The 114,465-nt window shown below is 59.8% G+C and carries 101 protein-coding genes and 4 pseudogenes (1 of these 105 cut by a window edge); 51 read left to right on the top strand and 54 right to left on the bottom strand.

Going from position 1 to position 114,465, the window contains the following annotated elements; all coding sequences use genetic code 11:
• Positions 1-1,104: the 3' portion of an N-acetylglutaminylglutamine amidotransferase gene (locus BHD07_RS23255; protein WP_338283264.1), read on the top strand. 672 nt of this gene lie to the left of the window's left edge; only the last 1,104 of its 1,776 coding nucleotides appear in the window; its start codon lies off the left edge, out of view; its stop codon occupies positions 1,102-1,104.
• A gap of 1 nt (position 1,105) precedes the next feature.
• Complete coding sequence (ngg, locus tag BHD07_RS23260) at positions 1,106-2,893, top strand: N-acetylglutaminylglutamine synthetase (protein ID WP_338283265.1); 1,788 nt, start codon at positions 1,106-1,108, stop codon at positions 2,891-2,893.
• A 7-nt stretch (positions 2,894-2,900) separates the two neighbouring features.
• Here the strand turns inward: ngg and BHD07_RS23265 are convergent, their stop codons facing one another.
• Positions 2,901-3,971 (bottom strand): LacI family DNA-binding transcriptional regulator, encoded by a 1,071-nt coding sequence (locus BHD07_RS23265; RefSeq protein WP_338283266.1) that lies wholly within the window; start codon positions 3,969-3,971, stop codon positions 2,901-2,903.
• Positions 3,972-4,243: 272 nt separating this feature from the next.
• On the opposite strand from BHD07_RS23265, the gene BHD07_RS23270 reads away from it, so the two are divergent.
• From BHD07_RS23270 to BHD07_RS23300, 7 genes are all read left to right on the top strand, one after another.
• Positions 4,244-5,236, top strand: a complete 993-nt coding sequence (locus tag BHD07_RS23270; protein ID WP_338283267.1) for an autoinducer 2 ABC transporter substrate-binding protein — start codon at positions 4,244-4,246, stop codon at positions 5,234-5,236.
• Between the two features lie 108 nt (positions 5,237-5,344).
• The gene (locus BHD07_RS23275; protein WP_338283268.1) at positions 5,345-6,874 is read left to right on the top strand and encodes a sugar ABC transporter ATP-binding protein; all 1,530 of its coding nucleotides are present in this window, start codon (positions 5,345-5,347) and stop codon (positions 6,872-6,874) included.
• Positions 6,867-7,868 carry an ABC transporter permease gene (locus BHD07_RS23280; RefSeq protein ID WP_338283269.1) on the top strand — a complete coding sequence of 334 codons (1,002 nt, stop codon included), beginning with the start codon at positions 6,867-6,869 and terminating at the stop codon, positions 7,866-7,868. Before BHD07_RS23275 ends, BHD07_RS23280 begins: the two co-directional genes overlap by 8 nt.
• Positions 7,865-8,863 carry an ABC transporter permease gene (locus tag BHD07_RS23285; RefSeq protein ID WP_338283270.1) on the top strand — a complete coding sequence of 333 codons (999 nt, stop codon included), beginning with the start codon at positions 7,865-7,867 and terminating at the stop codon, positions 8,861-8,863. The genes BHD07_RS23280 and BHD07_RS23285 overlap by 4 nt, the downstream gene beginning before the upstream one ends.
• 2 nt (positions 8,864-8,865) lie before the next feature.
• Positions 8,866-9,714, top strand: a complete 849-nt coding sequence (locus tag BHD07_RS23290; RefSeq protein WP_338283451.1) for a sugar phosphate isomerase/epimerase family protein — start codon at positions 8,866-8,868, stop codon at positions 9,712-9,714.
• Positions 9,715-9,760: 46 nt separating this feature from the next.
• The gene (locus BHD07_RS23295) at positions 9,761-11,233 is read left to right on the top strand and encodes an FGGY-family carbohydrate kinase (protein WP_338283271.1); all 1,473 of its coding nucleotides are present in this window, start codon (positions 9,761-9,763) and stop codon (positions 11,231-11,233) included.
• Positions 11,226-11,918 carry a class II aldolase/adducin family protein gene (locus tag BHD07_RS23300; RefSeq protein ID WP_338283272.1) on the top strand — a complete coding sequence of 231 codons (693 nt, stop codon included), beginning with the start codon at positions 11,226-11,228 and terminating at the stop codon, positions 11,916-11,918. Before BHD07_RS23295 ends, BHD07_RS23300 begins: the two co-directional genes overlap by 8 nt.
• Positions 11,919-12,027: 109 nt before the next feature.
• On the opposite strand, the gene BHD07_RS23305 is transcribed toward BHD07_RS23300, so the two are convergent.
• From BHD07_RS23305 to BHD07_RS23315, 3 genes are all read right to left on the bottom strand, one after another.
• Positions 12,028-12,765, bottom strand: coding sequence for a DUF899 family protein (locus BHD07_RS23305; protein ID WP_338283273.1), 738 nt, complete (start codon positions 12,763-12,765; stop codon positions 12,028-12,030).
• Positions 12,766-12,966: 201 nt separating this feature from the next.
• Entirely contained in the window at positions 12,967-13,545 is a 579-nt protein-coding gene (locus BHD07_RS23310) for a cysteine hydrolase family protein (RefSeq protein ID WP_338283274.1), read from the bottom strand.
• 455 nt (positions 13,546-14,000) lie between these two features.
• Complete coding sequence (locus BHD07_RS23315) at positions 14,001-14,642, bottom strand: HD domain-containing protein (protein WP_018098524.1); 642 nt, start codon at positions 14,640-14,642, stop codon at positions 14,001-14,003.
• 211 nt (positions 14,643-14,853) lie between these two features.
• Here BHD07_RS23315 and BHD07_RS23320 point away from each other — a divergent pair, with 211 nt between their 5' ends.
• The gene (locus tag BHD07_RS23320) at positions 14,854-15,828 is read left to right on the top strand and encodes a GlxA family transcriptional regulator (protein WP_018098525.1); all 975 of its coding nucleotides are present in this window, start codon (positions 14,854-14,856) and stop codon (positions 15,826-15,828) included.
• Between the two features lie 29 nt (positions 15,829-15,857).
• On the opposite strand, the gene BHD07_RS23325 is transcribed toward BHD07_RS23320, so the two are convergent.
• Together BHD07_RS23325 and BHD07_RS23330 are read right to left on the bottom strand one after the other, a co-directional pair.
• Positions 15,858-16,760: an SDR family oxidoreductase gene (locus BHD07_RS23325; RefSeq protein ID WP_338283275.1), complete on the bottom strand. Its 903-nt coding sequence runs from the start codon at positions 16,758-16,760 to the stop codon at positions 15,858-15,860.
• A 113-nt stretch (positions 16,761-16,873) separates the two neighbouring features.
• Entirely contained in the window at positions 16,874-17,608 is a 735-nt protein-coding gene (locus tag BHD07_RS23330) for an SDR family oxidoreductase (protein ID WP_338283276.1), read from the bottom strand.
• Positions 17,609-17,730: 122 nt separating this feature from the next.
• On the opposite strand from BHD07_RS23330, the gene BHD07_RS23335 reads away from it, so the two are divergent.
• Positions 17,731-18,627, top strand: a complete 897-nt coding sequence (locus BHD07_RS23335) for a LysR family transcriptional regulator (protein WP_338283277.1) — start codon at positions 17,731-17,733, stop codon at positions 18,625-18,627.
• Positions 18,628-19,168: 541 nt separating this feature from the next.
• A complete protein-coding gene (locus BHD07_RS23340; RefSeq protein WP_338283278.1) occupies positions 19,169-19,414 on the top strand; it encodes a DUF1127 domain-containing protein in 246 nt (81 codons plus the stop codon).
• A 368-nt stretch (positions 19,415-19,782) separates the two neighbouring features.
• On the opposite strand, the gene BHD07_RS23345 is transcribed toward BHD07_RS23340, so the two are convergent.
• From BHD07_RS23345 to BHD07_RS23400, 12 genes are all read right to left on the bottom strand, one after another.
• Positions 19,783-21,393 (bottom strand): GMC family oxidoreductase, encoded by a 1,611-nt coding sequence (locus tag BHD07_RS23345; RefSeq protein WP_338283452.1) that lies wholly within the window; start codon positions 21,391-21,393, stop codon positions 19,783-19,785.
• Positions 21,394-21,401: 8 nt separating this feature from the next.
• Positions 21,402-22,931: an FGGY-family carbohydrate kinase gene (locus tag BHD07_RS23350; RefSeq protein WP_338283279.1), complete on the bottom strand. Its 1,530-nt coding sequence runs from the start codon at positions 22,929-22,931 to the stop codon at positions 21,402-21,404.
• 30 nt (positions 22,932-22,961) lie between these two features.
• A complete protein-coding gene (locus BHD07_RS23355; RefSeq protein ID WP_338283280.1) occupies positions 22,962-23,804 on the bottom strand; it encodes a class I fructose-bisphosphate aldolase in 843 nt (280 codons plus the stop codon).
• Between the two features lie 65 nt (positions 23,805-23,869).
• The gene (locus BHD07_RS23360) at positions 23,870-25,603 is read right to left on the bottom strand and encodes a glycerol-3-phosphate dehydrogenase/oxidase (protein ID WP_338283282.1); all 1,734 of its coding nucleotides are present in this window, start codon (positions 25,601-25,603) and stop codon (positions 23,870-23,872) included.
• Between the two features lie 11 nt (positions 25,604-25,614).
• Positions 25,615-26,610: an aldo/keto reductase gene (locus BHD07_RS23365; RefSeq protein WP_338283283.1), complete on the bottom strand. Its 996-nt coding sequence runs from the start codon at positions 26,608-26,610 to the stop codon at positions 25,615-25,617.
• Positions 26,607-27,611, bottom strand: coding sequence for a sugar-binding transcriptional regulator (locus BHD07_RS23370; RefSeq protein WP_100672297.1), 1,005 nt, complete (start codon positions 27,609-27,611; stop codon positions 26,607-26,609). The genes BHD07_RS23365 and BHD07_RS23370 overlap by 4 nt, the downstream gene beginning before the upstream one ends.
• Before the next feature lies 1 nt (position 27,612).
• A complete protein-coding gene (locus BHD07_RS23375) occupies positions 27,613-28,605 on the bottom strand; it encodes an ABC transporter permease (protein ID WP_338283284.1) in 993 nt (330 codons plus the stop codon).
• Positions 28,606-28,624: 19 nt separating this feature from the next.
• Complete coding sequence (locus tag BHD07_RS23380; protein WP_338283286.1) at positions 28,625-30,166, bottom strand: sugar ABC transporter ATP-binding protein; 1,542 nt, start codon at positions 30,164-30,166, stop codon at positions 28,625-28,627.
• A 66-nt stretch (positions 30,167-30,232) separates the two neighbouring features.
• A complete protein-coding gene (locus tag BHD07_RS23385; RefSeq protein ID WP_275598826.1) occupies positions 30,233-31,261 on the bottom strand; it encodes a substrate-binding domain-containing protein in 1,029 nt (342 codons plus the stop codon).
• A gap of 285 nt (positions 31,262-31,546) precedes the next feature.
• The gene (gene araH / locus BHD07_RS23390; protein ID WP_338283287.1) at positions 31,547-32,500 is read right to left on the bottom strand and encodes an L-arabinose ABC transporter permease AraH; all 954 of its coding nucleotides are present in this window, start codon (positions 32,498-32,500) and stop codon (positions 31,547-31,549) included.
• Positions 32,501-32,502: 2 nt separating this feature from the next.
• Positions 32,503-34,029 (bottom strand): L-arabinose ABC transporter ATP-binding protein AraG, encoded by a 1,527-nt coding sequence (gene araG, locus BHD07_RS23395; protein WP_338283288.1) that lies wholly within the window; start codon positions 34,027-34,029, stop codon positions 32,503-32,505.
• A gap of 65 nt (positions 34,030-34,094) precedes the next feature.
• Complete coding sequence (locus BHD07_RS23400; RefSeq protein ID WP_338283289.1) at positions 34,095-35,078, bottom strand: arabinose ABC transporter substrate-binding protein; 984 nt, start codon at positions 35,076-35,078, stop codon at positions 34,095-34,097.
• A gap of 192 nt (positions 35,079-35,270) precedes the next feature.
• On the opposite strand from BHD07_RS23400, the gene BHD07_RS23405 reads away from it, so the two are divergent.
• The 3 genes from BHD07_RS23405 to BHD07_RS23415 are packed head-to-tail and all read left to right on the top strand — an operon-like array spanning position 35,271 to position 38,054.
• Positions 35,271-36,038: a FadR/GntR family transcriptional regulator gene (locus tag BHD07_RS23405; protein ID WP_338283290.1), complete on the top strand. Its 768-nt coding sequence runs from the start codon at positions 35,271-35,273 to the stop codon at positions 36,036-36,038.
• Between the two features lie 57 nt (positions 36,039-36,095).
• The gene (dgoD, locus tag BHD07_RS23410) at positions 36,096-37,244 is read left to right on the top strand and encodes a galactonate dehydratase (RefSeq protein ID WP_100672290.1); all 1,149 of its coding nucleotides are present in this window, start codon (positions 36,096-36,098) and stop codon (positions 37,242-37,244) included.
• Positions 37,245-37,274: 30 nt separating this feature from the next.
• Positions 37,275-38,054 carry an SDR family oxidoreductase gene (locus tag BHD07_RS23415; protein ID WP_338283291.1) on the top strand — a complete coding sequence of 260 codons (780 nt, stop codon included), beginning with the start codon at positions 37,275-37,277 and terminating at the stop codon, positions 38,052-38,054.
• A gap of 69 nt (positions 38,055-38,123) precedes the next feature.
• Here BHD07_RS23415 and BHD07_RS23420 read toward each other — a convergent pair whose 3' ends face one another.
• The gene (locus BHD07_RS23420) at positions 38,124-39,194 is read right to left on the bottom strand and encodes an ROK family transcriptional regulator (protein ID WP_338283454.1); all 1,071 of its coding nucleotides are present in this window, start codon (positions 39,192-39,194) and stop codon (positions 38,124-38,126) included.
• A gap of 59 nt (positions 39,195-39,253) precedes the next feature.
• On the bottom strand, positions 39,254-39,904 hold the full coding sequence (locus BHD07_RS23425; RefSeq protein ID WP_338283292.1) for an SGNH/GDSL hydrolase family protein: 651 nt from the start codon (positions 39,902-39,904) through the stop codon (positions 39,254-39,256).
• A 262-nt stretch (positions 39,905-40,166) separates the two neighbouring features.
• Here BHD07_RS23425 and BHD07_RS23430 point away from each other — a divergent pair, with 262 nt between their 5' ends.
• The 6 genes from BHD07_RS23430 to BHD07_RS23455 all read left to right on the top strand — a co-directional run bounded on the left by BHD07_RS23430 (position 40,167) and on the right by BHD07_RS23455 (position 46,250).
• Positions 40,167-41,243, top strand: coding sequence for an ABC transporter substrate-binding protein (locus tag BHD07_RS23430; RefSeq protein ID WP_338283294.1), 1,077 nt, complete (start codon positions 40,167-40,169; stop codon positions 41,241-41,243).
• A gap of 55 nt (positions 41,244-41,298) precedes the next feature.
• Positions 41,299-42,792 carry a sugar ABC transporter ATP-binding protein gene (locus BHD07_RS23435; protein WP_338283296.1) on the top strand — a complete coding sequence of 498 codons (1,494 nt, stop codon included), beginning with the start codon at positions 41,299-41,301 and terminating at the stop codon, positions 42,790-42,792.
• Positions 42,793-42,803: 11 nt separating this feature from the next.
• Positions 42,804-43,778 carry an ABC transporter permease gene (locus BHD07_RS23440; RefSeq protein WP_338283298.1) on the top strand — a complete coding sequence of 325 codons (975 nt, stop codon included), beginning with the start codon at positions 42,804-42,806 and terminating at the stop codon, positions 43,776-43,778.
• Positions 43,779-43,781: 3 nt separating this feature from the next.
• Complete coding sequence (locus BHD07_RS23445) at positions 43,782-44,732, top strand: ABC transporter permease (RefSeq protein WP_338283299.1); 951 nt, start codon at positions 43,782-43,784, stop codon at positions 44,730-44,732.
• Between the two features lie 25 nt (positions 44,733-44,757).
• Complete coding sequence (locus BHD07_RS23450; RefSeq protein ID WP_338283301.1) at positions 44,758-45,414, top strand: SGNH/GDSL hydrolase family protein; 657 nt, start codon at positions 44,758-44,760, stop codon at positions 45,412-45,414.
• A 224-nt stretch (positions 45,415-45,638) separates the two neighbouring features.
• Entirely contained in the window at positions 45,639-46,250 is a 612-nt protein-coding gene (locus BHD07_RS23455) for an imm11 family protein (protein WP_338283303.1), read from the top strand.
• Between the two features lie 201 nt (positions 46,251-46,451).
• Here BHD07_RS23455 and BHD07_RS23460 read toward each other — a convergent pair whose 3' ends face one another.
• Genes BHD07_RS23460 through BHD07_RS23475 form a run of 4 tightly spaced genes read right to left on the bottom strand, consistent with a single transcriptional unit; the run spans position 46,452 to position 51,143 of the window.
• Positions 46,452-47,261 (bottom strand): sugar phosphate isomerase/epimerase family protein, encoded by an 810-nt coding sequence (locus BHD07_RS23460; RefSeq protein WP_338283305.1) that lies wholly within the window; start codon positions 47,259-47,261, stop codon positions 46,452-46,454.
• The gene (locus BHD07_RS23465; protein WP_338283306.1) at positions 47,258-48,268 is read right to left on the bottom strand and encodes a hydroxyacid dehydrogenase; all 1,011 of its coding nucleotides are present in this window, start codon (positions 48,266-48,268) and stop codon (positions 47,258-47,260) included. Before BHD07_RS23465 ends, BHD07_RS23460 begins: the two co-directional genes overlap by 4 nt.
• The gene (locus BHD07_RS23470; protein ID WP_338283307.1) at positions 48,265-50,118 is read right to left on the bottom strand and encodes a DUF2264 domain-containing protein; all 1,854 of its coding nucleotides are present in this window, start codon (positions 50,116-50,118) and stop codon (positions 48,265-48,267) included. Before BHD07_RS23470 ends, BHD07_RS23465 begins: the two co-directional genes overlap by 4 nt.
• Positions 50,115-51,143 (bottom strand): LacI family DNA-binding transcriptional regulator, encoded by a 1,029-nt coding sequence (locus tag BHD07_RS23475; protein ID WP_338283308.1) that lies wholly within the window; start codon positions 51,141-51,143, stop codon positions 50,115-50,117. Before BHD07_RS23475 ends, BHD07_RS23470 begins: the two co-directional genes overlap by 4 nt.
• Positions 51,144-51,290: 147 nt before the next feature.
• Here BHD07_RS23475 and BHD07_RS23480 point away from each other — a divergent pair, with 147 nt between their 5' ends.
• Positions 51,291-52,577 carry an ABC transporter substrate-binding protein gene (locus BHD07_RS23480; protein ID WP_338283310.1) on the top strand — a complete coding sequence of 429 codons (1,287 nt, stop codon included), beginning with the start codon at positions 51,291-51,293 and terminating at the stop codon, positions 52,575-52,577.
• 441 nt (positions 52,578-53,018) lie between these two features.
• Here the strand turns inward: BHD07_RS23480 and BHD07_RS23485 are convergent, their stop codons facing one another.
• Positions 53,019-53,264 carry a DUF982 domain-containing protein gene (locus BHD07_RS23485; RefSeq protein ID WP_100674890.1) on the bottom strand — a complete coding sequence of 82 codons (246 nt, stop codon included), beginning with the start codon at positions 53,262-53,264 and terminating at the stop codon, positions 53,019-53,021.
• Between the two features lie 256 nt (positions 53,265-53,520).
• Between BHD07_RS23485 and BHD07_RS23490 the strand changes: the two genes are divergently transcribed.
• On the top strand, positions 53,521-55,395 hold the full coding sequence (locus BHD07_RS23490) for an adenylate/guanylate cyclase domain-containing protein (protein ID WP_338283312.1): 1,875 nt from the start codon (positions 53,521-53,523) through the stop codon (positions 55,393-55,395).
• A gap of 935 nt (positions 55,396-56,330) precedes the next feature.
• On the opposite strand, the gene BHD07_RS23495 is transcribed toward BHD07_RS23490, so the two are convergent.
• The gene (locus BHD07_RS23495) at positions 56,331-56,591 is read right to left on the bottom strand and encodes a hypothetical protein (RefSeq protein WP_338283313.1); all 261 of its coding nucleotides are present in this window, start codon (positions 56,589-56,591) and stop codon (positions 56,331-56,333) included.
• A 164-nt stretch (positions 56,592-56,755) separates the two neighbouring features.
• Here BHD07_RS23495 and BHD07_RS23500 point away from each other — a divergent pair, with 164 nt between their 5' ends.
• Positions 56,756-57,010, top strand: coding sequence for a glycosyl hydrolase 108 family protein (locus tag BHD07_RS23500; RefSeq protein ID WP_338283315.1), 255 nt, complete (start codon positions 56,756-56,758; stop codon positions 57,008-57,010).
• Here BHD07_RS23500 and BHD07_RS23505 read toward each other — a convergent pair.
• The 7 genes from BHD07_RS23505 to BHD07_RS23535 all read right to left on the bottom strand — a co-directional run bounded on the left by BHD07_RS23505 (position 57,007) and on the right by BHD07_RS23535 (position 60,988).
• Positions 57,007-57,174, bottom strand: a complete 168-nt coding sequence (locus BHD07_RS23505) for a hypothetical protein (protein ID WP_338283316.1) — start codon at positions 57,172-57,174, stop codon at positions 57,007-57,009. The two genes, BHD07_RS23500 and BHD07_RS23505, sit on opposite strands and share 4 nt — an antisense overlap.
• A gap of 127 nt (positions 57,175-57,301) precedes the next feature.
• Positions 57,302-57,493 carry a hypothetical protein gene (locus BHD07_RS23510; RefSeq protein ID WP_338283317.1) on the bottom strand — a complete coding sequence of 64 codons (192 nt, stop codon included), beginning with the start codon at positions 57,491-57,493 and terminating at the stop codon, positions 57,302-57,304.
• A gap of 1,129 nt (positions 57,494-58,622) precedes the next feature.
• Positions 58,623-58,808, bottom strand: a complete 186-nt coding sequence (locus BHD07_RS23515; RefSeq protein ID WP_338283319.1) for a hypothetical protein — start codon at positions 58,806-58,808, stop codon at positions 58,623-58,625.
• A gap of 369 nt (positions 58,809-59,177) precedes the next feature.
• Positions 59,178-59,414, bottom strand: a complete 237-nt coding sequence (locus BHD07_RS23520; protein WP_338283321.1) for a hypothetical protein — start codon at positions 59,412-59,414, stop codon at positions 59,178-59,180.
• 343 nt (positions 59,415-59,757) lie between these two features.
• A complete protein-coding gene (locus tag BHD07_RS23525; RefSeq protein WP_338283322.1) occupies positions 59,758-60,129 on the bottom strand; it encodes a YbaN family protein in 372 nt (123 codons plus the stop codon).
• Positions 60,130-60,262: 133 nt separating this feature from the next.
• Entirely contained in the window at positions 60,263-60,460 is a 198-nt protein-coding gene (locus BHD07_RS23530) for a hypothetical protein (RefSeq protein WP_338283323.1), read from the bottom strand.
• Positions 60,461-60,766: 306 nt separating this feature from the next.
• Positions 60,767-60,988 (bottom strand): heavy-metal-associated domain-containing protein, encoded by a 222-nt coding sequence (locus BHD07_RS23535; protein WP_338283324.1) that lies wholly within the window; start codon positions 60,986-60,988, stop codon positions 60,767-60,769.
• 565 nt (positions 60,989-61,553) lie between these two features.
• Between BHD07_RS23535 and BHD07_RS23540 the strand changes: the two genes are divergently transcribed.
• Positions 61,554-62,399 carry a glycosyl transferase gene (locus BHD07_RS23540; protein WP_338283325.1) on the top strand — a complete coding sequence of 282 codons (846 nt, stop codon included), beginning with the start codon at positions 61,554-61,556 and terminating at the stop codon, positions 62,397-62,399.
• Positions 62,400-62,421: 22 nt separating this feature from the next.
• Here BHD07_RS23540 and BHD07_RS23545 read toward each other — a convergent pair whose 3' ends face one another.
• The gene (locus BHD07_RS23545; protein WP_338283326.1) at positions 62,422-63,393 is read right to left on the bottom strand and encodes a mitochondrial fission ELM1 family protein; all 972 of its coding nucleotides are present in this window, start codon (positions 63,391-63,393) and stop codon (positions 62,422-62,424) included.
• Between the two features lie 57 nt (positions 63,394-63,450).
• Positions 63,451-64,365, bottom strand: coding sequence for a glycosyltransferase family 92 protein (locus BHD07_RS23550; protein WP_338283327.1), 915 nt, complete (start codon positions 64,363-64,365; stop codon positions 63,451-63,453).
• 150 nt (positions 64,366-64,515) lie between these two features.
• On the opposite strand from BHD07_RS23550, the gene BHD07_RS23555 reads away from it, so the two are divergent.
• From BHD07_RS23555 to BHD07_RS23565, 3 genes are all read left to right on the top strand, one after another.
• On the top strand, positions 64,516-65,346 hold the full coding sequence (locus BHD07_RS23555; RefSeq protein WP_338283455.1) for a 3-deoxy-manno-octulosonate cytidylyltransferase: 831 nt from the start codon (positions 64,516-64,518) through the stop codon (positions 65,344-65,346).
• A 40-nt stretch (positions 65,347-65,386) separates the two neighbouring features.
• Entirely contained in the window at positions 65,387-66,118 is a 732-nt protein-coding gene (locus tag BHD07_RS23560) for a membrane-anchored protein (RefSeq protein WP_338283328.1), read from the top strand.
• A gap of 63 nt (positions 66,119-66,181) precedes the next feature.
• On the top strand, positions 66,182-67,081 hold the full coding sequence (locus BHD07_RS23565) for a glycosyl transferase (protein ID WP_338283329.1): 900 nt from the start codon (positions 66,182-66,184) through the stop codon (positions 67,079-67,081).
• Between the two features lie 133 nt (positions 67,082-67,214).
• On the opposite strand, the gene BHD07_RS23570 is transcribed toward BHD07_RS23565, so the two are convergent.
• Entirely contained in the window at positions 67,215-67,904 is a 690-nt protein-coding gene (locus tag BHD07_RS23570; RefSeq protein ID WP_018098610.1) for an LPS glycosyltransferase, read from the bottom strand.
• Between the two features lie 316 nt (positions 67,905-68,220).
• Here BHD07_RS23570 and BHD07_RS23575 point away from each other — a divergent pair, with 316 nt between their 5' ends.
• Complete coding sequence (locus tag BHD07_RS23575) at positions 68,221-69,714, top strand: ArnT family glycosyltransferase (RefSeq protein ID WP_338283330.1); 1,494 nt, start codon at positions 68,221-68,223, stop codon at positions 69,712-69,714.
• On the opposite strand, the gene BHD07_RS23580 is transcribed toward BHD07_RS23575, so the two are convergent.
• On the bottom strand, positions 69,690-70,427 hold the full coding sequence (locus tag BHD07_RS23580) for a hypothetical protein (protein ID WP_338283456.1): 738 nt from the start codon (positions 70,425-70,427) through the stop codon (positions 69,690-69,692). The two genes, BHD07_RS23575 and BHD07_RS23580, sit on opposite strands and share 25 nt — an antisense overlap.
• A gap of 278 nt (positions 70,428-70,705) precedes the next feature.
• Between BHD07_RS23580 and BHD07_RS23585 the strand changes: the two genes are divergently transcribed.
• The 3 genes from BHD07_RS23585 to BHD07_RS23595 all read left to right on the top strand — a co-directional run bounded on the left by BHD07_RS23585 (position 70,706) and on the right by BHD07_RS23595 (position 74,308).
• Complete coding sequence (locus tag BHD07_RS23585) at positions 70,706-71,695, top strand: KpsF/GutQ family sugar-phosphate isomerase (RefSeq protein WP_338283331.1); 990 nt, start codon at positions 70,706-70,708, stop codon at positions 71,693-71,695.
• A gap of 111 nt (positions 71,696-71,806) precedes the next feature.
• Positions 71,807-73,840: an acyltransferase family protein gene (locus BHD07_RS23590; RefSeq protein WP_338283332.1), complete on the top strand. Its 2,034-nt coding sequence runs from the start codon at positions 71,807-71,809 to the stop codon at positions 73,838-73,840.
• A 171-nt stretch (positions 73,841-74,011) separates the two neighbouring features.
• Entirely contained in the window at positions 74,012-74,308 is a 297-nt protein-coding gene (locus tag BHD07_RS23595) for a hypothetical protein (protein ID WP_338283333.1), read from the top strand.
• 64 nt (positions 74,309-74,372) lie between these two features.
• Here BHD07_RS23595 and BHD07_RS23600 read toward each other — a convergent pair whose 3' ends face one another.
• Positions 74,373-75,701: a polysaccharide pyruvyl transferase family protein gene (locus BHD07_RS23600; protein ID WP_338283334.1), complete on the bottom strand. Its 1,329-nt coding sequence runs from the start codon at positions 75,699-75,701 to the stop codon at positions 74,373-74,375.
• A gap of 82 nt (positions 75,702-75,783) precedes the next feature.
• Here BHD07_RS23600 and BHD07_RS23605 point away from each other — a divergent pair.
• Both BHD07_RS23605 and BHD07_RS23610 read left to right on the top strand, forming a co-directional pair.
• Positions 75,784-76,277: pseudogene (locus BHD07_RS23605) on the top strand (IS630 family transposase); the annotation flags it as partial.
• A gap of 53 nt (positions 76,278-76,330) precedes the next feature.
• On the top strand, positions 76,331-76,630 hold the full coding sequence (locus BHD07_RS23610; protein WP_338283335.1) for a hypothetical protein: 300 nt from the start codon (positions 76,331-76,333) through the stop codon (positions 76,628-76,630).
• On the opposite strand, the gene BHD07_RS23615 is transcribed toward BHD07_RS23610, so the two are convergent.
• Both BHD07_RS23615 and BHD07_RS23620 read right to left on the bottom strand, forming a co-directional pair.
• Entirely contained in the window at positions 76,623-78,965 is a 2,343-nt protein-coding gene (locus BHD07_RS23615) for a calcium-binding protein (protein WP_338283336.1), read from the bottom strand. The genes BHD07_RS23610 and BHD07_RS23615 overlap by 8 nt on opposite strands.
• 91 nt (positions 78,966-79,056) lie before the next feature.
• The gene (locus BHD07_RS23620) at positions 79,057-79,512 is read right to left on the bottom strand and encodes a hypothetical protein (RefSeq protein WP_338283337.1); all 456 of its coding nucleotides are present in this window, start codon (positions 79,510-79,512) and stop codon (positions 79,057-79,059) included.
• Positions 79,513-79,533: 21 nt separating this feature from the next.
• Between BHD07_RS23620 and BHD07_RS23625 the strand changes: the two genes are divergently transcribed.
• From BHD07_RS23625 to BHD07_RS23645, 6 genes and pseudogenes are all read left to right on the top strand, one after another.
• The gene (locus BHD07_RS23625) at positions 79,534-79,635 is read left to right on the top strand and encodes a hypothetical protein (protein ID WP_338283457.1); all 102 of its coding nucleotides are present in this window, start codon (positions 79,534-79,536) and stop codon (positions 79,633-79,635) included.
• Positions 79,636-80,281: 646 nt separating this feature from the next.
• The gene (locus BHD07_RS23630; RefSeq protein ID WP_338283338.1) at positions 80,282-82,087 is read left to right on the top strand and encodes an ABC transporter ATP-binding protein; all 1,806 of its coding nucleotides are present in this window, start codon (positions 80,282-80,284) and stop codon (positions 82,085-82,087) included.
• A gap of 332 nt (positions 82,088-82,419) precedes the next feature.
• On the top strand, positions 82,420-83,160 hold the full coding sequence (locus BHD07_RS23635; RefSeq protein WP_338283339.1) for a sulfotransferase family 2 domain-containing protein: 741 nt from the start codon (positions 82,420-82,422) through the stop codon (positions 83,158-83,160).
• Positions 83,161-84,054: 894 nt separating this feature from the next.
• The gene (locus BHD07_RS23640; RefSeq protein ID WP_338283340.1) at positions 84,055-84,282 is read left to right on the top strand and encodes an Imm32 family immunity protein; all 228 of its coding nucleotides are present in this window, start codon (positions 84,055-84,057) and stop codon (positions 84,280-84,282) included.
• Between the two features lie 90 nt (positions 84,283-84,372).
• Positions 84,373-84,714: pseudogene (comJ, locus tag BHD07_RS31970) on the top strand (competence protein ComJ); the annotation flags it as partial.
• Positions 84,715-85,121: 407 nt separating this feature from the next.
• Positions 85,122-85,604 (top strand): hypothetical protein, encoded by a 483-nt coding sequence (locus tag BHD07_RS23645; protein WP_338283341.1) that lies wholly within the window; start codon positions 85,122-85,124, stop codon positions 85,602-85,604.
• A gap of 125 nt (positions 85,605-85,729) precedes the next feature.
• Here BHD07_RS23645 and BHD07_RS23650 read toward each other — a convergent pair whose 3' ends face one another.
• The 7 genes from BHD07_RS23650 to BHD07_RS23680 form a co-directional block, all read right to left on the bottom strand.
• Complete coding sequence (locus BHD07_RS23650) at positions 85,730-86,098, bottom strand: lysozyme inhibitor LprI family protein (RefSeq protein ID WP_338283342.1); 369 nt, start codon at positions 86,096-86,098, stop codon at positions 85,730-85,732.
• Between the two features lie 697 nt (positions 86,099-86,795).
• A complete protein-coding gene (locus BHD07_RS23655) occupies positions 86,796-86,999 on the bottom strand; it encodes a hypothetical protein (RefSeq protein ID WP_338283343.1) in 204 nt (67 codons plus the stop codon).
• A 162-nt stretch (positions 87,000-87,161) separates the two neighbouring features.
• On the bottom strand, positions 87,162-87,380 hold the full coding sequence (locus BHD07_RS23660; protein ID WP_324764008.1) for a hypothetical protein: 219 nt from the start codon (positions 87,378-87,380) through the stop codon (positions 87,162-87,164).
• A gap of 365 nt (positions 87,381-87,745) precedes the next feature.
• Complete coding sequence (locus tag BHD07_RS23665) at positions 87,746-88,000, bottom strand: hypothetical protein (RefSeq protein ID WP_338283344.1); 255 nt, start codon at positions 87,998-88,000, stop codon at positions 87,746-87,748.
• 132 nt (positions 88,001-88,132) lie between these two features.
• Positions 88,133-88,369, bottom strand: a complete 237-nt coding sequence (locus BHD07_RS23670) for a hypothetical protein (protein WP_338283345.1) — start codon at positions 88,367-88,369, stop codon at positions 88,133-88,135.
• Positions 88,370-89,115: 746 nt separating this feature from the next.
• On the bottom strand, positions 89,116-92,139 hold the full coding sequence (locus BHD07_RS23675; RefSeq protein ID WP_338283346.1) for an AsmA family protein: 3,024 nt from the start codon (positions 92,137-92,139) through the stop codon (positions 89,116-89,118).
• An 84-nt stretch (positions 92,140-92,223) separates the two neighbouring features.
• Entirely contained in the window at positions 92,224-93,255 is a 1,032-nt protein-coding gene (locus tag BHD07_RS23680) for a LacI family DNA-binding transcriptional regulator (RefSeq protein ID WP_338283347.1), read from the bottom strand.
• Positions 93,256-93,459: 204 nt separating this feature from the next.
• Between BHD07_RS23680 and BHD07_RS23685 the strand changes: the two genes are divergently transcribed.
• The 9 genes from BHD07_RS23685 (at position 93,460) to pseI (ending at position 103,654) form a co-directional block, all read left to right on the top strand.
• Positions 93,460-94,551, top strand: a complete 1,092-nt coding sequence (locus BHD07_RS23685) for a fatty acid desaturase family protein (protein WP_338283348.1) — start codon at positions 93,460-93,462, stop codon at positions 94,549-94,551.
• Between the two features lie 44 nt (positions 94,552-94,595).
• Positions 94,596-94,913: a MocE family 2Fe-2S type ferredoxin gene (locus BHD07_RS23690; RefSeq protein ID WP_010975439.1), complete on the top strand. Its 318-nt coding sequence runs from the start codon at positions 94,596-94,598 to the stop codon at positions 94,911-94,913.
• Between the two features lie 293 nt (positions 94,914-95,206).
• Positions 95,207-96,433 carry an NAD(P)/FAD-dependent oxidoreductase gene (locus tag BHD07_RS23695; protein ID WP_338283350.1) on the top strand — a complete coding sequence of 409 codons (1,227 nt, stop codon included), beginning with the start codon at positions 95,207-95,209 and terminating at the stop codon, positions 96,431-96,433.
• Positions 96,434-96,472: 39 nt separating this feature from the next.
• Positions 96,473-97,273 (top strand): 3-methyl-2-oxobutanoate hydroxymethyltransferase, encoded by an 801-nt coding sequence (locus BHD07_RS23700; protein WP_338283351.1) that lies wholly within the window; start codon positions 96,473-96,475, stop codon positions 97,271-97,273.
• 873 nt (positions 97,274-98,146) lie between these two features.
• Entirely contained in the window at positions 98,147-99,145 is a 999-nt protein-coding gene (gene pseB / locus BHD07_RS23705) for a UDP-N-acetylglucosamine 4,6-dehydratase (inverting) (RefSeq protein ID WP_338283352.1), read from the top strand.
• 3 nt (positions 99,146-99,148) lie between these two features.
• Positions 99,149-100,309, top strand: a complete 1,161-nt coding sequence (gene pseC / locus BHD07_RS23710) for a UDP-4-amino-4,6-dideoxy-N-acetyl-beta-L-altrosamine transaminase (protein ID WP_338283353.1) — start codon at positions 99,149-99,151, stop codon at positions 100,307-100,309.
• A complete protein-coding gene (gene pseF, locus BHD07_RS23715) occupies positions 100,306-101,016 on the top strand; it encodes a pseudaminic acid cytidylyltransferase (RefSeq protein ID WP_338283354.1) in 711 nt (236 codons plus the stop codon). Before pseC ends, pseF begins: the two co-directional genes overlap by 4 nt.
• Positions 100,985-102,124 carry a UDP-2,4-diacetamido-2,4,6-trideoxy-beta-L-altropyranose hydrolase gene (pseG, locus tag BHD07_RS23720; protein ID WP_338283356.1) on the top strand — a complete coding sequence of 380 codons (1,140 nt, stop codon included), beginning with the start codon at positions 100,985-100,987 and terminating at the stop codon, positions 102,122-102,124. The genes pseF and pseG overlap by 32 nt, the downstream gene beginning before the upstream one ends.
• 477 nt (positions 102,125-102,601) lie before the next feature.
• Complete coding sequence (gene pseI, locus BHD07_RS23725) at positions 102,602-103,654, top strand: pseudaminic acid synthase (protein WP_338283357.1); 1,053 nt, start codon at positions 102,602-102,604, stop codon at positions 103,652-103,654.
• 439 nt (positions 103,655-104,093) lie between these two features.
• Here pseI and BHD07_RS23730 read toward each other — a convergent pair whose 3' ends face one another.
• The 4 genes from BHD07_RS23730 to BHD07_RS23745 form a co-directional block, all read right to left on the bottom strand.
• Entirely contained in the window at positions 104,094-105,425 is a 1,332-nt protein-coding gene (locus BHD07_RS23730) for an RkpR, polysaccharide export protein (RefSeq protein WP_338283358.1), read from the bottom strand.
• Positions 105,426-106,085, bottom strand: coding sequence for an ABC transporter ATP-binding protein (locus BHD07_RS23735; protein WP_338283359.1), 660 nt, complete (start codon positions 106,083-106,085; stop codon positions 105,426-105,428).
• Positions 106,082-106,852, bottom strand: a complete 771-nt coding sequence (locus BHD07_RS23740) for an ABC transporter permease (protein WP_338283360.1) — start codon at positions 106,850-106,852, stop codon at positions 106,082-106,084. The genes BHD07_RS23735 and BHD07_RS23740 overlap by 4 nt, the downstream gene beginning before the upstream one ends.
• Positions 106,853-107,675: 823 nt before the next feature.
• Positions 107,676-110,711 carry a hypothetical protein gene (locus BHD07_RS23745; protein ID WP_338283361.1) on the bottom strand — a complete coding sequence of 1,012 codons (3,036 nt, stop codon included), beginning with the start codon at positions 110,709-110,711 and terminating at the stop codon, positions 107,676-107,678.
• A 126-nt stretch (positions 110,712-110,837) separates the two neighbouring features.
• Here BHD07_RS23745 and BHD07_RS23750 point away from each other — a divergent pair, with 126 nt between their 5' ends.
• A complete protein-coding gene (locus BHD07_RS23750; protein WP_338283362.1) occupies positions 110,838-111,479 on the top strand; it encodes a class I SAM-dependent methyltransferase in 642 nt (213 codons plus the stop codon).
• A gap of 27 nt (positions 111,480-111,506) precedes the next feature.
• On the opposite strand, the gene BHD07_RS23755 is transcribed toward BHD07_RS23750, so the two are convergent.
• A complete protein-coding gene (locus BHD07_RS23755; RefSeq protein WP_338283363.1) occupies positions 111,507-111,911 on the bottom strand; it encodes a GNAT family N-acetyltransferase in 405 nt (134 codons plus the stop codon).
• Positions 111,912-111,983: 72 nt separating this feature from the next.
• Entirely contained in the window at positions 111,984-112,715 is a 732-nt protein-coding gene (locus tag BHD07_RS23760) for an ABC transporter permease (RefSeq protein ID WP_338283458.1), read from the bottom strand.
• A 127-nt stretch (positions 112,716-112,842) separates the two neighbouring features.
• Between BHD07_RS23760 and tnpC the strand changes: the two are divergent.
• A pseudogene (gene tnpC, locus BHD07_RS23765) lies at positions 112,843-113,771 on the top strand (IS66 family transposase); the annotation flags it as partial.
• On the opposite strand, the pseudogene BHD07_RS23770 reads toward tnpC, so the two are convergent.
• Positions 113,747-114,308, bottom strand: a pseudogene (locus BHD07_RS23770) (IS481 family transposase); the annotation flags it as partial. The pseudogenes tnpC and BHD07_RS23770 sit on opposite strands and share 25 nt — an antisense overlap.
• Between the last annotated feature and the right edge of the window lie 157 nt (positions 114,309-114,465).

Genomic DNA, 114,465 nt, shown 5'->3' on the forward strand with positions numbered 1-114,465 from the left:
CCGCCCTATCGTCGCCAGGCAGGCGACGCAGCCATGAGGCGCGAGGAGTGGCAGGAGCAGCTTTTGGACGCGCTGCGCATTGCCGTGAAGCGCCGCATGATCGCCGACGTGCCGGTCGGCGTGCTTCTTTCCGGCGGCGTCGATTCCAGCCTGATCGTCGGGCTGCTTGCGGAAGCGGGCCAGCGCGGCCTCATGAGCTTTTCCGTCGGCTTCGAGGAGGCGAACGGCGAAAAGGGCGACGAATTCGTCTATTCGGACCTGATCGCCGGCCACTTCGGTACGGATCATCGCAAGATATTCGTCCCGTCCGCCGATCTGATGGGGGCCTTGCCCGGGACCATCGCCGCAATGTCCGAGCCGATGGTCTCCTATGACAATGTCGGCTTCTATCTGCTCTCGAAGGAAGTTTCGAAGCACGTCAAGGTCGTACAGTCTGGACAGGGTGCGGACGAGGTCTTCGGCGGTTACCACTGGTACCCGCCGCTGATGAACTCCAACGACGTCGTTGCGGATTACGGCAAGGCTTTCCGCGACCGTTCCCACGCGATCTTGGCCACCCAGTTGTCGGATTCCTGGATTGCCGACCAAGACGTGAGCGGTGACTTGCTGAACGAGCATCTCCTGCGCGAGGGCGCCGATACGCCCGTCGATCAGGCGCTTCGCCTCGACAGCAACGTCATGCTCGTCGACGATCCCGTGAAGCGCGTCGACAATATGACCATGGCCTGGGGCCTGGAAGCGCGCGTGCCTTTCCTCGACCACGAGCTGGTGGAACTTGCCGCCCGCATGCCGCCGGAGGAAAAGCTGCGCGACGGCGGCAAGGGCATTCTGAAGGATGTGGCGCGCCGGATCATTCCGAGCGAGGTCATCGACCGCAAGAAGGGCTATTTCCCCGTGCCGCAGCTCAAATATATCGCCGGTCCGTATCTCGACCTGATCCGCGACACCTTGCGCTCTCAGAAGGCCCGTGAGCGGGGCATCTTCAAAGAAGCTTATCTCGACCGCCTGTTCGAAGCGCCGTCGGATCACATCACGCCGCTACGCGGCTCCGAGCTGTGGCAGGTCGGACTGCTTGAAATGTGGCTTGAAGCGCAGGGGGTGTAGCATGAAGAAGACGCGCGAGATCGCATTGCCGCGTCAACGCAGCAAGGGCACCAAGGCAGTCACGCACCGTTTGAACCGGCTGCGGACGCACACCCAGCCGGTGCGCGATGCCGAGGGGTCGAGGGCCTCCGGAGGGGCGAAGCGGGATGTCGTGCTCGACTGCGGTTGGGGCAGGCTCCTGTTCGCGCAGACGTTTTCCGACGACGAGAAGCTCTTGTCCGAGTTGCGCGAGGAAGCTCCGTCGAGCCGGGATATTGCCTTTTACGTACGGGACCCGCACGTGCTTCTGTCACGGGCGCCTCAGGAAATATTCCTCGACCCGTCGCACACGTACCGGCTCGACCTGTGGACCTACCGTGCAAACACCCGCCGCACGCGAGGCATCACGATCCGCAGGCTCGCGTCGGAAGCTGACGGAGACGGCATCAACCGGGTCTATGCCGCCTGCGGCATGGTCCAGATCCGATCCGATTTCTTCTCTTCCGAGCGGGACGACCGGTCGCTGACCTATTTCGTGGCGCAGGACGACGCCACGGGCGAAATCGTCGGCACGGTGACCGGGATCGACCACCAGAGACTGTTCGACGATCCGGACCGCGGCGCTTCGCTGTGGTGCCTCGCGGTGCATCCGCAGGCGCGCCAGCCGGGCATCGGCGAACATCTGGTCCGCAAGCTTGCCGAGCATTTCCAGGCACGCGGCCTTTCCTATGTCGACCTGTCGGTCATGCACGACAATACACTAGCGATCGGGCTCTATGAGAAGCTGAATTTCCGCCGCATGCCGCTTTTCGCCATCAAGCGGAAGAACGCGATCAACGAGAAGTTTTTCGCGATTCCGCATCAATCCTACGATGCGCTCAATCCTTATGCGCGGCTCATCGTCGACGAGGCGACGCGGCGCGGGATCCATGTCGAGATCACCGACGCGGAAGGCGGGTTCTTCCGCCTGTCCCATGGCGGCCGCTCGATTCATTGCCGCGAGAGCCTATCGGAACTGACTTCCGGCGTCGCGATGTCGATCTGTGACGACAAGGCAATTACGCGCCGCATGGTCTCCACGGCAGGCCTTGTCGTGCCGGACCAGATGGAAGTGGGGGAGGACCGCGAGGCAGTTCGCGCCTTTCTCGAAAAACACGGCAAGCTGGTGGTCAAGCCGGCGCGCGGCGAGCAGGGCCGGGGCATCTCGGTCGGCATCACGACGATGGAAGCGCTGGAGGAGGCAATCGCATCGGCCCGTCAGGTCTGCGACCGGGTACTGCTCGAAGCCTTTTTCGAGGGAGAAGACCTCCGTCTCGTGATCATTGACTATACGCTTGTTGCCGCCGCGGTTCGCTTGCCGCCGCGCGTCATCGGCGACGGCCGCAGCAAGATCGCGTCCCTCATCGAGAAACAGTCGCGCCGCCGCGAGGCCGCTACGGGTGGCGAAAGCCGGATTCCGCTCGACGCGGAGACGGATCGCTGCCTTGCGGAACAGGGTCTCGATCTCGAAACGATACTGGACGAGGGGCGGGAGATTACGGTTCGCAAGGCCGCCAACCTCCATGCGGGTGGGTCGATCCATGACGTGACGGAGATCGTGCATCCCGATCTTGTCGAGGCCGCCTGCAACGCGGCGCGGGCAATCAACATCCCGGTGGTCGGCATCGACCTGATGGTCCGCGATCCGGCGGAACCGGACTACGTGTTCATCGAGGCCAACGAGCGTCCCGGCCTGGCAAATCACGAGCCGCAGCCGACGGCGGCGAGCTTCATCGAGCTGCTTTTCCCCGGCAGCCGCACGGCGATGTAGCAGCCCGTCACTCCTGCGGTATCTCGCTGTCCATCAGCGCGTCGAGCGGCCCGGTCAAGGCCGTTCTCGGCGGCACGAGCTGCGGCTGGATCATGTGTATTTGCAAGGACGCTCTCGGTTCTTCGATCACTTCGAAGGCCCTGGCGATCATTCCCTCGATATTCTGCCGGATCATGATGACGGGGAAGGGGAGGAAGGAGGCGAACGGGTCGTAGTCGTAGCATCCGACGACCAGATCCGTGAAATTCTCGAGCGGATGCTCGGCCATGAAACGCAGCAATCCCTCGAAATTTATCGATGAGTTGACGAAGAAGCCGCGTGGCAGTTTTCCATGCTGTTCGTAGAAAGCTTCGAAGGCCTTTCGCGCGTTGTCGGCGGCATAACCGGTCGGCCATATGCATTCGTCCGGGTCGGCGCCCAGCAACTCCTCCTTCACGGCGCGGAAGCCGCGGATGCGCTCGCGCGTGGCGTGATCGTCGCGGCCTCCGAACAGGTAAAGATCGTCGGGCTCGAGCGGCCGCTCGGCGGGGAAATGGCGGATGATCGCCTCGGTCAGGAGGCGGCCGCCTTCGAAATTGTCGCTGATGACCGACGGCACTTTCGTACCGGGAAGATCGATATTGATGTGCTTCAGGCCGGCCGCTTCGCAGACCTCGTGCACGCCATCGGGGTCCGTCGCGCCGCAGATGAACAATTCGTCGATGGAATAGGAGATCAGCGTTTCGGCCGTCCTGCGCTCCTCCTCGGGGTCGCGGCTGGCACTGACGACGATCGGGCATTGACCTTTGCTGCGCACATGCGCCTCGAAGGTCTGGGCGAGCGAAGAAAAGTAGCGGTTGTCGTGCACGGGCAGGAGCAGGCCGACGAGGCCGGAGCGGGAGCTGCGCAAGCCCCGCGCTTGCCTGTTGGCAGTATACTGATGCGTTTCAGCGAGGTTCCGAATGAGCTCCGCGGTGCTTTCCTTGATCCGTCGTTTGCGCCACGTGCCGTTCAGCACCGCGCTGACGGTGGAGGGCGAGCTCCCGGACAGCACCGAAAGATCATAGATAGTCGCCTTCTTCCTGCCGCCGTTCGTCATCTGACCTCCTCCAAACTCCGGAAAACCGATGCGCGCGTTTTCTGGAATTGCTCTAGTGCCGATTTCGGCTTGACGTAAGATTAACTCTGCACGATAGTCATTGCACCATCGATTGTGCAAAAAAGAAATATCGATTGCGCAAATCGTAGGTGCCGTCTGAGGAGGCGGCCGTCGGCGGCGGGACATTCCCTCCCGTCCAAGAGAATCGAGCTGGAGGCCGGCGCATAACGCGCCCGGGAGCGTTCCCTTGGGGGAACATGTGGAGGAGAGACATGATCAGGAAAATTCTTGCCGCCGCCCTGGCGGCGTCGCTTTCGCTTGCGGGTGCCTATACAGCCGCTGCGCAGGAAACGGGCAAGGTCGGTGTCGTCGTCAAGATCGGCGGCATACCGTGGTTCAACGCCATGGAGGCCGGTATCAAGGAACGCGGCGAAGAGCTCGGCGTCGACGCCTTCATGGTCGGGCCGACCAGTGCCGATCCGGCACTGCAGGTTCGCGCGATCGAAGATCTGATTGCCCAGAACGTCAAAGTCATCGGCGTCGTACCCAACGACGCCAAGGTGTTGGAGCCGGTCCTCACCAAGGCCAGGGAAAAGGGCATTATCGTCATCACGCATGAATCCCCCAGCCAGAAGGGCGCGGATTGGGACTTCGAACTCGCGTCCGCCACCGGCTTCGGTGAGGCGCATGCAAAGCTGCTTGCGGAGAAGATGGGCGGCAAGGGCGAATATGCCGTCTTCGTCGGCTCGCTGACGGTGCCGCTGCACAATGCCTGGGCCGACGCGGCAATTGAATACATCAAGAAGAACCATCCCGAGATGACGCTTGTCGGCGATCGCTACGGCGTCGCAGAGGATGTGGACAAGAGCCGTTCGACGGCTCTCGACCTGATCTCCGCTCATCCGAATCTCAAAGGCTTCCTCGCTTTCGGAAGTCAGGGGCCGATCGGCGCCGGCCGCGCCATCGAGGAGCGCCGCAAGGTCGGCGAGATCTTCGTTCTCGGGCCCTTCTCGCCCGGCCAGGGCCAGAAGCTCATCAAGTCCGATGCGATCTCCGGCGGCTTCATGTGGAATCCCAAGCAGGCAGGCGAAGTCTTCGTGACGCTCGCCGACAAGCTCATGAAGGGCGAGGAAATCAAGGACGGCGAGGAAATCGAAGGTCTCGGCGTGATCCATCCCGACTTCGAAAACCGCAACATCATCGTCGACCAGCTCGTACCGATCAACAAGGAGACGGTCGCCGACCTCGCCGCAATGGGCCTCTGAACGGATAGAAGCGGGGCGGGAGCCAAGCGCATCCCGCCCCGCCAAAGGGTTCTCCCGGCTGCTGGGCCGGCTCCGGCCGGCCTGGCAGATCCTCTGGAAACACCATCGATGGGCCTCGATAGCATGCACCAGTCGGCAAGCGCGGCGAGCACGGACAAGCCGCTTCTGTCTCTTCGCAACATCAACATGACTTTCGGCGGCGTCAAGGCACTTAAGAATGTCAGCTTCGACGTGCGCCCGGGCGAGGTCCATTGCCTCGCCGGAGAGAACGGCTGCGGCAAGAGCACACTCATCAAGGTGATCACGGGCGTCTACCGCCCGGCCGAAGGGGCGGTTATCGAATATGAAGGCGAAACCTATTCGCATATGTCGCCGGTCACCGCACAGGATCGCGGCATTCAGGTCATCTGGCAGGACCTTGCGCTTTTCCCGGAAATGAGCGTCGCGGAAAACATCGCCTTCCACGAGGTGCTCGGCGGGCGGCCGCGGCTGGTGGATTACGGCCGCATGCGCAGGATCGCGGTCGATGCGCTGGCCCGGCTGGGCATCACCCTCGACGTGGACCTGCCGCTCAAGGAATATGCGATCGCCCAGCGTCAGATTGTGGCGATTGCCCGGGCGCTGGTCGGGGAGGCGAAACTGGTCTTCATGGACGAGCCGACGGCATCGCTGACGCAATCGGAAACGGACCATCTGCTCGAAATCGTCCGCAGCCTGTCCGCCTCCGGCGTTGCGGTCGTCTTCGTCAGCCACCGGCTTGCCGAGGTTTTGGAGATTTCAAGCCGGATCACGGTCTTGCGCGACGGCGCGCTGGTCGGGGTCTATCCCGCAGCCGGCATGACGCAGTCGAAAATCACCGAACTCATGACCGGCAAGACCTTCGATCAGCACGTCCGCGCGCGCCCGAAGGAGGACCAGCCGGCCGTTCTGGAGGTTCGCGGCCTCACCAGGCCGGGCGACTTCGAAGACATTTCGCTGACCGTTCGCCGCGGCGAAACGGTCGGCATAACCGGTCTGCTCGGGGCAGGGAGGACCGAGCTGGCGCTCGCCCTCTTCGGCATGCTCAAGCCCGCATCCGGGACGATCAGTATCGATGGCCGGGAGGTCCGCTTCGGCTCGAACCGCGAGGCGATCAGGGCCGGCGTCGCTTATCTGTCGGAGGACCGGTTGTCACTCGGGCTCATCCAGCCGCAGGCGATCGCCGACAATCTGGTTATCGCCTCGCTGCACAAGATTCTCTCAGGGGGGCTTCTTTCCGACGATCGCAAGCGAAGTCTCGTCTCCCGCTGGATCGCCGATCTCGGCGTCAAGATCGGCCACCAAGCCGACGCGATATCGACGCTTTCCGGCGGCAACCAACAGCGCGTGGCGATCGCCAAATGGCTTGCCACCGATCCCAAACTGCTGATCCTCGATTCGCCCACAGTCGGCGTCGACGTCGGGGCACGGGCCGGGATCTTCGACATCGTCGCCAAGCTCGCCGAGAGCGGGCTTGCGATTATCCTGATCTCGGACGAGGTGCCGGAAGTCTATTTCAACGCCGACCGTGTCCTGCACATGGCCCAGGGCCGCATCGTCGGAACCTATGATCCGCGCCAGTCGCGGCTGGAAGACATCGAGGCGGCCGTCTATGCGTAGCTTGATCCGCACTCACGCGACGGAATTTTCGCTGCTGGCGGTGATCGTCGTCATCAGTGCCGTGCTCTCCTTCGCGACGGCGAATTTCTTCTCGCTCGGCAACGCCTTCGATCTCCTGAACATCAGCGCCGTCAACATCATCTTCGCCGTCGGCCTTCTGGTGGTGCTGATCGCCGGCGGCATCGACATCTCCTTCGCCGTGGCCGCTTCCGTCGTCCAATACGGCACGGCGATCGCGCTCGGCTGGATCGGCGGCGGCGGCTGGATCTCCGGGCTTCTCATCGCCGGTTCGCTGGGCGTACTGCTCGGCTGCTTCAACGCCTTTCTGATCCACCGCTTCCGGATCATTTCGATCGTCGCCACGATCTCTACCTTCAATATCTATTTCGGATTGCTGATGTTCTTCACCCGCGGCGTGTCGATCTACGACCTGCCTGACTGGCTGACGGACCGCGTGATCCTCTTCGAGCGTGAAATGCCCGACGGCACCTGGATCGAGATCACGCTTCCGGTTCTCGTCATGGTCGTCTGCGTCATTGCGACATGGACGCTGATCACGCGGACGACGACGGGCCGCCAGCTTTACGCCTTCGGCGACAATCCGGAAGGCGCCCGGCGCTTCGGCATCAATATCGGTGCTATGCAATTCATTGCCTTCGGCTGGCTTGGCCTCATGGCCGGCATAGGCGGCCTCATCCAGGCGCACTATGCTCAGGAAGTCGTCCCGAACGCGCTTTATGGCCGCGAACTCGACGTGCTCGCCGCGGTCGTGCTCGGCGGCGCGCGCCTCGGCGGCGGCAAGGGCACCGTGCTCGGCTGCGTGCTCGGTGTGCTTCTGATCTCGATCACTCAGAACGGACTGAACCTGATGGGCGTGTCGCCCTTCGCCTTCAAGATGATTATCGGCGCGATCATTCTGATCGCCATCACGCTTTCCAACACGCGGATAGAGCGCCTGCTGACTTTTGTCGGTCAGAAGGGAACGGGCCGATGACCACAGTCTTCGAAAGGATCAAGGCCGCCATAGGGCCGGAAATGGCCGGTCCGGGGCTCGCCTTCGTCGCGGTCGTCCTCGTCTTCGGGATCGCCTCGCCGCAATTCCTGAGCGCCGCGACCTTCGGCTCCGTCGCCTTCCAGCTGCCGGAACTCGGGCTGCTGACGCTTGCCATGCTGCTGCCGATCCTGACCGGCGGCCTCAATCTCGCAATTACTTTCACCGCCAATCTTGCCGGACTGACCCTTGCCTGGGTTCTCAAGGCGAACGGAGGGGCCGACGCGGGCTTCGGAATCTTCCTCGTCGGCTCCCTTCTCGCCGTGATGGTCGGTGCGGCAAGCGGAGTCATCATGGGCTTGGTGATCGCGTTCACACGCGCCCATCCGATCCTCGTCTCCCTGTCGATGATGATCTTCCTGCGCGGGCTTGGCGAGTTTCTGACGCGCGGGGGCGACATCTCCGGATTTCCGCCCTTTGTCGGCGTGATCGGCCACGGCTCCGTCGCCAGCATTCCCGTCCCGCTGATCGTTTTCGTCGTCTGCGTGCTCGCCTGGCATCTGCTTCTCGGGCGCACAAAGCTCGGCTTCAACACCTATATGATCGGCTCGAATCTCGAGGCGACGCGCTATTCAGGCATCAACACGCGCAAGGCGATCGTGCTTGTCTACACGCTTTCCGGGGTCATGTGCGCGATCGCCGGCGTCATCATGTTGGCGCGCTTCAATTCGGTGCGCATCGGCCATGGCGAGTCCTATCTGCTGATCACGGTGCTCGCGTGCTTCCTCGGCGGCGTCAATCCGTTCGGGGGCTTCGGCCGGGTGATCCCCGTCTTCGTCGCGCTGGTGGTGCTGCAGCTTCTTTCGTCCGGGCTCAATCTCATCGGAGCCAACCAGCATCTCGCGACCGCCGTCTGGGGCATCCTTCTCGTCGGCGTGATGATTCTGCGTTGGGTCGTTTCCAAAATCAGGATTTCAATTATCAGAAGAGGATCATGACGATGCAGGGTTTTGGCGTACATACGAGCATGTGGACAATGAACTGGGACCGTCCCGGTGCCGAACGGGCGGTAGCCGCCGCGGTCAAATACAAGGTCGATTTCATCGAGATACCAATGCTCAATCCGCCTGCCGTCGACACCGGGCACACCCGCGCCCTGCTCGAGAAGAACCGGCTGCGCGCGGTCTGCTCGCTCGGCCTGCCGGAGCCGGCGTGGGCCTCGGTGCGGCCCGAGGCGGCGATCGACCATCTGAAGATCGCAATCGACAAGACCGCCGATCTCGGCGGCGAGGCGCTGTCGGGCGTCATCTATGGCGGCATCGGCGAGCGCACCGGCGTGCCGCCGACTGTCCAGGAGTATGACAACATCGCGCGCGTGCTGCAGGCCGCGGCCAAGCACGCCAAGTCGCGCGGCATCGAGCTTGGCGTCGAGGCCGTCAATCGCTACGAGAACCACCTGATCAATACCGGCTGGCAGGCGGTCAAGATGATCGAGCGGGTCGGAGCCGACAACGTCTTCGTGCACCTCGATACCTATCACATGAACATCGAGGAAAAGGGCGTCGGCAAAGGCATCCTCGATGCCCGCGAGTACCTGAAATACATCCATCTTTCCGAAAGCGACCGCGGCACGCCGGGCTACGGCACCTGCGGCTGGGACGAGATTTTCTCGACGCTTGCGGCGATCGGCTTCAAGGGTGGTCTTGCCATGGAAAGCTTCATCAATATGCCGCCGGAAGTGGCTTATGGCCTTGCCGTCTGGCGTCCGGTCGCAAAGGACGAGGAGGAAGTGATGGGCAACGGTCTGCCGTTCCTGCGCAACAAGGCCACGCAATACGGCCTGATCTGAACGAGGTTGGCGCGAGCACGGCCGGGGAGAAGAGACGGTGGATGCGATGAACGATCGAGACAGCGGCGCGGCTCCGGTCGCGGTTCTCGACATCGGCAAGACCAACGTCAAGCTGAGCGCGGTCGGGGCCGACGGGACGGTGGCGGAGACGATCAGCGTTCCCAATCCCGTCCTCCCCGGGCCTCCCTGGCGCCACCATGACCTCACGAGGCTGGGCGAATGGGTTTTCGCGACGCTGGCGGCTCTGTCGCGGCGCCATGAACTTGCCGCCGTCGTCGCGGCCGGGCACGGCTCGGGCGGCGTTCTGACCGGTCCCGACCCCGGGGCCGGCGATGGTGCGGCACTGCCTATGGTCGATTACGAGCAGCCGTTGCCGCCGGATATCCGCGACGGCTATATCCCGCTTGCCGGTACGTTTCTCGACCGCGGCAGCGCGACCATGCATGGCGCGACCCATCAGGCCCGCCAGCTCTATTGGATGGAGGAGCGCGAACCGGAAGCTTTCGGGAAAGCGCGCTGGTATCTCGGCCTGCCGCAATATTGGGCCTGGCGGCTTTCCGGCATCGCCGCGTCTGAAGCGAGCTTTCTCGGGGCACAGTCGCATCTCTGGAATGTCGCCGAAAGGCGCTTTTCACCGATCGTCGATGCCCGCGGCTGGGAGCGGCTGATGCCGCCCTTTGCCAATGCCTGGCAGACGCTTGGGCCGATCCGGCCCGAACTCGTCCGCAGGTTCGGACTCCCGGCAGAAATGCGCGTCCTCACGGGCGGCCACGACAGCAGCCTCAATCATTATCGCTATCACGCCGCGGGACTTCGAGATTTCACGGTGATCTCGACGGGTACCTGGATCGTCGGCTTTTCACGAACGACACCGATCGGGCGCCTCGACGAGCACCGGGGCATGACGCTTAACAGCGACGTTTTCGGAAACCGCCTCGGCGGGATTCTGACAATGGGCGGGCGGGAATTCTCCCAAATCGCCGGTTCCAATCCGCCGACGGACGACGCCCCCATCGAGGTCCTCGGGCGTCTGGTTGCGCAGCGGACCATCGCGGTGCCCTCCTTCGGCGACGACGATGGTCTTTTCCCCGGCAGCGCCGGAAGCGGGCGCATCCTTGGACCTGTGGCCGAGACGGCAATGGAGCGCAAGGCCCTGGCGCTCCTCTATTGTGCGCTGCTGACGGTGGAGTGCATCGAGGCGCTTTCCACGGATCGCCTCATCGTGCTCGACGGCAGCTTCCTGCGCGATCCTCTTTATGCGGGCGTGGTTGCGGCATTGCTTCCCGAGCGCCAGGTGCGCTTCAATCTCGACGCCTATGGTGTTGCCGCCGGTGCGGCGCTGCTTGCCGGTCACGAGACGCGTAAGGGGCCGGCGCCGCTTGCCCTCAGCGAGCCCGTCGATCTTGCGCGGCTCAATCCCGAACTTTCCCGCTATGCCGCCGATTGGCGCGCGATCGCCCGCGCAATGCCGGGCAACAGAGATAAATTCCGGAACACGAAAGGAAATCTTCATGGCTGAGACGGACAAGCTGGCACTCCGGCGGGAAATGGTGGATATCTGCCGGCGGATGAATTCGAGCGGCATCAACCAGGGCACGGCCGGCAATCTTTCCGTCCGCACCGATGACGGCTTTCTCATCACGCCGTCCTCCATGCCCTATGACACGATGCAGCCGGACGACCTGGTGGAAATGGGCTTCGACGGCACCTATGTGGGCCACCGCCCGTCATCGGAGTGGCGCTTTCACCGCGACATTCTGCGCGCGCGCACCGATATCGACGTGGTCCTGCATTGCCACTCGATCTACGCGACGACACTCGCCTGCCATCACAAGACCATTCCGAGCTTTCACTACATGACGGGGATTGCCGGCGGGACCACGATCCGCTGCGCCGAATATGCGACCTTCGGAACGCAGGCGCTCTCCGACAACGCGCTTATTGCCCTCAATGACCGTTTGGCCTGCCTGCTCGGGCAGCACGGTCAGATATCGCTCGGCAAAACGCTGGAACAGGCATTGTGGCTTGCAATCGAGGTGGAGACGCTATCGCGGATCTATGTTCAGGCCCTGACGCTCGGGGAGCCGCCCGTACTGCCGGACGACGAAATGGAGCGGGTGATCGCCCAGATGCGGCGTATGAGCTATGGCCAGGCGCCGGACCCGGAGGGAGTGAACGACGTGGCGCGCCCGCGCGTGTCGTGAAGCCGGGCAGGGGGTGGCCACTCTTCGTGGGTGATCTCCCTCGCCCTTCCACCGCGGATCGCCTTCGCCGCCCAATTGCGTTCGAATAGCACCTCGGCAAAGCGGGTAGTCAGCCTTGGTACTCGAACTGTTCGTCGGTATTCGGCCGCCCTCCGGGAGTGAGGTCCAAGAGGGTCCACATCGGCTCGACAGTGCCCAAATGTCGTGGATCCTGCCCCGGCTCGGCCGGCAGGAACAACAGTTCAGAGGCCCAGCTCAGCCTGATCAGCCCGTCCGCGCCTTTGTGAAACACGGTAAGGATCGGCAATTGCTGCCCCTCCGCGTCCTCGCCGTGGTAGTCGCGTTTGAAGCTATTGTTCGCGGCAGAAAGGAGCTTCAGCCTGCGCCAGCCCCGATGAGCCGCAAAGGCTGCAACCTGCTCTATAGGCGCCTTTGCAACAGCCGCGATGTTTACGCCCATACCCTCTACGTGCAGCACCGCTCCCTCCCAGTTGTCGAGTAGGGCAGTACAAGACGGGCACGGCCCGTCTTCGATCGGCAGCTCTGCCATCGGCCCGCTGCTCGGTTTGGGCCGCTTATCGCTGCGATGGCGAGGGAACATATAATGGTAGAGGAGCAAGACATCGGTACCGGGCCGAAACAGCTCGGAGAGTCGCACCTTCGCCGATGTCCCCTTTCCGTCCATGTGGTCGAATTCATAGTCCTCGGGAACGACCCCGCCAGGAGGGAGTGCTCGGATCTCTGCGGCCACGGATTCCATTTCGCGCCTGAGTGCTGCTTCGCGCTGCAGTAGCTTGTCGCGAGCGGTGCGATAACTTGAACTTTCGTTCGGAAACGTTATGCCCATGGGACCACTCCATTGAAGCGATGAGCCGGAGTGTAACACAGCCAGGGAGTCCCGCTCAGCCGGCTGGTCGGTCGCCGAAAGGCCGTCGGCCGCGAGACTGCCGTCAGGACCGTTCAACACCTCTGGCGCACAATTTGCTCAGCTCGTCCTTCTAAGGTCGCGTAGGGATCCAGGAACAGCTCCGCTTGTTTCGCGCAGGCTCTAAAATGACGATAACCACTCCTCGGTGTTCATAACCTTTACTTGAACTGAGAAGCGCTTGCTGAGAAGTTCCAGCGATGCATCGTGCGTTTGATCGGTCGCGCTACATACCGCATCCTTCAGCAGGATAATATTATAGCCGAGATCGATAGCCCCAAGCGTCGCGGCCAGCACGCAGATGTCCGTCTCGCCTCCTGTTACGACCAGTGTGCCTATATCCTGATGAAGCAAGGCGCCATGCAGGCGACCATCCGTCCAGGGCGAATAGGTCCTTTTGTCAAAAATGCGCGCTGGCGGCACCAATCTTTTCAGGTCCGGAACCAGATCCACCAGAACCGGATCAAGTTGGGTGGTCGTCATCATCGGCCATTTCTCGTAGTACGCCCTCCACATGCCTGGCAGTTCCTCAGGAGCGGACGGCGGCACGAAACGCGTGAATATCGTGCGCTCCGGAAACCGGCCTGCAACCTCAACAACCTGGTCGAATACCTTCGGCATCCAGGTAACTTGCCAAGGAGTATCCTCGGCGAACATGCGCTGCATATCTATGCACAGATGCGTCCATTTTTCCGGATTCATTTCCTACGCATCGTCCTTCTTCCGAGAGCGAGCCTGAGAGCGAACATGACGGTAAGAAACTCCAAGAGGGGACTGGAGTTCCAGCTCTTACGGACTGGCCAGGCGCAGTAATGTCCATGAATTGCCCTGCGGCTGCGTTGGCAATCGATGGAAACTGTTAGACTCGAGGAGTTGCCCGGCAGGATCCCGATCCGCAACCGCTAATGGACAGGTGGCTAGATGAGACCGTCACCCACTGGTAACGCCTCAACAACGAATAGTTCAATTCGGACCTCGAGGGGCCGGGCGATCAGAAGGGAAATCCGTCGTCTAAGTGTGTTTTTCGCGACGTGCTTACAGTTTCCGTAGCTACCTCCGATATTTCGCTACATCAAAAGCGAAATATCGGAGGCTCAGGGGTTGGCCAAGCTGCCTCAATGTTGACCTTTGGCCAAGCTTGCGAAAACAGCCGCCGATCAAGAGGGCCAAGCGGAATTCAGAATGATCGAGCAGAAGTTTACTCGCTTGAAATTTGGGTCTCTCAGCGCCAGCACGTCAGACTTGACGTTTCCAAAGGTTGTCTCAGGCTTCTTCTTGATGCCTTCTGCGAAGTGATCGATAATGTTTTCCTTGAAATTCGCTTCACGCGGATGGCAGGCGCAAACGTCATGCCGATGTTCGTGCGAGAACACATGATAGTTGATGCCGAGGACGTCCATCTCCACGCCCGCTGTGACCAGCGCGATCGTCGGACGCATGTGTTCGGGAATGCCGGGTGTGGTGTGGAGCGCGATAGCGGTCCAAACTTCCTCGATATCCCGCTCGGAAACGCCGTAGCTCTTCATGAAATCCCGGGCGGCATTTGCGCCGTCGACCTCAAAGCGTAAATCGGGACTGGAGTAGCGTTCTGTCAGGCCCATATCGTGGAACATGGCGCCCAGATAGAGAAGTTCGGGGTCATATTCGAGACGCAGGCGCTTGCCGGTCAGTGCGCCCCAAAAGAAGACACGGCGGCTATGATTGTAAAGGAGATTGTCCTGCGTATCACGGACCAGTTGGGTCGCGGCGCGAGCGATTTCACTGTCGGGAACGCGGATACCGGCGATGACCTCGGTCATTTCTTAGTCCTCATAGGTGGAGCTCCGCCGTGGCGTGAATAGACACGCAGAAGAGCTCTGGTTGCATTTGGTAAGATCGCGCCCTAAGGGGTTTACGGCTGCAGCGCGATCCTAGGCAGTTGTACGCGCTCGTGGGTCGACGTCGCAACGCGCCGTATTCGCTGGATCAGGACAAGCATACGTCGATTCTCGCCAGAACGATCGCGGAACCATGGCTGTTACGAAGGTTGCTATCGCTATTCACGAGGGTGTCCAGGCTCTCGACGTCGCTGGACCGATCGACGTGTTCGTTGAGGCCAACACCTATATTGCGCCAGAAAATCGCTATGAAACGGTTGTAGTGGCGGCTCATAGAAATCCTTTGCGAGCGTCGAACAACATGTTGATGATAGCGGACCTGGCGTTCGAGGACGTGTCAGGCGATTTGGACATTCTGCTCGTCGCTGGCGGTCCAGCCTTGCCGGACGGAGAGCCCAGTCAACCCTTGGTCGAATGGCTGGCGTTAGCTCCGTCTCTCGCAAGCACCTACGGATCGATCTGTACGGGGGCATTTGCTTTGGGACACGCGGGATTGCTCGACGGGCGGCGCGTCACCACGCATTGGCAAAATGCCGGCGCGCTCGCGGCTATGTTTCCTGCCGCACAGGTTGAATTGGATGCCATCTATGTGCGTGACGGGCGCCTTGTCACATCTGCCGGCGTGACGGCGGGAATTGATCTGGCGCTGGCCCTGGTCCAGGAAAGTCACGGAGCAGAGATTGCACTGGTCGTCGCCAAGCGACTGGTCGTAGTTGCTCAACGGCAAGGGGGGCAATCCCAGTTTAGCCCCTATCTCACCGCACCGAATGATCCCGCATCGCCGATAGCAAGAGTTCAAGATCATGTCATGGAGAATATCCGGGAGCGCCACACGCTTGAATCTCTCGCCGCTCAAGTGGGGATGAGCACCCGCAACTTTGCCCGGCATTTTGTGCAGGCGACCGGCATGACACCCCATGAATTCGTGGAACGCGCACGCATTGACTCAGCCCGCAACCTTCTCGAGGGGAGCGATCGCCAGCTGAAGGCCATCGCCTATGACTGCGGTTTCGGCACCGCCGACAGGATGCGGATCGTGTTCCGCGAGCGCCTCGGCGTGACCCCGGCTCAGTATCGTTCCAGCTTCCGGCGCGCTGAAGTCAGTTAGGGTCGTTCTAAATGCGATTGCGGCCTGTTTTAAGCAGGTGCCTTGGGCTTTAGGAGGTCGGAGAGGCCGACCCGGTGGAGCATCTCAGCGCGAAGTCGGTCCAGCACGGTGAACCCCACATCGGCACCGTCTTCGGCGGGGTCGACGTGCACCCTGAACGGACGCTTGCCGGATGCGGTGCCCACAACCCGAACGATGGCATCGGCAACCAGTGACACATCAGCGTCCGGCGGCACGATCGCTGCGAAAGCCTTCTTGATCTCTTCGCCGAGACCGGCATTCGGGCCAGCCTCATACTCGGCCTGGCGGGCGTGGTCCGACGGTGCGCCGGAATGGGCGAAGTGATTGGTGCCGCTCGTGAAGGCACCGGGCACAATGATCGACGTCTCGATGCCCCAACGCGACAACTCACGTGCGTACTGCACAGCGATGGCATCCATGGCCGCCTTGGCGGCGAAGTAGGGGGCGAGATAAGGCGGCGTGCCTCCTGCCGAGCTTGAACTTGAGATCCAGATGAGAAGCCCGTGCCTTTGCCGGCGCATGTGCGGCAGCACCGCCCGGTTGACGCGTTGGGTGCTCAGTACATTGATATCGTAAAGCTCGGCGAACTGCTCTGGCGTGAATGCTTCGGCAGGTCCGAACACCATGTGGCCGGCATTGTGTACCAAAACGTCAATGCCTCCGACTTCGCCAATGATCTGATTGACGGCCCTGTCTACCGAAACCTGCGACTGGACGTCGAGCCCCAGGGTGCGCAGGTCAACGTCATTGTCCCTAGCGAAGCCGGCTATAGCTTTAACATTGGCCGCGTTGCGGCCGACGATGTCTCGCATCGACGCGTATACCCGGTGGCCGGCGCCAGCGAGGGCCTCGGCGGTCAGGCGCCCGAAGCCGCTCGAGGCCCCGGTGATCAGAATGACTTTCTTCGACATGGTGCGTTCCTCACTTGATGTGCGTTTGTTGGTGCCTTGGGATCCGTATCCCTGGACCCCAGCGTGCCTAGTCGCGGGCGGATCGCGCCGGCACGCCTTGGAGGCTGAGGACGTCAGATGATGCCGCCATTGGAGCGCAGCACTTGGCCGTTCACCCAGGCGCCGTCCGGTCCCGCGAGGAAGGCGACGGTGCCCGCTATGTCCTGCGGAGTGCCGAGCCGTTCGAGCGGGGCGAGCTTCGCAAAGCGGTCCATGACCTCCTCCGACTTGCCCTCTAGAAACAGGTCAGTAGCAGTCGGTCCGGGCGCGACGGCGTTGACTGTGATGTAGCGGCCCCGCAGTTCCTTCGACAGCACGTGTGTCATAGCCTCGACGCCGGCCTTCGCAGCGGCGTAGATGCCGTAGCTCGGGTGCAGCAAGGCGACCTGGCTCGTTGACATATTGATGATGCGACCACCTACGCGCAGGCGTTGCGCCGCCTCGCGCAGGGTGTTGAACGTGCCTTTCAGGTTTACAGCGATGACCTGGTGAAAAACGGCATCATCGGTGTCCGCAATAGTGGTGAGAGGCATGATGCCGGCATTGTTGACCAAGACATCGATACCGCCGAAGGCTTCTTCCGCCGTATCGAACAGGCGCCTGACGGCCGCCGGGTCGCTCACATCGGCTTGCGCCGTTAGCGCCTTGCCGCCAGCCGCCTCGATTTTCCCGGCCACTTCTTCAGCGGCAGCGGCATTGCCGGCGTAGTTGATAACGACCGTGAAGCCGTCATGCGCCAGACGCGCAGCAATTGCCGCGCCGATACCGCGCGACGCGCCGGTGACGATCGCTACTTTGTTCGTTTCCATTTGCTTCTTCCTTCGTGTGGTCCGCCGAAGCGGGTAGGTACTAAGGAAAATATGACACTTCTCGCAACTCGGATAATGATGCATAGTTCGGCAACACTATCCGGATGGACCGAATAATACCCATGGACCGTTTCGATGCTATGCGAGTCTTTGCCCGTGTCGCCGAAAGGCGCAGCTTTACGCTGGCGGCGGAGGACCTTGGATTGCCCCGTTCGACCATTACCGATGCTGTCAAGCAGTTGGAGGGGCGTCTGGGCGTGCGCCTTCTGCAGCGGACCACGCGCGTGGTCCGGACCACCTTGGACGGAGAAGCTTACTATCACCGCTGCGTCAGACTCATCGCCGATCTGGAAGACGCCGAGGCCGGCTTCAGCGGCGCCAGTCCGTCGGGTCTGTTGCGTGTCGATGTTCACGGTACGCAGGCGCGCCATTTCCTGCTGCCTGGCCTCCAGGCTTTTCTTGATCGTTATCCCGATATCCGATTGCACATCAGCGAAACCCACCAGCCGGTGGACATCGTGCGCGAAGGGTATGATTGCATTGTGCGCGCGGGCCATCTCGCAGACTCCTCGCTGATCCGCCGCAAATTGGCCGAGCTGAGGCGCGGCACCTTCGCGAGCCCTGAGTACCTCGCTCGCTTCGGCACGCCCCACGTTCCCGAGGACTTATTTATTGGTCACCGAATGGTGGGGCTCCTCTCTCCCGACACGCCATCGGTTGCGCCCTTTGCATTCATCGTCGCGGGCAAGACGCGCGAGCTGACGCTGCCAACTGTCATCACCGTGACCGGCCCGGAGACGAACGTCGCATCGGCCTGTGCCGGCCTGGGACTCATTCAAGTTCCGCGCTATCGGGTCGCTTCCGAGCTTGCGAGCGGCGCACTCAAAGAAGTGCTAACGGACTTTCCGCCGTCGCCACTGCCAGTGCACGTCCTCTATTCGCACACGCGTCAGCTTTCGCCCCGCTTGCGCGTGTTCATCGATTGGATCACTGAACGATACCGGCTCCGCGAGAGTTGATCTGAACCGGGGAAGGCCACCGGTCTCCCACTGGTTTCTGTCACAGGTGCCCTGCAACGGAGCCTGGCGAGCAACACACCCTCCATTCAATATATCATCTCGGCAATTGAGCGGCCAAAGCATCGACGGCAAGGCGATGTTTGAGCGAGAGGTGCGGCATCCCCTCCAACCGGGATTATCCTTGTCTTCGCAAAAGCCGGGGCCGACGGGCCCACACCGGCGATAGATGACTATCAGGTGCCGCGCCAGATTCTCCACCGTCGCCCTCGCCCCCGGTCTGGAGGCCCCGAATACTTGAAGCTCCGGCGGGCGGCTGAGGCGACGCCAAGGCTGGTTCCAGTTACCTCCGGAACTGCCGCAGCGGCTCAGTCGGGCTATGCAGTAACAAATGGATGGCGTGCCGGCTAACCGAGGATGGCGCGCGCGGGCTGGAGAACCCTTTGCCGCCACATCCGGAACGACAAGGCCGTGGCTCTGTCGCAACAGCCGCATTGGTGAGTGTCCGCCGACGGGCCGACACTCAGACCAAGAGGGAAGCATCATGTCTAAGACCTCCTTCAACATCAATCCGTCGGCCTTTCTGACCACGGCGCTGGGTACAGTCTTCTTGAGCTGCGCGGCGCAGGTGGTCGAGGCAACCCGCCGTCGCCGGCAAACCCGTCGTGCACGCGGGTGCGCGCTGCAGGAAATGCCGGATCACATCCTCAAGGACATCGGCGTGACGCGTTTCGAAATTGAATACCGCGTCGAGTCCGGACAAGCCTGTAAATGGCGCAAGAGAGAGTGAAGCGGCCGCGAGTTTCCCTTTCCAGCGCTTGCTGATCGAACGTTGAACGGACAACAGAAAATAAGCTCGGGATCGTGATCTACGGCCTGTTGAGATTCTGGATACCCGCCGCGTGATGAGGACGAGGAGAGATTGCAGTCCTGCGAAAAGTCCCCTACAGCGCCGCGCGTCTTATAAGGCGCGCAAAGGTCGCGGTAGCACTTTGAGCTGCATGTTTTTGTCCATTGATCGGCTACGATCAATGGACACATGCAGTGACGCACGGCCTTAGTTACATTTCATGTTCATGGAACACCGACATGCTCTAAGCCGTTGGTCCACCGCACTTTCCGGACGGAAAACGGTTACACACTTTTCCTGGAAGTGCTCTAGCTGCGGAGGATGGCCTCCGCCGCTTTTTCCGCAATCATGATGACCGGCGAGTTCGTGTTTCCGGAGACGATGGTGGGCATGATCGAGGCGTCGACGACGCGCAGGCCATCAAGACCATGAACCTTGAGGGAAGGGTCCACCACCGCCATCGGATCGCTGCCCATCCTGCAGGTGCCGACCGGGTGGAAGATCGTCGTCGCAATATCGCCGGCGCGTCGGATGAGCTCATCCTCGCTTTGGAACTCCGCGCCGGGCAGTATTTCCGCCGGCTTGAATCTTGCGATGGCCTTCGTCGCCATGAGATTGCGAGCGTGGCGAATCGCCCGTGCCGCAAGCAGCCGGTCTCCGGCAGTGGACAGATAGTTCGGCCGGATGTCCGGCGCGGCGGATGATTCCGTTGTCGTGACATGCACGCTCCCCCGGCTTTCCGGCCTCAGATTGCAGACCGAGACCGTGACGGCCGGGTATCTGTGGAGCGGCTCTCCCAATCGGTCGGTGCTCAGCGGCTGGACATGGTATTCGAGGTCGGGGGTTGCGACGGAGGGGCTGCTTTTCGCGAATATGCCGAGTTGGCTCGGTGCCATCGACAGCGGACCGGAACGCCTCAGCATGTATTCGAAGCCCATTCCCATGCGGGAAAAAATGCTGTGATAGAGCTGGTTCAGCGTCTTCGCGCCTTCGATCCGGAATACGGTGCGGATCTGAAGATGATCCTGCAGGTTCTCGCCAACCCCGGGGAGGTCGTGGACGACCTGCGCGCCGGCTGCCGAGACGACGTCCGGTCGGCCCACCCCGGAGAGTTCGAGGATTTTCGGCGAGTTGATCGCGCCCGCAGAGAGGATGACCTCGCGCGTGGCGCGCGCCACGTGGATGCGGCCGTCCGACCGGAAGCGCACGCCCTTCGTCCGGCGCCCGTCGAAGATCAGACGCTCGGTCTCGGCGCCCGTCAGCACCCGAAGGTTCGGCCGCTTCATCGCGGGGCGCAGGAACGCCTTGGTCGTGTTCCAGCGCAGGCCGCCGCGCTGGTTCACCTCGAAATAGCCGGATCCCTCGTTGTCGCCGGTGTTGAAATCCTCAGTCTTCGGAATGCCGAGCTCTTCGGCCGCATCGCGAAAGGCATCAAGGATCGGCCAGGACAGACGCTGCCGTTCGACTCGCCATTCCCCGCCGGCGCCATGCAACGGCGACTTGCCGCGGAAGTTGTCCTCGGACTTCAGGAAATAGGGCAGAACATCGTCCCAGCCCCAGCCGGTATTGCCTGCCTGGCGCCAGCCGTCGTAGTCGGCCGCCTGCCCACGCATATAGATCATGCCGTTGATGGAAGAGCAGCCGCCGAGCAGCTTGCCGCGAGGATAGGGGAGGCTGCGGCCGTTGAGACCGGGTTCCGCGGCCGTCCTCATCATCCAGTCGGTGCGCGGATTGCCCATGCAGTAGAGATAGCCGATCGGCACATGCACCCAGTGATAACGGTCGCTGCCGCCGGCTTCGAGCAGCAGGACCCGGTTTTTCGGGTCCGCGGAAAGCCGGTTGGCAAGGACGCAGCCCGCGGAGCCGGCGCCGATGACGATGAAATCGTAACTGCCCGCATCGGCGATCGTCTCGTTCATATCCGCGTTCACGCCGCAACTCCCGCCGTGATGGCCTGCATTGCCGAAAGCCGTCGCCAGATCGGCGTCATGGCGTCCGCGATGTCCCTGTAAAGCGCGTATCGCCGGGCATAATGGGCCTCCAGCGCCCTGTTCGGACGATAGTGCCGCTCGGCTCTCACCATCGCGGCCGCACCCTCGGCGAAGTCGGAGAAAATGCCGACGCCGGTGCCGGCGGCGATTGCCGCCCCCAGTGCGCCCGTCTCACGCGAGCGGGCCACGGAGACCGGGACGCCGAGGACGTCGGCGAATATCTGCGGCCATATGAGACTGCGCGAACCGCCGCCGGAAAGGACCGCCTCGTCGAAGGCCGCACCTGCTTTGCGCATCGTCTCTATGTGCTGGCGGTGACCGAAAGCCACGCCTTCGAGTACCGCGCGCACGAGGTGGCCTTTCGTGTGCCAGCCGGCGATGCCGTAGAACCCGGCGCGCGCGCTGCCGTCCTGCTGGGCGCCGTAGAGATAGGGGTGGTAGATGGGGTCGTCGGAGGCCGGATCGCTCGAGGAGGCGAGCTCGCAGCAGAGGTCGAAGGGCGAGCGCCCATCGGAGCGCACCTCGGAAAAGAACTCCCGCACCAGCCATTCGAGGTTTGCGGCGGAGGTCGCGCTGGACTCGATCGCCAGGTAGCGGTCGCGGTCGAAGGTGGAGGACATGAACACCGGTCCCTGGAGCTCCGGGCTTTCGATGATCACCTGATTGATGCTCCAGGTCCCGGCGATGATGGAAGCTGCCCCGGTGCGGGTGACCCCGGAGCCGATCGCCGAGGCGACCACGTCGAAGAGCCCGCCGACCACCGGCGTTCCGGCGGCAAGTCCCGTCTCGGCCGCGGCCGCTTCGGTGATGCGACCGGCGACGTCGGCGCTTTCCACCAATGGCGGCAGGAGGTCAATCGTTTCTGAGAGCCCGTAAGCTGCCATGAGTTCCGGGTCGTAGTGCCGGCCGGCGACGTTGAGCAATCCGCAGCCGGTCATGTCCGAGACGTCGCTGACGCGCGTGCCCGTCAGCCGGTTGACGATGAAATCCTTGCAGAGAAAGACCGTGCCGATGCTGGCGAAGACCTCCGGCCGATGTCGTTTCAGCCAGGCGAGAAGAGTGGGGGTCTGCGAAGGCCAGGGCCGTTGCTGGCCGATCGGGTAGGTCCGGTCGCCGACACCTTGCGATGTCCACTCTTCGACAAGCGCCGCCGCCCGGGTGTCGAGCGACTGTATGCCGAGAAGCGGACGCCCCTCATGGTCGAGCGCGTAGAGCCCGTTGCCATGGCCGGCGCAGCCGATGGCGGCGATTTCGCCGGCGTCGATCCCGGCCTCATCGACACATGTGCGGATGACCCGGCGGGCATTCTCCCACAGCTCGTCCAGGCTGCGCTCGACATGGCCTGGGAACGGCATCCGGCTGTGCCCTTCCGCAGCGGCCGAAGCGATTTCCTTGCCCTGCCGGTCGAAGATCACCGCCTTGATGACGGTGTTGCCGGCGTCGAGGCCCAAAAGATAGTCTCCCATGCTGAACCCCTCCCAAGGTCCGATATCAGATCAACCTTGACGATACAGCGCGAAGGCCTCTTCGCCGCTCGCATTGTCGTGAACGATCGCCATCAGTCCGCGCACCACGGCATTCGGATTGGAGTGCTGATAGACATTGCGCCCGTAGACCATGCCCATCGCGCCCTGCTTCATCAAGGCCGCCGACTTGTCGAAGACGGCTCTCAGATCCTCCTTGCCGCCGCCCCGAACGAGAACCGGGCAACGCGCCGCTTCCACCACCCGGTGGAATTCGTCCGCATCGGTGGTCGGGTCCGCCTTGACGATATCGGCGCCCATCTCCCGGGCAAGCCGTGTCAGCGTGACGATCTTGTCGGCATCGCCGTCCACCATGTAGCCGCCATGCTCGGTAACCGGCTGCATGACGAGCGGCTCTATCATCAGTGGCATCCCGTATTTGTCGCAATCCGCCCGGACGCGGGCGATGTTCTGCACGCATTGGCGGAAAAGGCTCGGTTCGTCCGGCAGCATGAACAGGTTGACGACGACGCAGGCCGCATCCATGGCCAGCGCCCCGATCAGCGGCTCGGCCTCGTTTTGCAGCACCGCCCACATGTCGCGGTGGCGGACGCGGTTATAGGGATTGCCCATGTCGATGCGCATGACGAGCGCCGGCTTGTCCTTTCCGGGCAGATCCTGCAGCAGATCGGCCTGGCCGTAGTTCATCTGGATCGCGTCGGGCGCCGCCGCGGTGAGTGTCTTCACCACGGACTCCATGTTCTCGAGTCCGCTCAGGAAGGATGGCTCGTTGCAGACGCCGTGATCGATCGCCACGTCGAGGCAGCGTCCGCCGTCGAAAAGGCGGTTCATCCGCACCTTGCTGTTGATGCTCATGCTTTTCTCCTTCGTCGTAGGTTGCGCGGCAGCCTGGGTCGGAGCCACCGCAAAAGATTGCGGTATCAACCCGCCGCGACGGCCTTCGCCAATGGGGGCGGCATTCGGGCTGCAAGGGCTTTCTCGTCGACCCCGTGCCGGTCTCGCAGGAGCGCCAGGCACCGGTTCCGCTCACTCAGGCGGCGCGCCTCGGACCACGCCTTCTCCTCCGTCAGCAGTTCGAGCGCAGCGTCGAGAATGGCGAGCGAGAGCGTGCCCGAAATGGCGAGCGTCGTGCGGCGCAAGAGCAGATCGTCCAGATGCTCGACCGCCTCGTTGCGGATCAGGAACAGAAGTTCCCGCATCGTATGAGCGGCGCCCGGGATCACGGCATCGCTTCCCTGGCCTATGAAAGCCGCCAGCGCCTCGGCCTCCGTTCCGTAGCGGGAGAACAATTCGGCGACGTGCGGCGGTGGCAGGCTGCAACGAGCGGCCAAGGCGGCAATCCAGCTTTCGCGATCGGCCGGAAATCCCCGCCCTCCGCCGATGGCGCGGTCGGCCGTCGAGACGCGGCGTGAAAGGCCGAGGCGTTCCAGCGCCGTATCGGCTGCAAGTTCGCCGAAGGAGCGAAAGGTCGTCCACTTGCCGCCGATCATGCACAGTACCGGCGTGCCGGCGCTCTCGATCGTGGTGCAGAAATGGTCGCGCGGGATGCGGCCGGTGAAAATGTCGCTGCTGGCGGGCAGCGGTCGCACGCCGGAGAACTGGAAGACGATTTCCTCCTGCCCGATCTCGATACCAGGCAAGACGAAGGCCAGCGACTGCAGGATGTAATCGCGCTCCTCTTCCTCGCACTTGACCGTCCCGGGATCGTCGACCCGGATGTCGGTCGAACCGACCAGCACCTTGCCGAAATAGGGAAAGAGGATGCAGATGCGGCCGTCCTCGTTCTCGTAATAGATCATGTGATCGCCGAGTGCGTCGCGCAGATGCATATTGTCGATGATGAGATGCGATCCCTTCGTGCCGCCCATCAGCGGGGTGGAGGGGTGATCCGGCGGCAAGAGCGCGCCATTGGTGATGTCGATCCAACCGCCGGTCGCGTTGACGATCAGACTGGGCTCGATCTCGACGCCGACCCCATCGATGCCGTCGGCGATGATGTATTTGCCGGCCTCGTTTCGGCGAAGGTCGGCATAGTTCAGCGCCGCCGCCTCGCTCGAGGCGGACAGCCCGTCCCGCAACAGCTCCATGCCGATCCGCTCGGGGTGGCTCACCCAGGCATCGTAATAGGTGGCGGAACTGCGTATCTTCGGGTTGAGCGCCGGCCATTTTGCCAGCGTCGCGCGACGGCCGCGGAACCGGTGACGCGGCATCAGCGCCCGCTTGCGCGTCAGCAGGTCGTAGATCGAAAGTCCGGCCTTGATGGCGATGGCCCCGCGGCGGCTCGGCCGGCGGCTCAAGCCGAGAAAGCGAACGATGCCATTGGCAAGCCCGGAGAAAATGTCGAAGACGGGAACCGTCGTCGCAAGTGGCGCCACGAGGTGCGGCGCGTTCCTGAGAAGCCGGTCGCGCTCCACGAGCGACTCTTTCACCAGCGTGAACTCGCCGTTTTCGAGGTAGCGCAGGCCGCCATGCACCATGCGCGACAGCGCAGCACTCGCGCCCGAGCAGTAATCGTGCTTCTCGACGAGCAGGACGCGTAGCCCCTGCAGCGCGAGCTCGCGAAAGACGCTGAGCCCGTTGATGCCGCCGCCGAGGACGCAGACGTCCACCTTCGGGCTCCGGCGGAGCCCGTCCAAAATCTCTGTCCTTGTCATGGGGCGGTCCGTTACCTGTCCATATTCGCCAGATCAGCCGCTATTGCCGCCTCGACCGTCGAGAGGTCCTCCGCGCTGAGCCGGATCGTGCCGGCTCTTGCATTGTCGAGCGCCTGGGCGGGATTGCGCGCGCCGCAAAGCGCGAAGGTGATGCCGGGTTGCGCCAGGGTCCAGGCGATGACGATCTGGGCGATCGATGCCTCGTGCTCTTGCGCGATCGGCCTTATCGCTTCGGCGAAGCGCGTGACCTTCTCCCGGTTTGCGACGGAGAAACGCGGATTGTCCCTGCGCTGGTCGTCACCGGAAAAGACGCGTTCCGGCCCGATCGAGCCGGAGAGAAGGCCCAGAGCGAGAGACGAATAGCTGAGCGTCGCCACGCCGTTTGCCGTCGTGACAGGCAGGAGTTGCGCTTCGATCTCCCGGTCGAGCATGCTGAACCGTTCCTGGATCGCATCGAGACCGCCGATCTTCACATAGATTTCGAGTTCTTCCAGGTTGACATTGCTGGCGCCGATCGCCCGGATCTTGCCGGCGGTGCGCAGGTCCTCGAGCGCCCGCATGGTTTCCTCGATCGGCGTCGTCGGGTCTTGCCAGTGGGTGATGTAGAGGTCGATATAGTCCGTGCCGAGCCGGCTGAGGCTTTGTTCCACCTCGTGGAAGATCGATTCCCGACCGAGATGGCGATGGACGGGCCTGCCGTCCTGGTCGAAGAAGTGATTGCCCTGCCGTGTGTGCCAGACGAGGCCGCATTTCGTTGCGATCACCGCCTTGTCGCGGCGCCCGGAAAGCGCCTTGCCGACGATCTCTTCCGCCCGCCCGAGCCCGTAGGCGGGTGCCGTGTCGATCAGCGTGACGCCTGCATCCAGGGAGGCATGGATGGCGGCGACCGATTCCCGTTCGTCCGTGCCGCCCCACATCCAGCCGCCGATTGCCCAGGTGCCGAGGCCGACCGCTGAGGCTGCGACCCCGGAGCGGCCGATCTCCCGCATGATTTGTTGTCCATTCATGAACGCTCTCCGCCTTCCTTGGCCAGTTCGAGAATGCGCGCTCCCGTCGCCTGATCCGTGACGAGCGTGTCCAGATGATTGCCGCGCATGACGCTTAAGATCGGCCCCGCTTTGCTGGGCCCGCTTGCGACACCGATCTTCGTCGGGATCGAAGCGAATTCGGAGAGCGTCAGCGAAACCAGACGCCGATTGAGCCCGTAGCCGCAGACGCGCCCGCAATCGTCGAGCAGATGCGCCAGCAGTTCGCAGGAGGCGCCGGATTGCTCGATCGCCTCGCGATCGGTGCTGGAGGAGGGGTGCAGGTCGTAATAGCTGGAGTCGTCCGAAAGGATAGAGCCGATGCCGACCACGGCAATCTTCGCGTCGCGCGCCCGCCTGAAGACGTCGGCGACCGAGCGCATGCCGAGCAGCATTTTCCGTTCCGCTTCGCTGTCGGCGAAGAGCGGCGCGTGTATCTGGAAGGAATGCCCGCCGAGCCGGTCCGCCATCAGGGTGGCGACGTGGTTGACGTCGGTATAGTGCTTGCCTTGAACGCAGCCGGTCGCGGGAATGACCTCGATATCGAAGCGGCGCGACGGCTGCAGGCCGGCAACCACGGCGCTCACCCCCTTGCCGCCGGTGATGCAGATCGTGTCCCCGTCGGCGATCTGTTCGAGCATGAGCCGTGCCGCGGCTTCGCCGACCGATTGCAGGGCGATCTGGGGATTGTCCGAGACCGTCGGCACGACGACCGCGCGGCGGATGCCTCCGAGCGCCAGCAGTTGTTCTTCGATTTCCACCAATGGCTCGACCGGCGACTTGATCTTGATCTCGACGAGGCCAAGCTGGCGCCCACGCTTGATGAGGCGGTTGACGGTCGCATGCGAGATGCCGAGCTGATCGGCGATCTGCGCTTGTGTCAAACCCTCCAGGAAGTGCAGCACCAGGGCTTGATGCATCTGCCTGGCGATGACGATTTCTTCGCGCGGGGCGGATTGTGATTTCGGTTTGGCGTTCGCCATGTCAGAGAGCCTTCCGCTTGTGCAGCAAGTGATCGATCGAAACGGCGGCGAGCAGTATGCAGCCCTTGATCATATCCTGCCAGTACACCGAAACGTCGAGCAGGATCAGCGAGCTTGTGACGACGGAGAGCAGGGCGATGCCGAGGATGGCACCGAGGATCGTGCCCGAGCCGCCATTCAGCGAGGCGCCGCCGATCACCGCCGCGGCGATGATGTTGAGCTCCATGCCCACACCGAAGGTCGGCGTCGCCGCGCCGAAGCGTGACATGTAGATCGTCCCCGCCACGCCGGAGAGCGTCGCGCAAAGCACCGTCACCCAGAATTTGACCTCCTTTGTCTTGATGCCGGAATAGAGCGCGGCCTTCTCATTGCTGCCTGTGTAGAAGACCTTGCGGAAGGCGGTCGCCCGGCGCAGCAGGAAATCGAAGGCGGCGACGACCGCGAGGAAGATCAGGATCACATAGGGAACCCCGAAGAAGGTACCCTGACCGACCGCCTTGAATGCCGGCGGCAAGGTGAAGAGCGAAAGCGGCGTGCCCTTGGTGATGACGAGGCAGAGACCGCGAACGATCACCATGGCCGCAAGCGATGTGATGAAGTGGTTGAGCCCGACCACGGTGACGAAGAAGCCCATGATGCAGCCGATGGCGGCACTGGCGGCAATTCCGACGAGCGATGCCGTCCAGGGATCGACGCCGATCAGGAAGAGCGAGCCGGAGAGCACCATCGAGAAGCAGACGACGGAGCCGACCGAAAGATCGATGCCGCCGACGATCAGCAGGATCGTCATGCCGACGACGACGATGCCCTCGACCGAGAAGGACATGAGCATCGCCCGGAAATTGCCAAGCGTGAGGAAATGCGGCGAGGCGAAGCTCATGATCACCGAGAGCGAAAGGATAATCGCAATCAGTCCGGCCTCGCGCATCGTGCCGATCCGCTTCCATGCCGGCCTGCGCGTTTTTCCCGCGACCGCCAATGTATCGACTGCCATAGTCCTGTCTCCCGCTTCTTCAGGCAACATGCCCGGATGCCTTCAAGTTGGTTTCGCTTGCCGACCCGATGCCGGACGCAAACCGCATGATCGCCTCCTCGGTCATTTCGTCGCCCGATACCTCGCCTGCGATCCGTCCTTCGCGCACCACCAGGACGCGGTCGCAGAGTCCGATCAGCTCCGGCAGTTCGGACGAGATGACCAGAATGCCGATGCCGGCATGGGCAAGCTCGCGCAGCAGGCGGTGGATTTCCGATTTGGCGCCGACATCGATGCCGCGCGTCGGCTCGTCCATCAGGATCACCTTTGGATCGACGGCCAGCTGCTTGGCGATCGCCACCTTCTGCTGGTTGCCGCCCGATAGCGAGGAGACCGGCATGTCGACGCCGCCCATCCGGACGCCAAGCCTGCGGGTCAGGTCCTCGGCGAGCACTCTTTCCTTGCGGGAGTCGAGCAGGCCAAGTGAGGTCAATGCCTTCAGATCGAGTGCGGCAATGTTCTGGGCGATCGAGAGATCGAGGAAAACGCCCGATCCTTTCCGGTCCTCCGAAAGATAGACGACGCCGGCTTTCGCCGCGTCGGAATAGCGCCGCAGACGAAGCACCTGGTCATGCAGCCGGATTTCGCCTTGCGTCACCGGTCGCAGTGCGCAGATGCCCTCGGCAATTTCCGTTCGTCCGGAGCCGATCAGGCCACCGACGCCGAGAATTTCGCCGTGGCGGAGCACGAAGCTGACGTTGCGGAAGCGTGCGTCATCGCCGAGATCGCGGACTGAAAGAATCGGTTCGCCCAGGCGTTCGGAGGGATGCGGCTTGTCCGGATAAAGCTGGCTGATCTCGCGGCCGACCATCAGTCGGACGACATCGTCAGGAGTGACGTCCGCTATCTTTTCCGTCGCGACATAGCGCCCGTCGCGGAAGACGGTCACCCGATCGCAGAGATTGAACACCTCTGCCATGCGGTGGCTGATATAGATGATCGAGATGCCGCGCGCCTTGAGATCGCGGATGATGCCGAAGAGCACCTGTGCTTCGGTCTCTGTCAGCGCCGCCGTCGGCTCGTCAAAGATAAGCACGCGGCAATCGAGCGTCAGCGCCTTGGCGATCTCGACGAGCTGCTGACTGGAGATCGGCAGGTCGCCGACCTTCTGACCGACGTCGATCGGGGCCAGACGATTCATTACGGCCTGCGCGTCGCGCTCCAGCTGGGCGTAGTTCATCAGAGCCGAGCGTCGGCGGTTCGTCGCCGCCATGAACATGTTTTCGGCGATTGTCGCGTCGGGGCAAAGCGCGATCTCCTGATGCACCAGGCCGATGCCGAGCGACTGTGCGACTGCGGGCGAGGCAATCTTCACGGGTGCGCCTTCGATGAGGATTTCTCCTTCCGACGGGTGCAGCACGCCGGCAATGACGTTCATCAGTGTCGACTTGCCGGCGCCGTTCTCGCCGCAAAGCGCGTGAACTTCGCCTCGTTCGAGCCGAAAGTCTACGCCTGTCAACGCCTTCACGGCGCCGAAATGCTTGCTGACATTGCGGATCTCCAGCACGGTCTCTGACGTCATCGCGATTTTCCCCTCCCGCCTCGTAGGCCGCCCGGAGCAAGGATCCGGGCGGCCGCCCATGCGATCCTATTCCTCGATGCCCTTGGTACCGCGGCGTTTCAGGTACTTGTCCCAGTAGAAATCGTCGGCGTTATCGGCCGTGACGATCGAGAGCCCGTTGTCGACGACCGGGATGCTCATCGGATTGAAGCCGGATCGCTTGGCGTCGTTCATCGGGTCGATGAGCTCCGGGTGCTTGGCGAGCCAGAGCAGCAGGAAGCCCATATAGCCCTGCATGCCCTGATTGGGGTTGATCGAGCCGAAGACCTCGCCCGCCTTGATCATGTCGAGAATATTGGCGTTTACGTCGGCGCACATGACGAGGACTTTGCCGCCCGTTTCCTTGTTCGCCTGCGCCGCGCCGATCGCCGAATTTGCCTCGGGCATGAACACGGCGCCGAGATTGGGGTTGGCCTGGATGAGGCTCGTGAGTCCCTGATAGGCTTTGTTAGGGTCCTGGTTGGAAGCGGCCCGCCCGACGAGCTTCATGTCGGGCCATTTCTCCTCCATGCGGGCGATGAAGGCTGCGATGCGCTTGTCGTGATTGTCCTGGCCGGGATTTTCGAGCACCGCATATTCACCCTTGCCCCCGAGCTTTTCGGCGATCTTGTCGGCGGCGTAGATGCCTTCGCGTGTGTTGTCGGAGGTGATGTAGGAAACGCGCTTCGACAGGGGAGAATCCGCGGCGAAGGTCACGACCGCCGTGCCTTGGTCGGTCGCCCGGTTGATAGGCTCGATAAACGGATCCGAATTCATCGGGTGAACCAGAATGCCGGCCGGGTTCTGCGCCAAGGCTTGGTCGAAGCTGGCGATCTGCTTGTTGACGTCATATTCCGGCGTTCCGGTGTATTCCGTCTCGCAGCCGAACTGCTGGCCGGCCTGCTTGAACATCTCGTAGACCGGGAACCAGTATTCGACGCCCGACACCATCACGTTCATGACGTATTTTTCGCCCGGCTTGCAGCGGAACGGGTTGTCCGTCGCGGCGGCGGCCGTGCCGGCAAGAAGCGTGGTTGCGAGGACCGCCATCGCGGTCGTGCTGAGAAAATTGCGCAAGAGTCCTCCTCGAGGCCGAAGCCCCTCCCAAAAAGCGCGTCGGCGCGCCAAAGGCGGCCGCTGTGTTCGTGAAGTCCGTTCTTCCTCCTCGAAGTCCGGTAGAGGCAGGTAACTCTAGGAAAGGATGCGTGTCAATATATTTCGTTATGTGAAATATATTTCACGTTGGATACGCGCGCGGCGAAACGCGTAAAGCCAGCCCAAGGGTTTGGGCTGGCATGATTTCTGTGATAGGCAGAGGAATAAGGATTGAGAACGAGGGACCTGCGTCCTTCGTGCCGGAAATTACCCTCGCGGCCTGCCGGCGACAGAGCGCATATTGTCGAGGAGGACCGCAATCAGCAGGATGAGACCACGCACCACATACTGGTAGAAGGCCTGGATGTTGAGCAGGTTCATGACATTCTCGGCAATACCCATGATCAGAACGCCGACGACGACCCCGGTCATGGTCGCCCGGCCGCCGGCAAGCGAGACACCGCCGAGAACGCAGGCGGAAATCACCGAGAGTTCGAGCCCGGTGGCCGCATTCGGCTGCCCCGAAGTGATGCGCGAGGCGAGCAGGACCCCTGCTACCGCACATACCAGTCCCTGCAGGGCGAAGATCCAGATGCGCATCCGCGCGACGTCGACGCCGGCCAGCCGCGAGGCTTCCGGGTTGCCGCCGATCGCAAGGGTGTTCTTGCCGAAGACGGTACGGTTGAGCAGGAAACCGAACACGATGAAAAAGAGGGCCATCACCCAGATCGGCGTGGGTACCGTCAGGAACTTCGACAGAGAGAGCTGGTAGAATGCCGGATCGTTGATCCCGACGGCACGGCCGTCCGATGCAATCAAGGCAAAGCCGCGTACGATCTGCATCGTCGCCAGCGTCGTTATGAGCGCATTGATGCGGAAACGGGCGATCACGATGCCGTTCGCGAGACCAACGATCCCACCGCAGGCAAGAGCGGCCAGAAGGCCGAGCACGATCGAGCCCGTCGCGTTCGACGCCATTACGGCAACCATTCCCGAGAAGGCTACGGTAGAGCCGACCGAAAGATCGAAGTCGCGCGATGCCAGGCAGAACATCATGGTGCAGGCGACGACGCCGATGGTCACCACCGATTGCAGCAAACCGAGCATGTTGCGCTCGGTGAGGAAGTTCGGAACCGTCAGAGACACCACCACGAAGGCGGCGGCAAAGATCACCAGCAGGCCCTGTTCGCCGAGAAGAAGTTTTTTCAAGGAAGTCGTCATGGTCAGCTTACCTGTTCGGGAAGAGTGGCCGTCGTGGCTGAGGCATCCGGAAGTGCTGCTGCAAGTATCCGGCGTTCGTCGAAATCGCTCCGGTCGATTTCGGCCGCGATCCGACCCTCGCACATCACGACAATGCGGTCCGCAATCCCCATGATTTCGGGCAGTTCGCTCGAAATGACGACGATCGCCATGCCTTGAGCCGCAAGCTCGTAAAGAATTTCGTATATTTCCGATTTCGCGCCGACATCGATGCCGCGGGTCGGCTCGTCGATCAGAAGCACCTTGACGCCCTCTTCCGACAGCCAGCGGCCAAGGATCACCTTCTGCTGGTTTCCGCCGGACAGGTTGACGATGTCCTGGTGGCGCGAGGGCGTGCGCACCCGCAGCTTCGCGATGAAACGCTCGGCAAGGTCCGCCTCCTTACGCTTGTCCACAATTCCGAAGGGCGAGAAATGACGGCGGGAGGAGATCGCCATGTTCTCCTCGATCGAGCGCCCGTGCACGATGCCCTCGGACTTCCTGTCTTCCGGGCACAGAACGACGCCGGCACGGATCGACAGCCGCGGGCTGTTCGCCGGTACGGCGGCGCCGTCCACCAGGACCTTGCCCTGCCGCCGGCGATCGGCGCCATAGACCAGAAGGGCCATTTCGCTGCGGCCCGCGCCGATCAGGCCGAAGAAGCCGAGAATCTCGCCGGCGCGGACGGCAAAGCTGATCGGTTGGGGCAGGGTGGCGCCGGAAACGTCTTCGACCGAAAGCCTCGCAGCTCCGAGCGTCCGGGCGCGCCAACCCCAGATGTTCGAAATTTCGCGCCCGACCATCTCGGCGATGATCTGCTCGCGGCCGACTTTCGAGATGTCCGGATGATGGGCTGCGAGCCGGCCATCTCTCAGCACGGTCAGGCTGTCGCACAGGCGGAAGATCTCGTCCAGCCGATGCGAGACATAGAGGATGACCGTGCCGTTCGACCGCAATCTTTCGATCAGGGCGAAGAGGATTTCGCTTTCTCGCGAGGAGAGCGAAGAGGTGGGCTCGTCCAAGGCAATCACGCGAGCGTCGGTCATCACCGCTTTGGCTATCTCGACCATCTGCCGCTCGCCGATCGACAGGGATGCAACCTTCGCCTCGGGATCGACGTCAATACCGTTTTCTTTAAGCCTGTCGGAGACGACGCGAACCAATTGTCGACGGTCGATGACGCCGGCATTGCCGGGGAAGCGGCCGAGCCAAAGGTTTTCGGCGACCGTCAGCTCCGGTACGAGCTGCAGTTCCTGATGGATGACGATGACGCCCGCGTTGAAGGCATCGCGTACGGAACGATAGGGCTGCGGCTCGCCGTCGATGCGGATCTCGCCGGTGTCGGCCGCCTGGTCTCCGGAGAGCACCCGTATCAAGGTGGACTTCCCGGCTCCGTTTTCTCCCATCAGCCCGTGAACCGCGCCCTTGCGTACAGAGAAGGAGACCTCCGACAGCGCCTGAACGGCGGGATAGCCTTTTGAAATCGATTGGAATTCCAGAAAGTCCTGCATTGCAGCGCTCCGGGAAGGACGCCCGGCGTTTGGCGACACCGGGCTCGTTTCAGTCGGGGCAGGGCTCACTCGATGCCGAGTTCCTTGCGGACGGCCTCATAGTTGTCGCGCAGCGCGAGCTGGCCGGCGGTCAGGATCAGCTTTTCCGGTTCTTTGCCGTTGGCGATCCACTCGTACATGTTGAGGGCCGTCTCGTAGCCGTGGCGTTTTGGCGAGATGATGACGGTGCCGTAGAAGCCCGTCGCGGAAGGCTTCTTGAACTCGTTGATCGCGGACTCCGCACCGCCGATGCCGATGCCGATCATGCTGTCTGCGGGGATGCCGACCGTCTCTGTGGCACGCACTGCACCAAGCACGGCTTCGTCGTTAAGGCCGACGGCGATCCACTTTTTGATGCCCGCATTCTTGTTGAGAACGACTGTCGCGGCATTGAGAGCGGCTTCGGTGTCGGTCTTTGCCTGCGGCGCGTCGAAGATATTGGCTTCGGGGAAGCCGTTCGCCTTCAGAACGGAGAGCGCGCCTTCCACCCGGTCCACGGCGGTCGGGAGCTGGTCGTAGGAAACGCGGATCGCGCCGACTTCCTTCATGTCCCAGCCGCGCTTCTTGATCTCCGCGACGATCGCCTCGCCCACGGTCTCGCCGATCTTGGTGGCGGAGATGCCCATATGCGGAACGTCCTCGATCGGGCTGCCGTCGGCGTTGACCAGCCGATCGTCGACCGTCATCAACTTGAGGTCGTTGGCTGCCGACTTGGCGACGATGCCGGGGCCGAGCTTCACATCCGGCGTGCAGACGATGAAGCCCTGCGCGCCTTGGGCGCCGAGATTGTCGATGGCCGACTGGACCTTTTCGCCATCCTGGGCGCCGATCTTGACGAGCGTGAAGCCCTTTTCCTTGGCCGCTTCGTCGGCGAATTTCCATTCGTCCTGGAACCACGGCTCCTCCGGCTGCTTCACGATGAAGCCGATCTTCACGTCGGCGGCGAAGGCGGATGTTGCAGCAAGAATCGCGACGGTGCCGGCCAAAGCGACGGCTTTGATAAAGCGCATGATTTCTCTCCCTGTTCGAACTGCTCCCAGCAGCCGCATTTGTGTATGATGGAAAGATCATACTTGTCAATTGGACGTGTATGATGAATGATAATCGCGTGTCTGATAATGCGTGCTGCACGAAGGGTCGTCACTTCGGCTCAATTGCGATAAGCATCGCGCTTCAAGTCCCAAGAAAATAGCGGCCCGCGCATGGAGATTTCGGTGCAAGGACAACAGGATCAATCGATGGAACCGAGCAGCGCGCCTTCCCGCCGGCCCCGTGTCCAGAAGGATGTGACGCGGGCGATCGCCGCCGAGATCTGCGGCGACGACTATCCGGCAGGCAGTTTCCTGCCGCGGGAGAACGACCTGTGCGAGCGCTACGGCGTCAGCCGCACGGTGATTCGGGAATCGCTGAAGATTCTCGAATCGAAGGGCCTTGTGCGCGGGCGTTCGCGCGTAGGCACCGTCGTCTGCAGCAAGGACGAGTGGAACATTCTCGACCAACAGGTCCTGGAGTGGATCGGCGACCGGATTTTTCAGTTCGATCTTCTGAACTGTATTCTGGAAGCGCGCCGTGCGATCGAGCCGGTTGCGGCGGAGCTGGCTGCTGCGCGCGCGACGGTGCAGGATATCGCCGCGATCGAGCGCGCCTGGCAGCAGATGAAGGACGCCGAAGGCGACATCGTGAAGTTTACTGCGGCGGACGTCGCCTTCCACGAATCGCTCCTGAAGGCGAGCCACAATCAGGTGTTTCAGCAGCTGGCGAGCATCATTCAGGCCGGCCTCAAATTCTCTCTGCAAGCCTCGAACGAGGCGGCGGACACTTGCGGCGACGCCGTGGAAATCCACAGGCAGTTGGTCGAAGCGCTGCGGATGCGCGACACGGCGGCAGCGCGCGACTGTTCGTACCAGTTGCTGGACCTTGCCGCACGTGATCTTGCCGTCGCCGTCGAGCGGCGTTCGCCGCAAGGCTGACCACCAACATAGACGCCGTTCGGATCGCCATATCCCTATTCAGATTGGACGCACTTCATGAAAATCACGAAGCTGACCACCTATATCGTTCCGCCGCGCTGGCTGTTTCTCAAGATCGAAACCGATGAGGGTGTCGTGGGGTGGGGGGAGCCCGTGGTCGAGGGGCGCGCCCTGACGGTCGAAGCTGCCGTTCACGAGCTTTCGGACTATCTCGTGGGCAAGGACCCCTTCCTGATCGAGGACCATTGGAACGTCCTTTATCGCGGCGGGTTCTACCGCGGCGGCGCCATCCATATGAGTGCGCTTGCCGGCATCGACCAGGCGCTTTGGGACATCAAGGGCAAGGCGCTCGGTCAGCCCGTCCACTCTCTGCTCGGCGGCCAGTGCCGCGACAGGATCAAGGTCTATTCCTGGATCGGCGGCGACCGCCCGAGCGATGTCGCGAACAATGCGCGTGAGGTGGTCGCCCGCGGTTTCAAGGCGATCAAGCTCAACGGCTGCGAGGAGATGCAGATCGTCGACACCAACGAGAAGATCGACAAGGCAGTAGAGACGATAGGGCTGATTCGGGATGCGATCGGCCCTCATATCGGCATTGGCGTCGATTTCCATGGGCGGGTCCACCGTCCGATGGCGAAGGTACTCGCCAAGGAGCTGGAGCAGTTCAAACTGATGTTCATCGAGGAGCCCGTGCTTTCCGAGAACCGCGAAGCCCTGAGGGAAATCGCCAATCATTGCTCGACGCCGATCGCACTCGGTGAAAGGCTCTATTCGCGCTGGGACTTCAAATCGGTTCTCTCGGACGGGTTCGTCGACATCATCCAGCCGGATCTTTCTCATGCCGGCGGGATCACCGAATGCCGCAAGATCGCCGCCATGGCCGAGGCCTACGACGTGGCTCTGGCGCCGCACTGCCCTCTCGGGCCGATTGCGCTTGCCGCCTGCCTGCAGGTCGATGCCGTCAGCTATAACGCCTTCATCCAGGAGCAGAGCCTGGGCATCCACTACAACGAGGCGAACGACATCCTCGACTACATCTCCAACAAGGAGGTCTTCGCTTACGAAGACGGCTTCGTTTCCATTCCGCAGGGGCCCGGTCTCGGCATCGAGGTGGACGAGGCCTACGTGATCGAACGCGCGAAGGAGGGGCATCGCTGGCGCAATCCGATCTGGCGCCATTCGGACGGCAGTGTTGCCGAGTGGTGAAGACTATACGCGGATCGAAGGGAGGCAGGGATGAGTGACCGGCTTAAAGGCAAGCGGATCATGGTGACCGGTGCGGCGCAGGGCATCGGCCTTGCGATTGCCGAAGTGTTCCTGTCGGAGGGTGCGGCACTCTTCCTCGTCGACCGAGACGGTCCCCTGCTTGAAATGGAGGCGAAGCGGCTGCAGCGGGAGGGGCAGGTGCTCGCCTACGCCGAAGCCGACATTACGGACGCCGATGCGATCGAGGCGGTGGTGTCGGCAGCCGCTTCATCGATCGGTCCCATCAATGCGCTTGTCAACAATGCCGGGGTCAACGTCTTCTCGGAGCCGCTGGAGATGAGCGATGCCGACTGGCAGCGCTGTTTCGACATCAACCTCCGTGGTGCCTGGAACTGCTGCAAGACGGTGCTGCCTGGCCTGATCGAAGAGGGCGGTGGGGCGATCCTCAACATCGCTTCCACCCATGCCTTCACCATTATTCCGCATACCTTTCCCTACCCCGTCGCAAAGCACGCGCTGCTCGGCATGACGAAGGCGCTCGGCATCGAATATGCCCCAAAGGGCGTTCGCGTGAATGCGCTGGCGCCGGGCTATGTGTTGACCCAGAAGGCTTACGACTACTGGAACAGTTTCCCGGACCCGGCGGCAGCCGAGGCGGCAACCATGAAGCTCCATCCGGGCGGCCGCATCGCGACGGCAGAAGAGATCGCCCGTGCCGCCGTCTTCATGATCTCCGACGAGTGCCCTTTCATGAACGCCACGTGCCTCACGGTGGATGGCGGCCTCAGCGTCCTGCATCATCCGGCGTGAAATCCTTCGCGCCACCGGGAGCTGCAATTCGAATTAGCCTGAACAGTTGTCGACATGGCCAAATTCACTTCAGTGAACCATGAACCGTGAGCTGAACGGCAGGCTTGCGGCTCCAACCGCTTTTGGGGATGAGGTCTTGCCCAGGACTGCGTCGACGGACGGTATTTCGTGCTGGATGTGTGCGCAGAGCGTTTCGCATATTCCGGGCGGGATAAAGGACGAAAGCACCACGGTCTTGAGCTCGATGAATTGAAGCAGCGACTGAACAGCCTTAACGAGGTTTTCCGCGCACGCGCTCTGCCAAGTCTCGAAGGTCGGTCCCATTGTCGGCCAGTTTGGGCTTTGTCTCCAAAGTTTCTCCCGGATCGCAGGATCCGCTGGCAGGGCCCGTTCGAGGGCGAGCACGCCAACATCATAGCTGATCGGCGAATTGCCGTTATAGATCTGATGGTTGAGCACGAGGCGGCTGTGCAGGCGGGCACCGAGATAAAAAAACAGGAAGTCCTGCAACTGCCGCGCGGCGCCGAACAGACTTTCGCCACCGGCCGCAGCGGTAATGTCGTTCTGCACGAAGACGGGAAGCTTGAGTTCCGCTTCCAGGTCGCGGTGAAGCACCGCCTGGTCCGGGCCGGTGTGGAGTGGAGGCGTTGGAAGCGCCAGTCCGATGCCCGCAATGCGTCCCCGCCGACTTTCAGAAAGACTCGCCACGGCATTGCGAATTTCGAGCGCCAAATCTTCCGTCGCGTCGAAGGCGCCGGCTATCCTATGTGGCATGACATGCTGGTGCTGTATGTTGCCGATAAAATCGACGACGACGATATGGGTGTTGCGGTATCCCACACTGACCCCGACGGAATAGGCGCCTTCCGAATTCAGCATGAGAGGCGTCGTCGGCGGCCCGACCCGTCCCTTCTGAGCCTCGCCACGCACGACAAGGCCTTCCTGTTCGAGAGAGCGCACGATTACCGAAATCGTCTGCGCCGACAAACCGGTCTTCTCGCCGATCTCGAGGCGCGTTGTCGCCTCGTTCTGCAGGAGAAGCGAGAGGACCAGGCGTTCGTTGTGGCTGCGCACGCTCAAAGAGTTGAGCCCGCTGGCGCGGTCTGCGATGCGAAGCGGATTGGGAGGCGCAAATCGCATATCAGGCAAGGTGGGGATCCTCCCCGGAAAGCGCTGTGGTCACGCGAGCGGAAGCGGTTTCATGCATCGGGCCACCCGATCGCCAGCACTTCCTGCGCCAGCGCCTCGCCGAGTCTTCGATGGGCCTCCTCGTCGATATGGAAGCCATCGGCCGGCGCGCACTGGCAGACCGTTCCGGCATCGAAGAAATGCACCTCGAGCGAATCCGCCATGATTTCGAACTCGAGCGCCAGTTTGCGGGATTTTTCCTGCGCGCCGGAGAAGATCGACTCCCATTCCTTGAGATCCTGCAGCATGGGCGGCGGGGCGACGATCATGATCTCCGGATCGTGGCCGGTGGGACCGGGAGAAAGCTCCCGGATGTCATAGACGAGGCAGCCCACGCCCATGGCGACCTCCGAAGGCGGCATGTTGAAGCGCCTTTTCAGGTCGTTGGTGCCGAGCATGATGATAATAAGGTCAAGCGGTGCGTGGCTTTGCAGGCACGGGCGCAGATAGGTCCGCCCGTTCTTCATCGATCCTTCAATCGGGTCGTCATGTACCGTCGTGCGCCCGCTTAAGCCCTCCTCTATGACCTCCCAGTTCTGGCCGAGGACACCGTGAAGCACCCCGGCCCACCGCTGTTCGCGGCGATAGCGTTCGAGCGGGCCGCGGCCCGGAATCTGGCCGTGGGTGTTCGAGTCCCCGAAGCATAGAACGGTCCGCGTCACTGTCTCCTCCACCATGCGCATAGTCGCTTTCTCTGGACCAGATTTCGCATCCGGGTCGGCGCTTTGCAAGGACGAGTGATTATTCATTCAAGATGAATAACTATTGACAGCAGATAATGCCAGTGATTTTGTGTCGGCCGGAGGAGAGTTTCAGGTCGGTACAGGCTGCAGACGAGCGTCGGACTTCGGTCACGAGCTGCCGATGTCGCGTGCCCTCCGGCCGGTCTTCCCATCATCGGACACCTGCTTTTGGAGGAGAAGCATGAACAGCATCATCAGGAAAATCGGCATATCGGTTCTATTGTCCGGCGTCGTTTTTGCGAACGGCGCACTGGCCCAGGAGGTCCACCTGCTCGACGGCGTGACGACGCCTGCGGAAAACAATCCGGCGGTGGAAGCCGGCAAGTACAAGAAGGACGCGCCCTGGATCATCGGCATGAGCAGTTTCGGCGTCAATGCCAATACCTGGACTGTGCAGGTGGCGCACGAAGCCCAGGCCGCTGCCGACCGTGACAAGCGCATTTCTAAATTCGTCCTGCTCGATGCCGGCTTCGACCAGAAGAAGCAGGTCGCCGACATCGAGGACCTGATTGCCCAGAAAGTCGACGCGATCATCGTGCAGCCGGTCACCTCGACCTCGGCCAATGTCAGCATCGAGAAGGCCGTGCAGGCTGGCATCCCCGTCGTGCTTCATACCGGCCGCATCGAATCCGATGCCTATACGACGGAGATCCAGGGCGGCGCCGAGCATTTTGGCAAAGTCATGGGTGACTTCCTCGTCAAGGAGCTGGGCGGAAAAGGCAATATCTGGGTGCTGCGGGGACTGGCGGGCCATCCAGAGGACACCAACCGCTATAATGGCCTCGTTCAGTCTCTAGAGGGCACGGAGATCAAGATCACCGCCGAGGAACACGGCGACTGGCAGTATGACAAGGCCAAGAAGGTCTGCGAGACGCTCTACCTCAACGACCCGAATGTTGCCGGCATATGGTCTTCGGGCGCAGACATGACGCGTGCCTGCGTCGACGTTTTCAAACAGTTCGGTGCGGCCATTCCGCCGATTTCCGGCGAGGGCAATAACGGCTTCTTCGGCCAGTGGATCGCCGACAATTTCAAATCGGTCTCTTCCGAATACAGCCCTGCCCAGGGCGCTGCGGGCATCCGCGCTGCCACCGCCCTGCTGGAAGGCAAGGAGCTCAAGAAGCACTATGACTACAACCCGCCGGGTTGGGACCTCGAAAAGGTCAAGAAATACTATCGCGACGATCTGTCCGCCAATGTCTGGTGGCCGTCGGAACTCTCCGAAGAACAGCTGAAGCAGTTCTACGCCAAGCAGTAAACGCAAGCCGAGGCAGGCGGATTGTCTGCCTCGGTCGCGGTTGCGGGGGGATCCAATGTCGCACCTCATTGAAATGTCGCGGATATCGAAGGCGTTCGGCGGGAGCGTCGCGCTCAGGGACGTGTCTTTGGCGCTGGCCCCCGGAACCGTGCATGCCCTGATGGGCGAGAACGGCGCCGGCAAGTCGACGCTGATGAAGATTCTTGCCGGCGTATACCAACCCGATGGCGGCGATATTCGACGAAACGGCCGCATGGTCAGCTTCGCCAATCCGCGCGCCGCGCTGGAAGCCGGCATCTCAACGGTGTTCCAGGAATTATCGCTGCTGCCCAACATGACGATCGCGGAAAACATGTTCCTCGGCCGTGAACCTGCCGGCCGCTTCGGCGGGATCGACCGGCGACGCATGCGCCAGGAGACGAAGGTCGCGCTCGCCCGTCTCGGCCTCGATCTCGACCCGGATACCCTGGTTTCCGAACTCTCCATCGCGCAGCGGCAGTTCGTCGAGATCGCCCATGGCATCGACGCGGACGCAGGCGTCTTCATTCTCGACGAGCCTACGGCGGCGCTTAACGCCGCCGACGTCGAAGTCCTCAACTGGCACATCCGGGCGCTGCGCGATAAAGGCAAGGCCATCGTCTACATCTCGCACCGGATGGACGAGATCTTCGCGATCTGTGACGTCGTGACGGTGTTGAAGGACGGGCAACTGGTCGGCACGCAGCCGCTGTCAGACATGACGCAGGGCTCGCTGATCGAGATGATGGTCGGCCGCGAACTGGAGGATCTTTTTCCCGAGCGCGACGGAGCGGCGGGTGAGGTGGCGCTATCGATTTGCGGCCTCCGCCTGGAGCCGGATGCCAAGCCGTTTTCGCTTTCCGTTCGCAAGGGCGAGATCGTCGGCCTTGCCGGCCTCGAAGGGCAGGGGCAGCAGAAGATCCTGCGGGCGCTTGTCGGGCAATTCGCGCCGGTCGAGGGCACGCTTACGCGACGTGGCAAAGACAAACGGTTGCCGCTGCCGAAGGAAAGCGGCGTGCGGCGCTGGCAGGCGCTGGGAGGCGCCTTCGTGCCGGAGGACCGTAAGGATGAAGGGCTCTTTCTCGGCCTGGGAGCAGGCCAGAACATCGCCATGGCGTTGCATGCCGGCCGGCCTGCTATAAAGGCCGCAAAGCGCTACGGCGAGGTGATTGCCGCGACGATGAGCAAGCTCAATGTCAAGGCAGCCGGTCCGGCCGCTTCCGTCGGCTCGCTCTCCGGCGGCAACCAGCAGAAAGTGTTGCTCGGACGTTATCTCGCCACCGATGCCGACCTGCTCCTCATCGAGGAGCCGACGCGTGGCGTCGATGTCGGCGCCAAGTCTGAAATCTACAAGATCCTGCGTGATTTCGCGAAAGCGGGCGGCGCGGTGCTCGTGCTTTCGCGCGAGACGCTCGAGCTAATTGGCCTCTGCGATCGCCTTTATGTGATCCACGGCAATACCGTCGTGTCGGAAATGCGGGCCGCCGAAGCGACCGAGCACAGCATTCTCGACGCGGCCCTCAGCGCATGACGGAACGCCCGATGACCCTTCTTCCCCCCTCCCTTCTCGGAAAATTTCCTAGCCGCCGCGCCAATAGGCAAGGCCTGTGGCTGTTCGCGCTCATCATCGCCGTGGCGATGGCCCTCTGGCTCGCCACGACGACCGACCAGTTCGGCCAGTGGAGCAACCTCGCGAACCTTGTCGCCCAAGGCATGCCACTCCTCATCACGGCAGTCGGGCAGATGTTCGTCGTGCTCATCGGCGGGCTGGACCTGTCCATGGGTTCGGTCGTCAGCTTCACCACGGCGATCGTCGCGCTCGACCTGCCGGGCTATGTCACTATTCCCGGCGTCTTTGTCCTTGCCGGACTTATCGGCGCGACGAATGGTTACTGCGTCACGCGGCTGAACGTGCATCCCATCGTGGCGACGCTCTCCATGCAATATGTCGTGCTCGGAATCACGCGCGTTCTCCGGCCGGTCTCGGGCGGTTCCGTGCCGGAGGGCGTGCGCTGGATGGTGGAGGGGGCAATCGCCGGCATTCCGCTGCCGTTCTTTTGGGGCATCGTCACAATTCTGCTTGCCTGGAAGCTGCTCTACGGTTCGCGCTACGGACTGCATCTCTTCGCGATCGGCGGTGGGGTCGCCTCCGGTTCGGCTGATGCGGCGCGCAATTTCGGCATCCCCGCCAATCGCAACATACTGCTGGCCTACGTGGTCTGCTCGCTCTTTGCAGCACTTGCCGGCATTTTTCTGGCCGGGCGTATCGTCTCGGGTGATCCGAATGTAGGCCTACTCATGGAGCTCGATGCCATCACGGCGGTCGCGATTGGAGGCACGCAGCTTTCCGGCGGCGTAGGCAGCCTGCATGGCACCGTCATCGGCGTCGCCGTGCTCGCTCTTCTCTCCAACGGCATGAACCTGCTCAACGTCACACCCTTCGTCCAGACGGCGATCAAGGGGATCCTGCTCATGGCCGTCGTGGCGCTGCAGTCGCGCAAGAAGATCGGACTTTGAACCATGTCGGCTCTCGTCAACTCGACCCTTGTCCGCCGGATCATCAAGGTCCCGCCGTCCTATTACCTGCTTGTGGTTCTGCTGGTGATACTGTTCGTCTCGCGCCCGCAGATGCTCAATGCGAACGTGCTCGGCGTCTTTGTGCGTCAGGTCGTGCCGCTTGGCATCCTTGTCCTCGGGCAGCTTCTGGTAATGCGCGTGAAATCGATCGATCTCTCCGGCGGCGGCGTTATCCTGCTTATCAATTACTGCATTTCCTCCGGCATGTTCGCCGGCGCCTCGTTCGCCTTTTTCGTTCTGCTCGCCATCGGCCTGGGACTTGCCATCGGCTTCTTCAACGGCCTGATGGTCGCCAAGCGCCGCGTTTCGGCTGTCATCGTCACACTGGCACTCAGCATCGTTCTCGTCGGCCTTGTGCAATATCTCTCGAGTGGTAAGCCTCCGGGCGACGTCCCGACGTTCTTCGGCGAAATGTTCAATACTCGTTTTGCCGGTCTGCCGAGTCCCGTCCTCTTTTGGATCGTGCTCACCGCGCTCATGGCGCTGCTCCTCTCGCAGTCTGTCTTCGGCCGCTTTGTCACCGCCGTCGGCGAGAGCATGCCGGCGGCCCATTTTTCGGGTGTGCCGGTAGAGCGCACGGTGATCCTCGCCCATACAGTCTCGGGCCTGATGGCCGCGATCGCCGCGCTTGTCCAGACGGCGTCCATCGCCGTCGGCAGCGTGCGGGTCGGTCTCGATCTGCCGATCCTTTCGGTCGCCGCCACCATTCTCGGCGGCGTGGTCTTCGGGCGTGGAGAAGGCGGCATCTGGGGGCCGTTCTTTGGGGTGCTCTGTTTCGCCTTCCTCTTCGTTGTCATGACGATGTTCGGCGTCGGCGAGGCGGGCAAGCTCGTAGCCCAGGGCCTGATCATTCTACTCGCAGCCGTCTTCTACGGCCTGCGCGCCGACAAATAGCAATCAAACGTTCAAGGAGATCGATATGGCGGACAAGCGCTCAATCTTGTGTTTTGGGGACTCGCTGACTTGGGGTTGGATTCCGGTGAAGGAATCCGCGCCGACGCTGCGCTATCCTTACGAACAGCGGTGGACCGGTGCTATGGCCGCAAAGCTCGGCGAAAATTACCACGTCATCGAGGAAGGGCTCAGCGCCCGCACCACCAGCCTCGACGATCCAAACGATCCGCGGCTGAACGGCAGCGCCTACCTGCCGACGGCGCTTGCCAGCCATCTGCCGCTCGATCTCGTCATCATCATGCTGGGCACGAACGACACAAAGTCCTATTTCCACCGCACGCCCTACGAGATCGCCAACGGCATGGGCAAGCTCGTCAGCCAGGTGCTGACGTCTGCCGGCGGCATTGGCACGCCCTATCCGGCGCCGCGGGTTCTGGTCGTCGCCCCGCCGCCGCTCTCGCCGATGCCGGATCCATGGTTCGAGGGCATGTTCGGCGGCGGCTATGAAAAGTCGAAGGAGCTCTCAAAGCTCTACAAGGCGCTCGCCGACTTCATGAAAGTCGAGTTCCTGGCGGCCGGAGACTACGTCTCGACCGATGGCGTGGACGGCATTCACTTTTCCGCCGAGACGAACATTGCGCTTGGACACGCGATCGCGGCCAAGGTCGAGTCGCTGTACTGAGCGGGGCCGCTCCGGCGCCTCCCGCCGGCGCGGCATTTGTTCTATGTCGAATAATGACGGCGCCAGTTCGGATAATCAGGGCTGGAAAACAGATCGGTCCTGATTGGGCCGCGTAGCTGCGACCATACCCTGCTTCCTACATTCGAATGGAATTTCAATTGCCGCGCGCGCGGCGCCATGATCGTATTCTGCTAATGAACTGCTTAACATCTAGCGGTGATATGATGAGAATTTATGAGTTAATCCTCGCCGACGGGCAGGAATGGGCCCTCCCGAAGGTTCTCGAGGATAATCATGTACTGTCGGACCTTCGCGGACAGTGCCAACACCATTGGGTGCCTATCCGCATGGACCTCCTCACGGAGGGTGATGAGGGTACCTCGCGCGGATATTCTGATTTTCCCTGGTATGGGTCGCATGTCCTCATTCTTCGCTCCGACGCTGCAAACGGCCTGCGCGACATCATGAGTCCATACGGCGAGTTCTTGCCCCTGAAGGGCGCCGATGGATTGGAGCTGTTCAACGCAACGACTGTTCTGGACGCACTGGATGAAGGTCGTTCGGAAATCATACGCTTCGACGACGGCGACATACTGAACATCGAGCGTTATGTGTTTCACCAGGAGGTTATCGGGAATTCCCTCATCTTCAAACTGCCATACCGGGCATCCAACCTATATATGCAGGCTGGTTTCATTGAACAAATCAACGCCATGGAACTTTGCGGGATTGGGTTCGAACTGGTGTGGAGCGACGAGGCCGATCCAGTGCGCAAGGTCATTTTTCCGCCTCGCCACCGGCCGCACAGAAAAAGGCAATGGTGGTGGTCGCGCTGATGCCCAAGAGCAAAATCGCAGCTGTGGTTGTGGGACCGCCGCCGTATGAATGGCGTCCACAGCCGGGTTCAAAGAACCTTTTGGCCCGTGGAAAATGCCATCGCGCGAGAGATCGTTGAAGGCCTCGGATACGTGAAGGGGTAGACTGGCCCTTCGTCGCTTCAAGCTACGCCGCTACGCAGATGGCCGTCGAAAAAACAGTCATCCTTCGTCTGCAATGGCAGAGGCGCCTGGCGGGAACTCCATCTTCAGGATTTGTCTCAGTGTCGCCGCATCCGCCAGAAATGCCGCCGGATCGTCTCCCGCCACGAATTCAAGCATGGCAAAACGCCGGCCGGTCCAGCGCGACGACGGCATGGCGGCCAGGACGGATCGCCAGTAGTCGGCGGCGGATGCCAGCGGGAAGCGGTTGCGGTCGCCATCCCAGGCGAAGACATGGATATGCGAAATGTGCTCACCGATGCGAGCGATCTCCGAGAGGGCCTCATCGAGCGGGAGCCCGGGCCGCGGCTGCCAGTAGAGATAGACATTCGGGTGCGCGACCGCCTCGATCAGGCTGAGCGCCGACCCGGTCTCGTCCGTCAGGGTCTGTGGGTGATATTCCAGCGAGACCGTGACGCCATGCCGGGCAGCTTCCGCGGCCATTTCTCGGATCGCATCCGCCGTGGCGCGCCGTTCACGGGCGCTGTAATCCCTCGAATCGCGCTGACGCGTGCCCGGCCAGATGCGGATGTTGGAGGCACCAAGCGCGACCGCCGTTGTCAGTGCGTGCTCGAGAGCGGAAAAGTCGTCTGACGGCGGCGCGACATAGGAGCCGTAGGAGGTCTTGAGACCCGCGCTTTCGCACAGGCGCCGGACCGTGCGGGCGGTGGCCGTGTCGCCCGGAGGAACATGGGCGTCTGCCGCCCATTCGACGGCGGCGAGCCGCGCCTTCGCAGCGAGCGCGACGATTTCGCCGGCGGGCAGCTTGCGGAAGGTGACCGTGCAGAGAGCCGGTTCGAAAGCGTTCATGCCATGCGCCCCAGATCCCGCTTGTGGACCTCGAACAGGAGCGGACTGCCTTCGAGGAACCGCGCCACTTCATCGACCGCCATTTCCCCGAGGCGCGTGCGTTCCAAACCGATGGCGCCGGCAATATGCGGCGTCAGAAATACGTTCGGGAGATCGTAAAGCGGTGAGTTTTCGTCCGGAATTTCGGGGTCGGTAACGTCGATCACGGCATTGATCGCGCCCGACTGCAGCTTTTCGATGAGTGCCGCCTCATCCACCAACGCGCCGCGCGCCGTGTTGATCAGCGTCGCGCCGTCCTTCATGCGGGCGAGTTGGCGGTTGTCGATCATGTGCCGGGTTTCGGGCAGCAGCGGCGCGTGCAGCGACACGATATCGGACCGGGCCATCAACGTATCGAGATCGACCTTCTCTGCCTTAAGAGCCATGGCTTCAGCGTCGCTGACCAGCGGATCATAGAGCAGCAATCGATAGTCAAGGAGATACAGCAATTCGATTACGCGGCGTCCGATCCGCGACGCCCCGACGATCCCCACGGTACGGCGATGATTTCCGATCGCTTCGCCCTGAAGAATCTGGGTGCGCTCGCGCCCGCGGTCGGTCGCATAGACATCGCGGAAGCGGAACACCTGCTTGCCCGCGAAAATTATCGCTGCGAGGGTAAACTCGGCGACCGGCACGGCATTGGCCTCCGCCGCGTGGCTGACCTTGACCCCAGCATCGAACACGCTCTCGCCGACGAGCCCCTTGATCGTGCCGGCGGCATGGACGATGAGGCGAAGGCGCGGCGCCCGGGCGAGGACGGCCGCATCGATGAACGGCGCGCCCCAGCCGGTCACCAGGACCTCTGCCTCCGCCAGCAATCGCTGCGACCGCTCATCGGCGAACTCCGTCACCGGGCGCTGATCCGGTATTCGGGCGAAGGCGCCGAGCCGCGCGAAAAGCTCCGGCGTCAGAACATAACGCGTCCTTTCCGGCTGCATCGCAAAGACGACGGTCGGGAGGGTCATGGCATCGATCCGGGCGCTTGCATGGCGCTGACGGTCAAGCCTTCCGCCCTGAGCGCGTCGAGCGCCTCCATATCGGGCATCGCCGGCGGGTTGGACCAGTCTTCGGCGACGGCGGAAGTGTTGCGGGCTGCGAGCACGGCGCAGGCGAATATCGTTTCCCCGCTGGGGATTTTGGCCCGCAACTGCGGCACCAGTGTCTTTGCGGCAATCAGATTGGTGTTGGGCGGCGCCTTCTGGACCAGGCCTTCGCGCGGCACGGTCGAGCCGAGATCGCGGATCCCGCTGAAATCTTCCGCGCCGATTGCGTGGGCCGTCGCTTCCGCGGCGGTGAGCGTGTCGGCCTCAAAATCCCGTCGGGGAATGGCGAAGCCGCCTTCAGCAGTCTGCAAGGGCCGGGGCGTCGTGATCCGGTGCACGCGCACGTGCCAGGGCGAAGCGGGAACAAGCCAGGTTTCGACATCGACGTCCGGCCAGGGGGACCATTTTGAAAACAGCACATCGTCCGCAAGCCGCACCACCTCATTGGCCTCGCGCACCCGGTAATGAATGCCGTCGTCGCTAAATGCCAGCATCGAATCGAAGGCGCCGCCGGCAAATGCCCGTTCGTCGCTCTCGACGCTGAAGGCGTATCGCGTCGAATAGGCGAATTTCGCGTATTTCTCCGAGCCGAAGCGCACCTGGCGGTTTTCCTGGCCGGAGGAAAGCGCCACCACGTCCCCTCCGACCGGCATCATGACCATGCCCGGATGGCGAAGGGCAACCGGTTCGGCCAGTGGCCGCAGCGGTTCTTCCGCGCTCGTCCAGAAGGGATGGTCTTCGCCGACGCCAAGCGGCAGGAAGGCCTTGAAGGCCCAATAGGGCGAACCGGCCGAATTGTAGTTTTCCGACATCAGGAGGTTCGGATAGCCGTAACCGATGGAGAGAACGCCGTCCCGATCCGCTATCGGCTTGTCTGCCCACCATCTGAGATGGCGGAGGCAGAGCCCCTTGATCTCGCCCCAGGGCAGCGCCTCGAGGTCGGCAAAGGCCAGTGCTGCCCAGAAGCCGGCGCAGGCGAAGCGATAGGTGAGACTACGGCCGAAGGGGAGGGTCGCTCCGTCTTCGGCGAACCAGTGGCGGAAATCCCGGGCGAAGGCGACCGCCCGCTCGCGATATCGTTTCGCATGGTCGTCTTCGACGAGGCGCGCATAGATCAGCCCGTAGAAGTGCATGGCAAAGGCGATGTAGTGGTCGACGCGCCGCACATTGCCGTCGCGATACCAGCCGTCCCCGATATAGAAGCCGTCCAGTTCGGCGAGATAGGCCTTTGTCAGGCTGCGATCGTGCTCGATGCCGAGGCGATCGAGAGCGATGTCGACGAAAACGCGAAAGAACTTCCAGTTGTTGTCGGCGTAGTCGAACTTGCGGGCATGGAGGAGATAAGAGACAAGATTGTCTCTTGCACGCCCGCTCAAGGGATCCCACAGTTTCTCCGGCGCCAGCGCCAGGGCGAAGCCGAGGGCGGCAAGCTCGACCATGCGCTGGTCCCGGCCGTTCACTTGTCCCCAATATTCCGGATGTTCAGGGTCGGTGCCGTTGGCGATCCCTTCCGCATAACGGTCCCAATGCGCGAAACTTCCGCCGCCTGCGGCAAAGGGAGCAAGACCCCAGAGAGGCCGCGCAAAGCCTTCCAGATCGGCAGCGGCCCGGTCGAAATGAGCCGCGGCGGCGTCGAGACGGACCCGCGCATTTCCTCTGGAGAAACAGGGGACCAGCGGATCGAAGAGATCGAGCAGCGCGCGCTGCATGTCGCCGCGTGTCTCGAGCGGATTTCCGGCAAGCGGGTTGGCGCTGGCGGGATCATAGGTCATGGGGTGTCTTTCGTGGCAATTGTGCCGCCGGGCACCGGGACGACGGCGTGAGTGACATGCCGGGCGGGCACGTCCGGATGACGGAAGCGAAACTGCATCATAGCGACCGCTTCGCGGCCGAGCGCTGCGCGGTCGACGCGCATCGTCGATAGGCGCGGATTGGCCATGTCGGCGCAGGGCAGATCGTCGAAACCGATGATCGCGAAATCGTCCGGTACGCGCCGGCCGAGTTCGGTCACCGCCTCGAGAACGCCGACGGCGATGAAGTCGTTCATGCAGAAAGCCGCGGTGAAACCCTCGTCCTCGGCAAGAGCGGCGAGCGTTGCCGCGTGGGCTTCGGCGCTGGAGTTGTTCGCGAACGGCAGGCGGATGATACGCGCATCGCCGCCATCCACGGAGGCGACGGCCGCTTCGAAGCCGCGCACGCGCTCGCGGATCGTATGTCGATGCGATCCGGTCAGGTGGAGGATACGCCGGTGGCCGGCGTCCAGGAGCATCCGTGTCGCCGCGAAGGCGCCGAAGAAGTTCGGTGGCGAGACACCGTCGAAGCGCAATTGCGGATCGACGCCGTTGACGAGGACGATGGGGGTCCGGCTTTCCACGAGCCATTCCGCAAGAGCCTCGCAGGGATCTATGCCGACCAGGAAAAGCCCTTGCGCACCGACCGATTGCATATGTCCGCCAACGGCTTGCGGCGTCGCCTTCGCCTCGTTCACGAGGCGGATGTCGAAGGACATGCCCTGCTCGGCCGCCTCGGAGCGCAGGCCATCGACAATGCCCTGGTAAAATGCGCTCAGATTGCCGGTAACGCCGTTGCTTGCGATCAGCGCCAGCGTGCGAGGGCCTGCCGCGGCACCGGCTTTGAGAGGGTAGCCGAGGTCGTTGGCGACCTTGAGGATCTGCACCCGGACATCCTCGCTGATGCCGGGCTCATTCGCGAGGACGCGTGAGACGGTGGAGACGGAAACGCCTGCTTGTGCGGCAATGTCGGCTTGACGGAGTCTTCGGGAGGGTCTTTCGATCATGGTGCAAACATTGCGCAATCAACGCAAATTTGCAAGATCGAAAAGAAATATTGCGCATGGACGATTTTTGCATAAGCTCTTGCGTTGATAGAAACCTGCAGGCGCCGGAGGAGAGCGCCGGGCAGGGCAGCACAGGGGAGGACTGGCATGCTACTCAACAGACGCGGTTTCATGGTCGGCGCGGCTGGCGCGGCGACGGGTATCGCCCTCGGTTCCCGTTCCGGCTTTGCCGCCGAAAGCGTGCAGTTGCGCGCGATGTGGTGGGGATCGAACGACCGCTCGAAACGGACATTAGCGGTCGCCAAGCTTTTCGAGGAGAAGAACCCGGATATCAGGATCGTCGGCGAGAGCTTGAGCGGAGACGGGTACTGGACGAAGCTCGCCACGCAGATGGCCGGCCGCGCCATTGCCGATATCTTCCAGCTCGAGCCCAGCACGATTTCCGATTATTCCAAGCGCGGCGCCTGCATGGCGCTCGACCCCTTCATCCCTTCGGCGCTCGAAGTCGACGCCTTCGGCAAGGACGTGCTGAAGCTGACCACGGTGGACGGAAAGCTCTGGGGTATCGGCCTCGGCCTCAATTCCTTCGCGCTGTTCTACGACGCCGATGCCTTCGCTAAAGCCGGCATCACGCCGCCCGGGATCGACACCACCTGGGCGGAATATGCGGACATCGCCGTCGAGATGACCAAGGCGGCCGGCAAGAAGAATGTCCGGGGCGGGCCCTATGGAGCCCGCTATGCCTATGTTTTCGACGCCTGGCTCCGCCAGCGTGGCAGCAGCCTCTACACCGATACCGGCCTTGGATTCGGCGTCGAGGAGGCGAAGGAGTGGTATGCCTATTGGGAGGAACTGCGCAAGCGCGGCGGCACCGTCGGCGCCGATATACAGACGCTCGACCAGAACACGATCGACACCAATTGCCTGGCGCTCGGCTACTCGGCCATGGGCATGGCCTATTCCAACCAGATGGTCGGCTACCAGCTCATCATGAAAAGCAAGCTCGGCATCGGCATGCTGCCACGTGCCGAAAAGGGCGGCCCGTCCGGCCATTACTATCGCCCGGCGCTGATCTGGAGCATCGGCGCGTCGACGGAAAACGGGGAAGCGGCAGCCAAATTCATCAACTTCTTCGTCAATGATGTCGAGGCCGGCAAGATCCTCGGCGTCGAGCGCGGGGTACCCATGTCGCCGACGGTTCGCGAAGCCATCCTGCCTTCGCTCAACCCGACGGAGACGGAAACGGTGAAATACATCAATGCCCTCAAGGATCAGGTGGGCGGATATCCTTCGCCGGCGCCGCTCGGATCGACCGAATTCGACCAGCGCGTGCTGCGCCCGATTGCCGACGAGCTCGCCTTCGAGCGGATATCGATCGAAGACGCGGCGACACGGCTGGTGGAGGAGGGCAAGGCCACGGTCCGAGCCGGCTGATCCAGTCAGCGAGAATCCAATCTGCAGAAGCCGTTCCATTTGCATGTGATGTGCACATGGCAGGGTCAGCGATCCGATCGGCAGACGTGTGATTGAGACCCCGGAAGCTGCCGATGCAGCCGCGCGGCTTATGGCCGCTCGGCTTTCGCCTGTTCTGGCAAGGCCGATCGATTGGTGCGCCGGGCACATCGATCATTCGCTCGAGAGTTTACAGCAGCCGCGAAGACGGGTGATTGCGACGTAGAGTGCGACCCTCTAATAATCCGCAGGAGGCAGCATAGAGCGACGTCGCCATCATCGAGGGGCTGGAGCCAGGAGCGCGAAGGTCGAGCCCACGGCCCAAGATCGGAGCGCTCGAGCCATGATAGAGGGCCGAAGACAAGCTGTGTCGCCATGTTGGTGCCCTCGCAGCTCTCTGCAAAGGGTGGGACCCGCGTGACCTCAGCTGAAGGTCTTGAGCTTCGCCTCTTCAATCGCTGCTATGAAAGCGTCTCGTGCCGGCGCGGCAGGGGCGGCACCAAGCATCGCGTCTGTGCAGGCGTTCAAAGCAGCAGCGTATGTGCTTCCGTCCATTTTCGGCCAGTTTTCGCTAAGCAGGCGAGCTGCACACGTGGGCGACCACACGATCTGGACACCATCGAGATTGGGAATTTCAACGATTACGCATTCATCCCATGTCGCGGCCATGTTGATATTCCTGTTCTTTTGGGGGGCCTAACCGAGTTCCCTCTCAATCGTTCCAGCGCGTCTATCATTGCCTTCGAGGTGCGAAGAGCTAAGAGGCGCACGTCATTTCTGTTGCGCGGCTTGGCTGATTTGAAGCGCAAGTTCGACCGTTTTCGCCTCGCCTGACAGAGACATTCACTAGCCGCTGGAGTATAATCGCCTTTGGCCTGGGACATGGCACCCCGAGCGTGGCAGTACACGAAAACTGGGTGGTCACATGGACGATCCGACCATGCACAGACGTCTGACGGCCATCCTTGCCGCAGACGTAGTGACCTACAGCCGCCTCATGGCCCGGGATGAGGCAGGTACTCATGCGGCATGGAAATCGCACCGAAAGGACCTAATCGACCCCAAGATCGCCGAGTATGAGGGGCGTATCGTCAAGCTCACCGGCGATGGATTCCTGGCGGAGTTTCCAAGCGTCGTGAATGCAGTCACCTGCGCTGCCACGGTCCAGCGGTGTATGCTAGAGCGCAATGCGGATGTGCCGCGGCCAAGCCGGATCGAGCTTCGCATGGGCATCAATCTTGGCGACGTGATCGTTGAAAGCGACGACATTTTCGGGGACGGTGTCAACGTGGCTGTGCGCCTCGAAAAAATTGCGGCGCCGGGCGGTATCGCCGTATCTGCGGCCGTGCGAGATAACGTCGGCAACAGGCTGGATCTTCGATTTGAGGACATGGGCGAGCAGGCGCTCAAGAACATCGACCGGCCAGTGCGCGCCTACAGCATTTCTCTGGATTTCCCGGCGGCTCAAAAAACGGTCGGCTCGGATCCAGGCAGCCAAGACTCTTGGGAGATCGAGAAGCCGTCCATCGCGGTGCTGCCCTTCAACAATATAAGCGGCGACCCTGAGCAAGAATATTTCAGCGACGGGATCACGGAGGACATCATCACCGACCTGTCGAAAATCTCCGGCCTGTTCGTTGTCGCCCGCAATACGGCATATACCTACAAGAATAAGCCGGTGAAGGTGCAGCAGGTGAGCCAGGATCTCAGGGTCGGCTATATCCTGGAAGGAAGCGTGCGGAGGGTCGGCTCTCGTGTGCGCGTCACCGCGCAACTCGTCGAGGGGAAGGGCGGTGGTCATCTCTGGGCCGATCGCTACGACTGGGATCTCACCGAAATCTTCGCCCTTCAAGACGAGATCACCCATACCATTGTAGACCACTTGAAGGTCAAGCTGCTTCCAGAGGAAAAGAAGGACATCGGTCGAGTGCCCACCGGGAACTTCGAGGCCTATGCGTATTACCTTAGAGGGCGGCAATTTCTGCACTGGCACTCAAAGTCGCATTACGTTCTGGCGAAGCGAATGTTCGCCATGGCGGTCGCACTCGACCCGCTTTATGCACGGGCCTACGCCGGAATTGCTGATTGCGACTCCTTCCTCTTCCTACACTACAACGCTGACGTGTCGATCGACGGCATTTTGGCCACCAGCGCAAAGGCGCTGGATCTTGAGAGCGGTCTCGCAGAAGCGCACGCTTCACTCGGCCTCGCCCTGTCGCTTCGCGAGCGACATTCGGAAGCGATGGCGGAGTTCGATCAGGCCATCGCCCTCGATCCCGATCTGTTTGAGGCCCATTATTTCTATGCCCGCGCTTGTTTCACCCAGGGTAAACTGGACGAAGCGGCCAGGCTTTTCCAGCGCGCCGCAGACATCAAACCTGACGATTATCAGGCCTTACTTGTGCTCATTAACGTTCTCCGCTCGCTCGGGCGCGAGCAGGAAATGAATACCGCGGCGCGGGAAGGCGTCGCGCGCGCCGAACGTGAGCTCATGATGCGGCCGGAAAATCCAAGACCCGCCTATTTGGGGGCTGTGGGGCTTGCGGCGCTTGGTGAGCTTGATCGCGCTAAGGAATGGGCGGGACGAGCTTTGGCGATCGATCCCGACGATCGCCTGGCCAAATATAATGTGGCTTGCTTTTACTCGCTCCAGGGCGAACCTGATCGGGCGATCGACTTGCTAGTCGAGCTTCTCCCGGGGGCCACCCACGAAACAAAGAGGTGGGTGAAATACGACTCGGATCTCGACCCGATCCGTAGTCATCCGCGTTTCCCCGAGGTACTTGAGCTCCTCGGGTGACAGATATTCCGGCGATGATTTTAGGCGAAGAGCAGGTCGAATGAGATCTTGGGGGATGGTTTGAGACGTCCAAGCCGCGCAAGGGTTCGCGGGCGCATCGGGAACATCCACGAAACGCTCTGGCCAACCCTCGTCGAAAGACGATTCACCTTTCCGGACCTCCGGGACCCATATGCCGGACATGAATTCGTTGCCGGCAAACTGCGAACGGCCGGCAACGTCCGCATCCCGCCAGATGCACCAACGATACCCGGAGTCCCAAGGGCCTGCCGCCCCGCAAACCTCGCCACCTCGCTATAACGGCAAGCTCCCTTCGCCGAGATGGCTTTTGACAACCTAGCTGATCTCGCGAAGGCGTTCGCGGCAGCGCTTCCCAGCAGAAACTGGCGTGGCTCTGCAGACGACAACAAACAAGAGATTCGTCCGACTTTCGGCGAATTGATGAAGACGGCGAGCGATGCGTTCCGTGTCTTCGTCAGAGATGGGATTCGCCACATTGGGCCCGGGCTGTGAATACAAGCGCACGCACCCGCTTATTGCCATGGTGGGCGGGTGGGCGCTACGCTCGGACTCGCCGACGAGCAGATCGACGCCATGCGGGCGGCGGCGTTCGACTGCTAAAACTCCCGAAGGACAGGATACGATGAACACGACGGTGCAGTCTCTGCAGCGGCGCTTGGTTGCGCTCGGCTCTCCTGACGAACGTGCAACCGCTTCGCGGCCTGAGCGTAGAAGCGTTCATCGCGGAGTTGCCGGCATTCGAATGGTCGTGATGCAACGTTCCTCTTTGAGGAACGTTTCCGTACCAGGGGCGCGGCAAAGGAGGATTACGATGCGTCCTGCCGAACGCGTCAAGATCATAGAGTGGATCGCGGCGTTTGCCCAGTCGCTCTTGTCGGAGTGCTGATGGTCACGACGTTACTCTGACGCCGCGTTCACACTATGCCAGAGAATTTCTGATGCTCGCGAACATAGGCTAGCGCGGCAGCCTCCAAGCTCTTGCACTTCCTCTCGGATTTGAGCAGAGCGTGGTCGTCTTTCTGGGATGAGCATCGAAGCACGTCCCGACGCAGACAAGCGTCCTCGTAGACAGCGCAGAGCTTAAGAAACGCGACATCTCGGGTCATCCAAACGTTGTCACGCAACTCCGGCGCCGCTAAAAGCAACCGGGTCATTCCTGTTTTCTGCGCATCCATTGTCACTCCCGCGAACCTAAAAAAGCAGTGATCATCAACGCGGCAGCAGAGAAGTAGTTCCACGCCTATTAAAAACAACTTTTAGTAACAGGCGCTTAGTCACAAAACTTCGGACTCCGCGGGAGCGGAATCCCTTCCCCCACTCCCATAATTGAAGGTGACATATGGCTCAGGAAACTCTTCCCGTCGCCCTCGAACTCGTGTTCGCGGATGAGGGCGGCTATTCGAATCGCAGCACGGACCGCGGCGGTTCGACTAAATATGGCGTGACGCATAGAACGCCGGCGGCGCACCGCGGGCTGAAGTCGGTGACGGCCGACCAGGTGAAGGGGATTAGCCGCAAGAAGGCCGTCGACATCTACCAGCGTTCGTTCTGGCTACAGTGCCGCGGGGATCTCCTTCCGCCCGGGCTGGATTAGCCATCTTCGATTTCGCCGTGAACTCCGGACCGGCGCGCGGTGAAGTCACTGCAGAAGGTCGTCGGCGCCCGCGAGGACGGCCATATCGGCGAGCAGACGCTTGCGGCCATGAGGAAATTCGAGGGCGGCGTCAGCACGCTCATCCGTGCCTGCGATGAGCGCATGCGCTTCCTCCGGTCGCTCAGCAATCCAAACACCGGCTTCCCCGTCAACGGCCGTGGCGGGACCATTCGTGTCACCGGCAAGGATACGAAACGGCTGTGGAAGGATCAGCCCGGCGTGATCGGCAACTCAGTACCGCCACCTCGGCGCGCGCTTGGCATTGTGAAGCAACTCCGAAGCCTCCGCGAAATCGCCAAAAAGGCTGGTCAAGCGCTTCTCCTCCTCTTGAGGCAAGCGTTGCCGCCGGCAAAAAGCGTGTATGTTCCATACCTTAGTAGTAGTTTGCTTAGAAATCTTATCGGCTTCAACGCGTTCTACCATCTTGCTCCTCCCAAAGCCAAGGAGGTTAGCCTATGCTACTTAAGTCTAATAAAGCAAGAAATAACTAAGTAATACTTATTGCCTGATCGTGCTGGCTGCGATTAGTAGCTGACGCGAGAAAGATCTGCAGTGAAGTTGATGCCAGGTGCTTGCGGCGACGTCCCTTTCGCCAAGATGCTGTCTTCGGAAACGCCGCCATCGGGATTTTATGGTGACGTTATCGACTCCGAAAACCGACGTGATGCCGTTGTGCGTCTTTGGGCGGCTTGTAGTTACAGCGGTCGTCAGCCGGTCACCTTCGGTCGAGTGTGATCCGAGATATATGACCTGGCGTTCACCCTACCGTCGGTAGCGTGACGCTGGATGTCCCCGCCAATCTAACGTCGTCAGTTCAGTCCCCGGCCCATCACCAAGGGCAATCAGTACCGCTGGTCAATATTAGCCATTAATGGGGCGAGACGGAGAGGGCTAAGGGGAGCGGCGCCGCGTGCGGACCCTTTCGGGTTGATCGCCAAAGACCGAGGTCTGCCGCTTTCTCCGGCAACGGCAAACCTCTGACCGCCTGGGAGTGATGGGTGCTGGCGGCTGGGGATCAGGAAACCACAATCAGTTTCCTGCAGCCATTCACCAATCGGCCTTAGTCCGCCCACCCATTAGTCTTGTTCGCTACGCTCCCAGCCATGGCCGTCCGCTTGTGAACGCCGCCGTCCGTGTTCGCAGCGGGAAACTCCTGTATGCGCCGTTCGAGGAAATGGCTACGCCCTAAATTGCGATCCATGCAAAAACGAATAGCGCAATGACGATAAGCAGAATTAGGATGCCAGTAAGATTGATCGAGCTCATTACCTACTTCCTCGGCAGGTCAACACGCCACCAGGAGCGAAGTTCCCAACATTGCCGAACTGTGAGCGGCCCATTTCCTTCATGTTCGTAGAGCGATTAAGGCAGTCTCAGCCTTTCGAATTAATCCGGACGTCTTTCTGGACGGGAAACGCCGCTTGGCAAATACTGTATGTGCTCGCAGCGCGCTGGAGCACGAAAGGTAACAAGCTAGGTTTTCAGCAACAATTTAGAGCAGACCCCGCCACGAGCCACGGGATGGTGGTGGCGGGGTCGCTTGCGGCGAAGGTCAATGCCGCGGCTGTGCCTCATGCGGCAACTTCCATTCCAACCGATGCTCGGAGCAGAACCAGTGCGGCTCCGCCCGACCGATGGCGAAGCCGAAGCTGCCCCATCTGGTGCAGCCCGGATGCTCGCAGTAGTGGACATACGCCCCGGGTTCGTAGTGAGGCTTCGCGCCTAGTTCGTCACTCAATGGACGATCTCCTGTGGTCGCCGCCCCAATTTTGGGGAGTTCGAGCATCGGTTGATTGTTCTTCTTTTGTTCTTGCATTATCTCATCGCCATGGTCGAGACAATTGGCGAAGCATTCAGCCTTGGTTGGCAACTTAAAGCGCGATGTGCATTCGGCAACCGCGAGGGCACGAAGTCTGTTCGCCAGTGCACGTGGATCTATGATCTCGATATGCTGACGCTGGTTGCGACGCGCGGACGGGACTTTCCGCTGGCAATCCTCGCCAGTCGCCTTCGCTGCCCTCGGTGCGGATCAAGGAGGGTGGCGGTCGTGTTCATGCCACCGATCGAGGGTGATAGACGGCGAGGGGTCGCATGATACTTCGGCGTGCTAGCCCTTTTGTGCAGCCATTGCCAGTCGTTTTGGCCTCTGCCACAGCGGCCGAGAGTTCATGAGCATCCCGTCGACCGCCTGAAAGAGACTGATCAGCCTCGCAGGGAGTTCTTCTGCTTCTTCGGTGCAGCGGGACAGCTTTCGTTTGCGTGACTCGGCCCGAAAGACGGCATCGATCACGTTGAGGTCATAAGGACTGATTGGATTGACGTGGAAAGTTATATCGGCGTGCATGGCGCATTCTCCACCATCGGGACGAAAGCGCAATGATCTCCCCGCCGTCGGGGCCCGTTGAAATGGCCGATGATGGAGATAGTATACGCCCCATCTGGAGAAACGCGAGCCTCGGTACGCTGTCGGACGGAACGGTTGGTGGGAACGGCCGCGAAAGAGGACGAGGCGGTGTTTGGTCCCGACCCCAGAACGTCCAAATGCAAATCCGAGTGACAGAGTCCCGAGATATTTCCCGAACTGACCTTCTGCTCGTTCACCACTGCTGGCCGGCACGCATCCCTACTCCGCATCGCCCACAAGAGGACGTGTCGAAAGAAGTAGCGCGACGGACTTGCTGCTCATCTCATCGCTTATTTGGCGGTTCTGGACGGGACACGATGAAGGCACCGCAGGTGAACATGATCCCCGCAACCACGAGCAAAGCGACTGCCGGTGGTTCGAACGCAACCCACCATGCCAAACTCATCAGCAAAATTGCAGATAACTTGGCGCGACGTGATATTGCTCCTTCTTCCTGCCAGTCACGTAATGGCGGCCCGAACAACGGGTGGTCCATCAGCCATTTCGCGAGGCGCGGCGAGGAACGCGAAAACAACCACACCGCCAGGAGGAGGAAAGGCGTCGTCGGCAGCAACGGGAGAAAGATTCCGGCAATGCCGAGCCCGACCATCGCCCAGGCGAGGCTGAGAAGTGTAAGGCGCACGGAAAGGTTCATCTGCCTTTTCTCCCAGTCAGCTGCCAAATGCCAGCGACGCGCGTTCCCGCCGACACGAAATAGACCTCCGGATGGGAGAGACAAGGTGCTTCCACCACATACAGGAGTGGCGGGGAAAAGGCGCCTCGCTGCTCTAGGCCCCGCCAAGCGTCGCCGTGTCCTTGATTGCGGTATCTTCACCGAGTTCTGATTCGTCTTCGATTAAGGCGAGATAACCGTGACTGCCTAACCAGTCTCGAACGATGAGACGAAGGGCTTCTTCCCGGTTCACCGCGTATTCAGCCATAAAGAGCTGAATTCCGCGTTCTGACTCTTCTTCGAGGTAAGTCATTGAGCTGCCCCTGTGTTGCCGGTATCGATCAAATCGAAAATTCAATCACATGACAAGGCTCCCGTTGTGGAGCCTTTTTCTTCCAAGCCCTCGTCATTCCATGCAAATATCTCTGGGCACTCTGCCGGGATTTCTCGACCGGAGAGATGGCGAACGTTGGAGGTTGCCAACCTTTCGGCATGTCGTAGCGATCTCCACCAGATCCGCGACCTTTCGCTCTCGCCCAGCCGAGGCAGTTCACGCGGGACGGGGCGTGCTTGGAATTCCGTCACAGCCGCGTTTCGATTGTTTCGGTTGCCTTGGATATCAATCGACGTGGCTGCAGCAGGACTTCTTGAAGGACGCCCGGTAACCAGCGCCTTCAATCGCAGCGATGAATACATCGGATCCGATCCCGGATTCGATCGAGGCGGTTTTCGCCTCGAGATTGACGGCCACCTTGGCCTGCGGGTCGGCGGCTTTGACGGCCTTCTCGACCGTGGCGGCGCAATGTCCGCAGGTCATGTCTTCTACGATGAGGTGAAGCATCGAAAGTCTCCTTTGATCTGACTTGAGTGAATGTGGAGATTCCAACGATGGCAAGGTCAAGGGTGCCCTACAATTCTGTCTGTGCACCCCTGATGATGGTGGCCAGAACCAGAACCGGCGAGCCAAGGAAAGGAAACTCGATGCAATGCGGCCGATTGCAGGTAACGCTGTGCCCCAAAGCGGCCGTTAAACAGGTCCACAGCCGGTCGCGAGCCGCTGCTCCAAAAGCGTCAAGGCGGCTTTCCGGTGAACTCGACGGAGCTGAGATTGGACACTCCAGCGTCGATTTCCAGCCACAAACTGGACAGTACCATTTGGTGCAACGCGCGCGCTGACGGCGAGAAATCACTTGTGAACATTGAACCAGGCGCGGCAGCTGCTCGTCACTTCTGCGTGGATGTATTGGCGAATTTCGAGCTGCCAGCGCCTTGGCGAAGGCGCGGCTTGCAAGTAATAGGGTCACGATGGTCGCGCTTATTCACTCTTTGTGCCCAGTTCGGCACGCCTGCGAGCGGATTGAGGATCGACGGCTGCAGGACATGTGCAGCAACTGGGAACGGAGCAAATGACTACAAGCGTTTTGGCAGCAAGTGGCGGCGTCAAGCAAGTCATCTGCATCAATTGGGGCACAAAATATGGGGCTCCCTTTATTAACAGGCTGTACGCGATGGTTGCTCGCAACATCACGCCGCCTTTTACCTTCACCTGTTTTACCGATAATCGCGCAGGTCTGAACCCCGCAATACTTTGCGAAGACTTGCCTCCACTCGACGTGGAGAGTATGCCGACGAACACGAGAGGCATATGGCCCAAGGCGCGGCTCTGGGGGCCGACCTTGGGAAATCTGAAGGGCCCGGTGCTTTTTCTCGATCTGGATCTCGTGATCGTGTCATCGCTGGATGCATTCTTCGAGATAGGGGAGGCGGATGACATAATACTGTCGAGAAACCAAACCACACCCTTCGAGCGTCTCGGGCAAACTTCCCTCTTCCGCTTTCCCGTTGGGAAACTCGTGCCGCTGCAGGACAAGTTCCGATCCGACCCACAGGGCGTGGCCGACGAGTACCGGTACGAGCAGCGCTTCGTAAGCCGCAACGCCCCCGGTGGGATAACGTTTTTTCCACGAAAATGGGTTCTCCATTTTCGCCAGGACTGCCGCTGGCCATTTCCGCTCAACTATTTCTTTGCGCCACGCCTGCCACATGATGCACGTGTCGTGATTTTTCCGCGCGGTCTGCACCCGCAGCACGCGATAGATGGCCGATACGGAACAAAGGGTCCCCGCAGGACGGCGTTCAAACACATAGCGGGAGTCCTCGATGCGAAGCAAAGGAAGAACAAAGGATCGCTACAGTACTTGCGACACTATATCCGTCCGACGCCTTGGGTGGCGGAGCACTGGCGCGAATAATCGTGCGGCCCCACTTAGGAACTCACGGGCGGTTGAGCTGGGAACGAATTACCGAGGCGATGCGGCGCGTTTCATCCAGTGGTTCGTAGCTGTAGGGTTCAATCTTCCCCTCGAACGGCCGGGTCAGCTGCAGAGTTTCATGCAGGTCCCGGTGATAGCGCTCGAACTTGTCCAGCCGCGGACCCGCGACGGGGGTTAAGTCGAGTGTAAAGACCGGCTTGCCCGTCGCCAGGGCCTCGCAAGGCATCGTGATCGAGTCCTTTGCGATGACGAACGCGTCGGCGGCCGCCATATAGTCGAGGTAGGGGTTCTCGCTTCGCCTGTCCCAGACCGCGATGCTTTCGCTGTTGAGTGTCGACAGGGCCTGCTGCGTGTGGTCTTCAGATCTACGTGAGACCGACACAACGATGCGCCAGCCCTGTTTCTCCAATTGTTCGATAGCGCCCTTGATGTTTTGGTGGGTCCTGTCGTCGTAAACATACGCGCCATTTGAGCCGCCTACGAAGACGGCAACTATTGGGCGCCCGTCTGGCGACAATCGTCTGCGCGCAGCATCCCTAAGAGGCGCGAGCCGTGCCCAGGTAATCTGATGCGGTACTCCGACCATCGAATGATAGTTCGGTCGCCGGTCCAATTCCTCGACCCAATCGTGACGAGAGACGAAAACGAGATCATATCCATCGATGCGCGGGCGTTGGAGATGGACGGTGAGAGGCTTGCCGCCATAGGCCGCTTTGATGTCGAGGACCGCCGGTTCAGAGCGAAAACCGCAGGAGATCACGAGCTCGGGACGCGGTTCCCTTTTGCGAAACAGTCTGGGTTCGAATAGTTTTCTCAGGCCGCGAGTCCGACTGATCAGCTTTACCACCGGTTCCTGATGGAACTCCTTTCCAACGCCGAGGCACTGCGTAAGCGTTCCCGCCTTGCTTTCCGCCACAGCCCACACACAGTTCGTGCTGGGCGTTTTCACCATTCTATCGTCGTTGTCTTGCAAAGGTGAGCTCCGATGTGACGCTTGTTTTCTTTCGCCCGCGCCTCGCGCGGCTTCAAATCACCGGCCAAGATCGATCCCGTTCTCTTCGACGAATTCGAGCATGCTGCGGTCTTCGACAACGTTCGCTTCGATATACTTGATCGTGGCCGAGACCTTGTTCCGGTATTTCTCTGCAGATCCGTCGAAGGACCAGCCTCTTTCCGTCTTTTCCTTCAGCTCCTCCATCGATTTCGCATAATAGTGATTGAGCTGAATGAACGCGGCGGAGTAAAAATCGGCAGCCTTCCGCCCTCGTCGCGATGCCACTTTCCCCGAATCATTCGCCGTGCTGTCGCCGTGGGACCTTGTTTCGAAGTGATGCACGCCCACTTTCGTGACTTCGACCGGATCGACGATGCATTTGAAGTTGCTTGCGTCGAGGCTCTGTCGCATGGGGTCGGAGACGCGCATTTTATAGTTGAGGCATACAGGCCCTGCCGGTCGCGAAACATGACCGCTATGGCCGAACATGTGCCAAGGCAACGAGATGTTGGGAAAGTCACCTGCTCCTCGCAAGGCTTCCTCCAGTGTTCGCCCGTTTTTCGGCAGGAGAAACTCATCGACGTCGATGAACGCCATACGCTCGAAACGGCTGCCAAAATTCAGGATCGCATGGGCGAAAGCGATCGTCTGCCCGTTCAGGAACTCACCGCTTCTTTCGTCCCGCATACGCATCTTCCAGGGCACGACGGTCAGTTCCTCGCGGGCCAACACCCCGTGGAGGAGATCGAACGTCCCATCGGTCGAGCCGTCATCGTAGAGGCAGAAATGGCGAACGCCGACGCCTCGGTGAAAACGCACCCATTCCTCGATGTAGCTGGCTTCGTTCTTCACGCAGGCGACGATCGCGATCCCTTGCCGGCCGCCGTCGCCCGGCGGAGGAGTGATCGCAAGTTCTCTCGTAAGATGTCGCTCAGCCTTTATTTTGAACATTTACATCCCTTGGTTTTAAAAACATCGAGCCGGTGGCTTCTACTTCGAATACATCGCCTTTATAGAGGGTGGGAGCCGAACTTGGTATCCAGGCTTGGCAACATCGAGAGGCCGCGGGCTCAAAGCACGCCAGGGTTGGGACGAGCAGGCATGGACTTTCCCGCTTCGGGAGCGACGGAGAATTTGGCGACGCCTGAGCAATGGCGGGCCCTGTTTTCCAGGTTTTCACACGTTGTCCTCGTTGCCAACAGTGACGAGGTAAGCGTGAAGGAACTCCAGGAGGAATACCCTGAGACGGCCCTCTTCGTGTTCTTCAACAAGATTTACAAAATCCTCGATGAACAATTTTCCGGCAACTCCCTCCTGATATCGCGCGCTCAGCCACGAGGCGCCAACATCGTATATCGAAACGAGGTCGCCGACGTCGTCAAGCTGCTCGCGTCCCAGAAGTTCCTGGGCATCATGAACATCCGCCTGGCGGAGATCGAGAGGCTGAACACAAGCGCGGATTACCTGGGCACGCCCACCGGCCACCTGGATCTGGTCGGCTTCTGCGCAGACTTTTACCCGAAGGACAAGGTCGCCACGAGCGGCTTCGCCATGGCCCTGTGGCTCGTGAACCAGTCGCTTCCGGCTGAAATTGTTCTTGCAGGGTTCTCGGCGAAGCGAAGCGACAAGTGGCGGGTTGTGAACGTCCACGACTGGACTTTCGAGCAGGTCTTCCTGCGCCTCTTCGCGCGTGTCGGCAAGCTGACGATGCATGGCTCCAGGCCGGCCAACAGTTACATGACGCTTGCCTCCCGCTTCCCGGAGCTGCCCGCAGCCGAAATCTCCGCGACGATCGCAGAAGTCCTGTCGCTGCGTCTGAGCCAGACCGATGCGCAAGTGGACAAATTGATTTCCCTGACAAACGCATTTCGGTCCATTGACGAATTCCTGCGTCGGCTGAAGCCGAAGTTTCTAAAGAAAACCAAAGCATAGCAGCATCGAAAGTTCTAATATCGATTTCTGGCGAGGATGTATGGGGTCGTGGATCTCCGATGCGCGCAAGCGCATATACCGAAATCTGAAGTACCGTATACTGCGCCCGGATCCGCCGGCTGCCCCGTTTCGGTTCGACAGCCCCGTCGTGGTTGTCGGATCCGCGCCCGTCTCCCACAGGCCGGCGGGATTGGACGACAGTTTCAGGATCATTACCGTGAACGGCTCGCAATCGGTCATCGGCAAGTGGGGCGTCGATGCGCCTGACATCACGATGATGATGTTCAACCAGGTCGAAGGAACCACCCCCAACGCGATCGAGGTGAGGCGCGTCCTGAAAGGGCAGCGTACAGGGACGCTCTACGTATTTCTGTGGCGCAAGGACGATCGCGCGCGCCTGGAGGAAGGTTTGCGAGCGTTCGATTACAAATACGATCGGCTGGAAATCATTGATCGATACGAGCGGATGGCCTTGCTGGATCGTGTGGCTGACTTGCGCTCCCTCGAGATGGACGCCGATTCAAAATGCTCAAACGGTATGAACGCGGTCCTTTTTGCCCTCTACAACGGAGCACCCGCCGTCATCATCACGGGAATAAATCCGAACTCAAGCGGTCACGTCTACAATTCAACGGGTTTGACGCGTCTTCATGTTCAGATGGATAAAGTCCTTGTTTCGAAGCTCATTAGCGAGGGCCGCCCGATCTTCACGGCGGATCCGCCGGTTTCGGAAGAATTAGGCATTCCGTTGTGGAGCGGTTCAAGCCGCTAGTACTGTGCATATTTGTCCTTATGTCGTCGTTTTGCTCGCTCAACGCCTGCGTTAGAGAAATCAATGATTTCAAATCGTCCCTTTTCACGTTCCTGCATCAAGATCGCCGTTCGGCTTCTCCTGGGTCGTTCCAGGGCGCATGTTCAGGACTGGTTTCCCGGACTCAAGCTCGAACTTGCAAGCGCTGATCGAGAGGGCACGATCCAGTATCGCGGCGAGTTGGTAGGACGTCTCACGAGCCCCTCGCGCGCCTTGGAAGAAAGGCCGACCAACGTGCTTATCGTCGGCTCCGGCCCCTCGGTCGCCCGATGCGATCTGACCCGCGCAGACGGGTCTTCGTGCCTTCTCTTGAACGGCGCGTTGCACCTTTTCCCCAGCGTGATAGCAAAGCCTCTGGCGATAGCAATCGAAGACGAACGGTTCGTATGGAGACACTTCGATCTCGTGAAGCGGATTCCTGCCGGATGCGTCTGTCTGCTGTCCGTGAGCGTCATAAGGGCGATCTGCGAGCTGGATGGCACATGGCTGCGGGACAGGCCGGTCGTATTGATCGATAACGTGCGAAAGCCGTACGGGGTAGCACGTCGGGACACCGAGGAATTGCGCAAGCTGCCGTATGTGCGGCTGAGCGAGGACGGCGACGTCGGCTTTTCCGAAGACCCCTTGGCCGGCATTTTCCAGGCAGGCTCGGTCGCGGTTTCAGCCGCACAGTTTGCCGTCGCCTGGAGGCCCCGCTCAATCGGTTTTGTGGGGATAGATCTCAGCAATGCCGATGAACCGAGGTACTACGAAACAACCGACAAGGCCTATTCGGGAATCGTCGCGGCCCAAAAGCGGATCGTCGATCATTTGGTCATGGCACGCAGCATAGCCGCCGAAAGCGGCATCGAGGTCGTAAACCACTCGCCGGTCTCGGCCCTTGTCGGAATGGGGTTCGGCTACGACTCAACTTTCGCCCGGTAATGCTTCAACGCCAGTGATGCTCCATCGCCAAGTGGTTCTCTGACGAAAGTGCATCGCCGGCGCATCGGCAAGGGACGAGGCGAAGTGACGGGCAACCGCCCCCGATGAAAATGGCTTATTGGGTGTCGAGCGATTAAGCCGAGCGCTGCGTTACATGAAGAACACGATCACGTGCAGCGAACCATTCCTCGGCGTAGTCATCGTTCTTGTACTCATCGAAGTAAGGCCCGCCATCGGTGAAATGGACAAGCTTTGCATCCGGCGAATATTCATACTCGTTTACGAGCCAGTTCCAGCTCGCGGGCAGTTCGCCGATCAGGTCGTCGGAATCCAGCCACTTGAACTGATGCAGCTCCAGCCCGGTAGCAGTATTGACGTAATCCAAATCGAGCTTTCGGCACTTGGCATTGTTGAACAGGATCACGCTCGACCAGTTCTTCTTTTCGTACTTCGTTTGGACCTGGCCCAGGAACTTCGTTTCGACTTTCGGAACGTAGTCGTGCTTTACGCACATCGCTGCGTAGCGATCGTCTCTCAGTTCCCACAACTGGGCGATATCAGTCCGCATTAGCATGTCGCAATCAGCGAAAAGAGACCAACCCTCATAGCGGCTTAGATAAGGCACGAGGAATCTGGAAAAGGAAAACTCTGTAGATTGGAGAGGATTCCGCTCGCGCGTAAAAATCCTGTCGACGTTGTTCAAGGATATCGGTGTGAACGTGACCGGGATGGAGCTCTTTTCCAAAATACTTTGGCAAAGAACATGATAGGCGACGACTTCCTTGCTGTCGAAGCCGATGTAAATATGAGCACTTTCCGTCATTAAACCTCCGATAACAGGTAGGCTTCAAGCGTGCTTGGCAGCCGCGAAACGACTCAAACTCACCTATTTGCGTATAAGCAGCTTTCAGGTGTAGCCAAAAAAGGCGGCGCCGTGAAGCCTCGTGTAACGGATAACGTTCTCTCGCCGGCAGCGACCGCTTTCCGGCGCACCGTCTCGTCGTGATGAAGCGAAACGATGTGTTTGGTTGTTCGCGGTCCTCGATCGGGCCTCTGGCAATTCCCTCGAACTTCGCCTAGTAGCTTGTCCCTGGTCCGCGATATTGCCACCAGTACAGGCAGGGACGATGGGGAGAGGAATGCGCAGCCTCCTGGTTCGAAGACCGGATTTCTTATATGTTCTGATTGCCGGTTATTGCCTGCTCAGCATCATCTTGAAAATCCTGCGCCCGGACTCGCTCGAGATCGACGAGTCCGAGCAAGCTCTGCTCTCACAATATCTGCTGCTCGGATACGGAGCGCAGCCACCCTTCTACAACTGGCTTCAATATGGAGTGGTGGCCCTATTTGGTATCTCCGTCGCGTCGCTGACCATCGTAAAGAACGGTTTTCTGTTCCTCTTCCTTCTATTCTATGGGCTCACGGCCGGTGTCCTCTCCAACAGTCGGCTCGCTCCGGCGGTCGCGGTGCTGGGCGTCCTGACACTGCCACCGGTTTTCCTTCTGTCACAGCGCGACTTGTCGCACACCGTCGCCGCGCTTTTTGCGGTGTCGCTTTTTCTCTACGGCTTTTTCCGCGCCTTAAAGACCCCCCCGAACCTTGGCCATTACCTACTTGTCGGCGTTGCCGTGGGGCTCGGGGCGCTTTCGAAATATAATTTCGTTATCCTCCCCGCGGCGGCACTGCTCGCCATCCTGCCCGAGGCAAAGCTGCGCAAATATCTGTTCGACTGGCGCGTGCTTGCTTCAGTTGCGGTTTGCGCGGTGATCGTGGCACCCCATGCCTATTGGGTCGTCAATAATCTTGGACATGCCACGGGTGTCACTGTCGCTGAAATGAAGGAGGGGGCGGACAGCGCGCTGCTGCCGCACGCGATCCAAGGGCTTGTTTCGCTCGCAGTTGCAAGCCTCAAGGGCGTCGCGCTGACCCTTGCCGTCTTCGGATTGGTCTTCTACGCGGATCTCGGGAAGATCCTTCGCGCCGAGAGCCTGTGGACGAGGGTCGTCGGCAGGATGATTCTCGCCTGCTTCCTCATCATAGCGATTATCGTCGTTGCAATGGATGCGACCCACATCCGTGCGAAGTGGTTGGCGCTTTTTACTGCGCTTCTCCCACTTTATCTAACGCTGAAAATCGATGCCGCCCGTCTGGACCCTGCCCGTCGTCTGCCTGCACTTCTTTCGATCGCGGGCGTCCTCTCCGTCGGCGTAATCGTGATGCTTTGGGCAAGGGTTTTCGTCGGCCCGATGATCGGCGACTATTCCTTCGCACATACACCCTTCAACGGCTTCGCCCAGGTTGTGCGCGCTGAGCCCGGCCCGCCGCCGGTCGCCATCGTGGTCGACGACAGTATCGTGGCGGGTAACCTCCGGATTCAGTTTCCCGACACCCGGATCATCCTGGCGGGACTCTCTCAGGAGGCGGAAAGACGTCTTCCGGCAGGCCGAATTTTGGCGGCCTGGTCGGCCGAAGGCAGGGGGCGAGAAGAGATTCCGCCTCGCATCTCGGCTCTACTGCAGCTCATGCCCGCAACAATTGCCGGCTCGAAGCCGACGATCGTCTCGGTTCCTTACAACGCCGGACGCCCGGGCGACGTATACACGTTTGCCTATGTTTGGGCGGACGTCCGCTGACGCCGATCCGGGCCGATCGGGGCGCCCGGCTTGACGGCGAGGTCGCCTTTATCGCGAATGAAAGGCAGGCCGATATGCTCGGAGAGTTCCAACTCGGTCGTGAAGACGTTTCCTCGATCTCTCAACTGCGTCAGAACGAAGGTGTCTTCGGCAATCTGCCTCCGAATTCTCGCCTTGTCGTCGTAGGAATGACCCATCTTGGTGACTGAGAACCCCGCCAGTGTCACGGACGGCACTCCCATGAAAAGAGCGTAGCACAGGGCGGCAACTCCGTTCGTCACCTTGCCGACTTCGCCAATATCGGGGGGAAGTCCGCCGCTCACGGCCTCGACGATCGCTTCGCGCTCAGCTTTGGTGGCGCGCATCAGGCTCTTGTAGCGAACTTGCGGCATTGCCAGAAGTTTCAGGTACATCACCCAGATAGACTTTGTATGAAGCCATAGAAGCCCCCTCGTCCTAACATAGGGATGCTCTTCCCACGACTTCTTCCGCTTTCGAAATGTCAAATCGGCGGGTGGGAGCCCCAGTGCATTGGCCGTCTTACCAGCGTTATTGACGTCGACGCGTGCGCAATATCCGATCAGGTCCGGCGGAATCGTGGGGGAGGGCGCCGAACCGAGAATCAGCCACGGCTTATCAATTATGCCAAGTCGCGAGAGCCAGCGGCGGTGCTTTTCTCGCAATTTTTCAAGCGCTTCGGGTTCAATCGTCATCGCGAATTCCATTGACCAGGTAGGTAGGCGAGATTCACTTAAGGGACTGACATCTTATGTCTCGCACAAGCCAACCTACGTGTCCATTCGCCGCCGGTTCTTCGTCTAGAAGGGGGTAAGCCGGTATTGCAATTCTTTCAATACTCCGTCGCCCCGCTTCAGAAAGCGTGGAAATACCCGTGCATCGCACAATTTAGCCATCTTGATTTGATTTCGAAGACTTCAACGGTAAGCGACGCCTTTAGCACCGGTCGTCGATAATTACGGGCAGTCAAGACATGAACGTGGTTGTAAGTGACCCAATACTGGCGTCGATCAGTCGTACGATCGCCACTGCCGCCGACGGGATCAATGCCCTGGCGGCCTGTCTGGCGGATGATGCGGCCTTGCGCCGTAGTTTTGTCGACGCCGTCGAACTCGTCGCCTCCCAGCGGGGGCGGGTCGTTGTCGCGGGTGTTGGCAAGAGCGGGCACATCGGACGCAAGATCGCCGCGACGCTTGCTTCTACCGGAACATCCGCCTATTTCGTGCATCCGACGGAAGCAAGTCACGGCGATCTCGGCATGATCACCGCGCAGGATCTGCTTATCCTGCTTTCATGGTCCGGTGAGACCGTCGAACTCGGGAACGTCCTCACTTACGCCAAGCGCTTCAACGTTCCGGTCATTTCCGTCACTTCGAATGCCGGCAGCACAATCTCTCGCAACTCCACGATCCCGCTCGTTCTGCCGAAAGTGCCGGAGGCATGCCCTCATGGTCTAGCCCCGACCACGTCTGCAATGCTGCAGCTGGCGGTGGGGGATGCTCTCGCAATAGCCTTGCTCGAGCGCAGGGGGTTTTCGGCCGAGGACTTCAAGACCTTTCATCCGGGCGGCAAGCTCGGCTCGCAGTTGCTGCTCGCCCATGAGCTGGCTCATTCGGGCGAGGCTGTGCCACTTTTGCCGATCGGCAGTCCGATGAGCGAAGCGGTCATCCAGATGTCCTCGAAGGGTTTCGGGGTCGTCGGCGTCGTTGGTAGCGACGGTCAGCTTGTCGGTGTCATTACCGACGGCGATTTGCGGCGCCATATGTCACAAGATCTTTTGCGCCTCACGGTCGAGACCGTGATGTCGCATATGCCTCGCGTGATTACGACTGGAATGCTGGCAAGTGCGGCTATGGAAATGATGCAATCGCAAAAGATCACGGTGCTGTTTCTGGTCGATGATTTTGGCCGGCCGTCGGGCATCTTGCACGTCCACGATCTTCTGCGTGCCGGCGTTGCCTAAAGTCAAATGGTGCGCCCGGAGAAGGTTGACGAGCCGACCTCCGAGGGAGCAAACCGTACGATCTAACGTGGACTTGAAACGCCGCATTGGCGTTGGCAGTCCATCACGAAAATGGGAACGCGCTTGGCAGTAATCCACCGAGACTTCGAGTATCGCCCGGACCTGGACGGTTTGCGAGCTGTGGCGATCCTGCCTGTGCTCCTCTTTCACGCAGGCTTCAATTCGTTCTCCGGCGGATTCGTCGGGGTCGACGTCTTTTTTGTATTGTCCGGCTATTTCATGGCCAGGATCATCCTGGCCGACCTCGAGCGGGGCAGCTTCAGCTTTTGGGCGTTCTACGTTCGGAGGATGAGACGCATTTTCCCGGCATTGTTCTCGATGATTGCCGTTTCGGCCGTTGCGGCATGGTTTTTGCTGATGCCGCAGGAGTTTCGGTATTTCGGCGATAGCGTACAAGCTGCTGCCGTATTCACTTCGAACATCCTGTTCCGCAGCGAGAGCGGCTATTTCGATCTCTCGTCAGAAATGAAGCCATTGCTTCATACCTGGTCCCTGTCTGTGGAAGAGCAGTTTTACCTGATTTTTCCCATCGCCGTTTTCCTTGCCTTCAAATTCGCACGTAAGCACATTCCCGCAATCGTTTTGACGTTGGCGCTCTTGTCCTTCGGGGCAAGCACTTGGGGCATCGTGCACTCGCCCGAAAAAGCATTCTACTTGCTGCATTTTCGCGTTTGGGAGTTGCTGATCGGGGTCCTTGTTGCCATTGCTCCTGCGTCAAATTATGGGGCTCGCGGCTCGCAGGCATTGGCGGCACTCGGGCTACTGGCCGTTTCCCTGGCGGTTTTCGGCTATTCTCCCGATACGCCCTTTCCCGGTATTTATGCCGCAGTGCCCTGCCTCGGTACGGCCCTGGTGATCTACGCACACTGTCGAGGCGGAGCGATAGGGGGCTTTCTGGGTAATCCCGTTTCGGTCTTCATCGGACGCATCTCATACTCCCTCTACCTCTGGCATTGGCCCGTAATCGTGTTCTTGCGCTACGGCCTTGGCCATGAACTGACAACCGGATGGGCGCTGACCGCCGTGGCGATGTCCTTCGCGCTCGCATACATTTCATGGAGGTTCGTAGAGCAGCCCGCGCGGTATGGCGTGCTGGCATCCTCGCGCGTCGCAATTGTCGGCGTGAGTAGCGCTGCTATTTCTTCTGCGGTCGCCTTCGGTTTCATCGTCAATGATTTGGAAGGCATTCCCCAAAGATTGCCCGAAAACGCCCGAACGCTCTACCAGGCCACCTATGATGAGAGCCCATTCTCCTCCAAGCGGTGTTTCACCGATTCAAATGGGGAAGGTCTGACACCGGTTCAGATAAGGAGAGGTGAGATCTGCCGGGTCGGAGTCGAGACTGCGGGCGAGCCGCGGTTCCTCGTGTGGGGAGATTCTCATGCCGCTGCGATCGCTCCTGCTATTGACATTGCCGCTCGCCAAATGGGTTTATCGGGCATGTTCGTCGGGCGTGGATCGTGCCCGCCCTTGCCAGATACGGATTTCGGTCCTCCGGGGGCGGTCAAGAGGTGCATCGATCACAATTCCGCAGTGATGTCGCTGATCGAGAAGAGAAAGTTCGCCTTCGTTTTCATGGTGGGCTATTGGCCCAAGTACGTCCACCGAGACGAGCTTCCGGGTCAGGGGATTTTCTTTGACCCTCGCGTCGTGCCCTCCCGGACCGATTGGTCTGTTCCGGTCAGGAAGGGACTTGATGCGACTTTGACCAGGCTCGCTCGGCAGGGATCGAAGGCTGTTCTGGTGATGGATGTGCCGGAGATGGGATTCGACGTTCCGGAGGCCCTCGCACGAGCGGCTGCGTCTGGACGCTCGCTCGATATAGCTCCTTCTCTTGAATACACGAACCGGCGGCAAGCCTTGTCCCGGCGAGTTTTGGCGGATGCGGCCAGATCGAGCGGAGCTTTGGTCGTCGATCCGATGCGCGCAATCTGCGACGCCTCCAGATGTCATGCCATACGAGAGGGCACCGTTCTCTACAAGGACGGAGATCACCTGTCGGCGAAAGGTGCGGAAAGTCTCTCGGCAGTCTTTGGTCCGGTGTTGAGCAGAATGCGGGAGAGTGTCCAGGTTTCGAATCGCTAAGCCGGCAGCGGCCGGTACTCGTCCGCACATGAGACAGTTCTCCGTCACCCAGGAAACTTTGAATATTGCCCCGCGTTCATTCTTATATTTCGTATACTGTAAATCCGAATTGCCACTGACAATCGCCGCTGTTAATCTCTGGTCTAGGTGCGATCACCGGGGGGCGGAAGTTTGCATTTCGAAGATGACGGCTTGCGGGTCGCGACCCTTGAGTTTCTGGTGAAAGTCCTTGCAACCAAAAGGCTCAGGGACGATCCCGATGCCGACCTGAAGCAGGACGTACTCAACGCACTTGAACGTATACCTCTGCAATTCGTCTCCAGTGAAGTGGAACGGGCCGAGATCAGGGCAAAGATGCATGCCGAGGCAAATGCAATTCTGAACTGGGCGGTGGAGGGGCGGACGACCACGATCTCGCCGATTGCGGGTAGGCCGCTATCTGCGTCGCATTACCGTCAATGGCGATAGTTCGGAACGCGCGCCGCTGTCATTGGCCGCTCGCCGCAGCAGCGTCTGATCGAACGGGGACCGACTATAGCGGCTGTTCAGCCATAGCGCGTTTCAGGAAATGAACGTATTTCTCCGGGGCCGGTGATCCCGGATGTCCCTGCGATACGCCACTGCTCAGCACCGCGGCCGCCGCGGCATCGAGGTCCGTGTGCGGATGCACAAGCGTTATCAGAGGAGAGTAGCGCTCTAGCCACTGGTTTTTGTGTGTTTGAACGTCGAAGAGGAGAGAAGGAACGTTACAGAGGATACTGAAGATCCCCATATGATATCGCCCGCCGATGTGCAGGCGGCATTTTGAGATCGTCTCGGCAGCATATTCTATACTGGCCGTCTCAGCAAAAATGCCGCCACGGCCAATGATCTCGGCCTCATATCGTGAGAAGCGTTCAACTGCGTGCGTAAGAACGACGGGCCGAAGCTTCAGCGCCTCGCAGACCTTCAGTGCAGCCTTTAGGATTTCAACATCTTCTTCGGCATTGTTTCTGGCGCCGGTGGTTATCAGGCAACCGTCGCGTTCGGCCACAGGTGCTGGCGATATTCGGAGGAATGCGGCATCCACCAGAAATTCGATCCCGTAATGCTCCGCCGAGATTTCGTCGCGTGCGGCTACATGGCCGAGTTCGCGAAAGAGCCCTGTGAGATAGTCCGATCGTTCGCCTTCGTAGATAGGTATCGTTCCGTTCAATACAGCAAATGGCTTCCTCAGTTTCCTGGCGGTAAGAATAGGAGTGAAGAAAGTTGCAAGCCCTTCTGCCGTTGTCCGGTGGTCCAACGATCCCTCCGGCTGAAGGATCACAAAATCGGCGGCCGCTATATGGTCAACAGCGTCTTCGCCATATGCGGCAGAAAGCCGGGTTTCAATGTCCGAGAGTCCATATCCTTCAGCGGATGCGGACTTCGGGAACTCCTTTCTGAAGGCTGAGAAATTGAAACCGATGGATGTGATCTCGGCGCCCGGGAACGCATCTAGAATCTGTTGCTTGAGCCCTTGGCTTGTCAGCCGGCATCCGATATTGACCCTGAAGTCTGTGTCGTTGAACAGAGCGATCTTGATTTTCGAACCAGACACTTCTTGGTGTCGGCAGGAGCTTGCGAGCTCGTCAACGAAGCTCTCGTAATGCCGCCAAAAGCCGGATGGGTCGCCTGTCGATATCTGCTCCCGGCAAATCGTGCGAGCGTCCGAGTACCTTTTGTCTGCCACGAGGAATCCCACAGCGCGCCTGGCTCTGGAAACGTCTGCCCCGCGTCCTGTAGCTGCCAGCACCAAGTGCCTTGCAGCTCTGTCAGGATTTGAATTCCTCAGTTTTTTGGCGAACCGCCAATGAATGGCGGACTTTATCCCCTCGAACAATTTTCGTGCTTCCGATCAGGTTCAGGATAATGGCCCCTGTATAAGTGCACAAATTTCAGTCTGACATCAAGAAATTGCGACAGAGACTCGTCATTCCACGAAGATGTCCCGGCTTCGCGGTCGCGCGCCGCGCGGAGAGCGTTGCCGATCGGGCGTCCGCACGGTCATTGGCAAACTACGACGTTCACCGGGGCGCTCAGGCTCTCCGGCATGACCGCGCCGATGGTCCTTGACGGGGCGATGAATGGAGTGGCTTTCCGGGCCTAGGTCGAGCAGGTTCTCGTGCCTACGCTCACGCCGGGCGACATCGTCTTCATGGACAACCTGCCGGCCCACAAGGCAGATGGCATCCGACAAGCCATAGAAACTGCCGGCTGCACGCTGCTCTATCTCCCGCCCTACAGCCCTGACTTCAACCCGATCGAAAACGCCTTTTCAAAGCTCAAGGCGCTTCTGCGGGCAAGGGCCGAACGCTCCGTCGACGCCCTGTGGAACACCGTTGGCGACATCGGCAAACTCTTCGAACCGCAAGAGTGTGCGAACTACTTCGCAGCAGCAGGATACGACCCGGATTAAAATGGACGTGCTCTAGTTTCAATTGAAGCTACGCAGACGCGCTTCAAAAACAATTGGCCAGAATAGCAAAGTCCGCTGGCGATGCGGCCGGCGTTGAGCAAAAATTAAAACGCGCCAACGATATCGCCGCAAACAGCGGAGCCAAGGTCGAGAAATCCCTAGGTGCGCAAAGGGCTGCTGCGCAGAACCTGTCATTTCAGCTAAATGGCATCGCTACGCAGCTAGGCTCCGGCACGTCTCCGTTTAGGATTCCGGCCCACGCCGCCCGCTTGGTTCAAAATTTGGACAACCTGTCCGCCCTGCTGTGGGTGGTCTTCGATTGCCATTGTGTAGCCCGCAAGTCTTTTAGATGATGAAAAAATCAGCGGACGTTAGCGAAAGTCCTGCAGTCAACGTTGCGAACTGGATCGCCTTCCCACTCCCACTCCCATCCGCGTCGTAGAACAGCTTTCCCGTATTGGTCTCGTAGATGACGCGGTCGTATCTGTCTGTTGCCACTCCGGTTGCGTTCGCCGCAAAGAACGAGTTAGCAAGAGCCCCGGTGCTCGTTAGTTTCGTGAAGACTGCATTATCGAGCTGAATGGCATCGTCGGCGACATTAAAATCGGAGATCAGATCGATGTTCGTAGCGCTGAGGGCTGACGTGAAGACGAAGACGTCCTGGCCGCTTCCTCCAACTAGAATGTCGGCGTCGACACCACCATTTATCTTGTCATTGCCGCTCTCGCCCTTTATCGCGTCCTTACCTGCGCCGCCAGCGATATAATCATTGCCGCTGCCGCCGGTGAGCCTGTTTCTTGCTGCGTCGCCAAAAAGTCTGTCGTTGAAGCGTGAGCCAATGATGTTCTCGATCGATGTGTAAGTGTCGCCGGCAGCATCATTGGTATTCGACGCCGCATTCGAGAGACTTGCGGTCACCCCGACTGCGGCGTCAGAGTAGGACGCGGAATCCGTGCCGGTGCCTCCGTTTAGCTTATCTGCACGAGAACCGCCGATCAGGATATCATTGCCTGCCTCCCCGCGAATATCATCGGAACCTCCATCGCCCACGAGGGTATTTGCCGCCGCATTGCCTATTAGAACATTCTTGAGGGAGTTGCCCGTGGCGTTGATACTGGCCGTTCCAATGAGTGTCAGGTTCTCGATCGAGCCAGCCGCTGTGGAATGGTTAACAAGGCTCCAGGATATGCTCGACTTGACCGTATCGGTGCCCGAACCCTGGTCCGAGTGCTCGTCTACGACATCGTGCAGATTGTCGACGAAATAGGTGTCATTGCCACCCCCTCCGATCATGTGATCCCCCCCAGTCCCGCCGTTCAGAGTATCGTTTCCTGCCTTCGGTTCGAGCGGGTCCAATCCGTCACCGATCAATGTATCATTGCCTTTATATCCATAAATAACATCGTCGCCGCCAAGTCCGCTGAGCTCGTTTCCGCTGTTATTGCCCTCTACGAGGTCATTGAAGGATGTACCAACCTGAGCCGTCAAAATATAGAAGTTCTCAAATGTGATTTTCGGCGCGCCCTTGAAACTCATCTCCACGGTAACCCAGTCCGTAAGTAAGTTCTCGATAAAAATTAACTTCCCAGTTTTCTTTTGATATTCAATAGTGAAATGCTTAGTTTCCCAACTTACTAGGGTTATATCGAATGATATCTTGTCGGCAGTTTCTATGTAATTTTTCTTATCAAATTTTCTCTTTTCGGCGACGCCTGCAACGCTGCGTGTCCCATGTATACCCAGACCAATCCAGTCTTCAGCCGGGTTAAAGTCTAGAACCACGTCCTCTTCTGACTCCCCATTTTGCTGCCAAAACGGAGCGAAGGTTTCTATGAACCCATCGGAACCTGCTCCTCCCGACAGCTTGCCATGTGAGCTGTAATCCATCTGGTTGTAGGATGCGTAGATCCAATCGTTTCCATTTCCGCCGAACGCCTGATGAGACAACTCTGGGGTAGCGCTACCACCATCAGCAATGATGATGTCGTCACCATCTCCACCGTACAATTTGTTCCCAACTGCGCCGCTGTCGAGATAGTCATTGCCGGCGCCGCCGTAGACGGTCGTCGAGCCAAATGTTCCAATGAAGGTGTCGTTCAAGTTACCAAAATAGACGATCTTCATGGCTGAAGTGCCTTCGAGGTATACCTGTTCAAAAGACGAGGTGGTTACCTTATCGATGACCATGCTTGACCCGGTCGACAAGGGCCTGAAGTCCATTATCGACGATCCGGCCCTGTCGCTATGTAGAGTGAGCATGAGGGTGTCAACGCCATCCCCTCCATCGAGCGTTCGATAAGCTCCGTTGTACAGAAGCGGAACCAAGGCGACGTCGTTGCCAGTACCCATGGACACGACGTCACGATCCTCCTCGTAGTAATATAACGATTGAAATGCGAAAAAATCATCTCCGGAGCCGGCGCTAACAATGTCAGTACCTTCGCGGTCGTAGATGGCGTCGTTGCCTGCTCCAGCGAAGATGGTTGAATCAATCATGTCGTCATAAATCGTGTCGTTACCGGCGCCGGCATCGACCCAGCGGCCGTTGTAAATGACGTCATCTCCGCCGTACCCATAAACCTTGGCGTAGTACTCCTCGAATGGCTCGACATAGACATCGGATGATTGATACGAGTTGCCCCACAATTCATCGTTGCCACTCGTGCCGTGCAGGATTTTATCAACCATTGATGTGCAGCTCCCCCGGATGTCGAGATGCACGCTAGAGGCGAGTTTATGCAGAATCAAGTGATTAGTTCGGCTTTTCCCGGATTACTCGTTAAGCTTGGACCGAAACGATAGTACTGAACTGCAGCCGGGCTGCTCGCATAGTGAGTATGATGGTCGAGACAATTGGGGAAGCTTTCAGCGCGTGACCCTGCTTTGCACGGATGAGTTGGCCGTCAATGTCGGCCGTACGCAGATAGTCGACTGCGAAGACGAATACAGGATCGAGATTGTTGGAGCAGACTGCGCCCAGCTCGACCGTGTGCAGGCGCATCAGATGGTTGATGCAACTGCCTGATGAGACGGCGGGAGCGAACGGCCATGCGGTATCCGCGCCGCTGCGGCGACCATTGGCGGCTGCGATGGACACGCGCGCTGGAGGTATTTCAGGTGGCTTTTTTTCTAGCAGCAGCAAGGGTGCTGCTGCTACTACGGCGAGCACGTTCTTCTCACCTACCGCCCATTCGACGCCGCGCGGCCGTACGCGGCAACCCTGGAGCACCTGCATCGCCGCGCTGATGGCGGCACGATCCGTTGGTCCAATCTCGCAATGGCATGCAAACGCTGCAACAACAGCCGCGGCGAGCGCGATTGGCTGAGTTACGCGTCTTGGCGACGCGACGAGTTCTAAACGAACACATCTTGACGGTTCCCAATGGCTGGCGCGTTGACCACCTGCGCCCATACCAGCAGCGCGCCGGCCGGTAATTTACCTCCAGTAACTCCGCCCGTTGACGACTGCCGATCGGCCCATAACGTAGCCGATTGCGAAGGCGAGGGCGCCGACTGTGAGCGCCAACCCAGTTGCGGCGTATGGGTGATCCGGACCGGCGCTTGATGTACAGCAGGTTCAGAAGGTCGACGAGGTCGTTGGCTTGCTGCATTCCAGCGCAACTTGCTCGACCTCATTCACTTCCGCCGGCAGGCCGGTGAGTCGAACACCGTCCAATTGCCATCTGCTTCCTGACTAATCATAGCGGTTCTCTGTCATAGCTGGCTGCTTCAGTGCCGTTAGGTAAACGGTTATGATGACGGTCGATTTAGTAAAAAAACAAGATTAAATCAACGATGTATGGCGGGATAAGGGGGCTTCCGACCCTATTCGCCCGCTGAAAGTCTGTGTAGTTGCAGAAGGGAGGCGGCTGAAGGCTGAGCCGTTGGGCTCTGCCATCCAGGGTGCCGCGCATGACTGGTCAAGGCGGTCACAAGGCACTATAGAGACCCGGGGACGGCGCCAGGACACGGGCACGCCATGCGTGATTGCGGGGACGGACTATTTGAGCGTTAAGGATCGAAAAGAGCGCGAGGTCGATACTGAAACGATCGCTGGGGTCCTAAGGCGCGTCATTGCCGAAAACGGCCGCGACCATATCCGCGGATATGCCTTTGCCATTGCCTGCCTGATGGCTGTCGCTGCAACGACGGCTTTCACCGCTTGGATCAGTGAAACGGTGATCAACGAAGCTTTCGCCAACAAGCGCGGCGAGGTCGTTCTACTCGTCTGCTTCTCGATATTTGCTGCCTTTGTGCTGAGAGGCCTGGCGACCTATGGGCAAGCCGTGGCTCTATCGACAATCGGCAACAATATTGTCGCACGCTATAAGCGCCGGCTCTATACGCATCTGATGGCGTTGAGCATTGGCTTTTTCCAGGAAAAGCGCTCGGCCCACCTCACCGCCAAGATCAACCAGAACATCTCCGGCATCCGCGACGTGCTCAACATGACAGTCACCTCTGTCGCCCGCGATGTCCTGACTTTGGTCGGCCTTGTCGGCGTCATGATCAGCAAGGACTGGCTGCTCTCGCTCATCACCTTCATTGGGGCCCCTCCGTTGCTCCTCGGGCTTCGCTACATTTCCAGGCGGCTGCGTCTGGCGACGCGCGAAGCGGTCGAGGCCAACAGCCGCGTACTAGGCGCGATGCAGGAAACCATTCAGGGCATTTCCATCGTCAAAGCCTTCACGATGGAGGACGAGTTGGGCCGCAAGGTCGAGGGGATCATCAAGGGCGCGGAGAACCGCGCCAACCGCATCGCGCGCTTGAGCGAACGGACGGCGCCGTTGACGGAGACCTTTGCAGGCCTGGCAATTTCGGGCGTGCTTGCCTATGCGGCTTTCCGCACCATCTACAGCAACGTGGCCCCGGGTGCCTTGTTCGCTTTTGTAACGGCGCTTCTCTTGGCATACGACCCGGTGCGGCGCCTGGCTCGCCTGCAGGTGTCGCTGGAGCGCGCTGGCGTCAACGCCCGCATGCTTTACGAAATTCTGGACACGGTTCCGCATCAACGTGACCTACCCGGGGCTACTCAACTGGCCTTCAGCGAAGCGACCGTCGAGTTTCGAGACGTGCGGTTCTCCTACGGCAATGGCGAGGAGGTCCTCAAGGGAGTTAGTTTCCTGGCGGAAGGTGGCAAGACGACCGCGCTCGTTGGCCCGTCCGGAGCCGGCAAATCGACGATCATCAGTCTCATTCCACGCTTCTACGATCCACAATCGGGCGTGATCCTGATCGACGGGCAAGACATAGCCGCCGTCACCAAGCAGTCTCTGCGCAACGGGCTCGCCTACGTCTCACAACAAGCTTACCTCTTTGAAGGTTCTATCCGCGACAACATCCGCTACGGCCGGCCTGAAGCGACGGATGCGGAAGTAGAGGAAGCGGCCCGGCTTGCCTATGCGCATGATTTCATACTCGCGCAGCCACAGGGCTACGATACACCTGTGGGGGAACAAGGTATGACGCTATCCGGCGGCCAGCGTCAGCGTCTTTCGATCGCCCGGGCGCTCGTCCGCAACGCGCCCATTCTGCTTCTGGACGAGGCTACCTCGGCTCTTGATTCGGAGTCGGAAGCAGCTGTCCAGAAGGCACTCGATCGGGCGATGAGCGGCCGCACCGTCATTGTGATCGCTCACCGGCTTTCCACCGTCGTCAATGCCGACAAGATCGTCGTGATGAAGGAGGGGCTGGTCGTCGAAGAGGGGACGCACGAGGAACTCGCGCACCGTCCGGACGGCCTGTATGCTCGCCTCCACAACATCCAAGGTGGCTTTTTGGAATTGACTGTCGGAGCCGATGCCACTTAGCTGATATTGATGTCTCACCCGCGATCGGACGAGGCGCTGACGTTAGGTCAACAATCTCCTTGGTCAGATCGCTTCCTCATTGCGCATCCTTCTTAGAAATTACCTCGACCACCCAGCGTCGAACTTGAAGCGGGTGGGGCCGACGCATGGGAGGGAAAGGGACTGCTAATTCGAACTTCAGCGGGAAACCCTCGAGCGCTTAACGCCGGGCTTGCTGCAGCCGTGGCCATGCATAGGATGCAGATACGGAGGCATCGGCTCCAGTTTGCTGCAGTCTCGGCTTTCGATGACGGGCGGGTTCGACTATTTTCCGGCTAAGGAGTGGCCAGGCAGTGATTATATCCCATCGCCACAAGTTCATTTTCATCCACGTGCCGAAAACCGCCGGCAGCACGGTTTCTGCCTATCTCGCTCGCGAATTCGGACCATGGGACGTACAACTTGGATCCTGGAAGGATGCACTCGGAAATGGAGCCAAAGCCAATCGGCTGGCGCTAATTGCCATGTTCCGCCACCTGTCTCCACTTAAGATCGCCCAAACCCTCGTCCGCAACCACAGTGTCGATTCATTGGCCGGTGTCGCTCTCAGCCGGCGTTTTGCAGGCAGGCTCGCAGATCATTCAAGCGCAAGCGAAATCGAGGCCTTCGACCCCTCTGCCTGGAATCGATATTTCAAGTTCTGCTTCGTGCGAAACCCGTTCGAGAGGGCCGTTTCTCTTTACAATTGGCACTACAGGAAGGCCGATACCCGGCCGAGCTTCTCGCAAATGCTCTGCTTGATCGAAGCAGGTGCAGCCGAGAAGGAGCGTATTAACTGGAAGTCGTGGCAGCTCTACACCAAGAACGACGAAGTCGTTGTCGACTTCGTCGGTCGGCAGGAGCGCCTCTCGGAGGATCTACGCACTGTATGCGACCAAATCGGGCTGCCTTTTGATGAACGATTTTTGACCAGAGCGAAGGCGAACCCAAGGAGGCCGGATATTCGCAGTTATTATAAACCGGGCGATCGGGAACGCGTCGAACGGCTGTTCGGCGCCGAGATCGAATATTTCAAGTATCGTTTTCCCGACTAGCGCATTCGCCTTTCGCCGAATAGTGGAAAGGGCTCTCGCCCGTCAATCTCCCGCTGTTCGAATTAAAACCGCTGCGCACTTTTCCTCGAATTGCTCTAACCGTCGGCACCCTGCGGTTCGATTCTGTTGGCAAGAGGTTCAGGCGCGTTGGCTACCGGAGGAACTGCGCGAAAACCCCTCTTCGGACCATCGGCCACGTGACGGGCCCCTGGTCCTCCGTTTGCCGGCGGTTTGGTGGGCGCGTCGGCTGTGGCCTGTTCGACCTTTCAGGGCTCTTCCACCGCCGCCCCGAGCCCAGTTCTCCGGACCCGGCCGACGAGCTCCCCCGCATGCTGGCTTTGCCGGACGCGCGCAGCGTCAGTGCCGAGCATGGCGTACGGGCGCAAGGTCGCGGCTGAGGTCGAAGCGGTCGAGCCGGAGCAGAAGGAGCAATCGGCATGACTATCCAGCGCCGCATCGTCGATCTCGAGGCATCGGCCAAGCTTTGGAGCGAAAGCCTGTCCGCATCGCAGATTGCGAGCATATTAGTGTCACGGAACGTCGTCATCGCACGGCCTATCGCAACCGTATCAGGTTCCCACCGCGCCAGAAGCGAAGCTGGCGCTTTCGAGGCGCGAGCCGACACGTCGGCCGCCCGAGCGGGCTCTGGAGCCAAAGCCCGAACCGGAAATCCCGCCACGGCCTACGACGCCGAGCGGCTCACACACGCGAAACTTCTCCACGAACTGACGGCCGGCGAATGCTGCTGGCCTCTGAACACCAGCGGCCCGATTTGCAGGCTGTTCAGATCGCCGGCCTCGACTGGGGAATATTCGAATATTCGCCGGGCCTTAGGGGAGAGTTCACCACTCCCCGCCTAGACTGCATCTTGCCAGTTTCAGGACGGGATAATCAATGATCCTCACTGTCGAACTCGAAAATGCCGAGGACCCGGAGGTCGCTGTTTGCTTCGACTTCGAAGGGCTGGATCTGCTGATCAGCAAGCTTGAAGCATTGCGGAAGTCCGGCGATCACTCGCATCTTCTGACTCCCTCGTGGGCCGGCGACTCGCTCACTGAGGAAAAGCAAGGAGACGAGAGGTATGAACTCGTCCACCACTTGCGCCTGGTGCGGCTACCGTAGCTGATTGATGGCGAGGGCCCAGAATGTTCGTCTCGAGGTTGACTACAATCAAGTTGCTGTTTTCTCAAGTGGACTGGCGAACCCGTTAACGATTGGGAGGAGAGGCACTTAGGGCAGGGTTTTTCCTGGCGTCCCGAATCTGTCTCATTCCGCACGTTGAAAAGTGGCCCACACCTCATTGAGGTCGTCACAACCGAGCACGCCGACGCTCTCAGCCCTGGCGTGATTCGAGCGGTGGAAGTGCCTTTTGAAGTGCCTCGCAATGGGCGAATAGAGATAGCTAGCATCTCCGAATCGGCTGAGTTCAGGCTCTCCGCCGGGAAAGTACCTTTTAAGAAGCGAAATGTTCGGGTGCACAGATGGAGTAGCCTTCGCTCGACTGGTGTTCGCCCGTTCAGCGATACCGAGATTTTCTATCCTTGTCGCCGATAAGGAAACCTCACGTGATGGACCGTTGCTTAAAGAGGCTAAGCCAGCACGATGACCGGCTGACCGCCGCTGATAGTGGCAAGGCACAGATCCGGAGCTCCGGTCCATGTGACATCGTTGTCCAGGTGGTGAACTCTTCCGGCACCCACTCCATGAGCGAAGGCGTTGGCGCACGATGCTGAGAGCATGGCCGCCGCGGTCAAAGTCTAGTCCCCCTCTGCTGTGCAACGAAAGCAGCTGTGAAGCAGTTGTGGAATCTCTTCAACGGAGGGCTGGTGCTCGGCTCAATTGGGGAAGCCAGCCATGAAGTCGAGCCGTTCTAAGCCGAGGCTCCTACAAGCGGCTGCTATTATTAGCGAGGCATCTGGATCGGCATCCGTGCGCAGCCCCAGAGGATCCTTGAGCTCTCCGTGGAGTTCGAGGATCTGAACAACGTGCCGCGCTGCGCTTCGGTTGCAATTTTGAAAATCGCAGAAGTTCACAAGCAGCGTCCTTTCGACTTCTTTGTCTCTGAGATTCAGCAGATACTCCGGCGCGAGATGTATGGCGGCCGCTTTGCTTCCGGCAAAATCGATATCGCCGCCGGCCAAGATGTATTTGCGAACGACGGGTCGATAGTAATCGATCAAGCCCAGGTAGGGACACATGCCTTTGAGGGCCAACTCGCCATGGACGTCTTTGTGTTCGCTGCAGAGGTACGGCTCAATCAGTGTCGCATCGCGGTGCGCGCCGCAAGGTCCGACCACGAACAACACGGCTCCAACGTCGTCATCACCAGACCGCAATATTTGGCGCGCAAATTCGACCTCCTGTTCAGAAACAGGACCGTCGTCGACACCTTGCGCGCGATCTCGAATGCTGTTGATGTTCATGTGTTGCTGCGGCTCATTTGAACTCCGATCCACGATTTGGAGACAAGCTGGCGCCATTAGAAGGTATCAAGCAGATAGACCCGAACTGGGAAAGCGCGACCACCCTCTGACCGTCGTCTATTCGGTAGGGTGGTCGCCTTCAAGCTTTAATGCCCAGAAGGTAGCGGGCAGGAAATATCTCCCTCCTGGCAATTTAGATACGCCTTAAGTGCCTTCGTTCTGTCTGTCGTCAATTCGGTTCTGCAGGCAGCGACGAGCATAGGGTAGGCGCTACCGTCCGCACTGGCTGATGTCTGAAATGCACACTCGTTGTCGCGGAAGGAAATCCATGCCCTTTGGGCGGAGACAAGCAGCTTTTTCGTGCCGGCGTCGTCGCCAATCCGTGCCTCGATCTCCTTGAACGTCGAATTCAGTTCGTTGTCAGCCGTAGCGAACGCCTCGTCGCCTTCGGCTGCGACAGCCACAGCTCCCAACGAACCGATAAGCATCACGGCTGGGATCAATAGGATACGCATTGCAAGCTCCTCTCGTTCGACAGTTGTAGCAGCCACCGATGGTGACCGGAATAAGACGTTCGCGCAGGAGTTTAGTCAAATCAAGTCGCCAAATCTGTCCCCCTCTCGCCGGAGAGCGGATGACCGAAGTTCAACGACGGAGGCAGGGCAACTGGTAAGCCGCATGGTGCATAACCACGAACACCGGTTCGATTCCCGGGCCTGCAACCAAAGCGTCGCCGCGACCACCCTCTGACTGCCGTCTATGCTATAGGGTGATCGCCTTCGTTCCGCCCAGGGGCGGTCGGATGTCTTTCTCAACGATCCTGGGTTTGCTCGGCGGGCAGGTACACCTTGGATCCGACCCGCTCCCCATTATTCAGTGAACCTCCTATCAGCAGGTAGGCTGATATTCCGAGGACCACGAGTAGCAGAATGCTTACCGGAAGTGCCGCCGAGGCGTGGTGTTCCGGTTCTGGATAATGCCGTCCGCTCATTCGAACGTACTCCACTCTCTAGACACAGAGAGAACGTGCCAACGATGCAGAAAACCCTGCGCCGATGGTGGAACCTGGGTAACAAAGGTTGAGAAGTTTCAACACACTAGCATCATACCATGCTGGTGAGCAAATTGCCTGAGACTACAGGTGGTACGGCGCAATCTGCCGCCACAACGTTCCCGATATGTTCAGAGCTATACAGGCGCACGCAGCGCGGCTTAGTCCGCGTTATGCTGCTCCTCCCATAGCAGTTCCATGATCTCGTTCGGCGTTTCGTGAACCTGCAGCGTCACGCAGGCCCCGTGGTTGGCCGCGAAGGCAATGAGAGTGGTACGTCGCTGCCCTTCAACCCGCTGGAAGTGGACGACATTGTCCATGTTGACGAAGATCGGGCCGTTATTGTCGCGCAATTCAAGCCACATCCGTTATGTCCTCTTTGAGCGTACAGCAATCGCTAAAGTATAGCACAGGGGTGCGCCCGAATGTCGGCGTACCCGGTAACTCGCGTAGCTCGCTCTACGCAGGTGCCACTGAATGACCGACGTTTTGTGCGACGGCCGGCTTATTCAGGGCTCACCGGGCAGCTATTGCTCAGTATGCACCTTGAACTTCGGAGCGTCTCCGCCGGTCCCTTCTGCAAGGAACTCGAGCAACACCGAAATTAAGAACTCCGCGGCCTCTTTGTTCACCAAAAGGTCGATGGTGCCCAAGTCGGTCTCAAGGTTGAGGCGCCCAATCAACGGCTCTGACGAAATTGTCTGGAATTCACTGTCTAACAAGCGGTTCTCTTCCAGCTCTGACATTGTCCCCTCCTGCTTAGAACGACACGATGCGCAGGAGTTCTGTTGATTGGCAACCAAAACAAGGCCCGCGCCGCCTCTCACAGAAGCGCACCGTTGCGGGCTACTTATCGGGAAGCCAATTGAGCCGGGCTCGCTGTCCATTAAGCTGGTAGACCGCAACTCGCCAGCCCAATTCCCGAGCCGGACGGCGGCGTGGAAGGACACGCAGGCGATCACCGCCAGCTTGATTGAACGCGAAGCGTCGATGCAGATGCGTTCGGCCGCTGGCAGCCGGTGTCAAGCCCGGCACGTCCTGACATTCCCCAGCCCCGCCGCCGTAACAGGGAGCGGGGCTTCATCATTTCAGGAGATGAGCATGTACCTCTTCATCGAGTGTCGTCCCTCCGAAGCTGAAGCCCTGATGGATGCTGTTCAACTAGACGCGCAGGCTCCGGTTTGTAGATTTCAAATCCGCGTGCCGTAGATCCCGTGCTCACTTTGCGAATGAACTCCAGGTACTGTTTGGAAACATTAGGATAGAGTTCGGCAATAGTCATGACATCGCTGTCGGATGCCGGCTCCAGCGATGACAATTCGTTTTCTCGGTCAAGATCGAGCAACTGGCTGAGTTCGTTGATCATGAGATTTGAGTTTCCTCCACGCTTAAGAGGGAATGGAGCAAAGCGCTGCGACGTTGTCGAGGGAGGTAGTGCGCGTCAGCTATTGTCGCGTCTTAGAACCTTTGAGGAGGCTCCACAAAAGCCCCGAGCTTTTTACGCGGGACGACTATCGCACTCTGCGATTGTTTGCCCCTCATCGATCAGCTTCCGAAGCTGCTCCCACTCAATTAGGCTGCCCGTTATCGCGTCGTTGAACGCGACCTCAAAAACGCCTTTGTCCGAGAAACCTGCATCCAGAATTGCTACCTCATCTGCAAGCAATTCATAGACGGCGAATTCCCGTTTGACGTCCGTTGTCTTCCTCCAGCGATAATTCTTGAGCGTTTTCATGATCGTTTCCGGCTTAGCAAGACCAGCGGTTTTTAATTCGTTAATGAATACAACGCAACCTTAGGTCACACCTTCTTGTAAGTGCTTGTTTTTAAGAGTTCCTTGCAGAACTGCTCGGATGGATACCATTTTGATCACGCCGAAGACGTTCAAGGTTTGCATGGGTGGTTTCCTGAACTGTCTGCTTCCGCCCTCGCGGGGTAGGCCCGAGACCGCTGAGAGGCGGCGCTCGCACATACAGTCACTACGCGATTGCTCACGGATGGGGCTGGCAATCCGGCTTGCTGAAAGTGCCAATTGGACAAAGTGATGCCTCGCCGTCAGCACTCCAGCGCGGGCATCACGCTGCGCTCGCATACCCGTATGAAGACATTGAAGGCCGCTCGATGGCGGCCTTCCTCTAGTGTGGCGATTGCAGAACCGCGAACGTTCCACCTCGCGAGGAGCCGGGACTGCCCCAACTCTAATAGCGCCACCTAGGTTCGGGCTTGACGTTGTGAAGCAACTCGGAAGCCGTGCCGCCTGGCGCTCACCTCCTCTGGCGACGAGCGGCACAGAGCTGATAGCGCGCCAATATGGGCGTGGCCTGCACTGAACGGCGCTTTGCTGCGCGACTTCACTTTCGCCATGCGGCAGGACATCCCGGTCAAAATCATGTTCGCCGACTACGTCGCCGGCGATAAGGCAAACAAAGTAAGTGGCCACGCAGGATCAGGTCGCGCCAAGACGATAGCAGGATAGGCCGGCTAACGCAGGAGCTTTTTGAACAGGCTCTCCATCGGACTGTCTGCCTCATTGCCGGGCAGTGCAGTTCCGTTTGCCGGTTGTTCGGCGGGTGCGTCGGCCGTGGCCGGTTCCTCGTTCGAGGGTATTTCCACAGCCGCCTCGTCCGGTTTGGGCGCGCCGTCGCCGCCAATTATCTCCTCGATCGAGAGCTGCTGTTCTTCCTGTTTGAACGCCTTGTCTTTGAGCACCTTTCCAACGGCGCCGCCGAGCAGGTCCTTCACCGAGCCTCCCGAGCCGCCTCCTTTAATGAGGTCGCCGATCGGCAGCTTGTCGATCGGCAGTCCGAAACCTTTAAGCTTTGCCAATGCGGCATCGGGGTTCTTCAGCAGGTCCGAAAGGTCCGGATAGATGCGCGGTGCGGCGAAGCTGCCTTCGACCACCACGGGGACGCCGATGCCGTCGGTGGAGATCTCGGCGCCCTGACCCTGGAGAGAAGCGACGAGCCGGGGCTCGAGCCGGAAGTTCAGAGTGCGTTCGGCAAGATCGGCCGCACCGTTTCCTGTCATGCGGACCAGCGGGCCGACAAGCTTGATGTCTTCGGTGCGGGCAACGCCGCCTTCGATGGCAAAGGATGCCGCAAGCTCGGTGAATGTCGTCGCTTTGCTGCCGTCCTGCTTGAAGCCTGACGACATCAGGCTCACAAGATTGTTGTAGACGTCGGCGATGTCGATGCCGCGAATGGCGCCATCGGAAAAGGCCACATCCGCTGTGCCCTGCAGCGACTTCGCGAGCGTCCTGGTCGTGCCGCCCGCACCCGTTACGTCGAACCGGGCTTTCAATGCGCCTTCGAGATATCTGAAGCCCGCCATGTCCGTCAAAAGCGGTGCGGCCGAGGCTCCGGAAATGGAGGCCTGCAGGGCGATCGAGGGTTCGGCCCGGGAGCCGTCGGCCTTGAGGCTCGCGACAATATGGCCGCCATAGAACGGGCTTTCGGGCAGCGTCAGGCTCGCGACGCCGTCGGAGACGACGAGACTGGTGGCAACCGGTCCGGCAAAGACCTTGCCGTAGCCGAGCTTTTTGGCATTGAGCTGGACGGTTGCATCGACCGACCGGAGCGAAGAGAGATCCAGCGGAACGTCGGCAGGTTCGGCCCCTTTCGCCGCTTTTGCCTGCGGAGCGGGGGATTGCGCCCCGGCCAGGCGCGCAAGGTCCAGCTCGTCGAAGTTCAGCGCCGTCGTGATCTTCAGCGGGGCCGCAAATTCGACGGAGCCGCTGCCCGCGCCTTCGACGCCGTTCACGGATATGGTCGCCTTTTGAAAGGAAACCCTCGTCGTGCCCGCATCGACATGCCCGTTGAACGCGAGCGGACCGATGCTCTCCGCACCGCTCTGCCCGAGGCCGGCGAGGAAGGCAGAAAGGTCGGCTGTGGAAAAATCGAGTTTTCCCGCATAGGTCCCCGGCAGAGCAGCTTTGCCGTCGAGCGACAGGCTTGCGTCGGGCATTTTCACCTGAAGCTTAAGCGGGATCCCCTCGGCGGCAAGATTGCCGGCGAGAAGTGTATCGGCGGCGGGAAGTTGCATGTCGACATCGACCGGTTTGTTGCGCCATTCCAGGCGGCCGGCCACGCGCAGCGGCTTCGCGAGGCTTTCGATCCGGGCCGTGATCTTCTTCGCTTTCACCTCGCGCATCGTCTCATCGGCAATGCCCGGCAGGGTATAGGCCGCATCCCGCAGTCCGATCGTTCCCGTGAGATCGGCCGTCTTTCTGATGTCTTGCGCATCAAGGCCGCGAAAGGCAAAGCCGGCGTCGATCGTCAGGGCTCCGGAAAACGGGACGGTTTGGCCGGCGAGGGCTGAGAGCCTGGCTATGTCGAGACCCTTGCTTGCGAGGCGGCCCTGGAAGACCGGGTCGTCGGCCCTGACGTCGGTCGCGACATTGGCGGCAAGGTTGCCGGCATCGATCCCCAAATGCCCGAGCTCGGCAACCAGCTTCCCGTCCTTGAGTGCGGCCGAAAGGGAAATGTCCGACGCCGAAATTTCGCCGAGGGTCAAAGCGGCGGCGTTGAGGCTCATATCGGCATCGAAGCCGGCCAGGAACTGCAAATTCGCCGGCTTGGCCGTGTCCGCGGCCGGCGCTTCCGACTGCGACGTTCCCGGCGTGGCGTCCATGAACGGCGTCAGGTCGAGCCGGTCGGCTTCGAGATCGACGAGAAAGCGCGCACGCTCCCCGGGAACGAAGAGCGCGTTCAGGCCGAAGGCCTGTTCGCCGGCTTCCACTTCGCCGCCTCTTATCTGATAGCTGCCATTGGCGTTCAGGGTGACCTGTCCTCTTGCCTCAAAGTTGGTCAGGCCTGGCGCGGGAGCCGGGTCCGCTTCCATGGTAAGGGTGACATCGGCGGGCTGGCGCTCGAGCAGCGACCGCAGGGTCGAGATGGTGAAGCTCGTCTCGTAACTCTGCTCTCCCATGCGGGCGGATGCGGAAAGAGAGAACTCGTCATCGATGTCGGGGGCCGTGAGCGTGAGCTCGACATCGGAAACGACCTCCTCGGGGTTGGCTGCGCTTCGCCGTACGAACGTGCCGGAGGTGATGGAGACCGACTCGATTGCGCTTCGTTCAAGAAAGGCGACGAGGGCGGGAAGCGGGTCGCCGGAACCGGTCTCATCGTCGCCGCCGGCAGCCGGCGTCGCCTCGCCCGGCGCCTTCTCGTCGAGGACGACGACGGGACGGTCGAGCGCGATCTGCTTGATGTGCAGCCGGTTCGACCAGAGCGAGGAAAGCGCCACCGAACCGGCGACCTCCGCAAATTCGGCGGTGATCCCTTCCGCTTCGGCCGAGAGGGTCACGTCCTCCGCGACGACCGCAAGATAGGGAAATGCCGAAAGTTTCACAGGACCGTTGAACGCGATCGAACTGCCGGTCGCAGCCGACAATTGCCGACCGAGCTCGGCCCGCATCCAGTCGCTGGAAATCAGGCTCGGCAGAATGGCGATTGCAGTGACGGCGAGCGCGGCAACGCCCAGAAGACAAAGAATGAAGCGCCGCATCACTTTCTCCTGGTTGCGAAAGCTGTTGATTCGCTATCGTTTTCCAGAAAGCGCGATTTCGCAAATGTCTTCGCGACGCCGGCGTCAGATATTTTCCGGCGTATAGATGTCGAAAGGCAGGAAAGTCTGGCCGGGGACGCTCGAAGCACCCCGGTCGATCGCGCCGACCATCAGGTCTATCGTTTCCCGGGCCAAAGCAGGAACGGGCGTCGAGACCGCCATCAGCACCGTTTCGTCGGCAAGGGCCGCGCGCGATTCCGGCGTTAACTCGTTGACGACGGCGAGCAGCTTGCCCCCGAGCTTCTCCTCGCGGATCGCCGAGATCGCCCCCTCCATGCCGCCGCCGCAGACGTAAAAGCCCAGGAGATCCGGATGGCGCTGCAGGAGATCGAGCGTCGCCTCGTGGGTGATCTCAGGCGTGTCGAGGTTCACCATCGTGTCGAGGACCTGGAAATCGGGTGCGTTCTCGCGAAAATAGGAGCGAAAGCCGATCTCGCGGAGTTCGTGCCCATGGAAACGGTGGCTGCCGACGAAGGCCGCAACCTTTCCCGGCCGCTTGGCCGCCTTGGCGATTATCCAGGCAGCCGTCCGGCCGACTTTCTGATTGTTCAAACCGATATAGCCTTCGCGCACGCCGGCGGCGAAATCCGACAGCAGGGCGAAGACGGGGATGCCGCGCTCCTTGAGTTCCTCGATTGCCGCAGTCACGGCCGGGTAGTCGGGCGACACCAGCGCGATCGCCTGATTGCGCGCGGCGATCGTCTTCAGCTTTTCGACGATCGCGCCGGGCGTGGAGCTTGCGACGAAACCCACCTGCGCGTTGGCGCGGACATGGGTCACCGAGAGCGCCGCGTTTTCGATCTCTTTTGCCAGGGCCTTGTAGAACGACTGCTCCGGCTTTTGCAGGAGAAAGCCGAGCCGGTATTGCGGCAGATCCTCGAAGACTCTTTGGCGCAGCAGGCCGACGGCGTGATAGCCGATCGCTTTTGCCGCATCATAGACGCGGCGCGCCGTTTCCTCGCGCACCGGATGGCGGCCGTTCAGCACCCGGTCGACCGTTGCGACGCTCACGCCGGAGGCGCGGGCGAGATCCGCGATCGTCGGCCTCTTCGTCATGTCTCCTCCCTGAAACTATTCCCTCATCCTTGAGGCTGCCGTGCTGATAGGATTTGAGAGAATATATCATGACTGCATTGAGAACCGTCAGAAGTCAACCTATCCTCGGTTCATCGAATGGAGGCGCCGATCGGGAGTGGTGCCGGTTCAAAAGGCTGCAGCCGCATTGCGCTTCCTGTGCGCGGCGCTGCAGGGGAGGCGGGAATGACGACAGTTGCGACGAAGCGCGATTACAGCCTGCTCGGCCGCGATGCCGAGGCGGCGGTTGCAAGCGGCCTTGCCGCGGCCGAATGGTATCACACCGACATTCCGCGCAAGCAGATGAAGGAGCTGATGAAGCGGGAGGACGGTCCCGCCATCCGCGACACCGCGATCTGGCTCGGCAGCATGGTTCTTCTCGGCGGCCTCGGCGTCTATTTCTGGGGCAGCTGGTGGGCGCTGCCGTTTTTCCTCGCCTATGGCGTCCTTTACGGCTCCGCTTCCGACAGCCGCTGGCATGAATGCGGCCACGGCACGGCCTTCAAGACGATGTGGATGAACGACGCCGTCTACCAGATCGCCTGTTTCATGATCATGCGCAATCCGGTCACCTGGCGCTGGAGCCATACCCGTCATCATACCGATACCGTCATCGTCGGCCGCGACCCGGAGATCGCCGTCATGCGGCCGCCGGATCTCGTCCGCCTGGTCCTCAATTTCTTCGGCATCATCGACGTCTGGCATGCCATGATCGACATGGTCAGAAACGCCTTCGGCGTGATCAGCGCCGCCGAGAAGACCTTCATTCCGGAAACGGAGCAGCCGAAGGCGATCCGCGTCGCCCGGATCTGGCTTGCCATCTATCTGGCGACCATCGGCCTTTCGCTCTATCTCGGCTCGATCCTGCCCTTGATGCTCGTCGGCCTGCCGCGGCTTTACGGCGCCTGGCATCACGTGCTGACCGGGCTTCTGCAGCATGGCGGCCTTGCCGACAACGTGACCGACCACCGGCTGAACAGCCGCACGGTCTACATGAATCCGGTCAGCCGCTTCGTCTACTGGAACATGAACTATCATGTGGAGCATCACATGTTCCCGATGGTGCCCTATCACGCACTGCCGAAGCTGCACGCCATGATCAGGCACGACCTGCCGGCGGCCAATCCCTCGATCCTGCACGGCTACCGTGAAATGATCCCCGCATTCCTGCGGCAGCTGCGCAACGAGGATTACTTCCTGAAGCGCGAACTGCCGCCGACGGCAAAGCCCTATCGCGAAGAATTCCACAGCGACCGGCTCGTTCCTGCCGCGGAGTGAGGCGGCACGGGCGATCGCAGCAAACCATCGAATGGAGGAAAGAGATGAGTTCGAACTGGGTCGAGGTCTGTGCGGCCGAAGAGATCGACGAGGAAGACGTCGTCCGTTTCGATCACGAGGGACGCACCTTTGCCGTCTATCGCAGTCCGGATGACGAGTATTTTGCGACCGACGGGCTTTGCACGCACGAGCAGATCCATCTCGCCGACGGCCTGGTGATGGGCGACATCATCGAATGTCCGAAGCATAACGGCCGCTTCAACTACAAGACCGGCCAGGCCAGGGGCGCGCCAGTCTGCGTCAACCTCAGGACCTATCCCGTCAAGGTGGAGGCGGGGAGCGTGTTCATCGGGCTTTCCTAGGTCTGCTCACGTTTTGGAGCGCCTCCGCAGTCAGTTCTTCCTCCGGTCGCCATTGTCGGGCTTGTCCCGAGGCTCCACACGCAAGGCATTCCAGCCGGAAGGCGGGGCTGGGGTGGGGCGTGCAGAGGGACTGCGCGTGACCTCGGCTGGTTTTGAGTTTCGGCGGCTCGTGAATGAATCCTCGGATCAAGCCTGACGATGACGACTTGGGTGAAGCCCGAGCATGGCACCGGCAAAGACCGAGAGGGTCCCGTACTCAAAGAAATCGGTCGCAAATGGAAGGAGGAGAGGGCATGACGCGTATCGTTATCATCGGCGCCGGCGAATGTGGTGCGCGGGCAGCCTTTGCCCTCAGGGAAAAGGGCTTCGACGGCGAGATCACGCTGATCGGCGCCGAACCGCATCTTCCTTACGAGCGGCCGCCGCTTTCCAAGGACGGTCTCGCGGAAGCTGCCCTGCCGAAATTCATCGCGGGTGCTGCGCGCTACGAGGAAGCGCGGATTGCGGTCCTGACCGGCGTATCGGCGCAGAGCATCGACCGCGTGCGGAAAGCCGTCACGCTCTCGGACGGACGATCCCTCACCTACGACCGCCTGCTTCTGGCCACCGGCGCCCGGCCGCGACGCTTCCCGGGCGTGCCGGAAAATGCCGGGCGCATCCGCATGCTGAGGACGCATGCCGATGCGCTTGCGATCCGCGCCGTCCTGACGCCCGGTGCAAGGCTCGCCATCATCGGCGGCGGCTTCATCGGCCTGGAGCTTGCCGCGACCGCGCGAAGGCTCGGCGCCGAGGTTGTGCTTGTCGAAGGCCTGCCGCGCGTTCTCTCCCGCGGCGTGCCGGAGGAGATCGCCGCCGTCGTCGCCGAGCGGCACAGGCAAGAAGGCGTGGAGATCATCTGCGGCGCGCAGATTGCGGCAATCGAGGAAGCCGCTGACGGCGCACGCCTGCTGCTTGCCGACGGGATCGGCCTTAAGGCCGAGCTTGTTGTCGTCGGCATCGGCGCGCTGCCCAACACCGAACTTGCGGAGGCCGCCGGGCTCGCGATCGAAGACGGCGTCGCCGTCGACGAGAGTCTCTGCACCTCTGACCCCGACATCTACGCGGCCGGCGACTGCTGCTCCTTCCCTCTGCCGCATTATGGCGGCCGGCGGGTGCGGCTGGAGGCCTGGCGCAATGCCCAGGACCAGGGCGCGCTCGCTGCCGCCAACCTGATCGGCGCGACAGAGACCATGGCCAGCATTCCCTGGTTCTGGTCGGATCAGTACGAGTTCACCCTGCAGATCGCGGGGCTTGCCGACGGTGCGGAAACGACCGTCCGGCGCGACATGGAGGAGGGGGCCTTCATCCTCTTTCATCTGAATGGTGAGGGACGGCTGATCGCCGCAAGCGGCATCGGCCCCGGCAATGCCGTCGCCCGCGATATTCGCCTTGCCGAAATGCTGATCGCCGCCGGGGCAAAGCCGGATCCGCTGGCGCTTGCCTCACCCGAAACCAGGCTCAAGAAGCTGCTGGCGGCCTGAGAGCCGCCGCGCCCCTGCCGCCGAATTCAGGAGAACCCGATGAGACACCGCCGCCCGACCGTTGCCGATCTCCTGTCGATGAAAGGAAAGCGTCAGCTCACCATGCTCCGGGTCGTGACCCTGGAGGAGGCGGAAGCCGCGGAGAAGGCCAGGATCGACCTCGTCTCCGTCCCGCCGGCGCTGCTCGGCCCCGAATTTCGCGAGGCGGCCCCTTCCGTCTTCGCCTTTCCCGGCCTCGAATATGGGGACCATGTGACCGCCGAGGACTATCTCCGCGCCGCCTTTCAGGCGCTGAAGGCGGGCGGCGATGCGGTCTACTGCGCCGCGAGCCTTTCGACGGTCAGGCGCATGCGCGAGGAGGGCATTCCCGTCTGCGGCCATGTCGGGCTGATCCCTTCCAAGGCCACCTGGACCGGCGGCTTTCGCGCTGTCGGCAAGACGGCGGGAAGCGCGCTCGAGATCTGGCGCCAGACGAAGGCGCTGGAAGAGGCGGGCGCCTTTGCCGCCGAGATCGAGGTGGTGCCCGGTGAAGTCGCCGCCGCGATCAGCGCACGCACCTCCATGCTGATGCTGTCGATGGGGGCGGGGACGGGCTGCGACGCGCAATATCTCTTTGCCGAGGACGTGCTCGGCGCTCATCGCGGCCACTATCCGCGCCACGCCAAGACCTACCGCAACTTCGCCGCCGAATACGAACGCCTGCAGCAGGAGCGCATCGCCGCCTTCTCCGAATTCGCTTTTGACGTCCGCTCCAGCGCCTATCCGGAAAAAAACCATCTTGTCGGTATTGAGGAGAAGGAGCTTGGCGCTTTCCTGAGCGAACTCGAAGGCGAGCGCTGAGCAGGACGAGCTCACCTCCCAGTGGGGCCGCCTGGCCGCCTCGACCGAAAGGTTCGGGGCGGCCTTTTTTTGTCTAGTGAGGGAGAGCGCCAAAGATTTGCCAGCAAGTGCGGTTTGTGGAATATGGCGGCGAGATGCAGGCGCCGCCCCTTACGCCTAACCTTTACCCGCAGGCCGCGGAGAAGGGACTGGAAGCATGCCGAGAGTACTTCTTGCCATCGGACAGGGGGAAGTGCCGGCAGGAGGAAGAGGGCAGCGGGCACTCCATCAACGGCAGTTCACATTGGGTCGGACGTGAAGCCAATCCAACAGCCTCTCCGAGTGACGGCGGCGCTCATCGTACGCGATATCTGCGCGCTTCGGCTCGAAGCAAGGGGGCTATCTCCGGACAATCTGTGATCCGGTCGTCCATGCTGAAATGGGGACTCGGGGGATAGGTTTTGAGCAGCGGGTATTGTGGTAATTGTTGCTCACTTTGTCTTGACTTTTGCAGGCATATAGGGCGGTACAGAGCTCGTAGCCTGACAGACGGAGACTGGGGACAGCCGAGACCTTTACAGTCAGAAGTGGTGATAAGAGTGCGCAACTTACCGCAGCCCCAGAGGCATGCCAAACTTTGCCGGAAAGCATCTAGTCACGTCCCCCACGTGACAAAGCTACGGTATGCAATGACCAAGTTGGGGATCGATGCGGGGCGGCCATGGGCCAATCAGAGAGAGAGTCTTTCAGGATGTCGCACTAGTACCCGAACCGAAAATCAATTTGCCCCTGCCTTTTGTAATCGAATTGTCAGAGGGTTGCAGGACGTGATTTGTGATAGTAGGCGAGCTCACTAACAAATTCCTCTACGCAAAAAATATTAAGGAGACGATAATGATTTCTGGCGCCACAATACTTGTGACGGGGGGTACTGGTTCGTTTGGAAATGCTTTTGTTCCCATGACACTTGAAAAGTATGGCCCTGCGAAGATCATCATATACTCGCGAGACGAGATGAAGCAGTGGGAAATGGCAAAGAAATACGCGGACGACTCGCGAGTTCGTTTCTTCATTGGCGATGTTAGGGATCGTGAGCGCCTGTACCGTGCTCTCGACGGGGTAGATTACGTCGTTCATGCGGCCGCGACCAAGATTGTGCCGACCGCGGAGTACAATCCGTTCGAATGTGTGAAGACGAACGTAAACGGCGCGATGAACTTGATCGACGCCTGCATCGACAAGAAGGTAAAGCGAGTTGTTGCCCTGTCCACTGACAAGGCGAGCAGTCCAATTAACCTCTATGGCGCGACGAAGCTCGCGTCAGACAAGCTGTTTGTTGCCGGAAACTCCTATGCGGGCGGCCACGACACACGATTCGCAGTTGTCCGCTACGGCAATGTCATGGGGTCACGTGGGTCAGTGATCCCATTCTTTCTGTCCATCAAAGACAAGGGCCTGTTGCCGATTACTGATGAACGTATGACGCGCTTCATGATTTCGCTCGAACAGGGCGTCGAGCTAGTCTGGCATGCCTTTGATGACATGGAGGGAGGAGAAATTTACGTTAAAAAGATCCCTTCAATGAAGGTTACCGATCTCGCTCGGACGATCGCGCCGGAAGCCAAGCTTGAAATCGTCGGCATCAGGCCAGGTGAGAAGCTTCACGAGCAGATGATTGGCGAGGAGGACTCTTTCCATACCTATGAGTATGAGGAGCATTTCAAGATTCTTCCGGCCATTCACAACTGGACGTCGTCCGAAGCACGCATTAAAGACGGCAAGAAGGTACCCGCCGGCTTCAGCTACACAAGCGACAACAACAATGTTTGGATGACGCCGGAGGCACTACGAGCTTGGATCGTGGCCAATGCCGAAAAGATCGGGAGTGTCTAATCGATGATCCCGTATGGGCGCCAAGATATCACCCAGGCTGACATTGATGCAGTCGCAGACGTGTTACGGTCCGATTATTTAACCCAAGGGCCAATGGTGCCGCGATTCGAGGAGGCGCTTACCGGGCACACTGGCGTTAAGTTTGCCATTGCGGCCAACAGTGCCACCTCAGCACTTCACATCGCCTGCATGGCGGTGGGGTTAGGGCCCGGCGACTGGTTGTGGACCTCACCACTGACCTTCGTCGCGTCTGCCAATTGCGCGCTCTACTGCGGAGCCGGGATAGACTTCGTCGACGTAGATCCGCGAACGTACAATCTCTCTCCAGCGGAACTCGAGCGCAAATTGGTGAAGGCCGAACGCGAGGGTGTGCTTCCAAAGGTGGTCGTTCCCGTGCATCTCACCGGTCAGCCTTGCGAAATGGAGGAGATCCACGAGCTCGGGAAGCGATACGGCTTCAAGGTCATTGAGGATGCTTCTCATGCTATCGGCGGTAAATACCAGGGTGAACCGATCGGCAATTGCCGCTTCAGCGACGTTACGGTCTTCAGCTTTCATCCGGTGAAGATCGTCACGACAGCGGAAGGGGGAGCTGCCCTGACGAATAACAGAGAGCTTGCCGACAGGATGGCGCTGTTTCGCAGTCACGGGATTACACGGGATCCCGCGGCAATGACACACGAGCCGGATGGACCTTGGTACTACCAGCAGTTGGACCTCGGATACAATTATCGTATGACCGATATGCAGGCCGCCTTAGGATTGAGTCAAATGGCTCGTCTGAACGAGTATGTCGCAAGACGTCACGTTCTGGCGAGGCGATACGACGAAATGTTGGCGCCTCTACCGGTCGTCAGACCCTGGCAGCATCCGGACAGCTATTCCGGATTGCATCTCTATGTCATCCGTCTGGAATTGGCGAACGTATCGAAGTCCCGGCGTGCGGTCTTCGAGGGGCTGCGCGCACGGGGTGTCGGTGTGAACCTACACTACATTCCTATCCACACACAGCCGTATTACTCCCGATTCGGCTTTCGGAACGGCGACTTTCCGGAGTCGGAGCGATACTACGAGGAAGCGATCACATTGCCCATGTACCCCCTTATGAGTGAGGCGCAGCAGGACGAGGTTGTGGCGGCGCTGACGGCGGAGTTGAAGCCATGAATTTGGGTGTAATTCCGGCACGAGGAGGAAGCAAACGAATACCTCGCAAGAACGTCAAACCGTTCGCGGGGCGGCCGATGATCGCTTGGTCGATTGGCGCGGCCATCGAAAGCGGGTGCTTCGATCGCCTTGTTGTATCTACCGATGATGAGGAAATCGCGGAGATTTCCCGCCAGTGGGGGGCCGAAGTCCCATTCCTCAGGCCTACCGAGTTGGCCGACGATTACGCCACGACCACCGATGTTATGCGGCATGCGATAAATTGGTTCACACGAAGCGATAGAGTGCCCGAACGGGTGTGCTGTATCTATGCGACGGCTCCCTTCCTGCGACCCGATAAACTAACGGAGGGATTAGGTCTACTTGAGAACCGCGGGGCCGACTTCGCTTTTTCCATTACAAGCTATGCATTCCCGATACAGCGCGCAATTAGACTGACACCGGAGCGGCGGGTTGAAATGCTCATGCCGGAACAGTTCAGCACTCGTTCTCAGGATCTCGAAGACGTTTATCACGACGCCGGCCAGTTCTACTGGGGCCGTGGCGACGCTTGGCTTTCAGGTAAGCCTGTCTTTTCATCTTGTGCGACCGCCGTGATTTTGCCGCGTTATAGCGTACAGGATATTGATACCCCCGACGACTGGTTGCGTGCCGAACTCATGTTCAAGGCCTTCCATGAACTTGATGCCCCTATCTCAAAAGCCTGACGTATTTTTTCGAGTCGATGCGTCGATCGATATCGGCACCGGCCATGTGATGCGTTGCCTTACCCTCGCGGAAATGCTTTCCGCCGATGGGTTGTCGTGTCGATTTATCTGCCGTGCTCATAGAGGTAACCTAATGGGCCTCATTCGTCACAAGGGGTTTGCCGTAATAGAACTCCCACTGAAGGAACACGGTGACAGTGCGGGAGGTCTTGCGCATTCCCACTGGCTCGGTGTTGATTTGCAGACGGACGCGCTCGAGACGTTGGCGGCGATCGGCGACACTCCCGCAGGCTGGCTTATCGTGGACCACTACGCGCTCGATCTTCGCTGGGAACGGATTGTGCGTCCCTCCTGTCACCATCTGATGGTGATTGATGATCTGGCAGATCGCAAGCATGATTGCGATCTCCTGCTTGATCAGGGTCTCGGCAGAACCGAGAACGACTATCGATTACTAATCCCCGACAAATGCCAGTTGTTCGTTGGCGCCAAACACGCACTTCTTCGGCCCGAGTTTTCACTGAAGCGGACCTACAGCCTTGCGCGGCGTCGACGAGCGGTGCCGCAGAAGGTGTTGATCGCACTCGGGGGGGTGGACAAGGACAATGTTACCGAACGGGTACTGCGGGCACTCGAACGAAGCGCGCTCCCGCAGGAGGCCCAGATCACAGTTGTCATGGGACCGCACGCTCCGTGGGTGAATGCCGTTTGCGAGCAAGCTGCTCGAATGCCGCGGAAAACACTAGTCGTAGCGAATGTCGATGATATGGCAAATTTGATGTCGGATGCCGATCTTGCCATAGGAGCGGCGGGCACCACATCCTGGGAGAGATGTGCAGTCGGTGTGCCCACAATTTTGGTGATTCTCGCGGAGAACCAACACGATGTTGCAATCAAGTTGGCGGCCGAGGGCGCCGCACGGATCGTTGAGCTCGGCGCTGATTTCGAAGTGACGCTGAGCGGCCTTGTCGAACATCTGCTTTCCGACAAAGTCGCTCTCGATGCGATGTCGGAGCGAGCTGCAGCCGTGTGTGACGGTAAGGGAGGGCTAGCGGTGGCGCGCCAGATCGCTGTCCGCTTGCATCGCCAAACCCACGAGATTTTATGAAATGACAAACGGTGCGTACGGTGTCGCGCCCGATTATTGGTGGCGATGTCAAGGCAATGGACGTGGCGATATATCTCGTCAGTGCGCGAAAAGATGCATACTTGGCATGAGATCTCCGATTGGGCGTGATTTGCCTAAACGACATAGATGAGGAAAACCATAAAGCGGTTTATGCCCCCTATCATCTCCGGAAGCGAGGCGGGTGTCGGCTCTGGAATTGAATTTTTTACGCTGGACTACGCACTTTTTGATCTGAAGCTTCATAAGGTTTCTTGCGAGCTCTCAGATTCTAACTCAGGTGTCGACAAGCGCCACAACAGATTCGGATAGTCGCAGAAGAAGTTTTTTGCCAGGATATCACTGCCCATACAAATGTTTACGACATACATCGACTTCGCGTACTAGTGAGTGAGTGAGTGCGTGGGCAGCCAAGTGCGGTGACGTGCTTCCTGGTATTCCGCACCTATGGAGGGTGAATTGAACAGAGTTATCAAGATCGATGGCAGGCAGATTGGGCCAAGTTTTCCACCGTATGTGATTGCGGAGATGTCCGCCAACCATAACGGTCGTATCGAGACTGCACTGTCGCTCATCGAGCAAGCGAAGAAGGCAGGTGCAGATGCCGTAAAGCTGCAAACCTACCGACCAGACACGATAACCTTGGACAGTGATGCGGAAGGCTTTCGGATCGAGGGTGGTCTTTGGGGCGGGAAGACGCTTTACCAGCTCTACAGCGAAGCTTATATGCCATGGGAATGGCATGCACCACTCTTCGAGCACGCCCGAAACGTCGGCATAACGATCTTCAGTTCCCCCTTCGATACGACGGCGATTGACTTACTCGAGGACCTGAATACTCCGGCCTACAAGATTGCCTCGTTCGAAGCTGTGGATCTCCCACTTATCCGTTATGCCGCAAGTACCGGCAAGCCGATGATCATCTCCACTGGCATGGCGGACGATGAGGAAATCGCCGAGGCGATAGCAGCTGCTCGCGAGGGTGGATGTACGGACCTGGCCATTCTTCACTGTGTGAGCGGCTACCCGGCACCCGCCAGCGACTATAACTTACGCACGATCCCTGATATGATTGAGCGCTTTGAGTTGACCACCGGCCTTTCGGATCACACGCTAAATAATACAACTGCCATCGCAAGCGTTGCTTTGGGCGGCTCTCTTATCGAAAAGCACTTTACTCTCGATCGAAGCGGTGGCGGTCCCGATGACAGCTTTTCCCTTGAGCCTCTGGAGTTTGCAGCTCTTTGCCGCGAAGCCAAGGCTGCCTGGGAAGCTCTCGGAAGTGTAGACTACGGCCACAAATCCAGCGAAATAGGCAATGTGAAGTTTCGCCGATCGCTTTACTTTGTAAAGGCCCTAAAGGCGGGTGACATCATAACGCCGGATGCAGTTAGAAGTGTGAGGCCGGGCTTCGGACTCGCGCCTAAATATCTGGATCAGGTTCTCGGCAAGTCAGTGCAGAGAGACGTCCAAATCAACACACCAGTGACGAAGGACGAGATTGAATTATAAGTTGTTGGGCCGCGGAGCCGCAGAGCCAATCAGCTGGGTGGCAGAAGGCGGGCGGCCTGCTGGACCAAAGTTTGCCGCGGCCAGGTCACGCTAGTCGAGACCTTGAGGAAGCGTGCAACTTCGGAAGCCCCCGCGCCTGGCGCGGAAAGCCTCCGCCAGTATCTGCGCGCAATCTTCCAACACCCCAACACTGCCGACGCCGCTCCGATCCCGTCAGCAAAACCTGTATGGCCCATGAATCGTCGAATTGCCCAATGCGCACTTAAGTCACTCTTAAGAGCGCAGACTCACGGGAGACCGGGAGAGCGGAACTTCCGCGCCCGAGGGACGCACTTTGTCTCACCGGCATATCGCTTTGCTGCGAGCTTGCCAGAAGATTGTTTGAGACCTCTCTGAAGGTATGTTCTGTCGTGACCAGTAATGGGGCAGTCGATTGTGACTACGCCCGGTCCCGAATATTGTAGTACCCCATAACACCGATCCCCCATGCAAAGAGCAGTCCGAGGGTCACAAGGAGTACATTGACCAATCGACTCGGGTACTGCGCCAACTGCGAAAGCGTAGGTTCAATGAAGAGCGCGAGGTAGCGCTGTCGGTTGTTCGCGTCGATTCGGGCCTTTTCGAGAGAGCCCAAGGCCGCAGTATAGGCGCGCTCGGCGAATTCCCGCTCCGTTTCCAGTTCCTCGAACTCAGCGATTCGACCGGCGACGTCCTGAGAGTTGGGGTCGCCTGCAGAGGACGGGTTCTTTTCGCCTGCACCCAACCGCTGCCGTTCCACCGCGAGTTGCTGTTCCAGGCTTTCGATACGAGTCTTCAGCACGCGGATCCGGGGTGTGTCCTCGCTCATCTGGCTTTTCGCGGTGGCGAGATCGGCGTTCAACTGGGTCAGTTGTTGCTCCAGCGAGCCGATGAGCTGAATGGCGAGTTTGGCGCCCTCTTCCGGGCTGATTTCCTGCGATTTGTCGCGATACTCGCGCAGTCCTGCGCGCGCCTTTGCGAGTCGTGCCTCGCCCGCCAGCACCTCGTCCTGCGCGGCGCGCAGAACGTCATTGCGTGCGGAAAGTGAGAGGCTGTTCACGAGATTGTCGCTCTGGCCGACGATGAACTCCGCAATCTCTTTCGCTTGCTCCGGCTCGAATGCCCTGACAGTTACCTGCATGATGCCAGAGGCGTGGTCGAAGGTGACCTTCACCATATCCCGCCAATATTCGAGCTTGTCCTCGATGGGCAAATCGGAGCCGATTCCGTAGAAATAGTCTAACCCACGGGTTGCGTAGACGTCCTCCAACTTGAACCGTCGGTCCGCATCGGCGGCCATGCGCTCGCTCAGGATATAGTCCATGAGAATATAGCTGTCCGAAACGGTGCTGCCGCCCGAAGCCTGGGTAAACATGCCGAGGATATCGCTCGAAACGCCGCCTTCGATGCTGCGCACGGCAAAGGAGGCGGTACTGTGATACTGGTCGGCGGCGATAAAGGCCATGTAGAGAGAGGCGAGTGTCGCAGGCACGGCCACGAGCCCCAGGAAGGATGCGCCGATGATGGCGTGGCGCCAGCGCAGCTTCCTCAGCCATTTCGGCTGCCAGCCGGCCTTCTTGGGTGGTTCGACTCTGCGGCCCGGCAGGGGGATGACCGGTGCGCTTTCTTTGCCGAGAAGCCCCTCGAGGACGGCGATGCCCTTGCTTTTCGCCGTGGCCTTGGCGGTGTTTTGCCTATCGGCGGCCTGCGCGGGGTCAGGCTTGTTCACTGCCGCGTCCTTGCTTGCCGCCATTTAGCTTTCCTTCATATTCTTGTCGTGCGCGCGGATCGCGTCTTCGACATTCTCATAATAGGTCATCTTGCCTTTTTCCAGCACGACGCCACAATCGCAATAGTCGCGGATCGTGCCGGTGCTGTGCGAAACCATGACCACGTCCGAATCCTGCAGTCTGGTCTCGAAGACAGCCTGGCACTTTTTCTTAAAATTTGCGTCACCAACTGCGGTGATTTCATCGACGAGATAATAGTCGAAGTTGACGCCCATGCTCAAGCCGAAGGCGAGGCGTGCCTTCATGCCTGAGGAATAGGTGCCGACCGGGGCCTTGAAGAAAGGGCCGAGCTCGGCGAAATCCTCGACATATCCGATCAGTTGCTCGGTATCCACGCCGTAGATGCGGGCGACGAAGCGCACATTCTGTTCACCCGTCATCGAGCTCTGGAAGCTGCCCGAAAAGCCGAGCGGCCAGGAGATCTTGCCGCGGCGGATGATTCGGCCCTTGTCGAGCTTGATCGCGCCGGCGATCAGGCGCAGCAGAGTCGATTTTCCGGCGCCGTTGCGGCCGAGCAAGCCAACGCTCTTGCCGCGGTTCAGCGTCAGCGATGCGTCCTCGATGATCGGCTTCTTGATGCCCTTGGTGCGGGCATATTTGGTCGCCTGCTCGAACCGGATCATTCGTTTCTCAGCGTCTTTCTGGAAAGGGTAAAGACCAGCATTCCGGCAAACAATGTCAGAATTGCGATTCCATACAGGTAGTCCATGTCGAGGCCAATCGCCCTATACTCCGGATAAAATCCCTTGCGAAAGCCCATGATGATGTGGACGAGCGGATTGATGAGCACGAGATCGCGATAGGGCGCGGGGATCGAGTCGGGCAGGAAGAAGACGCCTGATATCAGGAAGAGCGGCCGGTTCACGATGCCGAAGATCTGCTCGTAGAGCGGATATTTAAGGAAGAGCACGCAATTGACCATGGCCACGCCGAGGCCGAAGAGGCAGGCGAGCCCCACCGCCTCCAGGATGGAGGGCCAGTGCATATCCGTGTCGACCCGCATGGTGGCGACAATCGTGCCGAGCACGATGAAGGCGACCAGCGATGTCGTGCCCATCTGCAGGACGAAGCGGGCGACGATGGTGTCGATCGGCGCGACATTCGGGTAGCTAAGCAGCGCTTTGTTGGCCTTGACCGCGGCGTTCAGGTAGCCCGCCATGGCTTGGTAAAACTGGAAGGCGATATAGCCGGTGGCGAAGAAGAGCGCGAAGCTGGTGCCAAGCGCCGGCGAGCGGGCAATCGCCTGAAAGATCATAGTCATCAGCATGATGTGGGCTGCCGGATCGAGCAGCGCCCAGACATAGCCGCCCGGTTTCGAGCCGAAACGCGCCGACATTTCGCGTACAAGAAGCGCGCCGACCACCCGTATATGCGTGGAAAAAACGCCCATCTCAATGCTCCCACTTCCATTCACTGATCTGGACGGCAAAGGTCGTCACCCCGTCCGGCGAGGAACCGTTGAAAATATTAGCGAAGTCGTCCCTCTGTCGTCGCGTTACCGCCATCAGCACCTTGAACTCAAGAAAGTAGACCAATCTCTACATGGCCGCAACTGACGCCAGTCTCGATCGAATCTGCCGCAGCACCAAAAAGCCTTGCGCGTTGAGCATCCCGCTTCAGTCACTCGACCTGCTGTGGCCATTGGCGATTCAGCAGCAGCGCAGCAGCATCGCAAGACAACGCGATGCTGAGTCTACATTCGTAACCTTCGATAGGTATCGTGCGCCCGCTCAAATATTGATCGGAACTGAAACAGAATTCTCTCCGTCGCTATGTAACGGCCTCTGCACTCTCAGACGCGGTTGGGCAGGGGAACTGTTCGGAGGTTTTCTTATCCTCGTGAGCATTGATAAATTGCTCCCTCGCGGTCCAGACGTCTCTGCGAACTGCATAAACCTCATGGTTGTCGTCTATCGGGAACACAACGTTTTTCCGCAACAATCCCCTAATATCGTCAGATCGCTCGATAAACTGTGGATGTCCCCGACGCATCAGCCAGAGCAGCGCCAAGCATTCGGAATCCGATAGGGTTTCCAGCGATAGGAGCCCTTCGCTCTCACTGGCGGTGTGCTGTCGGTGCCCGTCGTTCTCCTGCACCATCCGTGCCTGCGACTCCACGATTGTCTCCATTCTTCGGTGATGGTCTGCAGTCGCTTAAACGTCGTGCCCTGTTTATCGCATTTCAGCCTAAACTGACGCATGGTTGTGGCCCTTCAGTGAAGGGAATGGATGCCGGCAGCAAGCCAATCGTCCATGACACTGCCGAGATCGAGTGCAACCCCGCCTTCTTCCTTCGCGGTCCCGATGAATATCTTACCTACAATGCCACCAGCAACGAGGACAAGAGTGCCCGGCGATGTCTTCCTTCGGACCTCTTCATCGATGGCTTGGTAGACGAGTGGCAACGGCTTTTCTGAAACGTGGTATTTGCCATTGCGCGATGTGCGGAAATGGGTAGGGATTGTCACATGGCTAATGTTGGTAAGACCATTCATCCAGTTCGGGAGGTGTTCGAGGTTTGCACTGCTTACTAGAACGCAATTCTCTGACGCTGACATCATCTCCCGAACCGGGTCGTGCGATCGAAACAGAGGGATGTTCATTTTTTCGTCGCCGAAAAGTGCCGTCTGCTGTCTGCCGGAGAAATAATGGAGCACCTGCAGCAATCCTCGTCCCTGAACGTTCGCTTTGAAGCTAACGCTCTTCTCGTGGACGTCGCGGACGAAACGATGGATCGACGGGATGCCGAGCGCGTCAGCTTGATCAACCGCTGTACGAATGCGCTCGGTGATAGCTGACCTTAGTGACTGATCAAGCTCAATGCCCCACCAATGACGCTCTCTATTAAGCTGGTCCTCGAGCGAGAAATATTCATGCCGCTCGGCGAAAGCGTACCCCTCGCCGTCGCTCAGACGGATCATCGAGAATGGTTTCTTCTGCTGTAGAGACTCAATCACGAGCCGCTGAAAATGATTTCTCTCCTCGGCGTTGGACCTAACGTCCATGAAACGCATGGACGTGCGAACATGGACATAGACCGGCTTTATAACGGCCTTGAATTCTGCGGTGATCGGCGGCGGCGCAGCATGTTCGAAGGCCATCTCAGTATGAAGGTGAGTCGATCCGCTGTGCTTGGTTCCAAAGACGTTATCCAGGTCGGTTATCTTGAGACGATGGAACGGCGTTTCCGCTTCCCAGAATTCCTCTCTGGTTTTCTCGTATTTGCTGACCTCTCCCGACTCGATTAGGTGGCGGAGCAAAGCGATCCGGCGTGTAGTGGACAGGGATTCTCGGCGAACACGCAATCCCTTTTCAAAGAGAAGATCAAGCAGATCGAGGCGGTCTTCCCGAAGACAGGCATTGAAAACCAATCCTTCCAGGCTGGACCGGACAAAGCGATGGTTCGGGACATCAAAAACCGCGTCGATCATTCCTTCGAGCGGGTATGGAAGGGCTACGCCTGTTACCTCAAACCGCTTGAATGCGAGCCAAAGGTAAACAGGGAGGTTATCTTCAACATGATCGACATGGTCAAAAAGCGTGAACACGACAGGATGACGAACGAAATAAAGTTGGTCGATGCATTTGATCACTTCCTCCTCCGTTAGGAGGCCAATCTGCAGCGTGCGCTGCAACCACGCGGCAGGGCTCTGGACCTCGGCTATGGAGTATTTTAACCAATCCAACTTTTGGGCGTCGGGACGTGGCGTTAATTTGGGCTTCTCAAAGTGAGCATCAGCCGTCCGCAACTCCCGCATGGCCTGGGAGTTCTTCAGCGGCGATTTATAGGCTACGTACTTTACTGTCTCCAGGACCATCCTTGGAGCCACCTGGGCGGCGACACGGACGATGGATTGCCCAAATTCCGGGAGCTTTACTGTTGGGCGCCGAACCGGCTTTGGCGCATCGACCTTCTTGATCACCCCGACTCGGGGACGTCTTCGTCGTTCGAGAATATGACGGATACTCGTCAACAGCTTGCCCTTGTCCTTGTCGGACGCGGACTGCGGCGGTGCGTATAGATCAGCGTATCGCGAGTACCAAAGCTGATCGAAGCTGAACTTCTTCCAGAAGGGAGTCCCCAGTGTTTCCATCGGAGCCGGTCCTGCGATGCGATTTTGGACGAATCCGTAATAATCTGCAGGGACAGGATCGAAATCGAAATTCTGGAAGACCGGAAGACCTCTATGTAGCAGCTCAATGACAACTGACGAGTTTGCCACTACAGCAACATGAGAGAAGTCGGGTGCTGTTTCGAGCACTGGAAGATCGTTAGGCCACTCGACGGGCGCCTGATTCGGATGCGGCTTTACGTAGATCGATGAGACCTCTGAATTCTCCTTAAGACGTTCAAAGACACGACGAAGTCCATCCATTTCAACGCGCCCGGTGGTATACAGAACAACACTCTGCCGTGTGGTTTCTTGGACCAAGTCTTTCGGGTGGATGAATGGCCCAGAGAGACGCGAAATGACAAATACGTCTCCAGCGATGGGCGCAATTCCCGCATATATCCTGCGAGAAACTTCGTTTCTGAGAATGCTGTATTCAAAATCGAGTGGCGGGAAGCCGTCTGAGACTTCCGCGTGCTGGATGTAAAGCCTGGGGATGCCGAAGGCTTTCATCGCCAATGAGAAAGCGACGGGATTGGGAGAGTGGTCATTGGCGACAATGGCAAGGAGAGGATGCTTACTATCTGTTCGAGAAAGCGAGAAATAGTATCGGGCAAAGTGAACTGCGAATTGGCCGATCTGGTACACAAGCTCTGGACTGATCGTCTCTCTACTGTCAATGTAGTCGACCATCTTAGGCATCAGTCGCTCAAGAAACCGGTCTAAATCCTGCTCACTGTGCTCTCTCTTCGAAAGCTTCAGATCAACTGCATTGAAGTGGGTGAACTTTTTTCCGAGTGTGCCGACAATGTCTAGGAAAAAAGCAAACTCGCGAAGGTTGTTCTTCGTTCTGCCGAGAAATAACATGTCTACGTCCGGCAGGGCATACGTGGCTTTCTTCGATGTAATGATCGTGTTCGCCCAGTCTGACAGCGCAGCCTTTCGGCGTTCCTCCAATGAGTTCGAAGGACTGAATCGAGAGCGAAATTCATCAGTGAGTTTGTGGCCAATGATCGCGTCGTAATCGCAATTGTGATCTATTACGCGGGCAACCCTCTCAAGGCCGTCTAGGAAGTGGACAGCCACCGGATCGGTGTCGAAAACCGGCGCATTTGGAGAGGTGTCGTTGACAGCCATGGTAACAGACTTTCTTATCGTGAGTTAACCGGAAGCGAGCGGCGTTTAGCACGCGAAGAAATGTATGTCAGCCACAAACCGGTATAATCGGCTTAATATGCTATAGGGGATACCCTCGGAGATTGTATGACTGCAACCGAAAACGAGCAAAAGAAGCTGTCGTTGATTGAAGCGCATGCATACTGGGAGCATCCAGACGATGGAATGAACTCGCCGTTGGAGTATCTATTGGACAGCGAGACCAATCGTCGCCGCAACGAATCGCTTCTCTCTGTTTTCGAGAAGCACGTTGATCACACGGACTCCATACTGGAGATTGGATGCAATGCGGGTCGGAACCTGCAGGCCCTTTACCGCGCTGGGTATCACAAATTGTCGGCTATCGAGATCAGCCAGGATGCCATCGGCGTGATGCGAAAGTACCTGCCGGAGCTGTACTCTCGTACCGAAATCACGGTCGGGCCGATCGAGGATATCATCAAGACTATTCCGAAGACGCGTCATGATGTGATCTTAACGATGGCGGTTCTTGTTCATCTACCCCCAGAGAGCGAGTGGGTGTTAAAGGAAATAGCAAAGCGGGCGAAGAAGAAGATTATCATTTTTGAGCCCGAGTCTAAGACAGCAGACTCTCCGCGTCACTTTCCGAGGAAATACAAACAATTTTTCCAACAATGCAGGCGACCACAGATAGAGCAGTGGTGGCCGGTCCCAGGTCTGCCTAAGTCCTACATTTGCAGGGTTTTTGGCCCTCGAAATCTCCCCTAGGGTAAAGCCGTTGCAGGTGAAGATGGCCTAGTCGATGAACTTGATGATGTGGCCGGTGCGTTCGGCCACTTTCACCGAAGCGGTATTTTCTCTCTTGACTTCAGCAATCTTCGGCCCGAATAACTCGAAGGCTCTATTTAGCATCTTCTCCGCTATGCCTTTTCTTCGGTGAGAAGGAGATACGGCATAGCTGATTTCGTCTTGATCTAACCTGACGGTGCCAACGGGAATTTTGTCGATTTCCGCAATGTACAGTCCCGGTTCAGATAGAGCCAGGCGACGAGTCAGCCAAGCCAAGTGGTTATCCATTAACAGCACTGATGTATCCCGCGACATGGCACGAGTTTCCGGGTCGTTGCGCCAGTCAAAGAGCATTTTTGCGTCCTCGATCGTGGCTCTACGGAAAGTCAGCTTGTCCCCGTCGTGAATCAATCTCCCCTCCATTTGTGATGTCACGCCACACCTACCTTCCTTGCCGAAACTTTAACCGAATGGCCTGCCGCATTATTCTGAACGCAACGTCTTCCTTGACATGGTAAACACAGCCATGCCGCAAACCAGTGTCAGCGCAGAGGTTGTGCAGAGATAGTTCAAATCCAAACCAATCGCCCGATACTCTGGGTAGAACCCAGATCGAAACAGCATGACGATATGGCAGATCGGGTTGTAAAGTAGTGCGTCTTGATAGGGCGGGGGCATATTGTCGGGGAGGAAGAACACGCCGGACAATAGGAATAGCGGACGCGTTATGATTCCATAAAGCTGTTCGTAAAGGGCGTATTTCACGAACATCACGCTGTTCAGCATTCCTATCCCTATCGCCAGCATTCCTGCACTGATCTCCGCCTCGAGAATACGCTCCCAATTCAATTGAGGAACGTTCTTGAGAGCTAGGAAGATACTCGCAAATACAATGCCGGCAACTATCGCCGTTGTGGCCGTTTGAAGAATGAACCTGGCCGTGATCGGATCAATAGGTGCGACATTTGGATAGCTGAACAGAGATTTGTTGGCCTTCACGGCGGAGCTTAGATAGCTAACTTTCGCTTGGTAAAGCTGGTAGCCCAAATATCCTGTGGCGAAGAACAGGACGAAACTCGTTCCGAGTGCTGGCACCCTTGCCATTGCGCCGAAGATCGTCGTCATCATTGAGATGTAGCCGATCGGCTCCAGAAGTGCCCAGACGTACCCTCCCGGCTTTCTGCCGAATCGTGTCGACATTTCACGCACAATCATGGCTGCGACGACACGCAAATAGGTTCTGCCTAACACCAGAGTTCCACCTCCACGGAAGAAAGCTTCACGAGTGGTTTACCGTTAACCATCCGTCTGATGCAAGCTTCTGAAAACAACTCGGCCAAACCAGTGGATGGGCAAGCTGGGGTTCGAGTTGGAGATCCTCGCCGACTACCGCTTTGATGAGATCAAGAAGGGCGAGCGGATCTTCGCCGACGAAACCACCTTACCGACGCTGGCGTCCGGCTCCGGATCGACGAAGACGGCCTGGCTTGGGCGTATGCCGGGCATGATCGACCATGCGGAGGCAGTGGGCCGCCGATGGTAGCCTATCGCTTCGAAGATAGCCCAGCCGCGAACGCGTCGCGCGGCATCTGAAGGGCTATCGCGCATTCTGCAGGTGGATGGTTATGTCGCCTACAACAAGCTAGTCCGCTCCGATGGCGGCAATGACGGCGTCACATTGGCTGCTGCTGGTCGCACAGTCGGCGGAAGTTCTACGAGCTGCATGCTGCGGAAAGCTCGAAGGTCGCCACGGCGACTGTCGAACGGATGACCACGCTATAGCAGATCGAAGAAACCGTGCGCGGCCAAGATCCCGATGTCCGCGTGGCAGCGCGCCAGCAGGCCTCTGCGGCGGTGGTCGCCGAGCTCTTCGCTCTGTGGCAGCAGACCCTGCCGCGGATCTCCGGCAAATCGAAGCTGACCGAGGCGATCCGTTACGCCATCTCGCGTCGGGCGATCTTCGAGCGCGTCCTGACCGACGGCCGCATCGAGCTCGACTCCAACATCGTCGAGCGCGCCATCAGGCCACAGGCGATCACGAGAAAGAACTCACTCTTCGCCGGCAGCGACGGCGGTGGAAGGAGCTGGGCGACCATCGCGACACTGCTGCAGACGACAAAGATGAATAACGTCGATCCGCTTGCCTGGCTCACCCAGACCCTCGAGCGCATCGCCAATGCCCGGCCGAGCAGCGAAATCGACGCCGTGGAACTACGCCGCCTGAGCGGCAGCGGCTTGTCGCTTACGGTGAGCACGGTGTGGATGGCATAGAGGACGGCAGCCACGAGGTCGCGTAGGACTGGGCGGCGGCCATCTTGGCGGCCTTCTCATGCAGTTCCGCATATGCGGACTTTGAGGTCCGGTCGATGGCCACGAAGAGGTAGAGCTTACCTTCGGCCGTGCGCACTTCGACGATGTCGATGTGGAAATAGCCGATCGGGTAGCGCTTGAATTTCGGAATTTTCTTCTTGCCTGGCTTGTCGCCCTCGACCTCGGGCAGGCGGAAAATGCCGTGATGTTGCAGCAGCAATGCAGCGAGGAGCGCGTCAGGTGCGGGATTGTCGGCTGGAGGGCGTAGAGGCAATCATCCAGCAGCAGCTGCTGCGTGTGCTTGCGAAAAGCAACGATGATTGCCTCTTCCTCGAGCGAGAACATCGTAGATCTCGGTTCCCGCGGGCCGGTCGCAAATTGGCAACCGACGTCCGCTTCTTCCATTTGGAGACGGTCTTCTGGTTGATGCCGTAGCGCTTTGCCGATCCCTCAGGCTCCCTTGACTATTCTGTTTTCTCGACGCGTCGCCTCTGTCATTGTGGCGCTGCCCTGAACAAGCTGCCCCTAGTGCATCCTTCCATCCCGGGAAAACAATGCACCATCAAACCTGCGATCAATCAGCAAGATCGCCTCTGCTGCGGCATTTTGTCCCGACATTCCACTCTTACGTTGCGCGAGATGGCTATTGCAATCG

The sequence above is a fragment of the Sinorhizobium sp. KGO-5 genome (assembly GCF_036245905.1).
Lineage (GTDB): Bacteria > Pseudomonadota > Alphaproteobacteria > Rhizobiales > Rhizobiaceae > Sinorhizobium > Sinorhizobium meliloti_A.

What these genes read in the sequence shown, in the direction of transcription:
- BHD07_RS23510 (WP_338283317.1), bottom strand. Translation starts at nt 57,493, where the DNA reads ATGGTAGAACGCGTTGAAGCCGATAAGATTTCTAAGCAAACTACTACT.
- BHD07_RS23270 (WP_338283267.1), top strand. Translation starts at nt 4,244, where the DNA reads ATGATCAGGAAAATTCTTGCCGCCGCCCTGGCGGCGTCGCTTTCGCTT.
- BHD07_RS23455 (WP_338283303.1), top strand. Translation starts at nt 45,639, where the DNA reads ATGAGAATTTATGAGTTAATCCTCGCCGACGGGCAGGAATGGGCCCTC.
- BHD07_RS23565 (WP_338283329.1), top strand. Translation starts at nt 66,182, where the DNA reads ATGATTTCAAATCGTCCCTTTTCACGTTCCTGCATCAAGATCGCCGTT.
- BHD07_RS23415 (WP_338283291.1), top strand. Translation starts at nt 37,275, where the DNA reads ATGAGTGACCGGCTTAAAGGCAAGCGGATCATGGTGACCGGTGCGGCG.
- BHD07_RS23440 (WP_338283298.1), top strand. Translation starts at nt 42,804, where the DNA reads ATGACCCTTCTTCCCCCCTCCCTTCTCGGAAAATTTCCTAGCCGCCGC.
- BHD07_RS23310 (WP_338283274.1), bottom strand. Translation starts at nt 13,545, where the DNA reads ATGAATCCGGAAAAATGGACGCATCTGTGCATAGATATGCAGCGCATG.
- BHD07_RS23325 (WP_338283275.1), bottom strand. Translation starts at nt 16,760, where the DNA reads ATGTCGAAGAAAGTCATTCTGATCACCGGGGCCTCGAGCGGCTTCGGG.
- BHD07_RS23475 (WP_338283308.1), bottom strand. Translation starts at nt 51,143, where the DNA reads ATGATCGAAAGACCCTCCCGAAGACTCCGTCAAGCCGACATTGCCGCA.
- BHD07_RS23480 (WP_338283310.1), top strand. Translation starts at nt 51,291, where the DNA reads ATGCTACTCAACAGACGCGGTTTCATGGTCGGCGCGGCTGGCGCGGCG.
- BHD07_RS23750 (WP_338283362.1), top strand. Translation starts at nt 110,838, where the DNA reads ATGACTGCAACCGAAAACGAGCAAAAGAAGCTGTCGTTGATTGAAGCG.
- BHD07_RS23445 (WP_338283299.1), top strand. Translation starts at nt 43,782, where the DNA reads ATGTCGGCTCTCGTCAACTCGACCCTTGTCCGCCGGATCATCAAGGTC.
- BHD07_RS23335 (WP_338283277.1), top strand. Translation starts at nt 17,731, where the DNA reads ATGGACCGTTTCGATGCTATGCGAGTCTTTGCCCGTGTCGCCGAAAGG.
- BHD07_RS23350 (WP_338283279.1), bottom strand. Translation starts at nt 22,931, where the DNA reads ATGGGAGACTATCTTTTGGGCCTCGACGCCGGCAACACCGTCATCAAG.
- BHD07_RS23435 (WP_338283296.1), top strand. Translation starts at nt 41,299, where the DNA reads ATGTCGCACCTCATTGAAATGTCGCGGATATCGAAGGCGTTCGGCGGG.
- pseC (WP_338283353.1), top strand. Translation starts at nt 99,149, where the DNA reads ATGATCCCGTATGGGCGCCAAGATATCACCCAGGCTGACATTGATGCA.
- BHD07_RS23305 (WP_338283273.1), bottom strand. Translation starts at nt 12,765, where the DNA reads ATGGGCATAACGTTTCCGAACGAAAGTTCAAGTTATCGCACCGCTCGC.
- BHD07_RS23400 (WP_338283289.1), bottom strand. Translation starts at nt 35,078, where the DNA reads ATGCGCTTTATCAAAGCCGTCGCTTTGGCCGGCACCGTCGCGATTCTT.
- BHD07_RS23740 (WP_338283360.1), bottom strand. Translation starts at nt 106,852, where the DNA reads ATGGGCGTTTTTTCCACGCATATACGGGTGGTCGGCGCGCTTCTTGTA.
- BHD07_RS23405 (WP_338283290.1), top strand. Translation starts at nt 35,271, where the DNA reads ATGGAGATTTCGGTGCAAGGACAACAGGATCAATCGATGGAACCGAGC.
- BHD07_RS23695 (WP_338283350.1), top strand. Translation starts at nt 95,207, where the DNA reads ATGACGCGTATCGTTATCATCGGCGCCGGCGAATGTGGTGCGCGGGCA.
- BHD07_RS23620 (WP_338283337.1), bottom strand. Translation starts at nt 79,512, where the DNA reads ATGCAGGTGCTCCAGGGTTGCCGCGTACGGCCGCGCGGCGTCGAATGG.
- pseB (WP_338283352.1), top strand. Translation starts at nt 98,147, where the DNA reads ATGATTTCTGGCGCCACAATACTTGTGACGGGGGGTACTGGTTCGTTT.
- BHD07_RS23690 (WP_010975439.1), top strand. Translation starts at nt 94,596, where the DNA reads ATGAGTTCGAACTGGGTCGAGGTCTGTGCGGCCGAAGAGATCGACGAG.
- BHD07_RS23340 (WP_338283278.1), top strand. Translation starts at nt 19,169, where the DNA reads ATGTCTAAGACCTCCTTCAACATCAATCCGTCGGCCTTTCTGACCACG.
- BHD07_RS23550 (WP_338283327.1), bottom strand. Translation starts at nt 64,365, where the DNA reads ATGTTCAAAATAAAGGCTGAGCGACATCTTACGAGAGAACTTGCGATC.
- BHD07_RS23650 (WP_338283342.1), bottom strand. Translation starts at nt 86,098, where the DNA reads ATGCGTATCCTATTGATCCCAGCCGTGATGCTTATCGGTTCGTTGGGA.
- BHD07_RS23315 (WP_018098524.1), bottom strand. Translation starts at nt 14,642, where the DNA reads ATGACCGAGGTCATCGCCGGTATCCGCGTTCCCGACAGTGAAATCGCT.
- BHD07_RS23265 (WP_338283266.1), bottom strand. Translation starts at nt 3,971, where the DNA reads ATGACGAACGGCGGCAGGAAGAAGGCGACTATCTATGATCTTTCGGTG.
- araG (WP_338283288.1), bottom strand. Translation starts at nt 34,029, where the DNA reads ATGCAGGACTTTCTGGAATTCCAATCGATTTCAAAAGGCTATCCCGCC.
- dgoD (WP_100672290.1), top strand. Translation starts at nt 36,096, where the DNA reads ATGAAAATCACGAAGCTGACCACCTATATCGTTCCGCCGCGCTGGCTG.
- BHD07_RS23570 (WP_018098610.1), bottom strand. Translation starts at nt 67,904, where the DNA reads ATGACGGAAAGTGCTCATATTTACATCGGCTTCGACAGCAAGGAAGTC.
- BHD07_RS23345 (WP_338283452.1), bottom strand. Translation starts at nt 21,393, where the DNA reads ATGAACGAGACGATCGCCGATGCGGGCAGTTACGATTTCATCGTCATC.
- BHD07_RS23535 (WP_338283324.1), bottom strand. Translation starts at nt 60,988, where the DNA reads ATGCTTCACCTCATCGTAGAAGACATGACCTGCGGACATTGCGCCGCC.
- BHD07_RS23370 (WP_100672297.1), bottom strand. Translation starts at nt 27,611, where the DNA reads ATGGCGAACGCCAAACCGAAATCACAATCCGCCCCGCGCGAAGAAATC.
- BHD07_RS23285 (WP_338283270.1), top strand. Translation starts at nt 7,865, where the DNA reads ATGACCACAGTCTTCGAAAGGATCAAGGCCGCCATAGGGCCGGAAATG.
- BHD07_RS23460 (WP_338283305.1), bottom strand. Translation starts at nt 47,261, where the DNA reads ATGAACGCTTTCGAACCGGCTCTCTGCACGGTCACCTTCCGCAAGCTG.
- BHD07_RS23430 (WP_338283294.1), top strand. Translation starts at nt 40,167, where the DNA reads ATGAACAGCATCATCAGGAAAATCGGCATATCGGTTCTATTGTCCGGC.
- BHD07_RS23655 (WP_338283343.1), bottom strand. Translation starts at nt 86,999, where the DNA reads ATGTGGCTTGAATTGCGCGACAATAACGGCCCGATCTTCGTCAACATG.
- BHD07_RS23280 (WP_338283269.1), top strand. Translation starts at nt 6,867, where the DNA reads ATGCGTAGCTTGATCCGCACTCACGCGACGGAATTTTCGCTGCTGGCG.
- BHD07_RS23555 (WP_338283455.1), top strand. Translation starts at nt 64,516, where the DNA reads ATGGACTTTCCCGCTTCGGGAGCGACGGAGAATTTGGCGACGCCTGAG.
- BHD07_RS23665 (WP_338283344.1), bottom strand. Translation starts at nt 88,000, where the DNA reads ATGATCAACGAACTCAGCCAGTTGCTCGATCTTGACCGAGAAAACGAA.
- BHD07_RS23355 (WP_338283280.1), bottom strand. Translation starts at nt 23,804, where the DNA reads ATGAGCATCAACAGCAAGGTGCGGATGAACCGCCTTTTCGACGGCGGA.
- BHD07_RS23360 (WP_338283282.1), bottom strand. Translation starts at nt 25,603, where the DNA reads ATGACAAGGACAGAGATTTTGGACGGGCTCCGCCGGAGCCCGAAGGTG.
- BHD07_RS23640 (WP_338283340.1), top strand. Translation starts at nt 84,055, where the DNA reads ATGATCCTCACTGTCGAACTCGAAAATGCCGAGGACCCGGAGGTCGCT.
- BHD07_RS23320 (WP_018098525.1), top strand. Translation starts at nt 14,854, where the DNA reads ATGGCTGTTACGAAGGTTGCTATCGCTATTCACGAGGGTGTCCAGGCT.
- BHD07_RS23675 (WP_338283346.1), bottom strand. Translation starts at nt 92,139, where the DNA reads ATGCGGCGCTTCATTCTTTGTCTTCTGGGCGTTGCCGCGCTCGCCGTC.
- BHD07_RS23490 (WP_338283312.1), top strand. Translation starts at nt 53,521, where the DNA reads ATGGACGATCCGACCATGCACAGACGTCTGACGGCCATCCTTGCCGCA.
- BHD07_RS23295 (WP_338283271.1), top strand. Translation starts at nt 9,761, where the DNA reads ATGAACGATCGAGACAGCGGCGCGGCTCCGGTCGCGGTTCTCGACATC.
- BHD07_RS23520 (WP_338283321.1), bottom strand. Translation starts at nt 59,414, where the DNA reads ATGCACGCCGATATAACTTTCCACGTCAATCCAATCAGTCCTTATGAC.
- BHD07_RS23500 (WP_338283315.1), top strand. Translation starts at nt 56,756, where the DNA reads ATGGCTCAGGAAACTCTTCCCGTCGCCCTCGAACTCGTGTTCGCGGAT.
- araH (WP_338283287.1), bottom strand. Translation starts at nt 32,500, where the DNA reads ATGACGACTTCCTTGAAAAAACTTCTTCTCGGCGAACAGGGCCTGCTG.
- BHD07_RS23495 (WP_338283313.1), bottom strand. Translation starts at nt 56,591, where the DNA reads ATGGATGCGCAGAAAACAGGAATGACCCGGTTGCTTTTAGCGGCGCCG.
- BHD07_RS23530 (WP_338283323.1), bottom strand. Translation starts at nt 60,460, where the DNA reads ATGACTTACCTCGAAGAAGAGTCAGAACGCGGAATTCAGCTCTTTATG.
- BHD07_RS23365 (WP_338283283.1), bottom strand. Translation starts at nt 26,610, where the DNA reads ATGAATGGACAACAAATCATGCGGGAGATCGGCCGCTCCGGGGTCGCA.
- BHD07_RS23615 (WP_338283336.1), bottom strand. Translation starts at nt 78,965, where the DNA reads ATGGTTGATAAAATCCTGCACGGCACGAGTGGCAACGATGAATTGTGG.
- pseG (WP_338283356.1), top strand. Translation starts at nt 100,985, where the DNA reads ATGAACTTGATGCCCCTATCTCAAAAGCCTGACGTATTTTTTCGAGTC.
- BHD07_RS23660 (WP_324764008.1), bottom strand. Translation starts at nt 87,380, where the DNA reads ATGTCAGAGCTGGAAGAGAACCGCTTGTTAGACAGTGAATTCCAGACA.
- BHD07_RS23470 (WP_338283307.1), bottom strand. Translation starts at nt 50,118, where the DNA reads ATGACCTATGATCCCGCCAGCGCCAACCCGCTTGCCGGAAATCCGCTC.
- BHD07_RS23670 (WP_338283345.1), bottom strand. Translation starts at nt 88,369, where the DNA reads ATGAAAACGCTCAAGAATTATCGCTGGAGGAAGACAACGGACGTCAAA.
- BHD07_RS23580 (WP_338283456.1), bottom strand. Translation starts at nt 70,427, where the DNA reads ATGACGATTGAACCCGAAGCGCTTGAAAAATTGCGAGAAAAGCACCGC.
- BHD07_RS23330 (WP_338283276.1), bottom strand. Translation starts at nt 17,608, where the DNA reads ATGGAAACGAACAAAGTAGCGATCGTCACCGGCGCGTCGCGCGGTATC.
- BHD07_RS23700 (WP_338283351.1), top strand. Translation starts at nt 96,473, where the DNA reads ATGAGACACCGCCGCCCGACCGTTGCCGATCTCCTGTCGATGAAAGGA.
- BHD07_RS23745 (WP_338283361.1), bottom strand. Translation starts at nt 110,711, where the DNA reads ATGGCTGTCAACGACACCTCTCCAAATGCGCCGGTTTTCGACACCGAT.
- BHD07_RS23375 (WP_338283284.1), bottom strand. Translation starts at nt 28,605, where the DNA reads ATGGCAGTCGATACATTGGCGGTCGCGGGAAAAACGCGCAGGCCGGCA.
- BHD07_RS23380 (WP_338283286.1), bottom strand. Translation starts at nt 30,166, where the DNA reads ATGACGTCAGAGACCGTGCTGGAGATCCGCAATGTCAGCAAGCATTTC.
- BHD07_RS23760 (WP_338283458.1), bottom strand. Translation starts at nt 112,715, where the DNA reads ATGATTGTGCGTGAAATGTCGACACGATTCGGCAGAAAGCCGGGAGGG.
- pseF (WP_338283354.1), top strand. Translation starts at nt 100,306, where the DNA reads ATGAATTTGGGTGTAATTCCGGCACGAGGAGGAAGCAAACGAATACCT.
- BHD07_RS23590 (WP_338283332.1), top strand. Translation starts at nt 71,807, where the DNA reads ATGGGAACGCGCTTGGCAGTAATCCACCGAGACTTCGAGTATCGCCCG.
- BHD07_RS23560 (WP_338283328.1), top strand. Translation starts at nt 65,387, where the DNA reads ATGGGGTCGTGGATCTCCGATGCGCGCAAGCGCATATACCGAAATCTG.
- BHD07_RS23420 (WP_338283454.1), bottom strand. Translation starts at nt 39,194, where the DNA reads ATGCGATTTGCGCCTCCCAATCCGCTTCGCATCGCAGACCGCGCCAGC.
- BHD07_RS23575 (WP_338283330.1), top strand. Translation starts at nt 68,221, where the DNA reads ATGCGCAGCCTCCTGGTTCGAAGACCGGATTTCTTATATGTTCTGATT.
- BHD07_RS23275 (WP_338283268.1), top strand. Translation starts at nt 5,345, where the DNA reads ATGGGCCTCGATAGCATGCACCAGTCGGCAAGCGCGGCGAGCACGGAC.
- BHD07_RS23540 (WP_338283325.1), top strand. Translation starts at nt 61,554, where the DNA reads ATGACTACAAGCGTTTTGGCAGCAAGTGGCGGCGTCAAGCAAGTCATC.
- BHD07_RS23680 (WP_338283347.1), bottom strand. Translation starts at nt 93,255, where the DNA reads ATGACGAAGAGGCCGACGATCGCGGATCTCGCCCGCGCCTCCGGCGTG.
- BHD07_RS23735 (WP_338283359.1), bottom strand. Translation starts at nt 106,085, where the DNA reads ATGATCCGGTTCGAGCAGGCGACCAAATATGCCCGCACCAAGGGCATC.
- BHD07_RS23300 (WP_338283272.1), top strand. Translation starts at nt 11,226, where the DNA reads ATGGCTGAGACGGACAAGCTGGCACTCCGGCGGGAAATGGTGGATATC.
- BHD07_RS23730 (WP_338283358.1), bottom strand. Translation starts at nt 105,425, where the DNA reads ATGGCGGCAAGCAAGGACGCGGCAGTGAACAAGCCTGACCCCGCGCAG.
- BHD07_RS23465 (WP_338283306.1), bottom strand. Translation starts at nt 48,268, where the DNA reads ATGACCCTCCCGACCGTCGTCTTTGCGATGCAGCCGGAAAGGACGCGT.
- BHD07_RS23290 (WP_338283451.1), top strand. Translation starts at nt 8,866, where the DNA reads ATGCAGGGTTTTGGCGTACATACGAGCATGTGGACAATGAACTGGGAC.
- BHD07_RS23485 (WP_100674890.1), bottom strand. Translation starts at nt 53,264, where the DNA reads ATGGCCGCGACATGGGATGAATGCGTAATCGTTGAAATTCCCAATCTC.
- BHD07_RS23585 (WP_338283331.1), top strand. Translation starts at nt 70,706, where the DNA reads ATGAACGTGGTTGTAAGTGACCCAATACTGGCGTCGATCAGTCGTACG.
- BHD07_RS23450 (WP_338283301.1), top strand. Translation starts at nt 44,758, where the DNA reads ATGGCGGACAAGCGCTCAATCTTGTGTTTTGGGGACTCGCTGACTTGG.
- BHD07_RS23505 (WP_338283316.1), bottom strand. Translation starts at nt 57,174, where the DNA reads ATGCGCTCATCGCAGGCACGGATGAGCGTGCTGACGCCGCCCTCGAAT.
- BHD07_RS23525 (WP_338283322.1), bottom strand. Translation starts at nt 60,129, where the DNA reads ATGAACCTTTCCGTGCGCCTTACACTTCTCAGCCTCGCCTGGGCGATG.
- ngg (WP_338283265.1), top strand. Translation starts at nt 1,106, where the DNA reads ATGAAGAAGACGCGCGAGATCGCATTGCCGCGTCAACGCAGCAAGGGC.
- BHD07_RS23685 (WP_338283348.1), top strand. Translation starts at nt 93,460, where the DNA reads ATGACGACAGTTGCGACGAAGCGCGATTACAGCCTGCTCGGCCGCGAT.